91 protein-coding genes, 1 tRNA gene, 1 other RNA gene and 1 riboswitch (2 of these 94 running past the window's edge) are annotated in these 115,343 nt (G+C 50.3%); of the genes, 8 read left to right on the forward strand and 85 right to left on the reverse strand.

The genetic code is table 11. The features are described 5' to 3' along the window. From C7U56_RS02435 to C7U56_RS02530, 21 genes are all read right to left on the reverse strand, one after another. Positions 1–1,700: the 5' portion of an ABC transporter ATP-binding protein gene (locus tag C7U56_RS02435; protein ID WP_267895291.1), read on the reverse strand. 52 nt of this gene lie to the left of the window's left edge; the window shows 1,700 of its 1,752 coding nt (coding positions 1–1,700); its start codon is at positions 1,698–1,700; its stop codon lies beyond the left edge, outside the window. A gap of 36 nt (positions 1,701–1,736) precedes the next feature. Next, a complete protein-coding gene (locus C7U56_RS02440; protein WP_106999993.1) occupies positions 1,737–4,964 on the reverse strand; it encodes an SNF2-related protein in 3,228 nt (1,075 codons plus the stop codon). Positions 4,965–4,986: 22 nt separating this feature from the next. Continuing rightward, a complete protein-coding gene (argS, locus tag C7U56_RS02445; protein ID WP_106999994.1) occupies positions 4,987–6,756 on the reverse strand; it encodes an arginine--tRNA ligase in 1,770 nt (589 codons plus the stop codon). 32 nt (positions 6,757–6,788) lie between these two features. After that, entirely contained in the window at positions 6,789–7,553 is a 765-nt protein-coding gene (locus tag C7U56_RS02450; protein WP_233430155.1) for a peptidoglycan recognition protein family protein, read from the reverse strand. A 305-nt stretch (positions 7,554–7,858) separates the two neighbouring features. Next, complete coding sequence (efp, locus tag C7U56_RS02455) at positions 7,859–8,416, reverse strand: elongation factor P (RefSeq protein ID WP_022358740.1); 558 nt, start codon at positions 8,414–8,416, stop codon at positions 7,859–7,861. Between the two features lie 70 nt (positions 8,417–8,486). Next, positions 8,487–8,654 carry a hypothetical protein gene (locus C7U56_RS15535; protein ID WP_181357147.1) on the reverse strand — a complete coding sequence of 56 codons (168 nt, stop codon included), beginning with the start codon at positions 8,652–8,654 and terminating at the stop codon, positions 8,487–8,489. Further along, positions 8,655–9,170, reverse strand: a complete 516-nt coding sequence (locus C7U56_RS02460; RefSeq protein ID WP_107000417.1) for a YqeG family HAD IIIA-type phosphatase — start codon at positions 9,168–9,170, stop codon at positions 8,655–8,657. It lies immediately after the preceding gene. Further along, a complete protein-coding gene (gene nrdR, locus C7U56_RS02465) occupies positions 9,170–9,667 on the reverse strand; it encodes a transcriptional regulator NrdR (RefSeq protein WP_106999995.1) in 498 nt (165 codons plus the stop codon). Before nrdR ends, C7U56_RS02460 begins: the two co-directional genes overlap by 1 nt. A 122-nt stretch (positions 9,668–9,789) precedes the next feature. Next, a complete protein-coding gene (locus tag C7U56_RS02470) occupies positions 9,790–10,041 on the reverse strand; it encodes a YlmC/YmxH family sporulation protein (RefSeq protein WP_106999996.1) in 252 nt (83 codons plus the stop codon). Between the two features lie 87 nt (positions 10,042–10,128). Further along, entirely contained in the window at positions 10,129–11,052 is a 924-nt protein-coding gene (locus C7U56_RS02475; RefSeq protein WP_107000418.1) for a hypothetical protein, read from the reverse strand. A gap of 5 nt (positions 11,053–11,057) precedes the next feature. Further along, the gene (locus C7U56_RS02480) at positions 11,058–12,287 is read right to left on the reverse strand and encodes a sirohydrochlorin cobaltochelatase (RefSeq protein ID WP_106999997.1); all 1,230 of its coding nucleotides are present in this window, start codon (positions 12,285–12,287) and stop codon (positions 11,058–11,060) included. Positions 12,288–12,329: 42 nt separating this feature from the next. Next, positions 12,330–12,506, reverse strand: a riboswitch (cobalamin riboswitch). Positions 12,507–12,803: 297 nt separating this feature from the next. Continuing rightward, positions 12,804–13,565, reverse strand: coding sequence for a hypothetical protein (locus tag C7U56_RS02485; RefSeq protein WP_146143890.1), 762 nt, complete (start codon positions 13,563–13,565; stop codon positions 12,804–12,806). A gap of 86 nt (positions 13,566–13,651) precedes the next feature. Continuing rightward, complete coding sequence (gene cmk, locus C7U56_RS02490; RefSeq protein WP_106999999.1) at positions 13,652–14,344, reverse strand: (d)CMP kinase; 693 nt, start codon at positions 14,342–14,344, stop codon at positions 13,652–13,654. A 23-nt stretch (positions 14,345–14,367) separates the two neighbouring features. Continuing rightward, a complete protein-coding gene (locus C7U56_RS02495) occupies positions 14,368–15,633 on the reverse strand; it encodes a BaiN/RdsA family NAD(P)/FAD-dependent oxidoreductase (protein ID WP_107000000.1) in 1,266 nt (421 codons plus the stop codon). A gap of 37 nt (positions 15,634–15,670) precedes the next feature. Next, positions 15,671–16,087, reverse strand: coding sequence for a VOC family protein (locus tag C7U56_RS02500; protein ID WP_233430156.1), 417 nt, complete (start codon positions 16,085–16,087; stop codon positions 15,671–15,673). A gap of 178 nt (positions 16,088–16,265) precedes the next feature. Further along, positions 16,266–17,774 (reverse strand): polyphosphate:AMP phosphotransferase, encoded by a 1,509-nt coding sequence (pap, locus tag C7U56_RS02505; RefSeq protein ID WP_107000001.1) that lies wholly within the window; start codon positions 17,772–17,774, stop codon positions 16,266–16,268. Between the two features lie 52 nt (positions 17,775–17,826). Then, positions 17,827–18,327, reverse strand: coding sequence for a DUF3783 domain-containing protein (locus tag C7U56_RS02510; protein WP_107000002.1), 501 nt, complete (start codon positions 18,325–18,327; stop codon positions 17,827–17,829). 293 nt (positions 18,328–18,620) lie between these two features. Next, positions 18,621–19,724: an N-acetylmuramoyl-L-alanine amidase family protein gene (locus tag C7U56_RS02515; protein WP_107000003.1), complete on the reverse strand. Its 1,104-nt coding sequence runs from the start codon at positions 19,722–19,724 to the stop codon at positions 18,621–18,623. Positions 19,725–20,102: 378 nt separating this feature from the next. Continuing rightward, positions 20,103–23,867 carry a phosphoribosylformylglycinamidine synthase gene (locus C7U56_RS02520; RefSeq protein WP_107000004.1) on the reverse strand — a complete coding sequence of 1,255 codons (3,765 nt, stop codon included), beginning with the start codon at positions 23,865–23,867 and terminating at the stop codon, positions 20,103–20,105. 357 nt (positions 23,868–24,224) lie between these two features. Continuing rightward, positions 24,225–24,863, reverse strand: coding sequence for a histidine phosphatase family protein (locus C7U56_RS02525; protein ID WP_107000005.1), 639 nt, complete (start codon positions 24,861–24,863; stop codon positions 24,225–24,227). A gap of 6 nt (positions 24,864–24,869) precedes the next feature. Beyond that, a complete protein-coding gene (locus C7U56_RS02530) occupies positions 24,870–25,424 on the reverse strand; it encodes a sigma-70 domain-containing protein (protein ID WP_107000006.1) in 555 nt (184 codons plus the stop codon). 139 nt (positions 25,425–25,563) lie between these two features. Between C7U56_RS02530 and C7U56_RS02535 the strand changes: the two genes are divergently transcribed. Further along, complete coding sequence (locus C7U56_RS02535; protein ID WP_107000007.1) at positions 25,564–26,487, forward strand: LysR family transcriptional regulator; 924 nt, start codon at positions 25,564–25,566, stop codon at positions 26,485–26,487. Here the strand turns inward: C7U56_RS02535 and C7U56_RS02540 are convergent. Beyond that, a complete protein-coding gene (locus C7U56_RS02540) occupies positions 26,423–28,861 on the reverse strand; it encodes an ATP-dependent DNA helicase (RefSeq protein WP_107000008.1) in 2,439 nt (812 codons plus the stop codon). The genes C7U56_RS02535 and C7U56_RS02540 overlap by 65 nt on opposite strands. A gap of 352 nt (positions 28,862–29,213) precedes the next feature. Beyond that, on the reverse strand, positions 29,214–29,456 hold the full coding sequence (locus C7U56_RS02545; protein WP_107000009.1) for an HPr family phosphocarrier protein: 243 nt from the start codon (positions 29,454–29,456) through the stop codon (positions 29,214–29,216). Positions 29,457–29,951: 495 nt separating this feature from the next. Here C7U56_RS02545 and C7U56_RS02550 point away from each other — a divergent pair. Then, positions 29,952–30,022, forward strand: a tRNA-Trp gene (locus C7U56_RS02550). Between the two features lie 251 nt (positions 30,023–30,273). Here C7U56_RS02550 and radA read toward each other — a convergent pair. The 14 genes from radA to thrS form a co-directional block, all read right to left on the reverse strand. Then, a complete protein-coding gene (radA, locus tag C7U56_RS02555) occupies positions 30,274–31,677 on the reverse strand; it encodes a DNA repair protein RadA (RefSeq protein ID WP_107000420.1) in 1,404 nt (467 codons plus the stop codon). Between the two features lie 161 nt (positions 31,678–31,838). After that, positions 31,839–32,252 carry a hypothetical protein gene (locus C7U56_RS02560; RefSeq protein WP_022359635.1) on the reverse strand — a complete coding sequence of 138 codons (414 nt, stop codon included), beginning with the start codon at positions 32,250–32,252 and terminating at the stop codon, positions 31,839–31,841. Between the two features lie 124 nt (positions 32,253–32,376). After that, positions 32,377–34,824 (reverse strand): ATP-dependent Clp protease ATP-binding subunit, encoded by a 2,448-nt coding sequence (locus tag C7U56_RS02565; RefSeq protein ID WP_107000010.1) that lies wholly within the window; start codon positions 34,822–34,824, stop codon positions 32,377–32,379. Positions 34,825–34,852: 28 nt separating this feature from the next. Continuing rightward, positions 34,853–35,887, reverse strand: coding sequence for an ATP--guanido phosphotransferase (locus C7U56_RS02570; RefSeq protein WP_107000011.1), 1,035 nt, complete (start codon positions 35,885–35,887; stop codon positions 34,853–34,855). Further along, positions 35,871–36,437: a UvrB/UvrC motif-containing protein gene (locus C7U56_RS02575; protein WP_107000012.1), complete on the reverse strand. Its 567-nt coding sequence runs from the start codon at positions 36,435–36,437 to the stop codon at positions 35,871–35,873. Before C7U56_RS02575 ends, C7U56_RS02570 begins: the two co-directional genes overlap by 17 nt. Positions 36,438–36,510: 73 nt before the next feature. Next, positions 36,511–36,885: a GntR family transcriptional regulator gene (locus C7U56_RS02580; RefSeq protein WP_022359631.1), complete on the reverse strand. Its 375-nt coding sequence runs from the start codon at positions 36,883–36,885 to the stop codon at positions 36,511–36,513. Between the two features lie 360 nt (positions 36,886–37,245). Continuing rightward, complete coding sequence (locus C7U56_RS02585) at positions 37,246–39,630, reverse strand: cadherin-like beta sandwich domain-containing protein (protein ID WP_107000013.1); 2,385 nt, start codon at positions 39,628–39,630, stop codon at positions 37,246–37,248. A 124-nt stretch (positions 39,631–39,754) separates the two neighbouring features. Continuing rightward, positions 39,755–42,289 (reverse strand): SH3 domain-containing protein, encoded by a 2,535-nt coding sequence (locus C7U56_RS02590; RefSeq protein WP_107000014.1) that lies wholly within the window; start codon positions 42,287–42,289, stop codon positions 39,755–39,757. A gap of 501 nt (positions 42,290–42,790) precedes the next feature. Continuing rightward, positions 42,791–44,284 (reverse strand): oxaloacetate decarboxylase subunit alpha, encoded by a 1,494-nt coding sequence (locus tag C7U56_RS02600; protein WP_022358437.1) that lies wholly within the window; start codon positions 44,282–44,284, stop codon positions 42,791–42,793. Positions 44,285–44,683: 399 nt separating this feature from the next. Next, complete coding sequence (gene rplT / locus C7U56_RS02605; protein ID WP_022358436.1) at positions 44,684–45,040, reverse strand: 50S ribosomal protein L20; 357 nt, start codon at positions 45,038–45,040, stop codon at positions 44,684–44,686. Positions 45,041–45,071: 31 nt separating this feature from the next. Continuing rightward, positions 45,072–45,269 carry a 50S ribosomal protein L35 gene (gene rpmI, locus C7U56_RS02610; RefSeq protein ID WP_022358435.1) on the reverse strand — a complete coding sequence of 66 codons (198 nt, stop codon included), beginning with the start codon at positions 45,267–45,269 and terminating at the stop codon, positions 45,072–45,074. A gap of 37 nt (positions 45,270–45,306) precedes the next feature. Beyond that, positions 45,307–45,801 carry a translation initiation factor IF-3 gene (gene infC, locus C7U56_RS02615; RefSeq protein WP_107000016.1) on the reverse strand — a complete coding sequence of 165 codons (495 nt, stop codon included), beginning with the start codon at positions 45,799–45,801 and terminating at the stop codon, positions 45,307–45,309. Positions 45,802–46,304: 503 nt separating this feature from the next. Next, on the reverse strand, positions 46,305–46,619 hold the full coding sequence (locus tag C7U56_RS02620; protein WP_107000017.1) for a DUF1540 domain-containing protein: 315 nt from the start codon (positions 46,617–46,619) through the stop codon (positions 46,305–46,307). Positions 46,620–46,974: 355 nt separating this feature from the next. After that, entirely contained in the window at positions 46,975–48,912 is a 1,938-nt protein-coding gene (gene thrS, locus C7U56_RS02625; protein WP_107000018.1) for a threonine--tRNA ligase, read from the reverse strand. Positions 48,913–49,505: 593 nt separating this feature from the next. Between thrS and ssrA the strand changes: the two genes are divergently transcribed. Then, positions 49,506–49,846, forward strand: a transfer-messenger RNA (tmRNA) gene (gene ssrA, locus C7U56_RS02630). Between the two features lie 74 nt (positions 49,847–49,920). Here ssrA and C7U56_RS02635 read toward each other — a convergent pair. Genes C7U56_RS02635 through C7U56_RS02650 form a run of 4 tightly spaced genes read right to left on the reverse strand, consistent with a single transcriptional unit; the run spans position 49,921 to position 56,638 of the window. Further along, positions 49,921–52,551 (reverse strand): hypothetical protein, encoded by a 2,631-nt coding sequence (locus C7U56_RS02635; RefSeq protein ID WP_107000019.1) that lies wholly within the window; start codon positions 52,549–52,551, stop codon positions 49,921–49,923. Continuing rightward, positions 52,535–54,976, reverse strand: a complete 2,442-nt coding sequence (locus C7U56_RS02640; protein WP_107000020.1) for an efflux RND transporter permease subunit — start codon at positions 54,974–54,976, stop codon at positions 52,535–52,537. The genes C7U56_RS02635 and C7U56_RS02640 overlap by 17 nt, the downstream gene beginning before the upstream one ends. A gap of 35 nt (positions 54,977–55,011) precedes the next feature. Beyond that, the gene (locus C7U56_RS02645; RefSeq protein ID WP_233430157.1) at positions 55,012–55,980 is read right to left on the reverse strand and encodes a cell surface protein; all 969 of its coding nucleotides are present in this window, start codon (positions 55,978–55,980) and stop codon (positions 55,012–55,014) included. A gap of 25 nt (positions 55,981–56,005) precedes the next feature. Next, entirely contained in the window at positions 56,006–56,638 is a 633-nt protein-coding gene (locus C7U56_RS02650) for a cytidylate kinase-like family protein (protein WP_107000021.1), read from the reverse strand. Positions 56,639–57,048: 410 nt separating this feature from the next. On the opposite strand from C7U56_RS02650, the gene C7U56_RS02655 reads away from it, so the two are divergent. Beyond that, positions 57,049–57,633 (forward strand): TetR/AcrR family transcriptional regulator, encoded by a 585-nt coding sequence (locus C7U56_RS02655; protein ID WP_107000022.1) that lies wholly within the window; start codon positions 57,049–57,051, stop codon positions 57,631–57,633. A 418-nt stretch (positions 57,634–58,051) separates the two neighbouring features. Then, positions 58,052–59,503: a magnesium transporter gene (gene mgtE / locus C7U56_RS02660; protein WP_233430158.1), complete on the forward strand. Its 1,452-nt coding sequence runs from the start codon at positions 58,052–58,054 to the stop codon at positions 59,501–59,503. 23 nt (positions 59,504–59,526) lie between these two features. Here mgtE and C7U56_RS02665 read toward each other — a convergent pair whose 3' ends face one another. The 11 genes from C7U56_RS02665 to C7U56_RS02715 all read right to left on the reverse strand — a co-directional run bounded on the left by C7U56_RS02665 (position 59,527) and on the right by C7U56_RS02715 (position 74,911). Beyond that, on the reverse strand, positions 59,527–60,204 hold the full coding sequence (locus C7U56_RS02665) for an acyltransferase (protein ID WP_107000423.1): 678 nt from the start codon (positions 60,202–60,204) through the stop codon (positions 59,527–59,529). Positions 60,205–60,252: 48 nt separating this feature from the next. Next, positions 60,253–62,511 (reverse strand): DNA topoisomerase, encoded by a 2,259-nt coding sequence (locus tag C7U56_RS02670; protein WP_107000023.1) that lies wholly within the window; start codon positions 62,509–62,511, stop codon positions 60,253–60,255. Between the two features lie 53 nt (positions 62,512–62,564). Then, on the reverse strand, positions 62,565–63,455 hold the full coding sequence (locus C7U56_RS02675) for a DMT family transporter (protein ID WP_107000024.1): 891 nt from the start codon (positions 63,453–63,455) through the stop codon (positions 62,565–62,567). Between the two features lie 46 nt (positions 63,456–63,501). Beyond that, entirely contained in the window at positions 63,502–64,551 is a 1,050-nt protein-coding gene (locus C7U56_RS02680; protein WP_107000025.1) for an aldose epimerase family protein, read from the reverse strand. Between the two features lie 355 nt (positions 64,552–64,906). Continuing rightward, positions 64,907–65,992 (reverse strand): aspartate-semialdehyde dehydrogenase, encoded by a 1,086-nt coding sequence (gene asd / locus C7U56_RS02685; RefSeq protein WP_107000424.1) that lies wholly within the window; start codon positions 65,990–65,992, stop codon positions 64,907–64,909. Between the two features lie 254 nt (positions 65,993–66,246). After that, a complete protein-coding gene (locus C7U56_RS02690) occupies positions 66,247–67,818 on the reverse strand; it encodes a nitrite/sulfite reductase (RefSeq protein WP_107000026.1) in 1,572 nt (523 codons plus the stop codon). 187 nt (positions 67,819–68,005) lie between these two features. After that, the gene (gene deoD, locus C7U56_RS02695; RefSeq protein ID WP_107000027.1) at positions 68,006–68,728 is read right to left on the reverse strand and encodes a purine-nucleoside phosphorylase; all 723 of its coding nucleotides are present in this window, start codon (positions 68,726–68,728) and stop codon (positions 68,006–68,008) included. 53 nt (positions 68,729–68,781) lie between these two features. Next, positions 68,782–71,025, reverse strand: coding sequence for a DNA gyrase/topoisomerase IV subunit A (locus C7U56_RS02700; protein WP_107000028.1), 2,244 nt, complete (start codon positions 71,023–71,025; stop codon positions 68,782–68,784). Positions 71,026–71,110: 85 nt separating this feature from the next. Next, complete coding sequence (locus tag C7U56_RS02705; protein ID WP_107000029.1) at positions 71,111–73,030, reverse strand: DNA gyrase/topoisomerase IV subunit B; 1,920 nt, start codon at positions 73,028–73,030, stop codon at positions 71,111–71,113. Positions 73,031–73,513: 483 nt separating this feature from the next. After that, the gene (locus C7U56_RS02710; protein WP_107000425.1) at positions 73,514–74,299 is read right to left on the reverse strand and encodes a ZIP family metal transporter; all 786 of its coding nucleotides are present in this window, start codon (positions 74,297–74,299) and stop codon (positions 73,514–73,516) included. Between the two features lie 375 nt (positions 74,300–74,674). Beyond that, on the reverse strand, positions 74,675–74,911 hold the full coding sequence (locus C7U56_RS02715) for a hypothetical protein (RefSeq protein ID WP_107000030.1): 237 nt from the start codon (positions 74,909–74,911) through the stop codon (positions 74,675–74,677). A gap of 237 nt (positions 74,912–75,148) precedes the next feature. Here C7U56_RS02715 and C7U56_RS02720 point away from each other — a divergent pair, with 237 nt between their 5' ends. Beyond that, a complete protein-coding gene (locus tag C7U56_RS02720; protein WP_107000031.1) occupies positions 75,149–76,528 on the forward strand; it encodes an MATE family efflux transporter in 1,380 nt (459 codons plus the stop codon). A 168-nt stretch (positions 76,529–76,696) separates the two neighbouring features. On the opposite strand, the gene C7U56_RS16100 is transcribed toward C7U56_RS02720, so the two are convergent. The 5 genes from C7U56_RS16100 to secG form a co-directional block, all read right to left on the reverse strand. After that, positions 76,697–76,825 carry a hypothetical protein gene (locus tag C7U56_RS16100; RefSeq protein WP_265104141.1) on the reverse strand — a complete coding sequence of 43 codons (129 nt, stop codon included), beginning with the start codon at positions 76,823–76,825 and terminating at the stop codon, positions 76,697–76,699. Beyond that, positions 76,822–78,414, reverse strand: coding sequence for a hydroxylamine reductase (hcp, locus tag C7U56_RS02730; protein ID WP_181357148.1), 1,593 nt, complete (start codon positions 78,412–78,414; stop codon positions 76,822–76,824). Before hcp ends, C7U56_RS16100 begins: the two co-directional genes overlap by 4 nt. 285 nt (positions 78,415–78,699) lie before the next feature. After that, positions 78,700–79,164: an SsrA-binding protein SmpB gene (gene smpB / locus C7U56_RS02735; protein ID WP_107000032.1), complete on the reverse strand. Its 465-nt coding sequence runs from the start codon at positions 79,162–79,164 to the stop codon at positions 78,700–78,702. Between the two features lie 49 nt (positions 79,165–79,213). Continuing rightward, the gene (rnr, locus tag C7U56_RS02740) at positions 79,214–81,319 is read right to left on the reverse strand and encodes a ribonuclease R (protein ID WP_107000427.1); all 2,106 of its coding nucleotides are present in this window, start codon (positions 81,317–81,319) and stop codon (positions 79,214–79,216) included. Between the two features lie 721 nt (positions 81,320–82,040). Further along, positions 82,041–82,277, reverse strand: coding sequence for a preprotein translocase subunit SecG (gene secG, locus C7U56_RS02745; RefSeq protein WP_107000428.1), 237 nt, complete (start codon positions 82,275–82,277; stop codon positions 82,041–82,043). A gap of 250 nt (positions 82,278–82,527) precedes the next feature. On the opposite strand from secG, the gene C7U56_RS02750 reads away from it, so the two are divergent. After that, complete coding sequence (locus C7U56_RS02750; protein ID WP_233430159.1) at positions 82,528–84,243, forward strand: CvpA family protein; 1,716 nt, start codon at positions 82,528–82,530, stop codon at positions 84,241–84,243. 7 nt (positions 84,244–84,250) lie between these two features. Then, positions 84,251–85,261 (forward strand): nucleoid-associated protein, encoded by a 1,011-nt coding sequence (locus tag C7U56_RS02755; RefSeq protein WP_107000034.1) that lies wholly within the window; start codon positions 84,251–84,253, stop codon positions 85,259–85,261. A 71-nt stretch (positions 85,262–85,332) separates the two neighbouring features. On the opposite strand, the gene C7U56_RS02760 is transcribed toward C7U56_RS02755, so the two are convergent. The 28 genes from C7U56_RS02760 to C7U56_RS02905 form a co-directional block, all read right to left on the reverse strand. Next, positions 85,333–86,061 (reverse strand): histidine phosphatase family protein, encoded by a 729-nt coding sequence (locus tag C7U56_RS02760; RefSeq protein WP_107000035.1) that lies wholly within the window; start codon positions 86,059–86,061, stop codon positions 85,333–85,335. 86 nt (positions 86,062–86,147) lie between these two features. Continuing rightward, positions 86,148–86,960 carry a hypothetical protein gene (locus tag C7U56_RS02765; protein WP_107000036.1) on the reverse strand — a complete coding sequence of 271 codons (813 nt, stop codon included), beginning with the start codon at positions 86,958–86,960 and terminating at the stop codon, positions 86,148–86,150. Beyond that, positions 86,957–88,177: a DUF5716 family protein gene (locus C7U56_RS02770; RefSeq protein WP_107000037.1), complete on the reverse strand. Its 1,221-nt coding sequence runs from the start codon at positions 88,175–88,177 to the stop codon at positions 86,957–86,959. The genes C7U56_RS02765 and C7U56_RS02770 overlap by 4 nt, the downstream gene beginning before the upstream one ends. A 27-nt stretch (positions 88,178–88,204) precedes the next feature. Next, complete coding sequence (locus C7U56_RS02775; RefSeq protein WP_107000038.1) at positions 88,205–91,783, reverse strand: DUF5717 family protein; 3,579 nt, start codon at positions 91,781–91,783, stop codon at positions 88,205–88,207. Between the two features lie 586 nt (positions 91,784–92,369). Continuing rightward, positions 92,370–97,247 (reverse strand): type II secretion system protein, encoded by a 4,878-nt coding sequence (locus C7U56_RS02785; protein ID WP_107000040.1) that lies wholly within the window; start codon positions 97,245–97,247, stop codon positions 92,370–92,372. 23 nt (positions 97,248–97,270) lie between these two features. Then, on the reverse strand, positions 97,271–97,942 hold the full coding sequence (locus C7U56_RS02790) for a PulJ/GspJ family protein (protein WP_107000041.1): 672 nt from the start codon (positions 97,940–97,942) through the stop codon (positions 97,271–97,273). An 11-nt stretch (positions 97,943–97,953) separates the two neighbouring features. After that, positions 97,954–98,379: a hypothetical protein gene (locus tag C7U56_RS02795; RefSeq protein WP_146143891.1), complete on the reverse strand. Its 426-nt coding sequence runs from the start codon at positions 98,377–98,379 to the stop codon at positions 97,954–97,956. Beyond that, positions 98,369–99,232, reverse strand: a complete 864-nt coding sequence (locus C7U56_RS02800) for a hypothetical protein (protein WP_107000043.1) — start codon at positions 99,230–99,232, stop codon at positions 98,369–98,371. The genes C7U56_RS02795 and C7U56_RS02800 overlap by 11 nt, the downstream gene beginning before the upstream one ends. A 3-nt stretch (positions 99,233–99,235) precedes the next feature. Then, positions 99,236–99,931: a hypothetical protein gene (locus C7U56_RS02805; RefSeq protein ID WP_107000044.1), complete on the reverse strand. Its 696-nt coding sequence runs from the start codon at positions 99,929–99,931 to the stop codon at positions 99,236–99,238. Continuing rightward, positions 99,928–100,554: a hypothetical protein gene (locus C7U56_RS02810; protein ID WP_107000045.1), complete on the reverse strand. Its 627-nt coding sequence runs from the start codon at positions 100,552–100,554 to the stop codon at positions 99,928–99,930. The genes C7U56_RS02805 and C7U56_RS02810 overlap by 4 nt, the downstream gene beginning before the upstream one ends. 12 nt (positions 100,555–100,566) lie before the next feature. After that, entirely contained in the window at positions 100,567–101,628 is a 1,062-nt protein-coding gene (locus C7U56_RS02815) for a pilus assembly protein PilM (protein ID WP_181357149.1), read from the reverse strand. Between the two features lie 13 nt (positions 101,629–101,641). Continuing rightward, positions 101,642–102,418 carry a prepilin peptidase gene (locus C7U56_RS02820; protein ID WP_107000047.1) on the reverse strand — a complete coding sequence of 259 codons (777 nt, stop codon included), beginning with the start codon at positions 102,416–102,418 and terminating at the stop codon, positions 101,642–101,644. Positions 102,419–102,536: 118 nt separating this feature from the next. Next, complete coding sequence (locus C7U56_RS02825; RefSeq protein ID WP_107000048.1) at positions 102,537–103,070, reverse strand: pilin; 534 nt, start codon at positions 103,068–103,070, stop codon at positions 102,537–102,539. A 407-nt stretch (positions 103,071–103,477) separates the two neighbouring features. Further along, entirely contained in the window at positions 103,478–103,915 is a 438-nt protein-coding gene (locus tag C7U56_RS02830) for a type II secretion system protein (RefSeq protein WP_107000049.1), read from the reverse strand. Positions 103,916–104,019: 104 nt separating this feature from the next. Continuing rightward, on the reverse strand, positions 104,020–105,243 hold the full coding sequence (locus tag C7U56_RS02835) for a type II secretion system F family protein (RefSeq protein WP_107000050.1): 1,224 nt from the start codon (positions 105,241–105,243) through the stop codon (positions 104,020–104,022). Positions 105,244–105,588: 345 nt separating this feature from the next. Beyond that, the gene (sufU, locus tag C7U56_RS02840) at positions 105,589–106,023 is read right to left on the reverse strand and encodes a Fe-S cluster assembly sulfur transfer protein SufU (protein ID WP_107000051.1); all 435 of its coding nucleotides are present in this window, start codon (positions 106,021–106,023) and stop codon (positions 105,589–105,591) included. Beyond that, the gene (locus C7U56_RS02845; RefSeq protein WP_107000052.1) at positions 106,013–107,224 is read right to left on the reverse strand and encodes an aminotransferase class V-fold PLP-dependent enzyme; all 1,212 of its coding nucleotides are present in this window, start codon (positions 107,222–107,224) and stop codon (positions 106,013–106,015) included. Before C7U56_RS02845 ends, sufU begins: the two co-directional genes overlap by 11 nt. A 79-nt stretch (positions 107,225–107,303) precedes the next feature. Further along, a complete protein-coding gene (locus tag C7U56_RS02850; protein ID WP_107000053.1) occupies positions 107,304–108,446 on the reverse strand; it encodes a SufB/SufD family protein in 1,143 nt (380 codons plus the stop codon). A gap of 91 nt (positions 108,447–108,537) precedes the next feature. Beyond that, on the reverse strand, positions 108,538–109,944 hold the full coding sequence (gene sufB / locus C7U56_RS02855; protein WP_107000054.1) for a Fe-S cluster assembly protein SufB: 1,407 nt from the start codon (positions 109,942–109,944) through the stop codon (positions 108,538–108,540). 99 nt (positions 109,945–110,043) lie between these two features. After that, entirely contained in the window at positions 110,044–110,814 is a 771-nt protein-coding gene (gene sufC / locus C7U56_RS02860) for a Fe-S cluster assembly ATPase SufC (RefSeq protein WP_107000429.1), read from the reverse strand. Between the two features lie 259 nt (positions 110,815–111,073). Continuing rightward, entirely contained in the window at positions 111,074–111,523 is a 450-nt protein-coding gene (locus tag C7U56_RS02865; RefSeq protein WP_107000055.1) for a SpoVA/SpoVAEb family sporulation membrane protein, read from the reverse strand. Positions 111,524–111,538: 15 nt separating this feature from the next. Beyond that, positions 111,539–112,102, reverse strand: coding sequence for a stage V sporulation protein AB (locus C7U56_RS15835; protein WP_233430160.1), 564 nt, complete (start codon positions 112,100–112,102; stop codon positions 111,539–111,541). After that, on the reverse strand, positions 112,092–112,727 hold the full coding sequence (locus C7U56_RS02880) for a stage V sporulation protein AA (protein ID WP_107000056.1): 636 nt from the start codon (positions 112,725–112,727) through the stop codon (positions 112,092–112,094). The genes C7U56_RS15835 and C7U56_RS02880 overlap by 11 nt, the downstream gene beginning before the upstream one ends. Further along, a complete protein-coding gene (locus C7U56_RS02885) occupies positions 112,724–112,936 on the reverse strand; it encodes a hypothetical protein (RefSeq protein WP_107000057.1) in 213 nt (70 codons plus the stop codon). The genes C7U56_RS02880 and C7U56_RS02885 overlap by 4 nt, the downstream gene beginning before the upstream one ends. 121 nt (positions 112,937–113,057) lie before the next feature. Then, a complete protein-coding gene (locus tag C7U56_RS02890; RefSeq protein ID WP_107000058.1) occupies positions 113,058–113,780 on the reverse strand; it encodes a SigB/SigF/SigG family RNA polymerase sigma factor in 723 nt (240 codons plus the stop codon). Then, positions 113,773–114,231, reverse strand: a complete 459-nt coding sequence (gene spoIIAB, locus C7U56_RS02895) for an anti-sigma F factor (RefSeq protein WP_233430193.1) — start codon at positions 114,229–114,231, stop codon at positions 113,773–113,775. The genes C7U56_RS02890 and spoIIAB overlap by 8 nt, the downstream gene beginning before the upstream one ends. 142 nt (positions 114,232–114,373) lie before the next feature. Beyond that, the gene (locus tag C7U56_RS02900; protein ID WP_022358681.1) at positions 114,374–114,721 is read right to left on the reverse strand and encodes an anti-sigma factor antagonist; all 348 of its coding nucleotides are present in this window, start codon (positions 114,719–114,721) and stop codon (positions 114,374–114,376) included. A 247-nt stretch (positions 114,722–114,968) separates the two neighbouring features. Further along, positions 114,969–115,343, reverse strand: the end of a protein-coding gene (locus tag C7U56_RS02905) for a tetratricopeptide repeat protein (RefSeq protein ID WP_233430161.1). It continues 1,047 nt past the right edge of the window; 375 of the gene's 1,422 nt are visible here — the last part of the coding sequence; its start codon lies off the right edge, out of view; its stop codon occupies positions 114,969–114,971.

Consider the following 115,343-nt stretch of genomic DNA (forward strand, 5'->3'; position numbering starts at 1 on the left):
TCCCGGTACGCCTCACAGGATGCCAGCAGCTTCTCCTGTGTTCCCTCTCCGATAATCCTGCCGTCCTCAAGGACGAGAATCCGATCCGCGTATTCCAGCGAACTCAGCCGCTGTGCGATAATAAATTTCGTCGTATCTTTCAAATCTTCCCGGAATGCCGTCCGGATCGCCGCCTCCGTTGCCGTATCGACCGCACTGGTGCTGTCGTCGAGAATCAGGATCTTCGGCTTCTTTAAGAGTGCCCTTGCGATGCACAGCCGTTGTTTCTGACCGCCAGATACATTGACGCCGCCCTGTCCCATCTCCGTTTTGTAGCCTTCGGCAAACGAATTCACAAAGGAATCTGCCTGCGCATACACTGCTGCCCGCCGCACTTCTTCCTCCGTCGCCGTCTCATCACCCCAGCGCAGGTTTTCCTCGATCGTGCCGGAAAACAGGACGTTTTTCTGTAAAACCATGCCAACGCCGTCCCGGAGATTTTTCAGGGAATACTCCCGCACATCGATACCATCCACCCGCACACTCCCCTCTGTCACATCATAGAGGCGGGGAATCAGCTGTACCAGCGACGTTTTTCCGCTTCCGGTCGCACCGAGGATGCCGATCGTCTCTCCCGGCTCTGCCGTCAGGCTGATGTGGGATAGAACCGGCTCACCGCCTTCGCGGTATGAAAAGGAAACATCCTTAAATTCCACGCGTCCTTTCTCAACCTTCCGGTCCTTCTGTGATGCATTTTCATCGCTCAGATCAATCGGCTCATCCAGCACCTCATCGATTCGCCGGATGGACGCCATCGCGCGGGAACTCTGCAAAAATACCATTGAGAGCATCATAAGTGACATCAGAATCTGTACAATGTAGGTCGTAAATGCCGTCAGATCCCCGACCGCCATCCGTCCGCCGATAATCAGGTTTCCGCCGAACCAGACAACTGCCAGTGTCGTCACATTCATCGCGAACATCATGACCGGCATCGTCGCAATTACGATCTTCAGCGCCCGCAGCCCTGCCTCCTTGAGCTCCCGGTTCGTGTCGGCAAACCGCTTTTCCTCGTAGTCTTCCCGCACAAAGGATTTCACCACCCGCACGTTCGTCAGCACCTCCTGGATGCCGCTATTGAGCGTATCCAGCGCTTTCTGCATGGCTGTAAACCGCGGGTAGGCAGTCCGTAGGATCCAGACGATCGCCGCCGTCAGAAGCGGAATCACCACCAGGATGACAGCTGCCAGTTCCGCATTCATCCAGAATGCCATCACAAGCGCCCCCAGGAACATGCCCGGCGCGCGCAGCATCATCCGAAGTCCCATCATAATCAGGTTCTGTACCTGCTGGATATCGTTCGTCAGACGGGTTACCAGCGATCCCGTGCTGAACGTATCGATATTTTTAAATGAAAACTGCTGCACTCTGGCAAATAAGTCGCGGCGCAGATCGCTGGTAAAGGAAATCGACGCCTTCGCTGCAAAATATGCCCCCAGAATGCCGCCTGCCGCCATCAAAAAGGAGGTAATCGCCATCACAAGTCCCATTTTGAGAATGTATCCGCCGTCTTTCTGCGCCACGCCATGGTTAATAATCATCGACATAAATTTGGGCAGCAGAATCTCACCCAGCACCTCCGTTACCATCATGAGCGGTCCCAGAATAAAGGCGCTCTTATATGGCAGTATATATGATTTGTATCGTTTCCATTGCTTCACGCTTTTTCCTCCTGCCCGTTATTTCTGCAAATTTTTTTATGGATTCTGTTCAAACAGCTCCATCAGTTCATTCTGGCTCAAATCGCCCAGTGAAACCATTCCCTCTGAAACCACCTGCGCCGCCAGCGCAAGTTTCGCATTCTGCAGCTTCAAAAGATTTTCTTCTATCGTATCCTTTAAGATCAGTTTGTATACCGTGACCGGCTTTTCCTGCCCGATCCGGTACGCGCGGTCGGTCGCCTGGTTCTGCGCTGCCACATTCCACCACGGATCGTAATGAATCACGATATCCGCCGCCGTCAGGTTGAGTCCCGTTCCCCCGGCTTTCAGGGAAATAAGGAACACCGGAACCTCATCCGAGGCAAACGCCTGCACCATCCGGCTGCGTTCTTCCTTCGGGGTCGCGCCGACCAGAAGATGGGACGAAATGCCCTCTTGTAAAAGGCGTTCCCGAATCCGCTCCAGCATCGAGGCAAACTGGGAAAAGAGCAGGATCTTATGTCCCGCCGCAGACGCCGATGCGATCAGCGAAACACAGGTCTCCAGCTTCGCCGATTCCCCCGTATAATCTTCAAAACAGAGTGCCGGATCGCAGCAGATCTGGCGCAGCCGCATGAGCTGGGAAAGCACTTCCAATTTTCCATTACCCGACCACGCGCCGCCAGCCAGCGCCTCTTTCAGTTTCAACGCCGACGCCGTATAAAGCTTCTGCTGCCGCCCCGACGCCGCCGAATAAACGATCCTCTCTTCCTTGGTCGGAAGCTCCCGCAGCACATCCTTTTTCAAGCGGCGCAGGACAAACGGTCCCGTCATCCGCCGCAGTGCCGTCAATGCTTCCGGATCCTGATTTTTCACGATCGGCAGCTCATACCGCTCACGGAACTTCCGGTAACTGTATAAAAATCCCGGCATCAGGAAATCAAAAATGCTCCAAAGCTCGCTGAGCCGGTTTTCCACCGGCGTTCCCGTCAGAGCGAAACGGGCATTCGCCGAAATCTCCTTTACCGCCTTCGCGCCCTGTGTCTTTGCATTTTTAATGACCTGCGCCTCGTCAATAATCTCATATTCAAACGTGCGTCCCAGATACGCCTCCCGATCCCGTTTCAACAGATCATAGGACGTGATGATCACCTGCGCCCCCTCAGACGCCTCCATCCGCATCTGCTCCTCCAGCTGTTCCTGCCGTTCTTTCGCCGTCCCGGCAATCAGAAGCACGCGGATCCCCGGCGAAAACCGGGCAAATTCCTGTCCCCAGTTGTAGACGAGCGACGCCGGGCAGACGATCAAAGACGGAAGAGGTAATTCTGACCCACTGCCTTCATTTCCAGCCGCTTTCTGCTCGGTTTTTTCCTGATAAAATGCTGTCAGAAGCGCAATCACCTGCAGCGTTTTTCCCAGTCCCATATCATCTGCCAGGATCCCGCCGAAATGATACCGCGCCAACGTCCGCATCCACGTATATCCGATCTTCTGATATTCCCGCAGCGTCTTTTCCAGCACCGCCGGAACCGCATAGCTGACACTCTGCGCCGTTTTTAGATCGCGCACCATCATCCCGTAGGCTTCATCCCGCTGAAACAGTTTCATCCTGCCGTCGCCCGAGAGACTGTCCAGATAAAAAGCACGGTAGGCAGGTATCTTCGCCTCCCCCGCCTGAAATTCACTCTTTGTCAGTCCCAGATCCGCAGTCAGGCTGTCAAGCGCCTGCAGACCGCCGCCCGAGAGCTGCAAAAATTCGCCATTTTTCATGCGGTAATATTTCTTTTTTTGGCGGTATTCACTGAGTACCTGCAAAAGCTCCGCCGGGTTGATTCCCGCCGTCTCAATCTTCAGATCCAGCCAGCCGCCTCCAAGAGAAACCCCCATCGACACTTCCGGCGGAGGCAGGACGCGCAGATGGCGGACAGACTCTGACAGCCATACCTCGCCCACCTCCTGAAACTGCGTCATTCCCTCGCTCAGAACCTGGTACAGCGCTTCTTCATCCCCGCGGATCACCAGCTCGCCGCTCTCATCCTCCCAGTAAGAGAAGTACCGCGTGATCAGGCGGCTGATATAAAATTCCGCCGGTACATCCCGGCAGATCTCCCGCGGAACATGCTCGTCCGCCAGCGGCGAAAACGTAAAATCTCCGTAGGAAAGCGTCGGACGCAGACGCAGCTCGTCCGGCGAATCACTGTCAAACTCAAACCGGGCTTTCAACGCCTCTGGGCGGTATTTCTCCCAATCGATCTCCGGGCTCTGCAAGATCCCAAGTGCCTCCATGCCTTCCAGCACACGCGCATAAAAGAGCGGAATATCCCGGCTTCCAACCAGCAGCTCCCGCTTCTCTTTCCGGCTTCCGCACTCTCTTCCGCCCTGTTCCATCTGCTCCAGAAAAACGCCCATCGTTTCTGTATACAGTTCACTGCATCCAAACAGATGCAATCCATCTGCCACATACAGACGCTGTTCTCCCCGGAACGAAGTTAGAGCCGATGGAACCGTAACCGCAATTCCATCGCCCCTTGCTTCCACCTCCACCGGGAAACGCGGATCCTTACGCTCAACCCGGCACACACGTTCAGCACCTTTCTCGTCCTCCGTCTGGACTTCTTTTCCCTCTAAAAGATCAAACAGCCGATCCCTCGCTGCAGATCCCAGCGTTAACGCCCGCATCACCGGAAGCGGCAGCCCCGCATGACCGCGCATCTCCTCATAATGGCGTATGTAGGCGTCCGCCTCCTCCAGCAGAAGATCTAAAAATGGGCGGCTTTCCGGCGCAAAGGCAGACGGGACGTGTTCAAACGCCATGCCTTTTCCGTATTCCACCCGTTTTCCGCTGTGAACCGCCTGTGCAAATTCCAGCAGGTTTTTCACAATATACCGTTTTTCCCGTCCGATCCGTGCCTCCAAAAGCACTTCGCCGCGCCGGATCTGTAAATAGGGATGCAGATAGACCGGTTCCCGCTCTTCCTCGCCCAGAATCCGCGCTACTTCCCGGTTCGTGTACTCCCGGATCATCATCCGGATCTCCGGCGAAGTCGAAACCGGCGGTGTATGCTCGGCTTTCTGCTGGCGGGCAAACGCCTCCTGAAGCGCTTTTGCATGCACGCAGGGACCCCGGAATGAATTTCCCTCCGCACAAGAACAAGAGTAGTCATAGATCTGACTACCCTTGATAAAAATTCTTGTCTGATATACCTTTGTCTCATCCTCAATCTGTCCCTGTACCCGTACTTCGCCCTTCCAGAAGGTATCTACGGACATTTTTATTATTTTCATGAGGATTCCTCCATATTACAGATTACATGTGTTCCGGCGATTCCATTCCGAGCAGATCCATACAGGTATCCAGCACCCGCTTGGTCAGCGTGATCAGGCTGATAAAGGCTGCCTGCTTCGCTGCGTCCTCCTCGGAGAGGATCTTATTTTCCAGATAGAATGCATTAAACGCATCCGCCACTGCCGCCATGTATTGGCAGAGCTTATGCGGCGCCGTCTCGTAGAATGCAGATTCTGTCACCTCGCCGAAACGGCAGAGCGCCATCTGAAGTGCTTTCTCTGTCTCGCTCTCAGCCGGACGGATCGGAACCACTTTAGCATCCGCACCGCGCAGTTCCTTGTATTTCTCCAGAATGGACTTGATGCGGACGATCATATACTGGATATGTGGACCTGTATTTCCCTCGAAGGAAATAAAGCGGTCTACATCGAAAATGTAATCTTTGGTCGCCTGATTCGAAAGATCGGCATATTTAAGTGCCGCCAGACCGACAATCTCCGCCGTGCGTGTCATCTCGTCCGCCGGAACTTTCTGCTTCTCCTGAATCTTCTCATATACCTTCTCATCGATATTCTTGATCAGGTGCTCCAGACGCATAACACCGCCCTCACGTGTCTTGAACGGACCACCGTCCTTGCCGTTCATCGTACCGAAGCCCAAGAAGATCATCGGCGTATCTTCTTTGACGATGCCCGCTTTCTTCGCCACACGGAATACCTGGATAAAATGAAGCTCCTGGCGCTTGTCTACGACGTAAATGTAGCGGTCCGGATGGAAATCCTGCTCACGTTCGATGATCGTCGCCAGATCGGAAGTCGCATACAGCGCCGCACCGTCGGATTTGCGGACGATACAAGGCGGATATTCCTTCGCATCCCCTTCCTGTGCGATATCGACAACCAGCGCGCCATCGCTCTCATAGGCGAGACCTTTTTTCTGTAAATCCTCGATCAGTCCCGGAATATATGGCTGCGCATCGCTCTCGCCCTTCCAGAGGTCGAACGATACATTTAAATTGCCATAGTTCTTTTTCAGATCCTTCAAGGACACGTTCATGATGTGCTTCCAGATCGCATGGAACGGTGCATAGCCACTCTGCAGTTTGAAGGTTGCCTGCTGTGCCCGCTCACGGAATGCCGCATCTACCTTGGATTTCGCGCTCGCTGCCGGATAGATATCCTCCAGCTCGGAAATCGTAAACGGCGGCTCCGACGGATACTCGCCGGTATAATCCGGGTCAAAATATACCAGATCCGGCTGACGGTCATGCAGCTCCTCGATGATCAGTCCCATCTGCAATCCCCAGTCACCCAAATGCACATCGCTGATGACATGGTGTCCCATATAGCGGCTGATGCGCTTGATACTCTCTCCGATGACCGCGGAACGTAAGTGTCCGACATGCAGTGGTTTTGCTACATTGGCTCCGCCGTAATCAATGATGATCGTCTCCGGCTTCTCAGCTGCGTTGAGTCCCAACTTTTCATCCTCTGCCACCTGCTGTACATAGGATGCCAGGTAGCACGGATTCAGGCGGATATTGATAAACCCAGGCATCACGGCGTTGATCTCAGAAAACATCTTGCTTCCGGCTGTCTTTTCCACCACCTCATTGGCAATATCGATCGGTTTCTTTTTATACGCTTTGGCAGCTGCCATCGCGCCGTTACACTGATACTCGCAGAGATCCGGGCGGTTTGATACCGTTACGCGGATGTACTTCTCATCGTACCCGCAGCCGGTAAACGCCGGTTTCAGTTCTTCCACGATCAAATCTAAAATCGTTTTCATACTAGATTCCCTTTCATAATTTATATCGTATATTATATATCTTTCCGCATTGCCTTTTTCACATCCTTGCGGAACTGCTTCCAGGCATCCTCATGATCCACGAAATACTTCGGGCACGCCTTTCCAGTCACATCATAATGACGGATCACGTCTTTCGGACTTAAATCGAGCTGCTTGCACAGCCATGCAGTCAGTTTTACCAGCGAGTCATACGTCTCGTCTGTGAACTTTCCGTCTACCGCCGGATGGCAGCACTCAATCGAAACGGTGTCCGCATTCCTCTCATTGGAGGCATATGCCTTCTCCCCGACCGGAACGCACTCAATGATCTCGCCGTCCAGACCGATCACGAAATTGCTGCTGACGGAAACAGTGTTACTGCCGCTCTGATCTTTCAACCCCTCAAAATAATCATGGTTCTGCTGTGCCGTCGTCCCAGGATTTGCCACATAGTGAATCACGATCCCGTTGATGACCGGGATATTCGTCCCCGGTCTGGAATATCGGTTGACCGTGAGAAGCTGCTCATCAACCCAGTTTGGCATCTCGATCGTGGACGGATCGATCAGCTTGCGGATCATTTTCCCGCGCAGCGTCCAGCCTGTTCCCGCACCCAGGAGGAAAATAAGCAGACACAAAAACAGCCGCATCATCACACGGTGCTTCTTCTGCTGCCTCGTCCGCTCCCGGCGGATTGCCGTCTGCCTGCCGGATGTACGCCTCTTTCTGCCACCAGATCTGCGCCCCGGCTCATCCTCTTCCCCCAGACGCAGACGGTCTTCTCTTCCGTTCTCCATATTTATCACTCCCCATGAGCACCGCTCACTCCGAACCTGCTCTCTGAGATGAACCAACGGACGCGTCATAGACGCCTCCCCGATATGTTAAGCAAAAAAACTGTTGTAAAATCTCGACGTTTCCTCCGGATCTTACAACAGTTTCTCTGCTTGCTACTGTTCATGCGCTGCATAACCAGCAAAGGAAAATGCCTGCCACAAACAGTAATCTCTGTTTCCAGTCAGAAACCTGTCAGTGACACGACTGCCTCCCCACAAGGGTACAAACGGTATCGTGAAGACCTTTCTGACGTATATGTTATAACTTAGACTCTGGACAGATATTCACCAGTACGTGTATCGATCTTGATCTTATCGCCCTGGTTTACGAATAACGGTACATATACAGTAGCGCCAGTCTCTACAACTGCCGGTTTGGTAGCGCCTGTAGCAGTATCGCCCTTGAAGCCCGGCTCTGTATCTGTGATCTCAAGCTCTACGAACAGCGGCGGTTCTACGGAGAATACCTTGCCGTTGTAAGAACAGATCTTGCACATCTCGTTCTCTTTTACGAACTTGAGTGCGTCGCCGATTGTCTCCTGGTTTAAAGCTACCTGCTCATATGTGTTTACATCCATGAAGTTGTATAAGTCGCCATCGGAATACAGATACTGCATATCAACTCTGTCGATTCTGGCAGACGGGAACTTCTCGGTCGGACGGAAGGTTTTCTCTACAACGCCGCCATTCATTACGTTCTTAATTTTAGTACGAACGAACGCAGCTCCCTTTCCCGGTTTTACGTGCTGAAATTCCATGATCTGGTATACGTTGCCATCAATCTCCAGTGTGATGCCGTTTCTAAAATCGCCCGCTGATATCATAAATGATGCTCCTCCTTGAAAATACTCGCTTTATCTTTTTTATTTTATACTATAAAATCCTCTTTTTCAACTACTTTTTTGAAAACGCAGGGCACATCATGTCAATTCCGCCCCTTATTTTTCTAAAATTGCCGATATTTTTTCTGAAAACAACTGATTTTCCACCGTTTCCAGCACTCCTGTCAGCATCCGGTTCTGCCGCCTGGCAAGCTCTTTCAAACCGTTCAAAAACACCCAACTACAAACTTCCGCTATTTTTTTCCTGTCTTCTCACATAGAACCACAGGACAATTTTCTCCAGATACCGCTTTAACACAATCTGGATCTCTTCCTTCGGATTGATCGGCTTTACAAGAATCGAATAGATGCCTGTCCGCCTCGCCCCGTACACATCCGTAAAGAGCTGATCCCCGACAAACATCGTCGAGCGCTCGCCCGTTCCCATCCGACGCATCGCCTGCCTGTATCCGCTGCGCTTCGGTTTTCTGCCCTTGTAAATATAATCCGAACCCACCTGTCCGGCAAACGGGGCGACCCGCGCCTCCTTATTATTCGAGAGCAGACAGGTGTGGAACCCGATCGCCCGCAAACGTTCAAACAGCTGTACTGCCCGCTCGTCCGCCGGGGCACCGTGCGGCACCAGCGTATTGTCAATATCAAATATGATACCCCGCATTCCCTTCTGGTAAAACTGCTCATACGGGATATCATACGCAGAATCCAGCCATTCATCCGGATAAAACGCATTTCCCATCATCTGGTCTCTTCCCCGTTCTTTCCAGGCTCATACGACGGCACATTCCGCTGCTGTATCTTCTGCAGTTCCTCCATAAATGTATCGACGTCTTTAAACTCCCGGTATACCGATGCAAACCGCACATAGGTAACCACATCCAGATCCTTTAACCGCTCCATCACAAGTTCCCCGATCACCGCGGTCGAGATCTCCCGTTCTTCCCGGTTAAATAAATTGTTTTCCACATCGTCGATCAACGCCGAAATCTGTCCCTGAGAGACTGGGCGCTTGTGGCAGGAATGCAGGATTCCTGCCTCTATCTTCGCCCGGTCGTACATCTCCCGGGTATTATCCTTTTTGACAACCATCAGAGGGATCGTCTCAAGTTTTTCATATGTGGTAAAACGCTTTCCACAAGTCTCGCACTGTCTCCGGCGTCTGATAGAACTGTTGTCATCCGCAGGCCGTGAATCGATTACTTTCGTGTCAGCCGCGTTGCAAAATGGACACTTCAATCGCTCTTCCCCTTTTCTGGTTTTATTGATATGCCCCCGCCAGGTTTTCATAACATATCATACTTATTATAATATCGCAGGAAGTGCGCTTCTGCAAGCAGAAGTTTTCCGCTATTCCTTCTTTATTCCTTCTTTTCTCTCTCTTCTTTCAGCCTCACCAGAATAATGTCATCCCCTATCTGGCAGATGTCGCAGAATGGAATTATGTACTCTTTTTCCCGCCCCAGAAAGCCCCAGACACAGCCCGGTCCTGGCACGATGATCGCAAGCATTTTTCCCGTGCTGATGTCAAAATCGACGTCGCCCACAAAACCAAGGCGCTTGCAATCTTTTACATTTATAACTTCCCGCTGTTTGAGTTCACAGATACGCATAGACATAAACCTCCCGGATCCTTCTGTAATCAAAATATGTACAAAAGGACCGGGAGGTTCTTCCTGGACAGGTATTTCTATCTACTTTTATTTTGTAACTTCTGATAACGTCACGCTGTCAAAATGCAGCGTATAATCAATCAGATGCGGCTGGCTCATCGCCACCGTCAAGGCACTGACCGCTACATCCTCATCCAGCGTTACCGGAATCTGGAACTCGGAATTGCCCTCGGTCTGGATCGGATCATACTGCACGTCATCCACCAGCATATACTCATAGTTCGGGCTGCTCCAGACAATATCGGCAGTCACCTTTCCATCCTTGACGATAATGGTCGCCGGGCTGTCCACCGATGCTCTGCCGGAACCTCCCTGCAGGGTTACCTCACAGGTATAAGTGCCGTCTGCCACATCTGCAGTCTGCCCTGCCGTTTTCTGGGCATCTGCCGCATCATCGCTATTCTCCGTCTCGGATGATGCCGCTTCCGCGTCCTCTGCCTCTCCGGAAACCGGATTTTCTACCTTTACTTTGTGGTCGTACCAGGTGCCCTTCTTACCAATCAGAGCCAGGTCAAATTCTTCTCCGAGCGCCGGAACCGGCACATCGAAGCCGTTGACCTCCTCGCTCAGACCGTCGCTGTAAGTAACCGTGTCCACGGTTGGCTGCAGCCAACCGGCTTCATCTTCCTTGGCTTCGTCCGCAGTACCCAGATACAAATTCACGATATTTTTCGAGGTCAGGCTGATATGGAGTGTCGCCTCGCCATCCTTGACCGTCAGGACGCCTTTTCCATTTTTCGATTCATTGACCTTGAACATACTGCTGTCCGTCTTAAAATCGACGGTGTAGACGCCGTCTGCAAGGTCAATGCTGCTCTTTTGATCGGCATTCTCGGTTTCTGCGCTCTCTGTCTGCGCCACGGTGTCAGCTGCGTCCTGTTTCTGTCCTCCGCACGCTCCGAGAAAAGCGGCAGCAAGCAGAAGCGCCGCTAAATTCAATTTCTTTTTCATATACATTATTTCGCAATAGAATCAATGGCTGTCCGTGTATGAGCAACATAGAATGATTCTACCGCTTTAATTCTGCCCAGACCGGAAATCTGAGTATCTACCTTGTCAAATGCACCTGATGCCTCAAACTGGCTCTTCCAGGAATCATCATCATCGCCTGCCATATCGTTGTTTGCGTGATCACCTGCAACTACCATCAGCGGACGAAGAACGACGTTCTTATAACCAGCTGCCTTCACTGCCTCGATAACAGACTCACAGGAAGTCTCTTCCGGCTCGCCCTCTACGGTACCGATAAATACGTTGCTATATCCAAGATTCTGCATCTGGGTCTGCATCTGGCTGTAGGTTACCTTTGCAACGTGTGCGGTACCATGACCCATCAGAACGAATGCGGTTCCCTGATCGGCTGCGTCAGCTGCATCTTTAAAACCAGCTTCCGAAGCTTCTTCTGCTACAACTGCTTTTGCAACTGCCTCTTTATCTGCATTGATAACGGTTGCATCGTCGCCAACCTCACCTAACAGCGGCTCTGCGACAGCTACCTGCTCGAATTTATCCTGATACTTCTCGATCGCCTCAACCATCTCGTCGTACTCAGCACCGTGCATGAGGTGGGTCGGCTGGACAACCAGCTCTTTAACTCCGTTCTCCACGGCTCGCTCCAGTGCCTGATCCATATTGTCGATGCACTCGCCGTCACGAGCCTCAACGTGGTTGATAATGATCTGTGCGGTAAATGCACGGCGGACTGCCCAATCCGGGAATGCCTCCTGGATGGAATCCTCGATACTCTTGATATCTTTCACACGGCTGTCGTTGAAGGAAGTACCAAAGCTGACTACCAGGATCTCCTTGTCGCCAATCTCATCCTGATTGCGCGGATCGTCCAGGCTCGCGTCGCCGGTATCACGACCAAAATAATCTGGATCTGCGTTCTCGCCTTCTACCAGCTCCTTCTGCTCGTCAGTCAGGGCATCCCATGCCTCTTTGGCTGCCTTGCACTGCTCATCCGTGTCATCGGTGCGCTCCTGTACATAGATGTCATCGATCAGCTTTGCCACCTTATCTGCTGCTTCCTGATCGGAATCGGCGCTCTCAGCTGCCTCGGTCTCTGCCTCAGAAGCCGCCTCCGTCGAGGTTGCCTGGCTGGATGTACTGCCGCCGCAGGCTCCAAGCAATACGGACATCGTAACTGCCGCTGCACTTACAACTACTTTTTTGTTTTTTCTCATGTTTTCCTCCTTGTGTGACTCGCACAAAAATAGTTTTAACTGATATGTTCACGACAGCCGGCAGGTTTCCTGGCTTTCGGGTCATCATGCACGCCGCGCCTTCTCACTTTCGCAATGGCATCTGCGGCGCCACTCTCCGGTTCACAGTGACGAGATCGCACAGGTTTTGCACCTGTTTCCCTTTTACCCCCTGTCCATGCCTGCCAATCCGAGCAATCTGACTGATCTGGCACAAACAGCGGCACCCACTGCCCATATCAGCTTGTTTCATTATAGATGGGGTATGTTTAAAAGTCAATTTATCCCGGAAATTATATTGAAAAAGAATGTGCCTTGGCACATTCTCGCGCCGAGCGCGGTCGCTTGCGACATGTTTCTGCTTCGCGCGAGTGCGCATCATTGGCACGTTAGTGCCTTTTTGTGTAATAGGGAGTTCCAAGGAATTTCCTGTTACACAAAAAAGCACCTCTCATCCGGATAAAAGGTGCTCTCCTCCTCTTAATGATTTTATATTTTTTATGGCATAAATTTCCGGTAAATCGAAATAATTTTCTCATTCTTCACCGTCACAGCCGTGTTGTATGGCTTAAACTCCCCGATCAGCCGATCACGGATCGCGAATAATTCTTCCGCGGTATACACCTGCGGCGGTGTATCCGGGTCAGAATCATCTGTCAGGACAAAGTTCTCATCCATCTGCAGCGTAACCTCTCCCAGCTTATGGTAACTTCTCCCGACTGCCATCTCCGAGCCATAAAAGGAATCCTCCTCTACCATTCTCAGCTCTTCTCCCCCCTGTGCCGGACCGCCATTGATCTCGATCCGCCCAGACTCCTGTCGGTCAATCGAAGTAATGAGACATTCTTTCCCATCGATAAGCAGCGTATCTCCCGCCTGCAGTTCATCGATATCTGCCTTATGAAAATGCTCATAGTCATAGACCGTCAATGTGATGATAACATTGCTTTCATCCTGATGGATCTGCTGCGGTTTGAACCCAGCTGCAAAGGTACAGTTGTCAAAATGCGTCATATTGAGGGTTTCCCGGACTGGTTCAACCGTGAGCGGTTCCGTCCGCTCAGTTTCCTGCGTTTTATCCCGTTTGGGCTGCTCCTGCGCCTGATCATTTTCAGCCACAGCCTCACGGATCGCCCCCTGGCTCTCCTCATCGACAGCCCCTTCCTGTGTGGCTGTCTCCGATGCCGCGCCCGCACAGGCGGTCATCCATACACTCATCCCAAGTGCTGCGGCGATCCATGTTTGTTTCAATCGTCTCATGTTTGCTGCCGCCCCTTTTCGGCTTCTCCTTTTTCCTGGCGTTTTCGTAACTGTTCAGTACCTTCACAGTCACGCGCAAAAATCCATCAAAAATTGCCTACGGCAATGGGATTTTTCTTCGCCGCCTCAACCAACTTCTCCATCTCCCGCATTACCTCTTCAAAATTCAACGCAGAAGTATCCAGTAAAATGGCGTCCTCCGCCTGCTTGAGAGGCGACAATTCCCGGTGCATATCGCGGTAATCGCGCTCGATGATATCCTGCTCGATCGCCTCCAGGGAACAGCTTTCCCCGCGTTCGGTCAGCTCTTTATAACGGCGTTCAGCTCTCACATGACTGCTCGCGGTCAGATATACTTTCAGGGTCGCATCCGGCAGAACCGCCGTTCCGATATCCCGGCCATCCATCACGACATCCCGGCGTCCGGCTAATTCACGCTGCAGCTCCACCAGTTTTTTGCGGACCGGCGCATAGACAGAGGTATTCGAAGCCATATTTCCAACCGCCTCCGTCCGAAGCTCGCTGCTGACATTCTCCCCATTTAAATAAACCTGCTGGATCCCATTTTCATATTCCAGTGAAATGGAAACCGTCTCACAGGCGCGTCCGATCGCCGCCTCATCATGGCTGTCGATGCCCTGGCGCAGAAAATACAATGCCATCGCCCGGTACATCGCCCCCGTATCTACATAAATATATCCATAATCTTCTGCCAGCTTCTTTGCCACTGTGCTCTTCCCAGCCCCGGCTGGTCCATCAATCGCTATATTAATCGGCATTTTGTTTCCCCTTTTTCATATCGTTATAATTCATGATTTTCCGCTGCGCTCCGTCCTGCCAGCACACCGGTCGACCACGCAATTTGTAAGTTGTAGCCGCCCGTGACTGCATCGAGATCCAGCACTTCCCCTGCAAAATAAAGCCCTGGAAGCTTCTTCGACTCCATCGTGGATGGATTAACTTCTTTTACCGTCACACCGCCCTGGGTAATGATCGCCTCATTGAAACCTCGCAGCCCGGTCAGCGTCAGGGTAAAATGCTTTGTCACCTCCGCCAGCCGTCTCCGCTCTTCCCTCGTCACGGCGTTGACCTGCTTGTCCGGCTCAATGCCGCTGCGGCGAATTATGACCGGTATCAGTTTTGATGGGTACAGATGGTTCAGCGCATTTTTAAACTGTTTATTCTTCTCCGCCTCAAAATCGCGCAGAATCCGCGCATCGAGCTGTTCCATGGAAAGCGCCGGTTTCAGATCGATCATCAGAGTCAGCGGAGCCTTTTTCAGTTTTTTCGCCGCATAACTGCTGGCACTCAAGAGTACCGGACCCGAAACGCCGTAATGGGTAAACAGCATCTCACCAAATTCACGGTAAACCTCTTTCTTTCCATTTAAAACAGCAGCTTCCACGTTCCGCAGGGAGAGTCCCTGCAGCTCCTTCACATCTTCCTTCGTCTCAAACGGAACAAGCGCCGGCGAAAGTTCCGTCACCTTGTGCCCTGCTGCCTCCGCAAACCGGTAACCATCGCCGGTTGAGCCGGTCGTCGGGTAGGACAAACCGCCCGTCGCCACGATCACTGCATCCGCAGCTATGTAGGAGTCCTTTTTCCCACGCTCATTACCGCCCTGCGCCAGAATCACACCTTTTAATACACCATCCTCCAGCCACAGTTCCCGGACTCCCTGATTCAATTCTACTTTCACGCGCAGCTCCCGCAGCCGTCTTGCAAGCGCCGATGTCACATCCGACGCCCGGTCAGACACCGGAAAGACACGGTTGCCGCGCTCCACCTTAACATGACAGCCGTTCGCCTCCAGAAAATCCTTCATATCCTGATTGGTAAAACCATAAAATGCACTGTACAAAAAGCGGCTGTTTGTCACAACACTGTCAAACAGACCCTCCATATCACAGTCATTCGTCACATTGCAGCGCCCTTTTCCCGTGATATAGATTTTCTTTCCCAGTTTCTCATTCTTTTCATAGATCGTTACCGCGCAGCCATTTTCCGCCGCCGCAATCGCAGCCGCCATACCGGCTGCCCCGCCGCCGATCACGATTATTTTTTTCATATTGCTATCCTTTTCGTTTTTATATTGCCTGGTGCTATCAATCCTGTACCAGGTGAATCGCAAATCCGCCGACTTCTTCTTTAAAACAGGCGAAAATGCAGCGTCCCTGCTCATCAAAGCGCTTCGTCTCTTCCCGAATCATCATACCGCGGTTCACAAAGTATCGGATCGCCGCCTCGCAATCATTTACGCCAAAGCCAATATGGCCGTAGATTCCGTGGCTCTCCACCTTCATATTTTCCGTCAGGTCACCGCTGAACACCGCTTTCTCCGTCTCGCGCGGCATCAGCCCCATCAGGCGCGCCAGTGTCTCAGCAACCTCCCAGGCCTCGTCTTCCGATTTCGTATTGATTCCCACGTGTTTTACGTGCATATGAAATAATTCCATCGGGGTTGGATCCCCCGCATGCTCTGCCATAAATGCTAGTGTGCGCTCTTTTGCTGTCTGCTCCATTTTGTCCGCTTCCTTTCTATCGCTACATTTAACGCAAAGTTTACACAAATGTTTGTATTTTTCAAAATTGCCGTCTTTTTCTTTAAATATTGATTTTACTGTATCTTACGAAGAATTGCAACCGCGCTTCTTCATATTTCCACACATGATTACCAAATCGGCCGTCCGCTTCTTTCTATCACTTACGCAGCTTTTTTACCTCACGGATCTTCTCCTCCATCGCCTCCACAACCGTTTCCAGCACCTTGACGCGCGCGAAATATTTGGAATTTCCTTCTATGATCGTCCACGGGGCATAGGTAGTAGAGGTCCGCACCAGCATCTCATTGACTGCCTGCTCGTATGCGTCCCATTTTTCACGGTTGCGCCAGTCTTCGTCCGTGATTTTCCACTGTTTTGCCGGAGCCTCCATGCGCTCCTTAAAGCGGCGTTCCTGCTCATCTTTATCAATATGAATCCAGAATTTCACGATCACCGCGCCAAAATTCGCCATGTGCTCTTCCATCTCGTTGATTTCCTGATATGCCCGTTTCCAGTCCGCCTCACTGCAGAAGCCCTCGATCCGCTCCACCATCACGCGCCCGTACCAGGTGCGGTCGAAGATCGCAATATGCCCCGCTTTCGGCATCTCCCGCCAGAAACGCCACAGATAATGGTGTACCTTCTCCACATCATTCGGTGCCGCCGTCGGATTGACCTTGTAGCCGCGTGGATCCAGGTGGCTTGTCAGGCGCCGGATCGCACCGCCTTTTCCCGCCGCATCCCAGCCTTCAAAGCCGATCACCACCGGAATCCGCAGCCGGTACAGCTCGCCGTGCAGCACCTCCAGCTTTTTCTGCAGCTTATCCAGACGTTCCTTATATTCCTCGCGTGTCAGCGTTTTCGTCAGATCCACGCCGGAAAGCACGCCATTTTTAAACCGCTCATCTGGAAGTTTGACCGGCGGATGCACCGCCCCTTCCTCGCGTTCCATTCGGCGGCGGTTCAGCTCATACTCCAGCCGGTCTGTGACGGTGGATAAAATCTTGACTGCCGCATAATTTTTATCAGTCGCTTCCACGATCGTCCACGGCGCGTACCCGGTATCCGTCCGCTGCAGCATTTCCTCATTCATCTCCAGAAATGTATCGTAATCCTTGTTGCGCTTCCAGTCCGCCTCCGTCACACGCCACGCAGTCTCTTTGCTTTCTTCCAGCCGTTTAAAGCGCTTTTTCTGCTCGTCCCTGGAAATATACAGAAACAATTTGATCAGAATCATGCCGGAATCTGCCAGCTGCTTTTCAAATGAAAGGATATCCCGGAACGCCCCGTTTAGCTCCTGCCGCTTCGTCTCTTTGTCAAACCGGTCAACGGTAACCTTATCGTACCAACTCTTGTCAAAGATCATCATACGTCCATCTTCCGGTGTCTTCGTCCAATACCGCCAGAGAAATGGACGCATCCGTTCCTCCTCCCCCGTCTCCCGGCTCGCATAAACATCAAAGCCGCGCGGATCCAGCGGCTGAATCAGGCGGTTGATCTGCGTTCCCTTACCGCCTGCCCCGAATCCATCAAATACGATGACAACCGGGATCTTTTCCTCCTTACAGGCGCGCTGCAATTCTCCCAGCTTCACATCCATCTCTTCCCGAAGCTTCTTGTAGTTTTCCTTATCCACTGATTTATTCAAATCAACTTTTTCCAGCATCTTTCCACCTCCACATCAAGCAGTAAAATGACCTTTCACCAATCCCATGGCATCACAATGCTTCGTCTTTACCTTTCCCCGTCATCATCTCATGCTCTTTTTTGATCTCTTCGTATAATTGTACCGAATCCCACTTCATATTATACGGTGTCAGGACTGCTTTATAATCAATCCGTCCGACTCCCTTTTTTCGGAGTGCATAGATAAATGCATCGATCTGGGCGGAAGAAAAGCCTGCCATGATCGCCATCTCATCTGAGAAATCCATTTTCCTGGAAGAATCGTTCTCCGGCACTTCTCGCTGCAGCCTCCCGTCTGCCTGTTTCTGAGCGGACTCTTCTTTTTGCGTTTCCTCCACAGCCTCTATTGCTTGTCCGGCTTCCTTGAGGACATCCTCATTCAGTCCTTTCACACCAGCCAGCACGCCCACCGGCAGCCCGTACTCCTCCTTTGTCACTGCCCTTAAGCGGAATCCCAGCGGCATAAGCGCCTGCTGCACCTTCATTTTTCTTTTGGAATCAGTAAAATTATACAATAATACGGTTGGTTTCATCGTAATTTATCGGTTCTCCTCTCTGTTTCTTATTCCCGCCTCATCAATTCTCCGGCTTCTCAATATGATTCTCTATTATATCCTTTTTCTCCCCTGCTGTGCAAGAAAAACAAAAAATGGCACAACCCTTCCTCGTAAAGCAAAAAGGCAGCGGCATCAGCCACTTGCTTTCGCTCGTCCGCTGTCTGCCGCTGTCTGATTTTTATCTCAGTCGAGAAGGCTCCCACCTCTTCAGGTGGTGATTAATAGCAAATTTGTCTCAGTGGGAGTTGGATCTGCTGCCAGATAGCTCCCTAGTGAAGAACACCATTTGCATCCGCTATCATACCGTTCGGAGCTACCATGTTAGTCCAGAGTGCTCCGCTATTCAGGTCAAACAGATACCATGCGCCATCGATGAACTGATAGCCTGTCTTTCTTGCACCGCGAGTGCCGTCGGATACCGGATTCAGATAATACTTGTACGGTCCAATCTGCTGCCAGCCGGTCAGCATTCTGCCTCTTGTACCATCGGATACCGGGTTTAAGTAGAACCAGTTATTATCAGTATAGATCCAGTCTGTATCCATGAATCCGTTTGCATTCAGATGATACCACTCATTATCAACATATACCCAGTTGTTCTTAACCGGTACACCATTGATGTAGTAAGACCAGCCGTAAATGCTGTTTACCCACTGACCATTCGCATTTGCCGGAGTGGAACCACCAGAAGAATTATCGGTCGGAGGTGTACCTGTATACACATCTGAAGAATTCATATAATATTCATCGGACTCGTCACTCCACTCACCCTTATCGCTTCCGTCAACCGCGCGCACCTTAAAGGTATAATCGCCGGATTTCGTCATGTATGGGTAGAAATTGTAGCTTGTGCCTGTAGTTGTAACAGTCGTTACGGTAGAGCTGTTGCGGTACAGCTTAACTTCATACTTGCCTGCATCCGATACACTGTCCCAGGTTGCGGTACGATTGCTCCAGCTAAGATCCTCGACCGTATCCAAATCGCCGTCAACAGCTGACATCGTAATCTTAACTTTCCACTCGCTCTTATCGCCAGATCGCTTCGTAACTTTGTAAGCCGACTTGGTTGCAGAAAGCTTTGTGCCGGATAACTGATAACCGTCCTTTGCCTCGATCGTCAGGTAGATGACCGGCTTATCACCTCTCTCCCACTCGCTGTCGTCATTGTCAAACTCCTGCTCGGTAATCTCAACATTACCCTTCGTAACTTGTACATCCGGATCCCCGATGCTGTCGCCCGCTTCCGGTTTCGCATTGACACGGAACTTAACTTCCGAGATCTTTTTGTCAGCCGCGTATGCCGGAATACTCATAGCCAGTGCCGCCATGATAGCAAGAGCGGAAACCGCCGCTGCCTTCAGATTATGTCTCATATCCCATCCTCCTTTTTTAATGTACTCTCGCGTACAAAATCTTGTTTTCATTATAACAAACATATCTGCCTGCGTCAAAATAAACTGTCGGTATTTTCAAAATTTTCCCCTTGTTTTTTTGAAGTAGATGTCTGCTTTCTGTTATTGACAGGATAGCACACTTTTATTACCTGAGAATAACTTTTTGTTTAAGGTTTTCTGACATTTTCGTCAATGGTAGAATTTATATCATAATTGATATTTCCTGTGACATAAAAAAGAATGTACCTTTTTGTGTGATGGGGAATTCCAAGGAATTTTCTATCACACAAAAAATAGACCGGGGCAGATTTCTGCGGTCCGGTCTATTTCTACCTTACTTAAAAGCAGGTGTTCATTTTATTTGAAATACTCCACACCTGAAGCAAACAGCTGCATATCCTGATTTCCATAGATATTCATGCCTGTATCGCTCCAGCAGCGCTCGTTGTGACCCATCTTACCAAGAATACGTCCATCCGGGCTTGTGATACCCTCGATGCACTGGTAGGAACCGTTCGGGTTCCACTCCTCGCTGACGGATAAGTTTCCGTTCGGATCGCTGTACTGGATCGCGATCTGACCATTTGCGCGAAGTTTTGCAAGCCACTCCTCGTTGGCTACGAAACGTCCTTCACCATGGGACATCGGGTTGCAGTATACGCCTCCCAGCTCTGCTTTTCTGAGCCACGGGGACAGGTTAGATACAACCTTTAAGTATGCCATGCGGGAAATGTGGCGTCCAATGTTGTTGGTTGTCAGAGTCGGGGAATCTGCTTTCTGAGGCTCAATCTTGCCTCCGGTTAAAAGTCCCAGTTTGATTAATGTCTGGAAGCCATTGCAGATACCCAGTACCAGGCCATCCCGGTCATGAAGCAGTTTGTCGATCTCCTCCATCATCGCCTCGTTGCGGAATACCGTAGCGAAGAATTTAGCCGAACCATCCGGCTCATCACCTGCGGAGAATCCACCCGGGAACATGATGATCTGGGATTTCTTGATATCCTCTTTGTACTGCTCGATGGAAGAACGGATATCGGATGCATTCTGGTTGCGGAATACACGCACAATCGTCTCCGCTCCGGCTGCCTCAAAGGCTTTCGCACTGTCTAACTCGCAGTTGGTACCCGGCATTGCCGGAATAAATACGGTTGGCTTTGCCACCTTATGTTTGCATACATATACCTTATCGGTATTGTAAAGTGTTTCTTCTGCTGCCTTCATCGGCGCGCCGGAAGCAGTCGGGAATACCTTCTCCAGGGTTCTGGTCCATGCTTTCAGAGCCTCTTCCATGGAGATCACGGTACTGCCATACTCGAAGGTTCCCTTGTCGGTTACCTCACCGATCACGGTGTACGGAATGGACAGCTCGCCTACCTTGCCGTCCGGAACCTCGCAGACAATATTGCCCCAGCCAGCGGCGAAGAAGTCTCTCGGATCTACATTGTGCTCAATCTTTACGCCCAGGCGGTTACCAAATGCCATCTTGCTGACAGCCTCTGCTACACCAGCACCCTCAACCGCATATGCGGAAATAATCTTTCCAGACTCCATATCGCGGTAGATTTTCTCGTAACCATCCATGATCTGGCTGTAAACCGGCAGGTCATGTGCATCTTTCTCGATGGTAAAGAGAACAATCTTGCTGCCCGCTTTCTTAAATTCCGGAGATACCACGTGTTTGGTATCGGAAATATCAACTGCAAAGGAAACCAGTGTCGGCGGTACGTCGATTTCGCCGTGCTCTTCATCATAGAAGCTGCCGGACATACTGTCCTTGCCGCCGATGGACGGAAGTCCAAATCCGAGCTGCGCACTGTAAGCACCGAGCAGAGCGGAGAACGGTGTGCCCCATCTCTTCGGATCTTCCGTCATACGTTTGAAGTACTCCTGGAAGGTAAAGCGGATCTTGTGGAAATCACCGCCGTTTGCCACGATCTTAGCAACAGAATCCAGCACTGCGTAAGTAGCGCCGTGGTACGGGCTCCAGCTGGACAGGTACGGATCATAGCCGTAGCTCATCATGGTAACGGTATCGCATTTGCCCTTGCTCATCGGCAGTTTTGCCACCATCGCCTGTGTCTCGGTCATCTGGTGGACACCGCCGTATGGCAGGAATACACTGCTTGCGCCCACGGTGCTGTCGAACATCTCAACCAGACCCTTCTGGGAGCATACATTTAAGGAAGAAAGCATGGACAGCCATTTTTCTTTGACATCCTTTACTTCCTGTTTATCAAATACATTGCCTTCCCTGGTCGGAACCTCAACGGTAACGGTTGTCTCCTGATGAGCACCGTTGGTATCCAGGAATGCACGGCTTAAATCTACGATCGTCTTGCCTCTCCAGTTCAGAACCAGGCGCGGGGACTCAGTAACAACGGCAACCGGAACTGCCTCCAGGTTCTCTTCTGCTGCATAAGCAAGCATCTTATCAACATCTTTCGGGTCTACCACCAGAGCCATACGCTCCTGTGACTCGGAAATCGCAATCTCCGTTCCGTCCAGACCTGCATATTTCTTCGGAACCTTGTCAAGGTCAATCTGAAGTCCGTCAGCTAACTCACCGATCGCTACCGACACGCCGCCGGCGCCAAAGTCGTTACACTTCTTGATCAGACGGCTGACCTCTGGGCGGCGGAACAGTCTCTGTAATTTACGTTCTGTTGGTGCATTTCCCTTCTGAACCTCTGCGCCGCAGACCTCGATGGACTCCTCGGTATGTACCTTGGAAGAACCGGTTGCGCCGCCGATACCGTCACGGCCGGTACGTCCACCCATCAGGATGATTACATCGCCCGGATCGGAAGTCTCACGGATGACATTTTTGCGCGGAGCTGCTGCCATAACAGCACCGATCTCCATACGTTTTGCTACATAATTCGGATGATAAATCTCTTTTACATAGCCAGTAGCAAGACCGATCTGGTTGCCATAGGAGCTGTAGCCATGTGCTGCATCCTTTACGATGCGCTTCTGCGGAAGTTTACCGTGCAGTGTCTCAGACATCGGACGGGTCGGATCAGCCGCACCGGTCACACGCATAGCCTGGTATACATAGGTACGTCCGGAAAGCGGGTCGCGGATAGCACCGCCCAAGCAGGTGGCAGCGCCGCCAAAAGGCTCAATCTCGGTCGGATGGTTGTGGGTTTCATTTTTAAAGTTAACCAGCCACTCTTCTTCCTTGCCGTCGATGGTAACCGGAACTACGATACTGCAGGCATTGATCTCCTCAGACTCCTCCAGATCCTCCAGCTTACCTTCACGGCGAAGCTTCTTCATAGCGAGAACAGCCAGATCCATCAGGCAGACAAACTTGTCGTCACGGTCTTTGTAAATAACCTCACGGTCTGCCAGGTACTGTTTGTAGGAAGCTTCCATCGGCTCATTGTAATCGCCCTTTGTAAAGGTAACGTCCTTTAACTCAGTCTGGAAGGTCGTATGACGGCAGTGATCGGACCAATATGTATCCAGCACGCGGATCTCGGTCACAGACGGATCTCTCTTCTCTTCGTTCTTAAAGTAGTTGTGGATATGCTCGAAATCCTTGAACGTCATCGCAAGGTTCAGGGAATCGTAGAGTTCTTTTAACTCTGCCTCGCCATAACCGCAGAAGCCATCGAAAATCTTGACATCCTCCGGCTGCTCAAATACCGTTACCAGCGTTTCCGGCTTTGCGTTGTTATTCTCACGGGAATCCACCGGGTTAATGCACAGGGACTTGATGCCCTCGATCTGCTCCGCGGTCAGTGTTCCGGAAATAACATAAGTTGTCGCGGAACGGATCACCGGATTTTCCTCTTCATTCAGAAGTTTCACACACTGTTCTGCGGAATCGGCTCTCTGATCGAACTGTCCCGGCAGGAACTCAACGGAAAAGATCGTATCGCCTTCCTTGGACGGGAATGCCTCCTCATAGACAAAATCAACCGGCGGCTCAGAGAAGATCGTAATCAGCGCTTTCTGATATGCATCCTCCGATACATCCTCAATATCATAGCGGATCAGTACGCGGACATCGGTGATCGTGTCGATCCCCAGATAGCTTGCGATCTCCTCTTTCAGATCGTGAGCCAATACGGCAAATTCCGGTTTTTTCTCAACGAAAATACGTCTTACGCTCATGTTTTCCTCCTGTTTTTTCGTATTTTAATGTTTCATGTTCTGTAAAATACATTCATTTTTTAGCATAAAAGGCAAATGCCTTCTTCTAGCATCTGCCTTTATCATACACAATTTTTATAGATTAGTAAAATTAATATATTTAATATTTTTTATTAACATATCTTATTGGTTACTGTTCACGCATACGTGCCCAGTAACGGAATTTGCCGTGGCTTCGCATTTAAATACGGCAAATTCCTGCTACCACCACGTTTTCTTACGGCACTTTCGGTTCCAAAAGTGCCTACCCGTGAACAGTAACTCTTATTGTATCTCTTGCCTTATTTCATTCCTGCTTTTTCATTTTGAAATCATTCTTTAAAACAATTTTTTCTGTTCCAACGTCCCTGTCTCATTCAGTGCAAGCAGCTTTCCCATCCCCGTCGAACGGTCATACGAAACAACCGACAGACTGGCATTCGCCACAATGATCTCCTGCGGCTCCCGATGGAAACGGAGCAGATAATTCATCAAAAAGACGAGGATCCCACCGTGCGCCACGATCACCGCATCCCCGGCTGTCTCCTCCAAAATCTGTCGGATCGCCCGTTCACTCCGCGCCTCGCAGGATTTTCTTGATTCTCCGCCGGACGGGATACCGACCATCGGCTGTTCCCTCCACAGATGAAATTCGTCCGGGTACTCTGCTTCCACCTGCTGCCAGCTTTTGCCTTCCCAGCATCCAAAATCGCGCTCCCGCAGCCCCGTCAGGCGGCGGAGCGGTAATTTTCCTTCCTTTGCCAGGATCTCCGCCGTCTGGAATGCCCGCGCAAGCGGGCTGGTATAAACCGCATCGATCCGCGTTCCCGCCGGATAGCCACTCCTCTCTTTTAGAACAGCGGCTAGCTGCTCCGCCTGCTGCCGTCCTGTCTCATTCAGCGGAATATCCGTCGTTCCCTGTATCTTTCCCGCCCGGTTCCAGTCAGTCTGACCGTGGCGCACCAAATAAAACAGCATTTTCTATTACTCCTGTTCATCTATCTCTTTCTGAGCCATCTCTGCCGCCTGACCGCTGACCTTCATCGCATCCATCGTCAGCTTCATGATGTCACGGATCTCATCCTCGCTCATCTTCATGCGCTCTGCCAATTCCGCAAGGGTCGCCTCGCGTCCCAGCTCCCGCGCCATGCTCGCAGAAATATCCTTGAGGACATTAACGCGCGCCGCCATCTCCTCCTCAATCTTCGTCTCGCGGTTCTGAATCTGCAGCGCATCCTCGATCGCCGCGCGCACCTTTTTCTCCATCTGCGCGTCGAAATCACCGTTTTCGTACTCGCTTGCGAACAGAAACAGCGCCATATTTGCCTCCTGCACCAGATCGCCCGCCGGAAGTCCCCGATCGTGATACTCCTCCGCGATCTGAACCGCCTTCGTCAGTTTTAACTCCGTCAGACGGGAAACCGCTGTCTTGTCCCCCTCCGTCAGTTTTTTCAGAAGCGCCGTTTCCTCCTCCGGCGTGCCCTGCGGGAGATTTTTCAGTTCCTCTAAGTAAATATCATAAAATGTATTAGATTCCATGTGGTATTCCCTCCTAAAAAATACATACTTCTAAGATGATTCCGTCATTTTATCACAAACAAGACACAGATACAATCATTATTGACTCCGCCCTCCAATCATGTTACACTGAATACAGTTCTATAAGGAGGACTAATAAATGGATATCAACTATGAATTATATAAAGTATTTTACCACGTAGCCTCGACGTTAAGTTTCTCCGAGGCATCTAAGCAGCTTTTCATCTCCCAGTCGGCGGTCAGCCAGTCGATCAAGGTACTGGAGAAGAAACTGAACCAGACTCTTTTCATCCGCAGCACAAAAAAAGTACAGCTTACCCCGGAAGGCGAGATCCTGCTCAAGCACGTGGAACCGGCGATGAACCTGATCCGTCAGGGCGAAAACCAGCTGCTCGACTCTAACAGCTTAAACGGCGGTCAGCTCCGCATCGGCGCAAGCGACACGATCTGCCGCTATTATCTGGTGCCATTTTTAAGCGAATTTCACAAGCGCTACCCGAATATCCACATCAAAGTTACCAACCGTACCTCCATCGAATGTGCACGGCTTCTGGACAACGGACAGGTTGATTTTATCCTGACGAATTATCCAAACTCCGGGCTCGGTGGAACGCAGAATATCCATGTGCTGCGCGAATTCAACGATATATTCGTCGCTAATGAAACCTATTTCCCGATGAAAGACCGCCCGGTTACACTGCACGAGCTGCAGGCGCTCCCGATCCTCATGCTGGATCGCAAGAGTACCACCAGCGAATTTCTGCACAACATGTTCCAGAAGCACCAGCTCGACCTCGTACCGGAGATTGAATTAAGCAGCAACGATCTGCTCATCGATCTGGCGCGCATCGGTCTCGGCATCGCATTTGTCCCGGATTTCTGTCTCCCGGCTGGCGAAAAAGAACTTTATGCCCTGACCCTGACCGAAACCCTGCCGCCGCGCCAGCTCGTCGTCGTCCACAATGAAACAATGCCGATCTCGCAGGCATCGCGTGAATTTATTGAACTTCTGGAAAACGGCTCCAAAACGCCTGAAGCTCCTGCTCCAGAGACGAAAGACTGACCCGTTTGACATCGCTCCATTCCCTTGGAAATAATTCCCGGTACTCCCGATGCCAGAACCGGTCATCCAGTAAAAGGATGACACCCTGATCGGACGCGGTCCGGATGACCCGCCCTGCCGCCTGGAGTACCTTATTCATGCCCGGATACTGGTAGGCATATGCAAATCCGTCTTTTCCCGCTTCTTCAAAATATCCCTGCAAAATCTTCTGCTCCGTGCATACCATCGGAAGCCCGGTTCCTACCACGATCACTCCGATCAGGCGGTCGCCCGTCAAATCGATTCCCTCCGAAAACAGACCGCCCATCACACAGAACGCCACCAGAGAAGTATCACGTTCAGCTGTTCGTTCGGGAGAAAATTTCTGTAAAAATGCTTCCCGTTCTTCCTCGGTCATGTGAGAATCCTGGACCAGGATTTCCATACTTTTTCCGTTTTCCCCGGAATGATTTTTCATTTTTTCATTATCATCCAATTCAACCTTCTGATACGCATATTCCCCTTCACACACCTCACGCACCCGGTTCATATACTGATACGATGGAAAAAACACAATATAATTGCCCTTTTTCACACTTGCCATCGTCTGGATGTACCGCAGCACCCGCCGGTATTCCAGCTCATTGCGCCGCGTATAGCGGCTCGTCACATCCGTCGCCGCCAGCAGAAGACGCTGCTCCTGTGGAAACGGGGACGGCACGTAGACTGTATAGTCCTCCTCCTGATCTGACAGAAGCATCCGGTAATACCGGAGCGGCAGAAGTGTTGCCGAGAAAAAAACCGCCGCCTTTCCCTGCGACAGGCACTGTGCCAGATTTTCAATCGGATTGACACAATAAAGCCGGATGACAAATTCGCCGGATGGCAGAAGTTCCGTGTAAATCCGGTAATGCTCATCGACCCGCTCATACATATTTAAAAAATGGCGCACCGAAAAATAAAAATCCAGAATCGTGTCCCGTCCATCTTCCTCGCCCGGCTTTTCCAGATACTTTTCCATTTCCCCAAAAACACTGTTTAACACTGGAACCAGATGTCCGGCATCCGTGATCACCTGGTATCCGCCGCACTCCCGCTTCATCTCCAGAAGCGCCTTATTTAACCTTGTAAGCTGCCGCCCCAGCGCCGGCGCACGATGTCCCAACACTTTTTTCGTCAAAAGCACTTCTTCCTTTATAATAGAAGCACTGTACATTTCCCGCGCGCGCGATACCAGATTGTGGGCTTCATCCATCAGGAAGAAATAGTCTCCCTCGGCCCCATCCGCAAAATAACGTTTCAAGCGCACATCCGGGTCAAAGACATAATTATAATCGCAAATGATCCCATCCACAAACGAAGAAATATCGAGGCAGAACTCAAACGGGCAGACCTGAAACTTTTCCGCATACTCTAAAATTACCGAACGCGTGATTCCAAATTCCTGATGCAAAATTTCATACACCGCATCGTTGACCCGGTCAAAATGTCCTTTCGCACGTGGGCACATTTCCGGATTGCACACCGGTTTTTCCAAAATACACAACTTTTCCTTTGCCGTGATCGTGACCGAACGAAAATACAGCCCGCGTTCCCGCAAAATCGCCAGCGCCTCTTCCGCCACTGTCCGCGTGATCGTCTTCGCTGTCAGGTAAAAGAGTTTCTGTCCATGCCCTTCCCCGATCGCTTTAAGCGCCGGAAATACCGTCGAAAGTGTCTTTCCAATCCCGGTCGGAGCCTGGACAAACAGCCTGCGCCCGCGCTCCAGCGTCCGGTAAACCGCCACCGCCAGTTCCCGCTGCCCCGCCCGGTACGGATAGGGAAATTCAAGCGCCTTGATTGATTCATCACGTCGCAGTCCGTTGTGATAGAGGTAACGCGCCCATTTGACATATTCATGGATCAAACCAGCAAACCATTCGGAAAGTTCATCCATTGTCTGGATCTGCTGAAAGCGGCGGATCTCCTCCGTCTCCAGATTACAGTAGGTGAGCTGCAGCGTCACTTCGTCCAGCGCTTCCTGTAATCCATAGATATAGCCGTAACAGCGCGCCTGCGCCATATGCACGCCGACCGCCTCCTCCAGACAGTTTACATCCTGGTAAACACACTTGATCTCATCGATCGTGACATTTCTTCCATCCCGGATGATTCCATCCGCACGCCCCTCGACCACGATCTGGAATCCATCCTCCTCCACCGAATGGCGCAGCGACACCTCCGCCTGATACCCCGATCCCATCCGCCGCTGTATCTTCCGGTGCATCCGTCCCCCAGCTAACATCGCCTCTTTCTGTGCACCCGCCGTGCGCCGGTTATCAATATCCCCCGAACGCAGAACGAACTCAACCAGATTGCGGACGGAGATCCGTATCTGCCTGCCGGTCAGCTCCATGTGTGGTTCCTCCCTTCCCCGTACATGTACTCTCGGAATCTTTCTGTGCTTAATTTTGTGAAATGATTTTTTGTCAGTTGTGCCCAAATTTCTGAGGCGTACGCGGTGCGTACGTTGATGAAATTCGGGTGCGGCTGGCGGAAAATCAGCCACAAAAGCACGTGCAGAAAGACTCCGAGAGTACATATATATGTCTATCAAAAAGACTGCAGACACCATCTTCTCTCCGGCACCCGCAGTCTTTCTTTATTTTCGTACTATCAACTTTTCTTTCATCATGCCGATTCGGACCATACATATCCTAAAATATCTATGATATCTATGTTCCGCTTGAACCAGCCTTCCAGCCCTTTTATGCCGCTGTCACATTGTCCGCTTCCATCGTGTCAAGGAACGCCTCATACTCTGCATCCTCGCCCGTGTACTCAACGGTCAGAATCTGTGTCAGATCCAAACTCATAACTCCCAGAATCGACTTGGCGTCAATGACAACACGGTTATAAAAAACATCAATATCAAAATCGCATTTCATAGAAGCATTGACAAATTTCTTTGCATCTTCTATCGTTTTCAGCATAATTTTTCTCTGTTTCATAATAAACAACTCCTTTTTACTGAATGTACCAACAGAATTTTTCCCTCCGTTTTTTAGGCACATTTAAAATCATCAAGATTTATTCAGTGTTTATAGCACGATTTTTGTCGAATGTCAATTTGATTTCTTTTATACCACATATTTTCAATATATGATTTTTACCAATAAAGCAGTGTGTTTCTTGGTAAAATATTCTGACATCTGAAACTATGCGTCGTATTCATTTCATGATATATTGTCATTATTTATATAAATCAAAGGGTTTGACGGATTGGTTTTGGGCAGTTAAACCAAATATTCATTGCAAATTTCCCACCCAGCCTGGACACACAAATTCTCTTTTATCAAATTATTCCGACCTCTAGTTTCCATATAAAATGATGAATGAAACTTAATAAATGGAAAAAAATATATTAAATCAAAAAAAATGAAAAATTATAAAAAAATTGTTGACTTTTCGTTATGGCTATGATATCATAACTGAGTCAGCAGCGAAGGGGAATAGTTCAATGGCAGAGCAACGGTCTCCAAAACCGTTAATGGGGGTTCGAATCCCTCTTCCCCTGCTTCTAAAGGCGTCAGTGATTCAGAGATGAGTCATTGGCGTTTTTTGTTTTTTTAAACATTCAAGTCAAACGTCCATGAGACTTGGCGCGTGATTCTGGTCAGAGAAGCTGACATATTCCTATCAGAATCACTGCGCATCCTCGCGGAGCGTTTATCTCAGTCGGAGACCTAACTCCCACTGAGACAAATTTGCTGTTACTCACATTACGCTAATATTATTTTTCTTAAATTTTCCCAAAATCCAAGCAACCTACAGCAGCCCAATCGCCTCCCGCACATTTGCCACCCCTTCCAGCCGGATATCCGACCTTGGTTTCAATTTACTGACATTGACCATCGGAAGAATGCACCTTGTAAATCCCATCTTGACTGCCTCATGGACTCTCTGCTCTGCCATCGAGACGGCGCGCACCTCTCCGGAGAGTCCGACCTCGCCAAATACGATCGTTTTCTCATCCAGCGGACGGTCTTTATAGCTGGAAATCAGCGCCATCACGATCGCAAGGTCAAGCGCCGGCTCGTTCATCTTCATGCCGCCTGCAATGTTGACATAGGCATCGTACCCGGACAGGGCATAACGGCATCGTTTTTCCAACACTGCCATGAGCAGGTTCACACGGTTGTAATCGACGCCCGCTGCCGTCCGCCGCGGCAGTCCGAAATTCGTCTTTGACACCAGCGCCTGCACTTCCAGAAGAATCGGGCGGGTTCCCTCCATCGAGCAGGCAGTCACCGCACCGGATGCCTCCGCCGGGCGCCCTTCCAGCATAAATTCGGATGGATTCGGCACCTCCGCCAGTCCTTCCTCCCGCATCTCAAACACGCCGATCTCATTGGTCGAACCGAAACGGTTCTTCACTCCCCGCAGAATCCGGTAGGACGCATGGCGATCGCCCTCAAAATATAGCACTGTATCGACCATATGTTCCAGCATACGCGGTCCCGCCACAACACCCTCTTTCGTCACATGACCGACGATAAAGACTGTCACACCCAGTCCTTTTGCGAGCTGCATCAGGACGCCGGTGCACTCTCTTACCTGGCTGACACTGCCCGGTGCAGAACCTGCCGCCTCGATAAACATGGTCTGGATCGAGTCGATCACGACCACATCCGGGCGTACCTCCCGGATCACCTCCGCAATCGTATCCAGGTTCGTCTCACTCAAGAACGAAAGTGGTCCGCGCACCGTCCCGATCCGGCTTGCCCGCAGTTTGATCTGTTTTAATGACTCCTCGCCGGAGACGTATAAAACCTTTTGTTCCTGTCCTGCCAGGTTCCGGCAGACCTGCAGAAGCAGGGTTGATTTTCCGATTCCCGGATCTCCGCCGACCAGCACCAGGGAGCCACGCACCACGCCGCTTCCAAGCACCCTGTCAAGTTCTGCAAATCCGGTTCTCGTCCGATCCGTATCGGAAAGCTCAATTTCATCTAAGCTGACTGGCTTTGCCTGCGCGCCAACCCGTTTCCCCGGTGCCGCCGTCAGCGAAGCCGCTGCCGCATACCGCCCTGCTGCCGTACCGGATGATGTCGGTGCGGACGGCGCTTCCACCATCGTATTCCACGCCTTGCACGCCGGGCACTGCCCCATCCATTTGGAAGATTCATAACCGCATTCCCTGCAGAAAAATCCCGTTGATTTTGCCTTTGCCATTCTGATTCCTTTCCAAACACTTCTTCTCATATTTCTTATTACACAAAAAGCTGCTGCATGGCGGAAACCGGCTTCCGGCGCACACGCCCGCCATTCCTGCCATGCAGCAACTTTCATCTCACGCATTGTAACTTGTACGTAACGCTTTGTTTTTCTTTTCCTTATCTGGCTTCAATCCGGATTGCGGTTGCCTTGCCCGGGTTCAGCTCCACGCTCAGTACCAGTTTGCCACTGACGTTGGTCTTCATGCCGCCGACCGATACGCCGTCTACATATACCTCATACTCACGCTCATCCTCTAACTGAATGGTAATCTGAGCATCCTTCTCGCCCTCAACCGAAAACTGTACGGAAGTATCTCCCGCCTGGAAATGATTGACTGCCGTGCCCGGTACCGACTCATATACGAACATTCCGTTGCGCTCCAGCTTGGTAATCTCGCCGAATGTTTTTACCTTATAAAGATCGCCCTGAAATTCAAAATCCTGCAGCTTGGACTTTGCTGCTAACATATAATTGCCAAAACTGATGGTTCCGTCATCCTCGATGCGGATTAACTCGCTAACTACTGGCATAATGCTTTATCCTCCTAGTATCCTTTTAATCAATATCGCAACTGCTCCGCACTTACACAGTTACTCAGTAGTATCATTTTAACACACTTCGACCGGGTTTACCAGTCTTTTCGCTTCCAGCCCTTTAGACCGTCTCAAATTTCAGCTGATCGCCATCTTTTTCAATCCGAACCTCTGTTTTTTTCCGGATCGTGCCTTCCAGGATCTTCTCAGAAAGCTGATCCTCGATCTGCGTCTGGATCGTCCGGCGCAACGGTCTTGCACCATATTTGGAATCATATCCCTTGTCTGCCAGAAAATCGATCGCATCATCTGTGATCGTGAGCGTCATTCCAAGCTGATCCTCCGTCCTTTTCTTGATGCCGCGCAGCAGAATGCCCGCGATCGTCTTGATATTCTCCTTCGTCAGAGGATGGAATACTAAAATCTCATCGATTCGGTTTAAAAACTCTGGCTTAAACATCCGGCGCACTTCCTCCATCACGCGTTCTTTCATAAACGCATAATCCGCTTTCTCACCGCTCTCCGACGAGAATCCAAGCCGCTTCGGGGAAATAATATTTTCAGCGCCCGCATTGGAGGTCATAATCAGAATCGTGTTCTTGAAATCCACCTTCCGTCCCTGTGCGTCCGTAATGTGCCCGTCATCGAGGATCTGCAGCAGAATGTTAAATACATCCGGATGCGCTTTTTCAATCTCATCAAAGAGAATAACCGAATATGGATTGCGACGCACCTTCTCGCTGAGCTGTCCGCCCTCCTCGTAGCCAACATATCCTGGCGGCGAACCGATCATCTTGGAAACGCTGTGTTTCTCCATGTACTCCGACATATCAACGCGGATCATCGCATTTTCCGTGCCAAACATCGCCTCCGAGAGTGCCTTGGAAAGCTCTGTTTTTCCGACACCCGTCGGCCCCAGGAACAGAAACGAACCGATTGGCCGCTTCGGATCCTTGAGTCCCACACGACCACGGCGGATCGCACGCGCCACGGCGGATACAGCTTCCTCCTGTCCGACCACACGCTCATGCAGAATGGACTCCAGTTTCAACAGCCGCTCTGACTCTTCTTCTGCCAGCTTGCGAACCGGGATCTTCGTCCAGTCAGAAACAATGTCCGCAATCTCATTTTCACCGACCACTAACTTGCGTGAATTTTTCTCTTTTTCCCATTTTTCACGAATCTTTTCAATCTTTTCCTGCTTTTTCTGCTGCTTCTTCTTGATCTCACCGGCTTTCTCATAGGCTTCAGCCTTGATCGCCTCTTCCTTCTGGTCTTCGAGTTTTTTAATCTCTGCTTCGAGCTTTTTGATCTCCTCCGGCTCCGTATATACAGTCAGACGCAGCTTCGAAGATGCTTCATCGATCAGATCGATCGCCTTGTCCGGCAGGAAACGGTCATTGATATAGCGGGCAGACAGGCGCACCGCTGCCACCAGTGCCTCATCCTGGATCGTCACCTTGTGATGTTCCTCATAGCGGCTGCGAAGCCCCTTCAAAATCTCGATGGATTCCGCCTCCGTCGGCTCATCCACCATAACCGGCTGAAACCGGCGTTCCAAGGCCGCATCTTTTTCGATGTATTTGCGGTATTCTTCCAGCGTCGTCGCACCAATGAGCTGAATCTCGCCTCTCGCCAGCGACGGTTTCAGGATATTGGAGGCATCGATCGCGCCCTCCGCGCCGCCTGCGCCGATGATCGTGTGAATCTCGTCAATAAACAAGAGCACATTTCCACTCTCCCGCACCTCGGCAAGTACCTTCTTAATCCGCTCTTCGAACTCACCGCGGTACTTGGATCCTGCGACCATGCCGGACAAATCGAGGCTGACAACCCGCTTTTTCGCGATCGTCTCCGGTACATTGCCGGAAACAATGAACTGCGCCAGACCTTCCACAACCGCCGTTTTTCCGACGCCTGGTTCCCCGATCAGGCACGGATTATTCTTCGTCCGGCGGCTTAAAATCTGAATAACACGTTTCATTTCCCGTTCCCTGCCGATGACTGGATCGAGCTTTCCGTCCCGCGCCATCTGAGTCAGATCCCGGCTGAAATTGTCCAGATTCGGTGTATTGCCTTTCTCCGGGCGCACCCGTCCTGCTGCCGCATCTTCCGCCGCCTCGGACGGCGCATCATCGCCCATAGCCCCCATCAGATCCACATATAATTTCTGAATATTAACATTCATTGTATTGAGTAAACGGCACGCAGTTGATTTTCCATCCTTGATGATGGCAATCAGGATGTGCTCCGTTCCAATCAGAGGCGCTTTGAAAAAAACCGCCTCATCATAACTCGCCTGCAGCACGGCGCGCGCCCCCGGCGTATATTCAATCTGTCCCTCTACCTGAGTCGCCACTGCCGGGCTTATCAGACGCTCCATCAGTTCCATGACACGCTCTTCTGTCACATCATGTTCTGCCAAAACCGCTGCCGCCACGCCAGTTTCCTCTTTTATCAGTCCTAAAAGCAGATGCTCCGTCCCCACATAGCCGTGTTCCAGCTCCTGCGCTGTCTCGACTGCCAGACGGATCGCTTCTCTGGCTTTCTGAGTAAAACGATCGATCATTTTACTGTTCCTCCTGTTTCTTTTTACTTTACACCAGCTTCGGCAGTTCCTCACGCAGATACCGCGCCCGCTCTGCCTCCAATTCCTCACGTCCCAGCGGCTTGCTCGAACGTTTCTGTAAGTTTGCCGGCTGGATGCCGATCATCAGGCGGTAAATACTCACAAATTCTGCCGGTTTTAACAGCCCGTCCGCGATGCCCGCCCAGACATGAGATAGAAATGTCATCGCTTCCTTGAGCGTCATCCGGCGCGCATATTTCAGAACGCCGTAGGACTTGTACGCCTCATCCTCCCGCTCCAGGCGGTGCCTCGACAGAGAAACCTCGCGGAACTGATTTTCCTGCGCCGAGAGCTGCCCCGCCACGTTGGCTACCAGCTCCAGAATCTCTTGTTCGGTGATGCCGAGTGTCTTCTGATTGACTACCTCGTACAAATCGCCGTAGTTTTCATTGCCTCTGCCATAAACGCCGCGCACGGTCGTGCCGAAACGTCCCATATCGCCCAGAAGTTCCTGAAATTTCTTATTCATTGTCAGAGACGGCAGATGCACGACCACGGACGCCTTCATTGCTGTTCCGACATTCGTCGGATAGGACGTCAGATATCCATATTTCTCATTAAATGCATACGGAATCTTCTCGTTGATATAATCATCCAGCGCATCCGCTTTTGCATAACATTCTTGCAGATCGAGTCCCGATGCCAGCACCTGTAACCGGATATGATCGTCCGCATTTAATACCATGCTGACCCGCTCATCCTCCGAACAGAGGATCCCGCCCGGCGTCGTCTTCTCCGCCAGCGTGCGGTTTAAAAGCCGCCGTTCCCGCAATGCGGTGCGGTCAAGCTTCTCCATCAATTCCAGATCTTCATATTCATAAAACTGACCGTCCCGGTCACCCAGATCGCGGAAATTCTGTTTTAAACGGGCAATCATCGTCCGCGCCTCATCCGGCTCCAGACGGCTCGGAAATTTATATTCCTCCCAGTTCCGAGACAGACGCACCCGGCTGGAAACGATATTGGACGCATCATTCGCCACTTCCTCAAACCATTTCGTCATGTCTCATCTCTCCTTCCAGACTGTGTATCTTATCCCGGCAGGCAGCAGCCGTCTCATAGTCTTCTTCCTGCAACGCCGCTTCCAGCCTGCGTTTCAGCTGCTTAATCTGCTCCTCCGGGCTGAATTCCAGTTCTCCTTTCTTCGTCACCTCTGCAGCCGCCTGACTGCGCGGCTGGATCTTCGGATGTTTGCCGGTATGGCTCGAATTTTCCTGCAATTTCTTAATTTTCTCTCCAAGCAACGGATCAAACACATGATAACAGTCCGCGCATCCGAAACGGCTGTTCTTGATAAATTCTTCATACGTTGTGCCGCAGGTCGGGCATACCACATCCTCTTTCGGTGCCTGGCTGGCAGACGCATCCGTCAGTCCCAAAAGGCTCGAAAGCAGTTTTCCAAGCGGAAATTCTCCCTCAATCAGTGCCGAGTACGGTCCCAGATCCATCTCTTTCGCGCACTGGGCGCAGAGATTATGCTCTGTCTTGACGCCGTTAAACACTTCTGTATATTTAATATTCGCTTCGCGAATCCCACATTTCTCACACAGCATAATTTATCCTCCCAACATACACATCCCGCAACGGTTCCAATACACAAAAATCATCGCCCGCAGCCGGAACCTGCTATTCCGCTGTAAATGCGTCATAAATGGAATCCACCAGATTGTGAACCTCCTCGCGGCTCACATTTTTACAGACACCTCTTGCCAGAATTACACTGAGATCCCGGCGCATCTCCGAGATCGTCCGCATCTTATCCGTATCAAGTGCAATCACTGCCCCGCGGCGGCGGTCCACACGCAGAAAACCTTCCTGTTTCAGTACAGAATATGCCTTGTTGACCGTGTGCATGTTAATTCCGATGTTATCCGCTAACTGGCGCACGGATGGCAGCGTATCGCCCTCCCGGATCTGGTCGGTCGCAATCCCGATGATGATCTGGTTTATGAGCTGAATATAAAGCGCTTCCTCACTGTTAAAATCAATCTCTACAATCATACTCCACCATCTTTCATTCTGACGGCAGACCCCGTTTCTAAATACAGTCAGCCGCCTGTTTTATCATTTGTTATATAGATTGTATAACAAACAGGTGTTTTCGTCAACTGTAAAACTGTGTTAATTGTGTGAACTTGTTACTGTTCACGGATAGGCACTTTTGGAACTGAAAGTGCCGTAAGAAAACGTGGTGGCAGCAGGAATTTGCCGTATTTAAATGCGAAGCCACGGCAAATTCCGTTACTGGGCACGTATGCGTGAACAGTAACGTGAACTTGTTACAAAAAAAATCGATATAAAAGAAAAGACAGATACCCACCAGAAATCTCCTGGACAGATATCCATCTTTTCCTCTTTTATTTACTGCGGATCGTCGATATACTCAAATCCATCCTCATCGCGCCGATCCCGCTCTAACCGGGCTTTTGCCTCGCGAGCGCGTCTGGATCGCTCTGATTCCGACTCATATCTCGTTGGGCGATCACCGTATTCCTCCCGTTCCAGCGTGTAGTAAAGCTCCGAGCGGGATGCCGGGCGCACATAAATCGCCGGGCGCGCATTCCGGCGTTCTCCCGATGCTGCAGACTCTTTCGCCGCACGATGCGCCGATGCAGGCGTGTAATCGCGCTGCAGGCGGCTTTCTTTTGCTGAAACGGCACGTTCCCGTTCTGTGCGTCGGCTTTCTGCCACTGCCTGGCGTTCCCGCTCTGCGCGGCTTCCGTCTGCCGAAGTTCTGCGCGGACGCTCTGAACGGCTTTCCTCTGCCGCATCTCTGCGGGTGCGCTGCAGACGTTCTTCTTCTGATGCCTCTCTGCGGACACAAGCCGGACTGCTTTCTTCTGGCATTTCTCTACGAACGCGTTCGGAACGATTTTCGCTTCCTGCTTCCCGGCGGCGTCTTTCCTCCGGCATCCGTTTTGCGCGGTCTGCCGATGCTGCTGCCTCCATGCTCCGCTCCCGGCGGACCGGCTGGGACACGTGCTCCTCATCCCTTGTCCGACGGACCGGCTGCATCTCGCGCTCCTCTTCCCGCTCCCGGCGAACCGGTCTTGTCTCCAGCGTCTCTTGGGTTCGGCGCGCACTCCGACGCCCTTCCTCCATCCGCTCTGCGGACGGGCGGCGTCTGTCATCCGCTGCCATGCGCTCCTTCTCACTCCGCGCTGCCGGTCTTGCCGGCGTCATTTCCCCATCTTCTCTCTTGTCGCGCCCAGTGCCTCGTTTCACCCGTGCGTCTGCCGCCGGTCGTGCATTCGGCGATGACGGACGACGCTTGGACCTCTGTCTGCCTCCGGCTGCCTGCGCTTCCTCTCTCCACTCTTTCCGCTTGAGCAGAAGATTGATCACGATAAAGAACAAGATTACACACGCTACGCCCAGAACCGCAAGCATGACAAAGCGAATATTATAATCCCTGCAAAGTGCGTTGTACTTATCTACAATCTCTTCCACTTGTGCATCATCGTATTTAGTTGCCAGAGACGGGTCTTCAAAATACCGTTGGAAGGTCTTTTCTGCAATATCATACCGATACAGTGACTTCTCGCCGCTCTCATTCATACCATATACGACACAATACTTCTGCTGTTCATCGCTCTTCCACACCCAGCCCTGCACTTTATACGTGCCGTTTAACTGAATGGTCGTCTCCATAAATCCATCCGGAATCTGAACCGACTCATCCGGTGGAAGCACCAGAATCGACTTTGCTGTCACATCGATCGTCACATACGGCGATAACACACCGGATTCCGGTATATAAATATAAAACGCACCATTTCCATCGGCACCCTGCAAATACAGAAGCGTCAGGTCATTGCCATTTCCACACTGGACCTCTGAACCGCCATAAGTACAGGTAGACTGCGTATATCCTTCCGGAAGCAGGGAGGCATCAAATTCCGTCGCCACCGTATAGGAAACGCCGTCTATTTCCACATCCAGCCCGTTTGTCACAACCGGCGTTGTCCCAACTGCCTCTGTTTCAGCCCCTGTCTCCGCTTCTGACGGCACATCGACCGTATCTAGCTTATTGACTGTGATCGTGTAGCTCTTAGTTGTCTGTCCATCCTCCGCCGTCACCTTGCAGACAACGGTATTAGCACCTACCTTTAAGCCGGAATCACCGCTGACAAGGACTTTCGCCTTGCTGTCCTTCGCACTCGCGCTGACCGCCAGCTTATCGACGCTGGCTCCTACCTGCGCCGTATAAGAAGTCACATTTGGCGAAAATGCAGGGGAAAGTGTTCCTGGTGAAATCTTCAAGGACGAAAGCGCCGCTTCCGCCGAGGAGGTCGCCGGTGCTTTTACTTTGACGCTCGCCGTCCCCGTTTTAGAAACTGTGACTGCCTGTGCATCTGAGTCATAGACTTCATAACTTCCCACAGAGATCGAAGTATTTCCCGCCTGCACTGCCTTGAATTTCAGCGTATAGGAAAATGCCTTCGTCGAATTGGAATCCATCGTTCCAACCAGGCGGACGGAACCTGCACCGCCGCTTGCGTTATTTCCGCTCACAAACTCAATGACCGACGGATCATAGGAAAGTACCACGTCGGATGCCCCTAGATTTCCATCCTGAGAGGAGATCTTCACATTGACGCTGAACTCCTGCCCCACCGTCGCACTCGGATCGGAAAATGAAATTTTTGCGCTGGATGCATAGGCGCTGATCCCACCAACCGGCGCCGCCACCGTCAGCATACCTGCCGCAAGTATACCTAATATGATATTTTTAAACCTTTTCATTCAACTGCCCTGTCCTATATTCTTTATTGGTAACGGTCCCATATCTGCACCGTTCCCTTTCTTTACAAATTTTCACGTACCCGCTGCCATCTCTCAAGACCAGCCGCAGGTACGTGAAATATCCCTACAGTCCCAGAATCTTCTTCTGCATCAGAAGAACATCCAAAATATCTACTTTTCCATTTCCATTTAGGTCGGCGCGCGCGATTTCTTCCGCTCTTAACTTTCCAAGTCCCAGTATCGACCGCTGTGCCAGCAGGATATCCATGATGTTCAGCTTACCGTCGCCGTTGACATCCCCGCGCACCGACGATGCCGCATGCGTTCCCGATGTGGACTGGGATGGTGCCGCCGCGCTGGTCGGCGACTGGCTCCCCTGCGGACTGCCGGCGCTCCCGACAGACTCCCCATTTGGCGCAATCAGGGTTCCAGAACTGCCGCTCCCAAATCCATTCACATTCGATCCCGGTGCAGACTGCCCGGAAGGAGAGCTTCCTGAACTGCTTCCCGAAGAGGTCGGACCGACAATCTGCACATCCGAACCGCCGGAGGAAGAATTTCCTGAACTGCTTCCTGAAGACATGCCCGGTCCCGTCGCCGGACCGCTAGAGTTGCTTCCAGAGGAAACGCCGCTTCCAATCGAGCTTGAGTAGGTCGGACCGCCTGACTGGCGCACTACGTGAAGGACGTAATTTCGCAGATTTCCATTTGCCGCTTTGACCGTCACGGTGATCTCATTGACACCGCTCTGCAGATCGACCGTTCCCGTTCCGGCAATCGTTGCCTTGGAATCAATCGCGCTCGCTGCTACCGTCACGCTTGCCACCGACGGATCCACGATCAGATCGTAGGACTCTGTATCTCGGTTAAAGGTCGGTGTCAGTGCAAATCCATCGACACCCAGCGCCGACAGCTTGTTGTTCGGGCTGCCGTCCAGCGTCGGTTTGACGCAGGCGCCCGCCGGCATATTTTTATACACCGGAATCGAGAACTCAAGTGTTGTATTTGCCAATGCCGTGATCTTCGAAAGCGTCAGTCCTTCGGCAGCTGCCGCCTGCACGTTCGTCATGTACTGGTGTTTATAAAGGTTGCTGCCCTGCACATTAAATTTCTTTAAGTACAGCGTATCCTGCCCTTTTTTCACATAATTCTCGCCATAATAAACCGAACCGCCGCGGATCGATTTCTCGATGCTGTTCCACGGGCGCAGATAGCTTCCCGACTGGGATGCCCACCAGAGTCCGCGTTCTACCGCACTCATCGAGCCGGACTGATATGCCTCTATATTAAAGAAGTTATAATATCCCTGATAGCCGGACACCGTTCCGGAAATACTGCGTCCGGTTCCCTGGCTGCCCTGTTCCTGCAGAATCATCGACGCCAGAATATATGGATTGACTCCCGATTCGGATGCCGCATTCATGATGATATCTACATAGGAAGTACCGATTGCAGACTGCTGCGCCACTCCCGTGGAAGTTCCCGAACTGCTGTAAGTGCCACTTCCCGGTGCACTTGTTCTTCCGCTGCTGGTTGAACCAGAAGTTGTTCCGGTTGTGCTGCTTCCCGGTGCGCTTGTACTGCCACTGGTGGTTCCAGCCGTGCTGCTGGTTGTCCCCGATGACTTATTCGATGTGCCGCTGCTGACCGGCGCCGTCTCCCCGTCTGCATTGTTGGAAGAAAATCCATCTCCCGCCATGCCCGGTCCATTGGTCGCTGCCACCCGCTCCGTCTTATGATCGCTGATCGAAGCAATCGGAGACGACAGACCGGCGCTGCTTCCGCTCGAACCTGACGAACTTCCCGGTCCCGTCGCTGAACCGGAAGAAGAGCTTCCAGAACTGCTTCCCGTACCGGCCGATACCGACGATCCGCCCGACACCGTGCCGGAAAGGAAGGTTCCGCTCACCATGTTCTGCAGCCCCGTCTTCGTGTGAAGCGAACTGTCATACGACTGTTTCATGAACTGGTAAATATATTTATCATTTAAGAAATTCCGCGGATCCATATAATAGGCGATAATATCCGAAGACGCCTGTACCCAGGAGCTTCCGTCAAAGCCCGGCCAGGTTCCGGTTCCCCAGTCATACGCACCTGTCTCGGTCGATTTCCAGGACGAAATGCTGCTGCTCGCAACCAGGTTCCGCCCGATCACGCTTTCATTTTTCAACGCTGTGTTCCAATCCAGATTCGTCTGGAACGCCGTGAACGTCCAATTCGGATATTGTGCATGCAATTCCCGGAGTCCCTGTTTATAGCTCTCCGGAAATCCCTGCTTTGTCAGATAGCTTTCAAAATCCGAATCCGATTTGATCGCAGTCGGAAACTTTATGTATTTGCTCGAAACATAACCCGTCTGCTCACCGCCGCTTCCGCTATATCGTATCTGATACCATACGACGCCATCCGTTCCCGTCTGCTCACCAAGTACTGTAACTGGTGCGCCCTTGGACAGCTTCGCTAGTGCCTGATACGAAGTGCCCGGACCACTCCGGACATTCAGGTTTGTCGCATTGACCGACGCGGTTCTCTCTTCCGCATAGCTGACGATCCCCAGCAAAGACTCTGCTGCAGTACCTGCCAGCCCTGGGTTGACCGCCATCACAGCGCCCAGCAGAAACGCCGCCGCCCGTTTCCCCAATAACTTCCATTTTTTCATCCGTCTATCTCCTCATTCTGCTGCGTTTTCTGCAATTCATCCCCCGCAACGGAATTCTTATTCTGTCTGCCGCCGCATTTCCAGACAGCCGCTCGACTGTTTTCCATCTTTTTCACGTTTTTACAATCGTATCTATTATAATGAAAAAAGACCATATGTGTCAACCTTACCGAAAAAACTTCGCAAAATTTGGGGTCTTTGCGTGAAATTGTAAGATTTTCTTAATTTTTAGAAGCAGTATAGGTTGGCTTCGAAATGTTTTCCGGATACATGATTTTTGAATGCATGACCGCATGAAAAAGAATGTGCCTTGGCACATTCTCGCGCCGAGCGCGATCGCTTGCGACATGTTTCTGCTTCGCGCGAGTGCGCATCCTCGCGGAGCGTTTTTTTGTTTCATAGGACATAATTTCCTATGAAATAAAAAAGGGAGTGCCAACCCGGTACATTCTACCGATTCTGGCACTCCTTTTGGCTCAAAATCCTTAAATTCTTTTTAGCTTAGATCTGGTAAGACTCGCTTTTTCTTCCAGCCCAGGTATTGATGCCGTTTCCATCCATCTCCTCAGTGGACACCGGTGCTTTCTTTACTTCCGGTGCAGCCGCTTTCAGGATCTCACGTTTCTCAACCGGCGGTTTCTTTGCCGGACGGGACTCGAAGAACTCTTTTGCCACCTGTGGGAACAGTGCATAAGTCAGGACATCCTCATCCTGCTGCTTCCACTGCTTCATCTCCGCCTCAATCTTCTCAAGCTGCGGCTCGATCAGATCTGCCGGACGACAGGTGATCGGTTTTGCATCGCCGATTGCTTTCTTCTGAACTTCTTTGTCGAACGGCTTTACAGTCTGTCCGAACTCGCCCATCAGAAGTTTCTTGGATTCCTTTGTGAACATCTTGTAGCGCTCGCCCATCAGGACATTTAATACAGCCTGCGTACCAACGATCTGGGAAGACGGAGTAACTAACGGCGGCTCACCGAAGTCTTTGCGGACTCTCGGGATCTCTTTCAGAACATCGTAGTATTTATCCTCTGCGCGCGCTTCTTTCAGCTGGGAAACCAGGTTGGAAAGCATACCGCCCGGGACCTGATAACGCAGGGTATTGATGTCAACGCCCAGAACCTTGGTATTCATCAGACCACTCTTTAACGCTTCCTCACGCATCGGGCGGAAGTAATCTGCGATCTCCGCCAGTTTTTCCTGATCCAGTCCGGTATCATACGGAGTACCTTTGAAGGTCTCAACCATAACCTCGGTCGCCGGCTGGCTCGTTCCCATCGAGAACGGAGACATCGCGGTATCGATCATGTCAGCGCCCGCTTCCACTGCCTTTAGGTACGTCATGGATGCAACGCCGGAGGTGTAATGCGTATGGATATCAATCGGAAGATCAACTGCTTCTTTCAGTGCTTTCACAAGGATCTCTGCATTGTACGGGGTCAGAAGACCTGCCATATCCTTGATACACAGAGAATCAGCGCCCATATCCTCGATTCTCTTTGCAATGTCTTTCCAATAATCCAGTGTATATGCATCACCCAGTGTATAGCTCAGCGCTATCTGTGCGTGTGCTTTTTCTTTGTTGGCTGCCTTTACCGCTGTCTCCAGGTTGCGGATATCATTTAAACAGTCAAAAATACGGATAATATCAATACCATTGGCAACTGATTTCTGTACGAAATATTCTACCACATCATCTGCATAGTGGTTATAACCCAGAATATTCTGTCCGCGAAACAGCATCTGAAGTTTTGTCTTCTTAAAACCATCTCTCAGCTTTCTAAGGCGCTCCCACGGATCTTCCTTCAGGAAACGAAGGCTGGCATCGAATGTCGCACCGCCCCAGCATTCTACTGCATGATATCCAACCTCATCCATCTTTCCGATGATCGGAAGCATCTGCTCCGTTGTCATTCTGGTTGCAATCAGAGACTGGTGCGCGTCACGAAGGACAGTTTCCACGATCTTAACCGGCTTTTTCTTTTCATTTGCCATTCTAAAGATACCTCCCAATACACTTTTATTATGAGTCAACTATCTGCGACCTGGCTGATTAAATAATTCACAGCCATATTTTTATCTATTATACCACAAGTTTTCCGATTTCTGGATAGTTTTTTTAATATAATTTCATAAGTAAATTCTATATCGTGGGAATGTGGGTTGTGATTTTTGCTGATGTCAGAGAGCTTTCCTCTGCGCCGCGTGGGGGCGGCTGGAGGAAAAAAGTTTCTTGGTCACCTCTTTCTAGTCCGCAGTGCAGCAGCTCGAAAAAACTTCGTTTTTCCTCGCTGTCGGGCATTCGCCCTATGAAAAAAAGAAGCCGCACACAGCTGCTTTTGTGTAAACACAACGCTTCTGTGTGTGGCTTCTTTTTTTCGCACTGCTCTTTGCTTACGCAAGTTTGGACTTAGCCAGCTCTGCCAGTTTTGCGAAACCTTCTGCATCGTTGATAGCCATGTCAGAAAGGATCTTGCGGTTCATCTCAACACCAGCCTGCTTTAAGCCGTACATGAACTTGCTGTAGGACAGACCATTGATACGTGCTGCTGCGTTGATACGAGCGATCCACAGCTGTCTGAACTGTCTCTTTCTCTCTTTACGACCAGCGTAGGAGCTTGTAAGAGCTCTCATTACGGACTGCTTAGCTACACGGTACTGTTTGGAACGTGCGCCTCTGTAACCCTTTGCCAGCTTTAATACTCTATTGTGTTTCTTTTTAGCGTTTAATCCGCCTTTTACTCTTGCCATCGGTTATTTCCTCCTTCTTAATCCTCGAATCTTATAAGTACGGTAAAATCTTCTTCATTACCTTGCTGTTTGTAGCATCAGTAACGATGTCTTTTCTAAGATTTCTTTTTCTCTTTGTAGATTTCTTAGTTAAGATGTGGGATTTGTAAGCTTTATTTCTTACTAACTTTCCGGTTCCGGTTGTTTTAAAACGTTTAGCAGCTGCTCTGCTTGTTTTCATTTTAGGCATGGTGTAGTCCTCCTTAATAATAGTTATGTCCTTATATCTAGCGTTTCGCAGAAAGGAACAGTACAATACTTCTTCCTTCTACTTTTGCCGGTTTATCAACGGCTGCGATATCGGCAAGCTTCTCTGCAAAATCGTCAAGGATATACTTTGTCTTTGACATATGTGCCATCTCACGACCTCTGAAACGAAGTGTAACCTTTACTTTATTGCCTTTTTCCAGGAATTTTCTCGCATTGTTCATCTTGGTATTCAGGTCATTTTCATCGATATTCGGGGAAAGACGAACTTCCTTGATCTCGATTACCTTCTGTTTCTTCTTAGCTTCTTTTTCTTTTCTTGCAAGCTCGTATCTGTATTTACCGTAATCGATAATCTTGCAGACCGGCGGCTTCGCAGTCGGAGCAATCTTTACTAAATCCAGTTCCGCTTCTTTCGCTAACTTGTAAGCATCCTTTGCGGACATGATTCCAAGCTGCTCTCCATTTTCGCCAATCAAACGAACCTCTCTGTCTCTAATCTGTTCGTTAATCATTAACTCGCTAATAGTCGTGCACCCCCATGATATGTGATGATTTTGGTTGATTCAGTGTCAAAAAAAATAAGTGAACAGTACAGACCATCCACTTACTCATAATAGGAAATCCAATATAGGAAATTTCTCAAATTTATGAACCCACAGTCACTTGCTCGTGCTGAGGTGAGGTAGATAACCTGCTTTCCTGTCTTCGTAAAGTTGTTTCCTCACAACTTTTGTTAGTATACTATGGTTTCTTTGGAATGTCAACCGGTTTTTTCGAGATTTTTGAGAAGATTTTTGAGAAGATTTACAAATGATTTTTAAATATGGTTCACGTGTTGCGCAAATGACGGCAACGTACGCAAATACATTTACGGACATACTAAAAACTACCGCCGGATATCATTACCTCTGCCCGGTTTTGCTTCCTTCCTGACAGAATTTTCCATATCCGGCGGCATTTTTTATTTCGAATATTTATGCAGTCTTTCTTCTATTAAAAAAGAAAACCGCATCAGTCACCGTTTCTGGAAACTCGAACATTCCGTCTGCATAGAAACTGTCGCATTGCCTCCGGTGATTCCGATGTGTTCCGCGCTGCACCGGCGGTCTGTATTATAAACACAGTTTGTTGCCTCGCACTCTACTTCGAGACGGCTCTCCGGTGTTTTAAAAAGGTTGCGGAATGTGCCGCCTTTCTTCTCGTCGAAGCTGCCACAGCAGGTATCGCATTTATCCTGCGCCGTCTTTCCTTCTACCAGAATGGTATTTTTACAGCAGCAGTTTTCCGCATTGTGCATACATCCGGTTACACTACAATCCAGTTTTGTCATGATTTTTCCTCCTGTTTTCTGACATGCATCACCGAAAGTCTCCTCCGGCATCCAGCCGTCAAACTTTTCAGCGATACACTTTTCAATGTGTCATGGTTTTCGTTGCTGTTCACACATGTATGACCAGTAACGGGATTTTACCGATACTTCGCATTCCAAATCGGCAAAATCTGCAACCAGAACTGTATCGTACGGAATTTTCAGTTCAGAAAATTTCTGCCTGTGAACAGTTACTGGTTTTTAGATTCAGGAGTAGTATCTGCTTCTTTTTTGGATTTATTCGTGTAAACTAAAACAAACGCATCCATGATTTTATCTCACAGATGCGTCTGCCTGATTTTTTAATTTTTCAAAATTATTTAGCTTCGTCTGCTTTCACAGTCTCACGCAGGTTTTTCTCTTCGATCTCCTTCTGGATGGACTCGATGAAGCTCTCTACACTGCTTGCACCCTCGTCACCTGCAAAACGGCTGCGAACGGAAACGGTCTTCTCTTCTTCCTCTTTCTGTCCAACAACCAGCATGTACGGGATCTTCTGGGTCTGTGCCTCGCGGATCTTATAGCCGATCTTCTCGGAACGTGTATCCATCTCTGCACGGATGCCAGCCTCGGTCAGCTTGTCCAGAACTTCCTTGCTGTAATCTGCGTATTTGTCAGAAATCGGAAGAATCTTTACCTGTACCGGTGCCAGCCAGGTTGGGAATGCACCTGCGAAGTGCTCGATCAGGATACCGATGAAACGCTCGATGGAGCCAAATACAACACGGTGAATCATGATCGGACGATGTTTCTCGCCGTCTGCTCCGGTGTACTCTAATTCAAATCGCTGTGGAAGCTGGAAGTCAAGCTGGATGGTACCACACTGCCAGGTTCTTCCGATAGAATCTTCCAGATGGAAGTCGATCTTCGGTCCATAGAATGCGCCATCGCCCTCGTTTACCACATACGGCAGTCCCAGCTCTTCCAGAGCGGAACGCAAGCCTTCGGTTGCCATCTCCCAATCTTCATCACTTCCCATGCTGTCTTCCGGACGGGTGGACAGCTCTACGTGATATTTGAACCCAAACAGGGAATATACCTGGTTGATCAGGTGTACAACGCCCTTGATCTCGTCCTTGATCTGCTCCGGTGTCATGAAGATATGTGCATCATCCTGTGTGAAACAGCGTACACGCATCAGACCATGAAGCTGACCAGATTTCTCATGACGATGAACGATACCAAGCTCACCCATACGCAGCGGCAGATCACGGTAGGAACGTGGCTCAGAAGCGTATACCAAAACGCCGCCCGGACAGTTCATTGGTTTAATTGCGTAATCCTCTTCATCGATCACAGTTGTATACATGTTGTTTTTGTAATGATCCCAGTGTCCGGAAGTCTCCCAGAGCTTGCGATTCAGGATGATCGGAGTGGAAATCTCTACATAACCAGCTTTTTTATGGATTTCTCTCCAGTAATCAAGCAGGGTATTTTTCAGTACCATGCCCTTCGGCAGGAAGAACGGGAAACCCGGACCTGCATCGTGCATCATGAACAGGCCAAGTTCTTTGCCCAGTTTACGATGGTCACGTTTCTTTGCCTCTTCCATCATTGTGATGTATGCTTCCAGATCCTCTTTGGTTGCAAATGCGGTCGCATAGATACGGGTCAGCATTTTGTTCTTCTCGCTGCCTCTCCAGTATGCGCCTGCCAGATTCATCAGCTTAAATGCCTTACCAACACCCTTGGTGTTCATCATGTGAGGTCCTGCACATAAGTCAGTAAAATCACCCTGACGGTAGAAGCTGATCTCTGCATCCTCCGGCAGATCCTCGATTAATTCTACCTTGTACGGCTCCTCTTTCTCCTTCATGAACTCGATCGCTTCATTTCTCGGCAGAGTAAAGCGCTCCAGTGGAAGTGCTTCTTTGATGATTTTCTTCATCTCTGCCTCGATCTTTGGCAGATCCTCTGCAGTCAGAGGGGTAGCCGGATCGACATCATAGTAGAAACCGTCTGCGATGGACGGTCCAATCGCAAGTTTTGTCTCCGGGTAAAGGCGTTTTACAGCCTGTGCCATTACATGGCTGGCGGTATGGCGCAGAGCTGCCAGACCTTTCTCATCCTTTGCAGTCAGGATATTTAACTGACAGTCATGGTCGATCACGGTACGGAGATCTTCTTCCTTACCGTCAACCTCACCCAGACATGCCACTCTCGCCAGACCTTCGCTGATGTCTTTTGCAATGTCGATGATGGACATCGGGCTCGCATATTCTTTGACAGAGCCATCTTTTAATGTGATCTTCATCTTTTTTCTCCTTTTCGTTCTGAAATAATAAAAGCTTCCTGACCAGAAGAACCACGAAAGAATGTGTCTTGGCACATTCTCGCGCCGAGCACGATCGCCTGCGACATGTTGCTTCTTCGCGCGAGTGCGCATCCCGCGGAGCGTTTTTTGTTTCATAGGACGCAATTTCCTATGAAACAAAAAGTCCCTTAGCCAGATATTTCTGACTAAGGGACGATAAATCGCGGTTCCACCCTTATTGAATCGATCGTTCGGATCGATTCCACTTCATTCTGATGATAACGGAATCACCGTTCCCGATTAAGGGACATTCAAAGCTGGTATTCAGATTTGTTTTCCTGTCCGGCGCTTCCACCCACAGCCACCTGCCTCTGTTATTTCAGGCTTTTCCTGCGACGCCGTTCTCTGTCCAGTTCCACAATCCTACTGGTCTTCTCAACACTTTCTTTATATAGATAAACCCGTTTCTGGTTCATCATTACAGTCTCGATTATATCAGCTGTTTCTATTTTGTCAAGATATTTTTCTCTTGAGTTTTCACTGCATTGACAGACCGCCTCTTTCATGGTATGATAATAAGGATCTAAATATAAGGGCCAGTACCGGTTTCGACAGGGATCATGAAGCTGGTGAAGCTATCCGCATGCGATGCGTTAAATGGCAAACTTAAAATTAAACGCTAACAACAAATTAGCATACGCTGCCTAATTTGGCAGTTGTCAGCCTTAGAGCACTCACACTTTAAGAATCTGGCATCGAATATGTGAGAAACGATGACAGGCGGGTTCCGGACTGTCAGGCGTATCAGGAACTACTGAAGTTCTGAGGATGTTCGTTTCCGCAGGATAGAGGGAATGTCAAAGAACGGACTATGATAGTAGAAGAACAGGGAATTGGTTTTTGGACACGGGTTCAACTCCCGTCTGGTCCACTAAAAAGAACTGCCGCCCAGCAAATCATTTGCTGATGCGGCAGTTCTTTTTCTTATCTATTTTTATTCTGCATCTTTTACCGATTCTGGAATATCTCAATAATCGCCTTCACGATCGCCACCAGCACATTCCACATCCGTTTTAACGGACCTTCTTCACTGCTGCCGTCTGCCTCCTGATCGGAGATATCGGTTGATTCATCATCATCGCTGATCTCATCGGTCCGCAGGACGATCTGCACGCTGTTCGGGGACGGATTTTTCGAGGAGGTAAAGGAAATCTTCTCCGCCTCCGGATCTATGTTCAGGAAGTTGTTCTCATCCTCAAACTTATCGATCTGCTCATCGAGCGTACTCTTCATGTCTTCCCCCGCTTCCCGAACCGCCGCAAGCTGATCGATCATGGTCAGGTTCTTATCAAGAATCTTCTCCATGCCCTGCAGCGTTGCCTTGGTTCCGGCATCCAGCGAATCACCTGCCGAAATCAGCGTGTCATTCAAAAGACTGAGCATATCATGTGTGGTATAAAGTGCCCTGGTCAGCCGGTTCATCAGTTCTTCAGAATCAGACAGGGAATCCAGCATCGTCGGCACATATTTATCCGTTGTGTCAATCAGGACCCGCATATCATCCAGCAAATTAATCAGTTCATCGGTCGAACTTCTGAGCGCCGATAAAGTCGAACCCGTCTTGCCAGTAATATCTCCCGCCGTCTTGAACGCACCATTCACTTTATTCACAATCGTTTTCGCAGTTTTCTGCGCCTGCTCCACTTTCTGGAAAATGCCCTTCGTCTCTTCCACCAGACTTGCAGCATCCGCAGAATAAGTAGTCGCTGACAGAGACTCCAGCGCCTCCTCTACATCATCTTCTGCATTGCCAATCTCATCTTCCCAGCTCGCATCATTGACACCGCCGCTTCCCGGCTCGCCGGACGGTCCGGCTGTCAGGGCTCCCGCAGAAACCTCGGTTCCAAATGCATTCACCTCTGCATCCTGACCCGAGGAGTTGTCTTCCGAAGCGGAACCCGAATTCTTAGCAGAATCCGTCTCTGCCTTGTCTGCCGTCGAAGCAGGATTCTTCTCTTCCGTCTTTGTCGGTGATTCAGCCGCTTTTTCCGCCTGGTTACCAGCTGCACCAGACGCTATGCCTGCGCCCGCTGCTTCCTGTTCAGCCGAATCTTTACTTTCTGTTCCTGCTGAGCCAGAGGCCGAAGTGCCTGCTGCCATTTCCGCGTCATCCGTGGTATTTGCAGAACCCGTAGTTTTTGCATGATCGGCGGCACCTGCAGAATCCGTGATATCTGCGCTGCCAGCCGCCCCCGCTGTCTGACCATTTCCGTTTCCAGATGCCGCCTCCGACGATACAGATGTCTCTTCCTTCTCCGCACTCTTCATCTTGCGGATCCGTTTCAGCTTCATGCCGTCTAACGTGGCTAAACTCTGATTCAGGCTTCCAATCCCCTGTTCTGTCACCGCCAGGGAGGTATTTCCCTGTCCCAGAAGTTTATCGAGTTCTTCCAAAATTTTCTGGACTTCCGCCGTCTTCTGAGCAAGCTCTTTCTCGATCGCCTCCTGCGACTGCTGGCTGAGCAGTCCCTTGTTCAGCTCATCGGCTGCCGAACGCAGCGATTTACTCAAACCTCCCAGACGATCATACAGGCGATCTAGTTCATCCTGCATATCTTCCATCGTATTGGAAAGCGCCTGTGTGTTGCTGTTAATATCCGTCACCGCATCGCGCGCCGTCTGTAAATACGGAATCATGACCGTCGTCTGATCCGTGACCGCCTGCAGATCGGCAAGCGCCTGTGTCGAGAGCGCCTCGATCTGTTTCCGGTTAGCACTGACGGTTCCACGCGCCTGATCGAGATTTGACAGACCGCCCTTCACGCCGGAAACATCCGACTTCATGGATTCCATCGTCTTTAACAGCGCATTCATGCTGTCATACATCTTGTTTCCATCCTCGCGCCAGGTATCTTTCGCCTCTTTCAGATCCTTGATGCGGTTCAGCTCATCCAGGGTCCCCGGAACCATCATCATAATGACTCCGATATTCTCATACTTATCCGTGCCGACCCGGACTGTAAAATCGCCGTCCTCGCCCGGAAGCGCCGCAAACATTGCCGCCTGATAGCTTCCAACCGACTGCACCTGCGCGCCCGGCGCATCGACACTATAGCATTTCTCCATATCCACCGGCACAAGCACGGTCAACACCATATTATTTTTGTAATACGCCTTCGCCTCCTCATTCGGGGTCGCCTTTACATTGACCTCAACCAGACCAGACGCCCCCGCCAGTTTGGATGCATCCGCTTCCACTCCATTAAGTTTATAGGAAACGTCAAACGTCCAGGGCAGATCGACGCTGTTTTTCGGCATCGTACATTGATAATAAAAACGCGAATTCTTCTCCGGCAGTTTCCATGTGACGGTTCCATCGCCAATTTCCGGCGCCGTGTCGTCCGTCATGTTGACCACCTTGTCATAGGTACCATAATCGGTATATTCGGTCAGTCCATTCGTGGTACAGCCTTTGACCACATTGATCTGCGTTGCCGTTCCATAATAGTCCAGATTGACATACATCGTTTCATCTACCTGAACTCTTGGTGCAGCCGCCCGGACAGGAACTGCCGCACTCGTTACCAGCGTAACCGCTGCCAGCGTCGCCGCCGCTCCTCTTCTAATGATCTTCTTCATGGCTTCCAGCCTCCCTTTTTTCTGTCATCTTCCGTTTCCGGTCTTTTCTTCGTTCTCTCACTTTTCCGAGTAGCCGGAGCTTTCTTCTGTGTTTCTCCCGCGCCTCCGCATCGGAATCTGTTTTCTCTTGAGAACCGCCCATCTCTGTCATTTCTGTATCTTCCAGCGCTTTCGTTTCAGCTTCGAATTGTTTTCTTTTCGACGTAACTGAATCTACCAGCGGCTTTTTCCCTTTCCACACGGCACCAGCCACGCGTCTTGCCGCCCGTTTCATACGGGCATGGCGGCGTTCGCGCCGTTTTTTGAAAAACAGATGAATCCTCTCAAATTCGTTCTGCATCAGGATATGATCAAACAATACCAGAAATGCCGGCATCAGGGAGCAGACAAAAAGCATACTAATCAGAGCCCCCCGTCCAATCAAATGTCCCAGATCGCCGATCGCCGCGACACTCGATACCTTGTATACAATATATCCGGCACAGGTCAGGATCGAACCGGATGTCAGAATCGCCGGAATACCAAGATTCAGCGCCCCGATCGCCGCTTCCTTCTTATCCATCGTCTTGCGGCATTCCAGATAATTGTTCGTCGTCAGAATCGCATAATCGACGGTCGCGCCCAGCTGGATACAGCTTACGATAATGTAACCAATGAAAATCATCGTGTCTCCGACGATGTACGGTACCGCCATATTGACGAAAATCGCGACCTCAATCGGAATCATGATAAGGAGCGGAATAATCAGTGATTTAAAACTCCACATGACAACCACAAATACGCCGATCAGCGACATCACATTGACACGGCTGTAATCCTTCGTGATCGTCGTCTGGATGTCCTGTGTGGACGGTGTTGTGCCGACCAGATACGAATTTTCCGGATAATATTTCTTCATGATCGCCTGGATCTCATCCGAGCACTGGTACGCCAGCTTGCTCTCGCCCTTACTCTTAACGTAAATAAGGATTCTCGCATAATCTTTTTTATGTAACTGGCTTGTGATGCTGTACGGAAGGAAATCTTCCGGTACGCCCTCCGGGAGCTGCCCGGACAAGGACGTTACACTCTTCATGTACGGCAGGTCTTCCAGCTCATCCGTGAACTGTTTTTCCTTGATAAAAGAAGTATCCGGCACGATTGCCATCATCATATTGCTTCGTCCGAATTTCGCTGTGATCAGCTCATCATCCTCATATACCGTCGTTCCCTCGCTGGCGCCGACCGCGTCATTTCCGTAGAGGAAATCGTTCATGCTCTGCGCCGTGTATGCCGGGATCGCCAGCACCGCAATCAGAATCAGCACGATGCGGCGGCTGTTGTAGATACCGTGGCTGAGCTTATCAAACGACGGCAGGAACGAACGATGGGATGTTTTCTCAATCATCGGCGTCATACGCAGAATCATCGCCGGCATAAAAAACACCACTGTCAGAAGACTCAGGACAATACCTTTTGCCAGCACGAGTCCCATATCAAATCCGATATTAAACTTCATAAAACACAGAACGATAAATCCGACGATCGTCGTCAGGCTGCTGGCGAAAATGGAGTTTAATGCCTCATTGATCGCGTTGCTTAACGCGGTCATCTGATCCAGTCCCTTTGCCTTTTCCCTCGCAAACGCGTGGCTTAAGAAAATCGAATAATCCATCGAGCAGGCGAGCTGCAGGACCGCCGACACACTGTTCGTCAAAAAGGATATCCGCCCGATAAACAGGTTCGTTCCTTTGTTCAGGACGATCGCCACGCCCATGACCGTCAGATACAGCACCGGTTCAAACCAGGAGTTCGTCGTCACGGTCAGAATCAGGAAAATAACCACGACCGCCAGCGTCATAATCAGCTTCATCTCGCTCGAAACATTTTCCTGCAGCGATTTGTTCTGAACCGCCATGCCGACGTAATGTCCCTTGTCTCCGAGAATGTCCTTGATCTCATCGATCGTCTGGGACGTCCTCTTATCCGTGTCGCCGTTTACAAAAACAATATCCATAACCGCCGTATTATCCTTGTAATACTCATCAACACTATTAAAGTTGATAAATGCGTCCGCCGCGTATACGCTGGTCGATGTATCGAGCCACATGACCTGATCGACTCCGTCCAACGCCTCTATTTTATCCTTGTAGGCTTTCGCCTCATAAAGCGAAACATCATCAATCATGATGCGCCCCGTGCCGGGGTAGCCGAATTTCTCTTCCATCAGGTCCAGTCCCTGTTTGGACTGGACGGTCGACGGCAGGTATTCCGTCAGATCATAGTTGATCTCGACAAACGGCGCCATGAGCGCTGATATCAGCACCAGAACCAGAAAGACAATCTCGATCGCCCTGCTCCGCTCAATGATGAATTTCGGCAGGGAGAAGGCTTCTTTTTCCGTCTGTTTTTCTTCTTTGCGTTTATGTAAAAATTTCAGTTTCATGCCTGCTTGCTCCTGTCATACAATGATTGCGATCCTTACCGCATCAAAATAATCATATAATAATGCTTATCGCCGACCTGCTGATGTGCAACACCCATTTCCTTATAATAAATCACCCGGTCCACGCGCTTTTTCTCGTCGCTGTCGTGATTACGCAGAAGCTTTTCTTCTGCCTGCGTCACATCATCACAGTTGATGAGGTAAATCTCCGTATGACGTCTCGCAGTGCTTTCCCCGATGGATTTGAGGTAATCATCAAGTGTGCCTTCATCCGGGATCCGGCTGCTTCCATAACCCTTACTGCGTGCCATCGCCAGGCGGTGTTCGGCGATCTGCTGTAATTTTCCATTTAAAATAAAGCTGGCATCTTTATCGTAATCTTTTTTGTCATCGTCATAGTAATCTTCTTCCTCATCCCCGTCAAACGCGTCCGCCTTCAGCTCATTTAAGCTGTCCGCCATCGCCTGGGTATCTGCATCCAGAAATGCCAGCGTGTACGCGCCGCCGCCCGTGTTTTTCTTCTTTTTGGCGTTCGCCAGGCTGCCGTCCGCGTTGATCGTATACTGCGTCTCATCCTTTGTGAAGGTCGTTCCCTCCATCGCGCCGCTGTCTTTCAGGAAATAGTATTTTCCGTCGATATTCTGCCAGCCGGTCGCCATCGCGCCGTCCCCTTGCAGATAATACCAGGTTCCATTTTCCTGCTCCCAGCCCGTTTTCATCAAACCGTCTGCTCCGAGCAGGTACCATTTTCCGCCCATCTGCTGCCAGCCCGTCAGGTAAGAACCGTCCATTCCCACCAGATAATAACCATTCTCCACCGGCTGCCAGACACCCGCATCATCCGCAAGCACTGTCTGGGCGGCAGACGCTGAGAAAAGGAGACTTACTCCTGCGATTCCTGCCAGCCGTACTATCTTATGTCCCAGAACCGCTTTCAGCGCCCTTTTTAACCCCGGCGCCGTCCGCTTTTCTTCCTTCTTCATCCACAACTTTCTGTCCTTCATACGCTGTCCTCACTCTTCTTTATGCTTATTGATCGGATCCATCTGTTTCCAGTTCCACCCCCCGTGCCGTTAAAAGTGCTCGGAGCATCGCCGCCAGCTCCTTTTCCGAGATCCGGCTGCTGTCAATCAACATATCATAACTTGCTTTATCCGCCCATGTCTTTTTTGCATAAAAATTATAATAATTTTTCCGTATTTTATCCGCTTGTTTGATCAGGTATTCAGCTTCTTTTTCATCTGTCTCGTAACGCCGCATAATCTCCTTCACGCGCGCCTCCATCGGGGCATATATAAATAGAGAAATAAGCCCTTCTGTCTCCTCCAGGATCTTGTCAGCGCAACGTCCCACGATGATGCATGGACCTTTCTTCGCATACTCCCGGATCAACTGGGACTGCACGACAAACAAGGTATCATTCATCGGCTTTCCATAACCGGTAAACGGATTGCACTTGGCCGGAACCTTAAAAAGAAAACGGTTCGCCTTCATCTCGTCCGCCTCTTCCAGTTCCTCCATCTTAAATTCGCCGCACACCGCTGCTTCCTCTATCAGATGGCGGTCATAACAGGGAATTCCCTGTTCCTTTGCCAGAGACTGCCCCAGATTATGGCCGCCGCTTCCAAACTCTCTTCCGATTGTAATGACAAAATTTTTCATACCAGATTCCACCTTCGTATCTATTTCCTTTTGCTTTCGCATATGCTGCAGGTTCTCATAGCCGTTCCTTTCCCGATTGTCAGCCACTCCTGCCGTCTGTGAAACGTTCCATACAAAAGACTTCTTCGCAGTGAACAGTTACATCTAAAATAGAGCATATACAACTCATGTCTGTTTAATTGACATTTGTTCATTTTTGAACTATAATGCATTATACTAAGTTGTTCGAATGAATACAATAATCATTTTTACGTCAGTTGTATTTTAATCAACATTTCATCACATTATGTTTGTTTTTTGTATCTGGTGTGCCCATTTTTACTTATTTTTAACACTCCCTTCATCCACAGCCTCCGATACACAGTCATACGGCGTTTCCCTGTCTGGAAACGTTCAGAAAGGAAGTCACTATGAAAGAAGAAATACTCGACCGGCGTGTACGAAAGACGAGACGCCAGTTAAAAGAATGCTTAACCCGCCTCCTCAAAGAAAAAAAAATTCAGGATATCACGGTGCGCGAACTCGCCGAGATGGCTGACATCAACCGCGGCACCTTTTATCTTCATTATAAAGATGTCTTTGACCTGATGGATCAGATCAAAAATGAACTGATCGAGGAGGTTGAGTCTGTCCTGACGCACCATCCCGTTCCCGAACTGGTAGCGCGCCCTTCCCTCGCACTCTCAGAACTATTTCCTCTTGTACAGGAAAATGCAGAGATTGTTTCTATTTTAATAGGAGAAAACGGTGATCTGAATTTTGTCAACCGCCTGAAACGCATTGTCAGCGATAAATGTTTAAAAGGCTGGCTGGATCTCAAATGTTCCAGCGATCCGGATACGCTCGCGGCATTTTCCGCCTTTATCGTTTCCGGCTGTGTCGGTACCGTTCAGTACTGGATCGAAAGCGGCATGAAGGAATCCACAGAACAGATGGCAATCTTGACAGAGGACTTTATCCTAAAAGGCATCCGGGTGCTGGAAAATCCGGCTTGACTTTCACGAAATTCCGTGCTTTAATAAAACTGCAATTTTTAAAAATTCAGAAAGGAGAACCACATGGACAGTTGTGACAGCAACGGGCGAAGTCGTCGCGATGGGCAAAATCAAACTATGAATTCCAACCATGCGTACCAGACTGTTGGTCTGCCGCAGGGTCTTTTTGAGTGTGAATCGGGCTGTCTGACAGCACATTTTTGCCTGCTTTAACAGGCGAGTGCTTCAATGCTGACCGTTTCCCGGTACGATTGGTTTTCATATATATTTGTCCATCGCCCTGGCGCGGGTTTGAAACTGCCATCTGCGGCATTTCATCCTGTTCCCGACTGGCGGTGGATTTTTTTATCCCCGCACTGCTCGCCCTGTACGTCCCAAACGGCATTAAATAGAACGACAGAAAGCGAGGGAACCAAATATGAATCAGACTCCAGAAATGGACGAAAAGAAAACAAGCTCCCCGGAAACGGCTCCGATCGCCGCAACCGCAGAGCATAATGCTAATTTTGAAGAAAATATCCGCTCGATCATCCGCAGCGGAAAACCGGCAAGCGTGATCCGGGATGACCTCGACAATTACCATGCAAACGATATTGCCGAGGTTCTGGAAACACTGGACACTGCGACCCGGAAACGCCTCTACAATATTCTCTCTCTGGAAATGACGGCAGAGATTTTCACCTATCTCGATGAACCGGCGCCTTATCTGCATGAACTGGGGCTTGACCGGGCGGCAGCCGTTCTGGCAGAGATGGATGCCGATGAGGCGGTCGATATCCTCGAAAATTTAGATCCGGAGGAAAAAGAAGCCCTGATCGCGCGCATGGATCAGGAATCCAAGGATGATATCCACCTGATCTTTTCCTACGATGAGGAACAGATCGGTAGCCGGATGACAACCAACTACATCGTCATTCCCAATAACTGTACGATCAAGCAGGCGATGCGCCATCTGATCTCCCAAGCGGAGGACAACGACAACATCGACACCATCTACGTCGAAGACGAAAATGGGCGCTATTTCGGTGCGATCGAGCTGAAAGATTTAATCACTGCCCGTGAGTACATGAAGCTGGAGGACATCATCAGTACCTCCTATCCGTATGTGTACGCGGATGAGAAATCTTCGGACTGTATGGAAGAGCTGATCGATTACAGCGAGGATTCTATCCCGGTACTCGATCGGAACCATAAGATCATCGGCGCCATCACTTACGAGGATATCGCCGAGGCGATCGATGACGAGATGGGTGATGACTACGCAAAGCTGGCAGGCCTTACTTCAGAAGAAGATCTGCACGAACCACTGTTACAGAGTTTGAAAAAGCGCCTCCCGTGGCTGGTGCTGCTGCTCTTCCTCGGCATGGGTGTTTCCTCGGTGGTCGGTATTTTCGAGCCGATCGTTGACCGTATCGCCCTTCTTATCTGCTTCCAGTCGATGATCCTCGACATGGCAGGCAATGTCGGCACCCAGTCGCTGGCTGTCACCATCCGTGTCCTGATGGATGAGGATATCTCCGCGATGCAGAAGCTGGGATTTGTATTCAAGGAAATGCGAATCGGATTTTTAAATGGACTGCTGCTGGGCTCGGCTTCGTTCGTCGTAATCGGCATTTTCATCCATATTATGAAACAGAAGAGTCTTTTCTTCTCGTTTGCACTTTCCGGCTGTGTCGGCATCTCTCTTCTGACCGCAATGGTAATCTCCAGCCTGGTCGGCGTACTGGTGCCGATGCTGTTTCACAAGCTGAAGGTTGACCCGGCAGTTGCGTCTGGTCCGCTTATCACGACGGTGAATGATCTGGTAGCGGTTGTGACTTATTATGGACTGGCAGAGATTTTGCTGGTGGATGTGTTTCATTTAGTATAGAAACCGTTTAATACAGAGATTTGTCAGCGATCTTCTTTTTTAGCGACTTCTCCCTGCTTCTTATAAATAGAGTTTGCATCTACCCCGCCGCGCACGCTGGAAAGCGGATAGATATTGGTGCCGCGTCCGATGATGCTGCCTGGATTTAGGATGGAGCCGCAGCCTACTTCTACGTTATCACCGAGCATGGCGCCGATTTTTTTGCGTCCGGTTTCGACCTTGCCGTCTTCGGCGTGGATTTCTACCAGAAGTTTATCGGATTTTACGTTGGAGGTGATGGAACCGGCGCCCATGTGGGATTTGTAGCCTAAGATGGAGTCTCCGACGTAATTATAATGCGGTACCTGTACTTTATCGAACAGGATGACGTTTTTAAGCTCGGTAGAGTTTCCGACTACTGCACCTTCTCCGATCAGGGCGCTGCCGCGGATGAATGCACAGTGACGCACCTCGGCGTCTTTGCCGACGATGACCGGTCCGTGCAGATAGGCGCTGTCGAATACCTTCGCTGTCTTATGAACCCAGATGTTTTCACCGCGTTTCTCATATTCTGCCGGATCCAGGCTGTTTCCCAGTTCGATGATAAAATCACTAAGACCTGCCAGTGCCTCCCACGGGTATGTAAACTGTTTCAGATAATCCGAAGCCAGCGTATGGGTTAAATCATATAATTCTGTGATTTTCATTTCTTCTTTTTTCATGATCATTGCCTTTCCTAAAATTCAATTGATTCTATTATTATAAATAAGCTATTTGGTTCCAGCTTTTGTCGCTCTTGCAGCTTTCATATTTCCCGCGCTCTTCGCACTTCTCGAACTCTTCTTCTCTTTCTCTGCATTCTGGTAGAACACAGCAACCGCATCAAACGCCGGCCGCAGCCCATACGCATTTCCCATATGAACCGCATTGTAAGTGCGTCCGATAACGAAGCGCTCTAATTTCTGCATATATTCATCCGGTGTGATGCTGCCCTCTGCCACATAGGTCAGACCTTTTTCCCAGCTTGCCGTCAGCTCCGGGTTGAGAAGCTGCTTCATGGATGTGTGTACGACCTCATAAATCAGTTCTCCCAGATAGGTCGGCGTGATGACCTGCGTTTTTTCATTGAGCGCCATATATTTGATGTTGAACAACTTTTTCAGGATCTCCGCGCGGGTTGCACTCGTTCCGATGCCGCTGCCCTTGATCTGGGCGCGCAGCTCTTCGTCTTCGATAAGCTGACCGGCATTTTCCATCGCCAGAATCATCGAACCGGAGGAATAACGCTTCGGCGGAGATGTCTCGCCCTCTTTGATCTGCAAATCATCCAGTGACACTTTCATCCCCTTTTTGAGCTGTTCCAGCATCTGGATAAACTCTGGGTGGGACGCGTCAATTACCTTTGGCTGGCTGCTGTCTGTTCCATCTGCTTCTCTTGCCGGATTTTCCGCATCATTTCCATCTATACCTGGTTCAAGGCGGTTCGTTCTGCCGACACTTTCCCCGGCGGTGTCCTTTTTCTTTTTCGGAATTTCCGCCACCTTGAGATATCCCGCTTCTTTCAATACCTTGAAACCGGCAAAGAAATGTTCACTTTTTACCTCAATCTCAACCGCATATTTCTGGTAAACCGCCGCCGGATAAAAGATGCTTAAGAAACGGCGCACAATCACCTGGTAAATCTTGCGGTTCAACTCCGGGAGACTTCTCAGCGCGCCGAGTCCCTGTCCGGTCGGTATGATTGCGTAGTGATCGGTAATCTGCTTATCATTGACATAACGCGTTTTTGCTATGTTCTTCCACAGCCCTGCCTGCATCGCCTCCGATGCAAATGCCGCCAGCGGCTCATAATGCGTCAGACCGCCGATATTTTTGCTGATCTCCTTCGCCACCGCCGTTGAAAGCACACGCGCGTCCGTTCGCGGATAGGTAACCAGCTTTCGCTCGTACAGCTCCTGCACCACTTTCAGGGTCTGATCCGGGCTGATTTTAAACATTTTAGAACAATCATTCTGGAGCTCCGCCAGGTTATAGAGAAGAGGTGGATTTTTGGTTTCCTTTTTCTTTTCCACTTTTAAAATGGTTCCCTGCGAAGTATTATATACGCCCATTAAACCCGCGTCCGCTTTTTCTGCGTCGCTGATCTCTGACTGCATGACTCCCGAATTTTCGCTTCCATTCTCGCGTTCCCACAGCCATGCAATCAGCGCCTCCGCGTCCTTTCGCTCCTTAAAACCATTTTCCTTATACAGACACGGCGTTCCATAGTAACGGCTTCCTTCCACCGCCCGCCATTCGCCGTCAATCGAGATGCCTGCCGGTCCAAATGTACCGATCACGCGGTAAAATGGCGTTTTGACAAATTCCCGGATCTCCCTCTCCCGGCGGACTACCATACCGAGGACACAGGTCATGACGCGTCCGACTGAGATCACGGTCCGGTCAGAACTTCGCATATAGTTAGAAACAGATGGTCCATATTTCAACGTCAGTGCGCGGGAAAAGTTAATTCCCATCAGATAATCTTCTTTTGCCCGCAGATATGCCGAATCCGCCAGATGATCGTATTCGGACAGATCCTTCGCTTCGCGGATGCCGCGCAGAATCTCTTCCTCCGTCTGTGAATCGATCCAGACGCGCTTCTGTCTCTTGCCCTGCACGCCAGCCATCTGCGCGACGAGGCGGTAGATATATTCTCCCTCCCGTCCCGAGTCGGTACAGACGTAGATTGTATCTACATCCGCCCGGTTTAAGAGACCGCTCACGATTCCAAACTGTTTCTTCACGCTGTCGATAACCTGATATTTCCATTCTTTCGGGAGAAATGGAAGTGTCTCCAGACTCCAGCGCTTATATTTCATATCATATACTTCTGGATAGCTCATCGTGACCAGATGTCCAACACACCAGGTCACAACCGCATTTTCCGACTCAATATAGCCATCCACCGATCGTCCATTTACCTTGAGTGCATTTGCGAACTCACGCGCCACGCTCGGTTTCTCGGCTATAAATAACGATTTTGCCACGTTGTTCTGCTCCTATCTTACTAATTTCGTAACTGTTCAGTACCTAATTTCGTCTAATTCCTTTTCCGCTTCGGCGTCCACTCCGCCAGAATCGCCGCCGCAAACATCAGCCCACAGCCAATTAACATTCGCAACGTCAGCTCCTCATGCAGCAGCCAGACAGAGAACAGGAGCCCAAACACCGATTCAAACGACAGTAGAATCGAGGATGTGCTGGCGCTCAGATATTTCTGCCCCACTGTCTGAAGCAGAAAACAGAGCATACTGGATGCGAGTCCCAGATATAGCATCGAAACTGCTACTCCCGGCAGTGTAAATACTTCCGGATGGAATGCTCCTTCCGTGAGAAGCCCCAGCACCCACGAACACGCCGCCGCTGTTCCCATCTGCATGACCGTCAGGCGGATCGGAGTGCAGTATGCCGTGAAGCGATCCAGAAAAATCATATGAACCGCAAAGCAGATGCCGCACACCAGCGTCAGGAAATCACCAAAATTGACCGACAGCTCGCCTTTCAGCGATAAAAGCGCCAATCCCACAACAGCAAATCCCGCTGCGATCAGGTTATTTGCCTTCGGGCGCACATGATTAACCGCCCATGCCAGAAACGGCACGATCACCACATACAACGTCGTAATAAACGCATTTTTACTCGCGGTCGTGTATTTCAGCCCATACGTCTGAAAATAATAACTGATAAATAGAAACAATCCCGCCAGTGCGCCGCATTTAAACTCCTGCATCGACATTCCCCGGATCTGTTTCCAGAAAAGAGCCGCCATCCCAAGCGCCGCGATCGTAAACCGGTACGCCAAAAGGTATGTAGGTGTAATCGCGTCCATCGAATTTTTCATCACAACGAACGCGCTGCCCCAGATAATTGTTACAAATAAAAGGCTGGCAGATGCCAGCACTTTTACTCCCTTGTTGTTTGTCTCACTCATGTCAATCTCTATCCTATGTCAAAATGATCACAAATCAAATACAAATTTAAACCGTCATAAATTTATAACTGGTCGTTGTATCGTATTTCTCGCCCTTTTTCACGACCGGGGATGCAAATCCCGGCATGTTGACTGCGTTCGGGTAATACTGCGTCTCAAAGCAGTATCCCTGGCGTCTCGCATACTTCACACCGCCCTTACCCGGAACCTGTCCGTCCAGGAAATTGCCCGTGTAGAACTGAACTCCCGGCAGATCGGTGTATACCTCCATCTTGCGCCCGCTCTCCTCGTCGATCGCAGCCGCCGCCAGACTGAATACGCCTGACTCATGGTTGAGAATCCAGTTATGATCGTAGCCGCCGCCCAGTTTTAACTGATCGTAATCCGCTTCAATATCACGTCCGATCGGCTTGAAATCTGAGAAATCCATCGGAGTCCCCATTACCTTGCGGATCTCACCGGTCGGGATCAGCACCTTGTCTACCGCCGTGATCGCATCACTGTCAATGTAAACCATCTGTGAAAGCGCCGGACCACTCTCATGACCTGCCAGATTGAAATACGCGTGGTTTGTCATATTAAAAATAGTATCCTGATCGCAGGTCCCCTCGTAATGAATCTTTACTTCATTTTCATCTGTCAGCGTGTAGGTCACACGGATCGAGGCATTTCCCGGATATCCCTGATCGCCGTCCGGGCTTTCCAGTGTAAAAGAAACCTGATTAATGCCCGTCTCATATTCCGCCGCCCAGATACGGTTCCGGTAGAAATCCATACCGCTGTGCAGGTTGTTCGGACCATCATTCGCCGTCAATTCGTATTTTTTATTATTTAACGTAAACGCCGCGCCGCCAATCCGGTTTGCATTTCGTCCAACAGCCTCGCCCAGATGTCCATCGCTTACCAGGCAGTCTGCTACTGTTTCATGTCCCAGCAGGACATCCGCCATCTCTCCATTCCGATCCGGCACCAGCATCGTGGACCAGATTGCACCCAGATCTAAAAAGGATGCAGAAACGCCATTCTGATTCGTCAATGTATAACGGCTGACCTCTCTGCCATCTTCCATTGTTCCAAAGATTGTCTTCTCAACCATGCCAAATCCCCCTTAATTTTTAGAATCCGAAAAATATTTCTCGCATTTTTTATGCTTACTTTTGTCAGAATAAATCTGTCTAACTTATAAATAGCTGATTTATAATGCGCAGACCTACTGAACAGTTACAAGTATACAATACTTTTCCCCTCATGCACACCCATTTTTCCAAATCTGATTATAAAAATTTCAAGAGTCGTCACTGTTCACACATGTTTCCTATGACACAAATAAAAACTGCCTTCCAGAGCAGAGTCAGCCATCGTTTTTCAAACAGCTTCTCCGCCACTGGGCGGCAGTTCTTACTTTTATCAGTTTTAATTTTCTATTTCACGGATTCTCTGAACAGATTTCTCTATTTCGCCTGAATATATCCCTGTGCGGTCAGAAGCTCTGCACACAGTACCGCACCGCCGGCTGCGCCGCGCAGTGTGTTGTGGGAGAGACCTACAAACTTCCAATCGTAAACTTTGTCTTCTCTCAGACGGCCAACAGATACGCCCATGCCCTTCTCATAGTTGACATCCAGCTGTACCTGCGGACGATTATCCTCTTCCAGATACTGAATGAACTGCTTCGGTGCGCTCGGAAGCTCCAGTTCCTGCGGAAGTCCTTTGAAATTAACCAGCTTCTCGATCAGCTGCTCTTTGGTTGGTTTCTTTCTGAACTTTACAAATACGGCTGCTGTATGTCCGTCCAGAACCGGTACACGGATGCACTGGCAGGTAATCACCGGCTCGAATGCCTTCACGATCTCGCCGTCCTTGATCTCTCCCCAGAGACGAAGCGGCTCCTGCTCGCTCTTCTCCTCCTCACCACCAATGTACGGGATGATGTTACCTTCCATCTCCGGCCAGTCTTTGAACGTCTTGCCAGCTCCGGAGATTGCCTGATACGTCGTAGCTACTACCTCATATGGCTCAAATTCCTTCCATGCAGTCAGAACCGGTGCATAGCTCTGGATGGAGCAGTTCGGTTTTACCGCTACGAAGCCTCTCTTGGTTCCCAGACGTTTTTTCTGGAACTCAATCACCTTAAAGTGCTCCGGATTGATCTCCGGCACTACCATCGGAACATCCGGTGTCCAGCGGTGTGCGCTGTTGTTGGAAACAACCGGTGTTTCTGTCTTTGCATACGCATCTTCAATCGCACGGATCTCTTCTTTTGTCATATCTACGGCGCTGAACACGAAATCAACTTCGGATGCTACCTTCTCGATCTCGTTTACGTTCATAACGGTCATCTTCTTCACACACTCCGGCATCGGGGTCTGCATTTTCCAGCGTCCGCCGACTGCCTCCTCATATGTTTTTCCTGCAGAACGCGGGCTTGCTGCCAGCGCAGTAATCTCATACCACGGATGATTTGCCAGAAGCGTGATGAAACGCTGACCTACCATACCAGTTGCTCCCAGAATGCCTACACGTAATTTCTTTTCCATGTTCATCGTTTTTCTCCTCTTCTGACAGCGGCTTTTTCAGCTTCTCATGGCAGGATGGAGTTTGGATAGGAAGCTCCTGCTCTGCAACACGTTTTCACTCTGCCGCTGTAATTCTTGTCTATCCTATAACAAAACAAACAAAAAATCAACATTTTTCCGCAAGAAAAATACATTTGTACGTCACTCGCGGACATTTGATAAATTTATAACGTCTGTCACGGATTTAACGATGTTTTAACTCAAAATAGGTTCTTCTAAGCTAAGTATTCCGCTGCAGCCTTCTCAATCCCATCCGGGTACTGCGTCCGGTAGCTCTCAAAATCAAGCCCCCTTGCCGCAATCTCTTTTCCAAGTTTGACTAAGAACGACGGAATCTCGCTCTCAAACATCGTGCCAAGCTCACGTCCCATCGTCTCTTTTCCCTGTACCTCATTTCCGCCCAGATAAAATACAAATGCCGGCTGTGCCTTGCCATCTGCCATCCGCACGCCTCCGCGGAATCCCATCGGTCCAGTCTGGTGGGTACCGCAGGAAGACGGACATCCGGAAATATGAATCTGCGGAAGTGCGCCGTCCGGGATCTGTGCCTCCCCGACCGCCTTTACACACGCCTGTAACAGAGCCTGCGAATCGCGTGCACCAACCTGACAGATCGACGCACCGATACAGCTTACCGATGTCTCAAACTTTGTCTGAGCCGTCTCCTTCGTCGCCTCCAGAATCTTCTCTGCTTCTGCTCCGGTCAAATTGATGATATAAGCAGTTTCATCCGGTGCCAAGCGAAGCTCTGTGCCGTCAATCGACTGCATCAGTTCTCCCAGGGATGCCAGCGTCTCCGGGCGCGGCTGTCCGCCAATCGGATGCCAGATAACCGTATAAAGTCCCGGCTGTTTCTGCTCCAGCACACGTTCTCCCGACGCGCTGCTTCCATCGCCTGTTTTGCCCTGCTTTTCTTTCATTCCTGCCGCTGCCATCACTTCCTCACGTGAAAGATCCAGCTGTTCCCCGGATGCCAGTACCTCCTGAAGCTTTTCCTGATACGCCTTCCGGTAATTTTCCGCTCCGCCGAGTGCTTCCTGCATATACCGGGTACGCGCTTTTCCGCGGTTTTCGTAATTGCCATATGCCCGGAATGTCAGCCACATCGCCTTAATGTAATAAAGAATCTTCTCCGGCGCAACGCCCTCGGCAACTTTAACGCCAAACTGCGGATTGTTTCCCAGACCGCCTGCACTGTATACCTCAAACGTTCCGTCCGGGCAAGCCGCAAATCCCAGATCTCGGTAGGTCGCGTGCGTCACATTCGCCGGTGAATTAGAGAAACAAACCTTGAGCTTGCGCGGCATCTTTTCCGCATTGATGAAGGTCATCAGGTATTCGCCCGCCGCCTTCGCCCACGGCATAACGTCGAAATATTCGCCCTCTTCCACACCGGAAAGCGGAGAACACATCACATTTCGCGGGAAATCTCCGCCGCCGCCCATCGTCACTATCCCGGCATCGAGTGCCTGCTCCATCAATTCACAGACTGATTTCTCATCCAGATTGTGAAACTGCACGCTCTCACAAGTCGTAAAATGTACCATATTTACCTGATATGCGCGGATTGCCTTTGCGATAAATGCAAGCTTCTCCTTCGACACACATCCTGCCGTCATACGCAGACGCAGCATGCTCGCCGCGCCGCCTTTCTGTGCATAACTGCCGTAACGTCCTGAAAAGCCCTTATATGAGCCCTTATCCATCTTTCCTGCATAAAAATCCCTCGTTTTTTCACAAAACTCCGGAAGATCTGTTTTCCACTCCTGTGGAGCAATTCCTATCATTTTTCTCTCCTGTTTTCTCTTCAAATTGTAACTGTTCAGCACCTTCACAGTCACGCGCAAAAATCCATTAAAAATTGCCTACGGCAATGGGATTTTTGCCTGCTGGTCCTTGTTTTCGTACGATCAGCGCAGTAAATGCGCAGACCTACTGAACAGTTACTTCAAATTCTACTTTTACCAGCTTATCTTACACCAGATCCAGCGCCACTTCCATCATATTGGTAAACGTCTTCTCGCGTTCTTCTGCCGTCGTCGCCTCTCCGGTCACTGCCGAATCCGATACGGTCAGGATACAGATCGCATTTGCGCCCGCATAGGCAGCGTTGCTGTAAAGTGCCGCCGACTCCATCTCCACCGCCAGCACGCCCATCTGCGCCCAGCTAGTTCCGTCCGGCTCAAGCGGCGGGTTGTAGAACATATCGGAACACAAAATATTACCGACATGATATTTTAAATTTCTCTTTTTCGCGGACTCAACTGCCTTTTCCAGCAGCTCATAGCTGCACACGCAGGAATAATCCCCCGGCAGGCGGAACTGTTTTACATAGTTGGATGTCGTACAGGAGCCCATCGCGAAAATAAGCTCGCGCACCTTTACCTCCGGACGCAGCGCACCGGCAGTTCCGATCCGGATCAGATTCCTGCATCCATAAAAATGAATCAGCTCATAGGAATAAATTCCCATCGACGGACAGCCCATGCCGGTTCCCATGACAGACACGCGTTTGCCCTGATAATAGCCGGTATAACCGTACATATTTCTCGTTGTATTGAACTGTTTTGCATCCGTCAGAAAATGTTCTGCGATATACTTTGCCCGCAGCGGATCGCCCGGAAGCAAAATCGTCTCCGCAATCTCGCCCTGCTTTGCCCCGATATGAGGGGTCGGTGTGTTCTGAAGTTCAGCCATATGAAATACCTCCTTTTTTCGTAAATGTACTCTCGGAATCTTTCTGTTTGATTCTAGCTTCTCGCCCGGCTTCCCTTGCCATCGCGGTGCCCTATTTTCAAACGGCTCAAATGAACCGTTTTTTCTTTATACATAACGATCGGATCATCCTCAGTGCCGTCCAGCAGATGGATTGTCTCCAGCGACTCGGTACGCCCCAGCTTGATGCCGCGCACACCTTTCGCATTCTTCTTCATCTCCGATATCTCCTCGATCGGGAATCGCAGGAAGATACCGCTGGTCGTCTGGATGACCGCCTCTTTCATGCCGTCCGCCGGCTGTACCGAGAGAAGCATATCATTCTCCTGCAGCTTGGTCGCCGCCACTGTTCGGTTATTTGTCTCAAATTCCCCGCCGGGCACGATCTTAATCATCGCATCCTTCGTTGCAAATAATAGCTTCTGTCCCTTTAACTGCGCCGCATTCACCACACAGACCGGACGTTCTTTGGTGGCATCAAATTTACTCAGGTTATCGATCGGCACCCCCTTATCGCGCAGCTTTCCAAAGGGAATCTCAGTCACCTTCACCTGATGGAATGCACCCAGATCTGTAAACAATCCTATCTTATCCGTCGTATGGCACGGCAGTACATACACATTCTCCGTGTCCACTGTCTCCCGGTTCCGCTCGTAGATCGACGGTTCCAGAATCTTGCAATAACCAAACTTGTCCAGCACGAACACGCCCGGTCTGGCGCTCTCCGCCGCCTCGTCATACACTGCCTCGCGTCCATCCTCGATTTTCGTCCGGCGTTCCACTGCAAACTCTTCCTTGATTGACTGCAGATCTTCTTTAATCACCTCGTCCATCGCCTCACGGCTGCCGAGAATCTTCTGGTATTCTTTGATCTTGCGAAGTGTCTCTTTGTACTCCTTCTGCAATGCCAAGATCTCCAGGCCGATCAGTTTATAGAGACGCATTTCCAGAATCGCAGATGCCTGTTTCTCCGTAAAATGAAGCTTCTTGGCATCTTCCTCAAATCCCGGTGTACGGAACTGGATTTTGGAAATATCGCCCTCCATCAGGCAGGCTTTCGCATCTTTCAGATTCTTCGAACCACGCAGGATCGCGATAATCAGATCGATGCAGTCGCAGGCTGTGATCAGACCTTCCTTGATCTCCTTCTTCTCCTGCTCCTTTTCCAGAAGCACCTGATACTTGCGGGTATTATTTTCATACTGGAAATCCAGGTAATTCTTTAAGATTCCCTTTAAATTCAGCGTCTCCGGGCGTCCATTCGCGATCGCCAGCATATTGACACCGAACGTATCCTCCAGTTTTGTCTTTTTATACAAAATATTCTGGATTTTCTCAATATCCGCGTCTTTCTTGAGTTCCAGAACAATCCGGATTCCTTCTTTATTCGATTGGTTGGAAATATCCACCACATCGGCAAGTTTCTTGGACTCAACCAGATCTGCGATATCCGACAGACATTTATTGATGCCAGCGCCGATCATCGTGTACGGAATCTCCGTGATCACCAGCTTGTCCCGGTCAGAACGGCGTTTTCCAAGCTCCACCTCCATCCGGGCACGCAGTTTGATGCGCCCCGTTCCTGTCTCGTAGATCGCCGGAAGTTCACTCTTATTCGCAATGATGCCGCCGGTCGGGAAATCCGGTCCCTTTAAGACGCTCAGAAGCGCTTCCGTCTCCATCTCCGGCTGATCGATATACGCCATCACCGTATCGATGACCTCGCCCAGATTGTGCGGCGGAATGCTGGTGCTCATGCCGACCGCAATTCCCTCGGCACCGTTGAGCAGCAGATTCGGCACGCGGACCGGCAGAACCTCCGGCTCTTTCTCCGTCTCATCGTAGTTCGGCACAAACCGGACGGTCTTGTCCAGATCCTTTAAATACACTTCCTCCGCAAACTTCTGGAGACGCGCCTCCGTGTAACGCATTGCCGCCGCCCCGTCGCCCTCGATGGAACCAAAGTTTCCATGTCCGTCTACCAGCGGCATTCCCTTCTTAAAGCTCTGGGAAAGCACGACCAGCGTCTCATAGATCGAGCTGTCGCCGTGCGGGTGGTATTTACCCATCGTATCACCGACGATACGCGCTGATTTCCGGTGCGGCTTGTCATGCCCCAGATGCAGCTCCCCCATATCGTAAAGAACGCGGCGCTGTACCGGTTTCAAACCATCCCTTGCATCCGGGATGGCGCGGGCCGTGATGACACTCATCGAGTAGTTCATATAGCTGCGCTGCATTTCCTCTGAATATTCTGTCGTAATGATCGTTTCAGCCATTCTATTTTCTATCTCCTAAATTCCTGTCATATACTTTCATAATCGTAACTGTTCAGTGCCTTCACAGTTACTCATAATCTTTCTATTAAGCATCTATCTCCGCCTCATCTGCGTGATCGTAGATAAACTGCCGTCTCGGCGGCACATCGCTTCCCATCAGCATCTCCGTGATCTCCGACGCCATCCGGGCATCCTCGATCTCCACACGCTTGAGCACACGGTTCTCCGGGTTTAACGTCGTCTCCCAGAGCTGTTCCGCATCCATCTCGCCCAGACCTTTGTAGCGCTGCAGGGTAAATTCCCCTGTGTGGGTTCTGCGGTAGCGCTCCAATGCTTTTTCATCGTATAGATACTCTTCTTTTCCCTTTTTCGGAATCACCTTAAATAACGGCGGCATCGCAATATATACGTGCCCGTTCTGAATCAATTCCGGCATAAAGCGGTAAAGAAACGTCAGAAGCAGCGTATCAATATGACTTCCGTCCACATCGGCATCCGTCATCAGGACGATCTTGTGATAACGCAGCTTCGCAATATCGAAATCATTGCCGTATCCTTCCGAAAAACCGCAGCCGAACGCATTGATCATCGTCTTGATCTCGGCATTCGCCAATACCTTGTCCATCGAAGCTTTTTCCACATTTAAAATCTTGCCCCGGATCGGCAGGATCGCCTGATAGCGGCGGTTTCGTCCCATCTTGGCTGAACCGCCCGCGGAATCTCCCTCGACAATGAAAATCTCACACTTCTCCGCCTCGCGGCTCTCACAGTTTGCCAGCTTTCCGTTGCTGTCAAAGGAAAAACGGGATTTCGTCAGCATATTGGTCTTGGCACGTTCCTCCGCCTTCCGGATCTTTGCAGATTTCTCCGCACAGGCGATGATCGCCTTCAACACCTCTAAATTCCGGTCAAAATAAAGCTGCAGCTCCTCCCCTGTCACGCTGAACACCGCTTTTGTCGCATCGGCACTCGCCAGCTTTGTCTTCGTCTGCCCCTCAAAGATCGGATCCGGATGCTTGACCGCCACAACCGCCGTCATGCCATTTCTCGTATCCGGTCCCGTAAATTTTGTATCTTTTTCCTTCAGGATTCCCAGTTCTTTCGCATAGCTGTTGATCATCTGGGTAAAACGTGTCTTAAAGCCCGCCAGATGCGTGCCGCCCTCCTGTGTGAAAATATTGTTGCAGAAGCCGAGTACATTTTCCTCAAATGCATCGACAAACTGGAATGCCACTTCAACCTCGATCTGGTCGCTGACGCCCTTGAAATAAATCGGATCATGAATCGGCGTCTTCGTGCTGTTCAGCTCACGCACATACGCCACGATGCCGTCCGGCTCCGAATAAGTCACCTTTTCAGCCTCGCCCGCCCGCTTATTCTCATAAAGAATCGTCAGCTTTGGGTTCAGATATGCCGTCTCATGCAGGCGGCTCTTGAGCCAGTCCGCCTTGAACCGCGTTTTTTCAAAAATCTCCGGATCCGGCAGAAAATTGATCTCCGTTCCGGTCTCTCTTGTCTTTCCAACCACCGGCAGAAGACCATCGATCAGCTCAACCGTCGGGATGCCGCGCTCATACGCATCGTGATGGATCTGTCCATTCTTATATATATTGACCTCCAGATGCGCTGAGAGGGCGTTGACAACCGACGAACCGACGCCGTGCAGACCACCGCTCGTCTTGTACGCATTGTTGTCAAACTTGCCGCCCGCGTGCAGGGTCGAGAGTACGATTCGCTCCGCCGCCACACCCTTTTTATGCATCTCCACCGGAATACCGCGTCCATTGTCCCGGACGGTGCAGGAGCCGTCCGCCTCCAGTGTCACGCGGATCTGGGAACAGGCACCCGCCAGGTGCTCATCGACCGAGTTGTCCACGATCTCATAGATCAGGTGATTCAGTCCCTTCGTTCCCACACTTCCTATATACATACCAGGACGCTTACGGACAGCCTCCAGTCCCTCCAGGACCGTTATGCTGTCCGCATCATACTGTGTTTTACCCATAGATTCATTCCTCCTGTGCCCGACCTGGGAATCATATTTGCTGCCATTTACACGAGTGATGCAAACGGCAGCTTTTATTTCACAGGTCAAGCTGATTTCTTCTACTTATAATATGTATTTATTTTATGACTTTGAAATCATGCAAATAGAACATTCTAACTCTCTGGCATCACACCCGCCAGCCATTGTTTTATAGACTTTTCATTACCGAAAAAGTAGTAAACCGTTCTCATTTACTATAAAATATTAGTAACTGTTCAGTACCTTCACCGTCACGCGCAAAAATCCATTAAAAATTGCCTGCGGCAATGGGATTTTTGCCTGCTAGCCCATGTTTTCGTACGGTCAGCGCAGTAAATGCGTGGACCTACTGAACAGCTACAAATATTATTACATAAATTCAAAAATTTTGCAACGCATTTTTCAGAACAAATGTTCGCTTTTCAGGCAGCCGGATTCCATGCCAGCACTGCCAGCTTTCTTTTATCCCAGCGCCACATCCAGAATCATCATCAGCACAAATCCAACCGCAAATCCGATCGTTCCCATATCGGAATGACTGCCCTGCGCCGACTCTGGAATCAGTTCCTCCACAACCACGTAAATCATCGCCCCTGCTGCAAGCGCCAGGAGAACCGGCAGAACCGATTCCAGATAGCGGTACGCGGCGATCGTCGCAAGCGCCCCGATCGGCTCGACGATACCAGAGAGTGTTCCCATCGCAAATGCCTTTTTCCGGCTCATCCCCGACTCACTCCGAAGCGGCAGGGAAATGATCGCTCCCTCCGGGAAGTTCTGAATCGCAATTCCAAGTGAAAGTGCCAGCGCCGCTGCAAGCGTGATGCCGCTCTTTTCTGCTAAGAATCCGGCAAATACCACTCCGACTGCCATCCCCTCCGGGATATTGTGAAGTGTGACCGCCAGAACCAGCATCGTTGTCTTCTTGAGCCCGCACATATGTCCCTCCGGCTCATCACTTCCCAGATGCAGATGCGGAATCAGGCGATCCAGCAAAAGCAGCATCAGAATACCCACCATAAACCCAATAGATGCCGGCAGAAATGCCAGACGCCCCATTGCTTCGCACATATTCATCGATGGAATTAAAAGTGACCAGACCGACGCCGCCACCATCACTCCCGATGCGAACCCCAAAAGCGTTTTCTGGATGATCGGCTTTAACTCATTTTTCAAAAAAAAGACGCAAGCTGCTCCCGCCGTCGTACCGACAAACGGAATCAAAACCCCAAGTAGCGTATTATGATCCATATTCATTCCCTTCTCTTTCTTTTTTAACATCTGAGCGGTTCTTTTCCCGGAACCTTGTTTTTTTCCTTCTATTTCTCTTTGAGGTACCGATTTGATCAAAGAAGTCATCTCAAGTTCCTCTGATTGAATATTCCTATTGTAGCATATGCACCTTTCTTTTGCACGGTTCCTTTTTATCATTAAGCCGATTTCATCCGCCAATCCCGGCTCAAATCCGATTCAAACAACCCTCTGTTTATACATCGGCATTCTTTCATATGTTTCTCGTTTGCAAACGTCTTTACGCAAACAAAAAGAGAGAACCAGAAATCAGGATGTCCCTAATTTCCAGTTCTCTTTTCATTCTTTGAATACAATGATTTATCACTTTTTAATTTATTTCTGCTCAGAATTCTGTTTAATAAACTCATGAACATCGTTTACGCTTAAATTGCTCTCTTCGATCGCATCCAGTAATTCGCTTAATTCAGCTTTACGAATCTCAGCCGCTAATTCCTTTTTCTCTGCTTTCAGAGCTTTAACGGTTTCTTCTAATTTAGCCAGCTTCTCTTCTACCGATGCCAGCTTCTCTTTGTTTACTTCTAATGCAGAACGTTTCGGTCCTCTCGGCATAATACATACCCCTTTCGTTTTCTTTGAGAATAGCACAAATCTCTTATTTGTGCAATATCGATTCGTTTAAAAACCAAGTTTTTCATCAATCAGAGTAATCTCCATTTCAATAAAACGCCTTTTTTAATAATATACTTCCTTTTTGAATCTCTTTTGAATAACTTTCTCTCTGGACAAATTTCTTTTTCCTTATTATAATATCAGATTGTATCCAAACGCAAGAAAAAAGGAGTTTGTATGAGTGCTTCCAATACACAGAACGATTTTTCCAAAGGAAGTATCGTTAAAAATATCATGAATCTCGCGATCCCGATGACGTTGGCGCAGCTTATCAATGTCCTGTACAACATCGTTGACCGCATCTACATCGGACGCATACCCGATCATGCCACCCTATCTTTGACCGGCATCGGGCTTTCGCTGCCGATCATCACGCTCGTCATCGCATTTGCCAACCTGTTTGGCATGGGCGGTGCGCCGCTCTGCTCAATTGAGCGCGGACGCGGGGATATCAAAGAAGCCGAGGCAATCATGGGAAATTCCTTCTCCATGATGGTTATTTCCGGTGTGCTTCTGACCGTACTCTGCCTGATATTCCGCAAACCAATGCTGTATCTGTTCGGAGCCAGCGACGCTACTTATCCATATGCAGACGCCTACATTACAATCTATCTGCTCGGCAGCCTGTTCGTGATGGTCGGACTCGGCATGAACTCGTTCATCAATTCACAGGGATTCGGGCGCATCGGCATGATGACCGTCCTTTTGGGCGCTGCCGCCAATATCCTGCTCGACCCGATTTTTATCTTTATGCTTCACATGGGAATCCGCGGCGCGGCGCTCGCCACCATCCTGTCGCAGCTTCTCTCTGCCATCTGGATTCTGCGGTTTTTAACCAGTGACAAAACAATCCTGAAACTGAGACGTTCTTCGATGCACCTTTCCGCACGGAGGATCCGGAAAATCGTCGGACTCGGTCTGTCCGGTTTCACGATGGCGATCACCAACTGCACCGTCCAGATCATGTGCAACGCAACCTTACAGGTATACGGCGGCGATCTCTACGTCGGTGTTATGACCGTTATCAACTCCATCCGTGAAATTGCAACTCTTCCGGTAACCGGCGTTACCCACAGCGCCCAGCCGGTGCTCGGTTTCAATTATGGGGCGAAAGAATACGGCCGCGTTAAAAAGGCAATCGTCTTTACCTCTTTTATTGCAATTTTATATACGACCGGTATCTGGCTGATCGTCGATGGTTTCCCAGCATTCTTTATCCGCATTTTTAATCAGGATGCAGAACTCATTGCAGCAGGTATTCCGGCGATCCGCTTATACTTTTTCGGATTCTTTATGATGTCGCTCCAATTCTCCGGACAGTCGATTTTCGTCGGTCTGGGCGAATCCAAAAAAGCGATCTTTTTCTCTATTTTCCGAAAAGTAATCATCGTCGTTCCGCTGACAATCCTGCTGCCAGGTATGTTCGGAATGGGCACCAACGGCGTATTCGCCGCCGAACCGATTTCCAACTTTGTCGGCGGAATTGCCTGCTTTGGAACGATGCTTTTTACCATCTGGCGGAAATTGACGAAACTGCAGAAACAGGAAGCAGTTTAAAATATATCGCACAAGCCTGTAAATAAAAAGCAGCTGTAAAACAGATATTTCTTTGAATTTCTTTATCTGTTTTATAGCTGCCTTTTTATTTATACTTTTTTGCGGCGGTTCTGCGTCCTTATTATATTATCACGACTTCTTTTTATCTATTTCCTTTTTCATCCTTAATTATTCCGTTGTCTCATACGCATACAGAATCGTCCGAGCATTGTCAAATTCATAGCTGCACGTTACAAAAGAATAGAGACGTACAATTGTCCCCTCGATCGGGGCTTTTGCACTCGCGCCCAATATCATCTGTGCAGATCCTCCTCCGGTGTGCTGATCGGTGCAATGTTATAATTTTCCACCAGATACTGCAGCACATTCGGAGAGATAAATGCCGGAAGGGACGGTCCGAGGAGAATATTTTTGATCCCCAGATGAAGCAGTGTCAGCAGGATACACACTGCTTTCTGCTCATACCAGGAGAGCACCATGGAAAGCGGCAGATCGTTGACACCGCAGTCAAATGCTTCTGCCAGTGCCACCGCAACCTTGATGGCGCTGTAAGCATCGTTGCACTGTCCCATATCCATTATTCTCGGAAGACCGCCAATCGTACCCAGATCCAGATCATTGAACCGGTATTTGCCGCAGGCAAGGGTCAGAACAATGCTGTCTGCCGGTGTCTGCTTTACAAATTCGGTATAATAATTGCGTCCCGGCTTGGCACCGTCACATCCGCCGACCAGAAAGAAATGTTTGATGGCTCCCGATTTAACGGCATCGATGACCGTATCCGCCACTGAAAGAACCGCATGGTGGGAAAATCCAGTCATGACTGTTTTGCCGCCGTTTATGCCTGTAAAATGCATATCCTCAGGATAACCGCCCAGTGAAAGTGCCTTTTCAATAACCGGCGTAAAATCTCTCTCTTTGCCGATGTGTACCATTTCCGGATAGGACACGACTTCCGTCGTAAACACCCGGTCGGCATAGCTCTTTTTCGGAGGCATCAGGCAGTTCGTCGTAAAGAGAACCGGAGCCGGAATATCTGCAAATTCCTTCTGCTGGTTCTGCCATGCCGTGCCGAAATTGCCCTTCAGGTGAGGATACTTTTTCAGTTCCGGATAAGCGTGCGCCGGAAGCATTTCACCGTGAGTGTAGATGTTGATGCCCTTATCTTTCGTCTGCTCAAGGAGCTGTTTTAAATCGTATAAATCATGGCCGCTGATAACGATAAACGGGCCTTTCTCCACGGTCAGAGGCACCTGCGTCGGAACAGGATTTCCATAAGTTTCGGTGTTGGCCCGATCCAGAAGCGCCATGCACTTGAGGTTGATTTCACCCACTTCCAGGACAATCGGAAGCAGCTCGTCCATGCCCCAGTCATCCATGCCAATCGCAAAGAGCGCCTTAAAAAAGAAGCGATTGATCGTGTCATCGGTATATCCCAGAACGGCCGCGTGGTAAGCATACGCCGCAACGCCGCGGATTCCGAACAAAATCAGCGATTTCAGAGAACGGACATCCTCGTCTGCCTCCCAGAGATTATTCATATCATAATTGTTATTTTTGCCGCAGGAGACCGTGCACACGAAACAATCAGGCACCAGGCGTTCTCTCTCTTTTTCAACCCGCCGGATCAATTCAGTGATGGTGTCATTGTTAAAATTCACATTTGTTACCGTGGTAAACAATCCTTCCAATACAAGCCTGCTGGTATCCCCGGTAATCAGGTATTCATTGCCTTCCGTCGCTCTTGCAAGGCCAATCAGCGCACCCGTCAGCTTATCCTGCAGTCTGGCGGTGTCCGCTCTCTTGCCGCACACACCGGCACTGCCGGTACAGGCCGTACAGCCTGCCGTCTGCTCACACTGGTAACAAAACATTTTCCGCTCCATACTTTATAACTCCTTTTCGTTGTTCTGCAATCAACTGCCATTATTTCTAACCTGCGGCACCCTCACGTTCAAGAACACATTCGCGCACTTCCAGGCTTCCGGCTTTTTGTCTTTCTTAGCTTTACAAGCGTATTATAAAAAAATACCGGCAGAAATTCAGTTGTTTTTACAACGAAACAGAAATTTAAGTTCAAAAGAATATTTAGCCGCAAAAATACCGACCTCCAATCGTTAGATTTTTAGGTCTAACATTTGGAAGTCGGTACATAGATGGAATCTTTTCTTTTATTTCTGTCTCGCCTTAAACGCCCGGTCAATCTCCCGCTTCGCGTCCTTTTTCGCCAGATCGTCTCTCTTATCATACAGCTTCTTACCACGTGCCAGACCAATCTCCACTTTTACGAGACTTCCTTTAAAATACACCTGCAGCGGTACCAGCGTGTATCCTTTTTCTTTGATCATCGACATCAGGCGGCGGATCTCCAGTTTGTGAAGAAGGAGTTTCCGCACACGCAGCGGATCTTTATTAAAGATATTTCCCTTCTCATATGGACTGATATGCATGCCGAATACATACACCTGACCGTCGCTCTCGATCTTGATAAATGCTTCCTTGATGCTGCATTTACCCATGCGGATCGATTTAACCTCGGTACCGAACAACTCAATCCCGGCTTCGAATTTATCATCAATAAAATAATCATGGTAGGCTTTCTTATTGTTCGCCACCATCTTGATTCCTGCTCCCATTTTAATCCCTCTTTTCCTCTCTACTTTTTACATCTTATTTTACAATCTCCTACTTCCAGTACACTGCCGGCATAAAATCAATCGTCCTCGCATACCGGTCGCAGGCCGTCACGCGGACGCGGATGGTCTGACCGAGTTTGTACGTCTTTCTCGTCATCTCTCCGACCAGCTCATAGTGTGCTTCGTCAAATACGAAATAGTCGCCGCGCAGTTCATTGACATGAACTAATCCTTCAACCGTGTTCGGCAGCTCGACATAGAAGCCCCAGTTGGTGACACCGGAAATGACTCCCTCGAATTCTTCTCCGATGTAATGTTCCATGTACTGGACTTTCTTCATCTTATCGGTTTCGCGCTCGGCTTCGTCAGCGCGGCGCTCCAGGGCCGAGGTCTGGACTGCCACTTCCGGCAGGATTTTCTCAAAATGGGCGGTTTTTCGCGCATCCATATTGCCGTGGAGGCATTCTTTGATGATCCGGTGGATCTGCAGATCCGGATAACGGCGGATCGGGGAGGTGAAATGGGTATAGTATTTCGCCGCCAATCCAAAATGACCGGAGTTCAAGGTCGAATATTTCGCCTGTTTCATGGAGCGCAGCGTCAGACGGCTGAGCAATGCCTCCTCCGGCGTGCCCTCTATCTTTTCAAGCAGCTTTTGCAGCTCTTTCGGATGGACTTCGCCGCCCGGCATCCGCAATGTATATCCGAAGTTGTTGATGAACGTGCCTAGTTTCGCCATCTTCTCCTCATCCGGTTTCTCATGGATTCGGTAGAGGAACGGAATTTCCTGCCAATAATAGTCCTCGGCTACCGTCTCATTTGCCATCAGCATGAAATCCTCGATAAGCTTCGTCGCCGCGTTGCGCTCATACGGCTTGATCTCGATCGGGCGTCCTTTGGCGTCGAGTAAAATCTTGCTCTCTGGAAAGTCGAAGTCGATCGCACCGCGCTCCTGGCGTCTCTTGCAAAGAAGCTGCGAAAGTTCTTTCATTTGCAGGAATAAATCCACAAATTCCTTATATTTCTCCTTTGTCTCTGCATCATCATCCGTGATGATCGCATTGACCGCCGTATACGTCATCCGGCGATCGACGCGGATCAATGTCTCTGCAATCTCATGTCCGAGCACGACGCCTTTGTCATTGATCTCCATGATACAGCTCAGCGCCAGGCGATCCTCGCCCTGATTCAGGGAACAGATACCGTTTGAGAGTTTATGCGGCAGCATCGGAATGACGCGGTCGGTCAGATACACGCTCGTTCCGCGCTTTAATGCCTCGCGATCAAGCGGGCTGCCCTCGCGGACATAATGGGTCACATCCGCGATGTGTACACCGAGCCGGTAACCCTGCTCCGTCTTCTCCAGCGTGATCGCATCGTCGAGATCTTTCGCTTCCTCACCATCAATCGTGACTGTCGGCAGATCGCGCAGATCCTTGCGTCCCGCCTTGTCCTCCTCGCGGACGGCATCCGGGATCTCTTCAAGCTGCGCCATGACCTCCGGCGGAAATTCTTCCGGCAGACCGTATGCTTTCACGATCGATAAAATATCGACTCCCGGATCGTTCATATGTCCGAGAATACTGGTGATCACGCCCTCCGGCTTCTTATCCGGGCTGTTTCCGTAATCCTTGATCTTCACGATGACCTTATGACCGGTCACTGCGCCCGCGTCACACCCCTGCGGGATGAAAATGTCGCGTGAAATCCGTGGATTGTCCGGGATCACAAAGCCGAAACCGCCGTTTTTCTCATACAGACCAACCAGCTCCTGATTGGCGTGCTCCAGGATCCGCACGATACTTCCCTCAGCTCTGCGTCCGCCGTCGCTCTCCTGCTCAATCACAACCAGCACCTTATCGCCGTGCATCGCGCCCTTTGTTTTTTCACGCGGAACGAACACATCCTGCTCACGTCCCTCGATTGCCACGAAACCGAAGCCTTTCGGGTGTCCCGAATAAATACCTGCCTCTGAAAATGTCTCCGGGCGTCCCAGCTTGCCCTTGCGGGACATGCTGATTTTTCCCTCTTCCAGCAGATGATCGATAACCCGCTGCAGCTCCCGGCGCTGTTCCTTCGGAATATTTAAAAGAAGTGCCAGCTCCTTCAGCTTCATCGGCACGTATGCCGGTTCATTCATGACATCCTGAATCATCTTGCAGCGGCGGGTAAACTCCTCCTCGGAAACGCCAGCATCCTCACGCTCCTTCTTGCCGCGCTTTTCGCGCTTCTTATCCATCTCACGCTCAAGCTTTCGATCACGGTCTTTCTTTCCCGCTTTATCCTTTTTCTGGCGCACCGATTCCTCTTTCGGACCTTTCGCACGCTCCGGTTTTTTCTTCTTTTTTCCGTACCTCTCTTCCCACTCGCCGATCAGCCCATCCCCGTCAATCTGGCGCCGTACGCTGCTCTCCCGGCTTTCTCCGGACATTTTCTCTTCCCGCGCTTCTTCTTTCCGCATCGCAAACCGCTGTTCTGCATTTTTCCGGATCGTCTCCAGCATCTCATCCGAGAGCTTCATCTCCGTCTGCTGACGTTTTTCAAACGCCTCTCTTTCTCTCCTGCGATTTTCCGGCATTTTCTGTCCTTCCTCTTTCTGTGAAGCTGCCGCACTCTGCATCTGCGCCTGGCGCTTCTGCTGTTTTGCGTATTTCTGAGCCTCGCTTCTCTTTATTTTTTCCATGATTTTATCAAATATGTTCAAATCTATCTCACTTCTCTTTCTTAATTCACATTCTCGCGCCATTTCCTATGAAAAAAAGCTGCCACGTCCAGCGCTCTCTGCCTCTCACCCCTGCATCTGCTCGGAAACCACCGGCAAATATCAGATTCAGGAAACAGATCCCGCTGCCACGCGACAGCCTCTTAAAGGTTCCTTACAGGAATTTCAAATTCAAAACTAATGCAAGGATCAGCCACAGAATTGCAGCATATTTGGTCAGCTTCTCCAGCTTTCCTTCCATAGAACGGCTTTTATTTCTGCCCCAGTAGCTGTCAGCCATACCGCCGATGGAACCGGACAGACCTGCCGATTTGCCCTCCTGCAGTAGGATTACCGCCGACAGGAATACACAGATAATAATAAATATGATCGTAAGGATCGTCTTGATCATCTTCGCACCTCCTGAATAAACATAGTAATCATAGCATATTTTCGGCGGAAGGACAACTGTTTTTTTCCCGACTTCAACCCGGGAATTTGCCGTATTTAAATGCGAAGCCACGGCAAATTCCGTTACCGGGCTTGATTTTATCTCCCGTCGTGCGATACAATAGAGTTCTATCACATTTACAATCAGCGAAATCCTTTTTTTCATGGGAACAGCTATTTTTTATCATAAAACGAGTCAGGAGGGTTCTATTTTGAAAAAATTCACTTCGGCGTTTGGGCGTCTGTTTCTCTCTGCCGTCCTTATTTTTCTGGTATTCTACACCATGATGCCAGCCATCAACCTGCACGATCACGATTTCATCGTATTTCTGATTATCTGCATTCTGATTGTACTGGCAGTCAACTTTATGGAAAGCATTCTCATATTCCTGAAAACAATGCAGCAAAACCGCGGCGTCGAGATCGTGCGCGACCCGGTAACCGGGCGGATGGTTCTGCGGCGCAAGTACGCCGACGCCTCCGGCAGTCCGTTTGCCGGTTTTAAGGCGATGGGACGCCCGTGCAAATATGGCATGATCGCGATCGCTGTCCTGATCTTCTTTTCCCTGATCGCCTCCGCGGCGGGCATCCAGCTTTTTAATGCGTCCCGCTACCGCGATCTAATCACCGTTACCGAGGGCGATTTTGCCTCAGATGTCGCAGAGCTTGGCATGTCGCAAATCCCGGTCGTTGATAAGGATACCGCCTCCCGGCTCGGAAGCAAAAAGCTCGGTGAGATGACCGACCTGGTCTCCCAGTTTGAGATTCAGGAAAATTACACACAGATCAACTACAAGGGGACACCGTACCGCGTGACGCCTTTGCGCTATGCCGACCCGATCAAGTGGCTGTACAACCAGAAGAAGGGACTTCCGGCATACATTGCTGTCAATATGGTCGATCAGAATACCGATCTCGTCTGGCTGTCCTCCGGCATGAAGTATTCCACCAGTGAATATTTCTTCCGCAATATCAACCGCTACATCCGTTTCTGCTACCCAACACGGATGTTTGAGACGGTCTCCTTCGAGATCGACGACGATGGAAACCCATACTGGGTGGCGCCGACCATCGCCTACCGGATCGGCTGGTGGAACGGCAAGGACATCGACGGCGCGATCCTCGTCAATGCTGAGACCGGCGAATCTAAGTGGTACGCCAAGGCGGATGTCCCGCAGTGGATCGACCAGCTCTATGATTCGAACCTCATCATGGAACAGCTCGACGACAACGGCAGATTCCAGAATGGTTATTTAAACTCTATCTTCGGTCAGCGCGGCGTGCGTCGGACGACCTACGGCTACAACTATCTCGCCATCGACGACGATGTGTGGCTGTACACCGGCATGAGCTCTGTAACCTCAGATGAGTCGAACATTGGCTTCGTCCTCGTCAACCTGCGGACGAAAGAAACGAAATTTTACACCGTTCCGGGCGCCACCGAGCTCGCCGCAATGGATTCCGCGCGCGGACAGGTGCAGCACTTAAATTACAGTGCGACCTTCCCGCTTCTCTTAAATATTTCCGGACGACCGGCATATTTCATTTCCCTGAAAGATGCTGCAGGGCTTGTGAAAATGTATGCGTTCGTCGATGTCGCGCAGTACCAGATCGTCGGCACCGGACAGACGATCGATGAGGCGAAGCGCAATTACCGTGAGACGCTGGGACAGGAGGAAATCGAAGATCCGACTGCCAAGGAACCGGCGGCAAGCGAAACTGTCTCCGGCACGGTCGAGGCGATCGAGAATGTCGTCGTTTCCGGTAACACCTACTACTATTTCACGCTGACCGATGACCGCACCGACAGCGTCTACACCGCTGCGATCACCGTTTCCGAGCGGCTTCCGTTCGTGCAGGCAGGCGACTCCGTTTCCTTTGAGTGCGTCGAGAATGGTTCTACAAAAGAAGTTATAACCTGGAGGTAAGATAACATTGAAAAGTGAAGATATGATTTTAAAGGCAGCCATCGTACACATCCTCGATTCTTCGGTGGGAATCCCGGTTCTCTCCGACCAGAGCATGGAGGTCGGACCCGATTTCTCCGACTTCCTGAAAGCGCATATCGAGAAAATAACGGAAAGTGACGATGTCAAGCACTGTACATTTGCAGAAGGATCCGAGGTCAAAGAGCTGCTGCAAAACTGCACCCCGGATAATTTCGTCGAGACGAGCAAACAGCTCGCCGAGCGCCTCTACGACATCATGAATGCGAATATTGACATTCCAGCCGCCGATGTGGCGATGACCGTGTTCGGCTGCAAGGGCAAGGATTATCTGGCATTCTTAAAGATGAACTACAAGACCTCCTACACACATCAGACCAGGGAAACGGACGGCGGCAACAGCAACGAGATCATTTTACAGCGCGCACTGCTTCCGGGACAGGGACAGCGCCTCTCCGAGGCGTTTGTCCTCGATCTCTCCGACGGCTCCCTGATTCTGGCTGAGAAAAAATATGAGGTCAACGGCGAAAAATGCTTCTATTTCTCCGAGCTCTTCCTCGAATGCCGCGCCCCGCTCTCCCAGAAATCCAAGCTCGACATCGTCACCCGCGCCGTCGATCAGGTTGCCAAAAAATATTACGGCGACGAGAATGCACAGAAAAAGATGGAAATCAAAGACATTATCTGTAATGAATTAGAGGAACAGGGCGAAATCAAGGTATCCGAACTGCGCGAAAAAGTATTTCCCGGAAGCCCGGAGATGCTCGAGGAGCTGGATGAAAAACTCGACCGCTACAACCTCTCCTACGAGACGGTCGCGCCGAAAAATGAGCAGACGATCAAGAAATTCCAGAAACAGAAGCTGTACACTGACACCGGCATCGAGATCTCGATCCCGATGGAAGAATACAGAAATCCCGACCATGTGGAGTTTATCACCAACATGGACGGGACAATCTCGGTGTTGATTAAAAATATAGGGGTGTTGAGCAGTAAATAGCGTCTCACACAAAATTTATTTGTCCGCTGAGTGAAATGATAGCGATACATAATGTTCAAGTCGAACGTCCATCAGTCATGCCGCTGGTCAAACCGTGTATACACCTCACAGAACCGCGCCGCAAACGACGGCTCGCGTCCACCCGCATACAGATGGGAAACATCCCCAAAACTGCTCATGCGGAAGAATGCGACGCCGGAGCGGCGCTCTTCTGTATAGAGCACCGTCACCGACGACGGCGCCGCACAGGTTCCGTGCCAGAGCTGCATCGGAGAGATATTTAAGAGATGGGAAAGCAGGACGCACTCGACGCCAAAATGACAGAATAACACAATCGTGTCCTCATTCGGTGCCACGGCTCGGTAAAACAATCCATTTCTCACATATCCGTGCCGTCTGAGCAGCCGGTCAAGCTCTCCAGTCACCCAGTCGTACTCTTCCTTTACATGGGCGTTCCGAAAGACTTCTGTTTCATGCCAGTGATCTTTATCAAAATACTTCGGCTCCGCCATCCACGCATCCGGCAGCCAGTCCCAGACACAATGCCCGGAATCCTTTCCCGGATGTACCGCCTGGGGAGCAAATTCACGCAGCCAGCTGCAGGTTTCTGCCGTGCGGCAAGCTTGTTTTAAGGTCAGGGACGCCGTGTCCTTCGCACGCCCCAGCGGCGATACATAATAAGCCGCCACCAGAACCGGTGCCAGACGGTCTGCCAGAAGCTTTGCTTCCTCCCAGCCAGCCGGTGTCAGGGAATCAATCGAGTAATCAGGATCCGCATGGCGGACAATCAGAAGGCGCATAGGAATACTCCTTTCGTAAAGAAATGGTAACTAGGAATGATCTTGATGACCGGGTATACCTGGAAAGGACACTGGCGCGAGCAAAATTAGAGCATCTTCCGATACTCCTGCTTCCACCCATTTAAAAGTTCTCCCGCACTCTCCATCCGCCGGACCGGATTGCGGTCAAACATCGTTTCGACCATGCGGACATTCCCGCACTTCTCTGCGGTCTGGTTCGCCTCGTCGAGTTCCCGTTTCCAGATCTCCTTCTGTTCCGGCGTCATCGCAGCCGCATGGCGCTCCTTAAGCTCCAGCTTCGGGTCAATCAAGGCAAGCTGGTACAGGTGCTTCAGCATCTCCGGGCTCTTGTCGAAATTGTACGCCATTTCATAAGCGGTAAACGCTTTCTCAAACCAGAAAATCCCGGCATACGCTGCCCCGATATTGTTCCAGATCTTCGCGGTAAATTCGTCAGTCAGCGATTTGACCCGCCAGTCCTCCAGAATCCGGTTGTAGTAATAGATCGCCGTCCCAAACTGCCGCAGGCGGAAATAGTAATCCGCCGTCTCCTTCCGGAACTCCGCCGCATTCATTTTTCGAAATGCCGCCAATTTCTGGCGGTACGCTGCAATCTCCTTCGCCGTATAATAACAGCACTCCTGCAGAATCACGATCGGCAGCTCGTCCTGATTCTCGCCGCTGTGCTGCCATGCCTCCAGTTTGCCGGCCAGAAACGAAAGACCCAGCTCCGAACGGATAAACTCAATCAGGCGGTCATCCACAAATCCATCCAGCACCAGAAGCGGATTCTGATAAATGACATAACACAGCTCCTGCGACGATGCGATATGGACGCCCAGCTGTTCTATGTAAAAAGGATGTCGAACCGGCTCCTGCCGGCAAAGTATCAGACTCATAATGAAACCTCTTGTTTAATCATCCGGTTTGTCGCCGGAAACAATTCTCCAAATCCCAAATCACGTATCATGACGATCATCGTGTCTTCCCCGGTAAATCCAAATGCCATCTCGATCCGGGTCGTCCGGTCCGGGCGTTTCGGGAATCCCTCGAGCGGAATCTTCACCGTCTTCTTTTTGCGCGGTTCCAGCGGCTGGAGTGAAAATTCCACCTCCGGCGTGCCCGACACAATAAATTCCGCCGTCATTTTCGTCTCATACCAGCTGTCCCCGGCGGATGCCAGCACCAGCTGTCCCTCTTTCTCACGCTCCTGAATCTTTAAGGAAACCGTTGTTTTCAGCCGCCCCTCACAGATACAGGTAAAATGGTACGCACTCTGCGCTTCACAGAGATCTTCCGAGCGGATCAGCGCCCCTCGGGTAAATACATCCATCTCCGCAAACACCCGGCGCCGTTTGCAGATCTGCTGCATAAAATCTGACGCCCAGTCCGTCTGTGCAAATCCCCTGCCTGTCAGGATGATCGCTGAAAACAGGCGCTTCTGCAGCAGCCGTTCCGCACAGGAGGAAAGAATCCTGTCTGCCATCTGGATGCCCGCGTCGCTGTCCAGCACATTTAAGTGGAACGACTCCTCCAGCTCCTCCTGATCCGCGACCACCTGCATCTGGCGCAGCCCGCGCTGCACTCTCAATTCATAATAATGAAGACCATTCTCCGAAAGCTCAAACATTCCCACCTGATTGCTCCAGACTTCCCGTTTCTGGCTCATCACGTAATATACAAAGCTCTCCGCGTGACTGATCACATGCACCCGGCTCCGGTCGATTTCCAGAAAATCGGCACAATACATCAGGCAGTCCAGCAGCTTTACCTCAAGCTTTGGCACCGTGATCACCAGGTTTTCTATCTCTTCTTTTCCGGACGCCTGTCTGGGAATCGCAAGCACCTGCTTCAGGAACATTTTCAGCAGATATAAGCCCTCGTAGCGGACGCCGTCGATCGTAGCGGTGCCGTCCTTCATCGCCAGGGAAAGCAGCTTATCTTCCACCACCATGCCCTCTAACGCGCCCCCGGCACTCTCCTCCGCCACCCGCCAGACATCCGAATCCGGTTCTTTTCCGATCCGGGTCGGAAAAGACCAGATCGTATCCTGACCCTGACAGGATATATGTGTGCATGAATCGCACAGATCCATGCCAATTATAAGTCCATTCATCTATCGTTTGTCCGTCTGTCCCTTTCCTCAGACGATCGGGAAAAGTGCGCTTACCGCCGCATCTCTCTTCTGGTACTCCCGCATCTTTTCCCGAAGCGCCGTCTCGTTATTTACTTTTAAAGAAAGACTCATCTCATTGAGCGCCGCAAACCGGCTTTCCCGGCTGCGTCCCGGAATCTCCCGGCAGGAAATCTCTCCCTTTTCTTTCGTCTTCCGGACGCCGTCCTCTTCCTCTTCGATCTGATATTCCAGCGTCTCGCCCTCAAAAATCACCTTTTCACGGATGTAAATATCCCGGTAAACAAGACGCATTTCCTCATAGTGGAACTCTTCCTCCTGCGGCAGAATCCGCAGCCGCAGATACGGGCGCACCGCCCGGTTTCCGTGATACTCGATGATTTCTTTATCTAAAATATTGCCCGGGATATGGATAAACCGCGCCAGATCCTTAAAATAGGCAAAAATCATGCCCGCATCTAAAAGCACGTCCACCACCGACTGGCACAGACGCCGCTGTTCCTCCGAAAGCTCCGGCAGCGTCGCATAATACTTTGTCAGCGCCAGCAGATAAATATCCGGGATCCGCTCCCGATCAGAGCTTCCCTGCACAGCACCCTCCAAAAATGCGAACACCTTGTCGTCCGTCGGACGGTTTTCCAGAAAATATTCCACGCTCTTGACCGTAAAATACGCGCGCACGATATTTTCCCCGGTTTTCTTGCGTGACGCATAAAGCTCGAACACCCGGTCTAACTTTGCTGTATTGCCGGTAAAGAGCATCTGCGCCACCAGCCGTTCCTCCAGATCATACGTCTCCACCCGGAGCCGCAGTCCCTGCATCAGGACACGGTACATCTGGTCCACCGTACCGTTGAAATGTTCGCAGAGATAATCGAGAATCACACTGTCCGGCTTCTCGTGTTCAAAGACATACCAGGTCAGATAAAGCAGGTGGTCATCCCGGTCAAAGAGATTTTGAAGCAGCATTCTCCCGCAAAGCCGCAGCAGCAGATTGACCGGCAGACCTTCCAGACCATACCGGCACACCATCTCATAGGCCTCGCTGAAATGCCCGCACCGGATCAGTGTCCCGCAGACGCCGTTTCTCTCATCCCGCGTCAGCTGATCCTTATCAAGGCTCAGAAGGTAAGAAACACTTCCATCCCTTTTCGCATCCTCAGTCCCGTCCGCCATCGTCTTGTAATACCGCACGATCGCTGACAGCACCTTTGCCCTAAACAGCGGATGCAGCTCCATCTTCTGATCCGCGTGCTCCAAAAGGATCGCATCGTCCCCGGTCAGCACCTCCTTGCGGCAGGCTTTTGCACACGCATTCATAAAGAGGAACGGGTGCATCGGATTCATTTCAAAACAGGTCTGTATAAGTTCCTCCATATCCGTAAATACCGGCTGGATGGCGCAATTTACCCGCGCATACCGCGTCTCATTTTCATCCTGGAATAGAACCAGATCGCGCTCCGAAAACAGCGGCACATACGCCGTGCCCTCGTTCAGCACATACGCGTCCTCCGTCATCTGCTCCTCATGGCGCACCACCACGTATTTCATCGCCGGTTCCCGGCATTCTACCCGGCAGGATTTCAAAATCCCCGGCAGGACACGCGCCATCTGCGTATCGATCAGTTCCGGATAGATCAATTTCCGGTACAGGACCGCCAGGGCACCGTCTATCCGTTCCTTGAAAAGCTGATCCACCGCAAACTCTTCCATCGCCCGCTCGTACATCCGGTAAATATCCGAATCCGGCGTTCCATAGGTAAGAAGGTTCGCATAAAGCTTCGCCTGTGACCCCGCATCCAAATTTGCCGAATACGAAAAGTATAAAAACACCTCCCGCGACATCAGGCGGTCATAATTCTCCGGCATCGCATATAAATAATATTCATACAGGCGCGTCAGGCTCAAATCTGCCTCCAGCGCCCGGCTATACCATTCAAAACAGGCTGTCTCCCGGCAGTCTCCCCGGATCAGCATTGCACAGAGCGCCTCCAGAATCTCCGTCTCCGGATACAGCCCGTAAAGTTCCGTCAAAAGACGTCTGTAAAACTCCCGGTACGAACGGGACGCACGCACTACCCGGACCGCCGCCAGTGCCAGCTCGCGGCTGATGATTTTCCGGCGTGCCCCATAGTACAGGGCATGAAGCTCAAAATTGCCCGCATTGTCTAAAAGGATCGGATCACTCTCCAGAAGTTTCAGTCCCGCCGCATAGAGGAATGGGCTGTGACAGCCGTCCTTAAACTCCTGCTCCATGCTGATCAGCACCGTAACCGGATTTTTCTGCAATTCCTCATCCAGACGCAGAAGCATCAGATAATAAAACAGGCTGCTGCCCGTCTCCTCCGACGCATACTGCTGCAGCAGGCGGATCAAAGTGTCCTTCTGCTCGGCATTGCCGGTCAGCGTCACGTACAGATAGCGGTACAGGCAGTTAAGCTTCCGGTCGCCCGATATTTTAAGCGCCGCTGAATCCTGCAGCTCCTTTAAAATCGTCTGCGCTTTCTCGCGCCGATCAGTCAAAAGGTATAATTCCGCCTGCAAAAGCCGCAGTCCCGCGTCATAGTGCGTCATTTTCATCAGATCCAGCTCCCGCTGCATCTGGTGAACCGCCTCCGTGCCGCCGATCCCATTTTCATACGCCAGACGGGCAGTCAGATAATTTCCAAGCTCTTTCTGGAATGACATATGTGCCCGGTCGCATCCGCCCGCATCGGCAGCCGATGCCTCGATCGGGATCCGCACGGTTTCTCTGGCAGTGTGAATCAGGACGGCACCGAAATTCTTTCCGGCATGCAGCCGTTCCGCCAGAATCCGTACCGGAAGACGGAGCAGACCATCTTCAAAATCCGCCTGCGTCGCACTCTTCTTTGGCAAATGGAGGAACTCGCCGTCTGCCGTCACCTCCAGGTACACACTGCCCCAGTTATCCATCCGGATCTCGATGGTGTCCTCAACGCTTTCAGCCAGATCGGTATATATGCGCGCCTTGCCCGGGATCGTCAGACTGACCGGCTTTTTCACGCCCAGTCCAACCAGAAATTCTTCCATAAAATTTGCCCGGCTGCCGTGCCCCTTCAGGCCGTCATAGAGTGCGCGCACATGCAGATCCTGCATAAACGGCACTTCCACAAAATCCGGGTACTCCAAAAGCCGGAGCGCCGTCTCCATATCATTTTCCGCGACGTGCAGAAAATCTTCCGCCGTTTTCAGATCACCTAAAGTCTTCCCGGCGTCTGCCACCTCGACGTGAAACTCATACGGAATCTCCTCTTCCCCGCAGTTTGTCACCAGATAAAAAGAACCCGTGATCGTGTCGCCTGCCGTCAGGAACGAAGTGTCCACTTCATATACGATCCGGCACCGAAGTCCGCCAAACGAATTGTTATCCCCTGGAATCCGCACCCGCAGGTTCGAGGAATACACAAATCCCTTCACACTTAATCCATTTTCGCTCCCGATCCATAAATTTCTCTGCACCAGGGTATTCATCCGCAGCGTCTCGTCTATCTTTTCAGGCGACCAGGTCATCTTCGGCTGTTCCGAATCGATGATTCCCTTCGCCAGCCGGTTAATTCTCTCTTTCATTCCTATCACCTGCCGTTTCATTATCCTGTCCCGGTAACTGCTTCGTCTTCCCACAGTTCCGTCGGTTCGAAATCTCGTACCTTATATCATACCATATTTTGTCTGCATTTACATCAGGGAATTGGAGAATTTCGCTGATTGCCCATCCGGCATTTTTTTCAAGTCGAACGTCCGTGAGACTTGGCGCGTGATTCTGGTCAGCGAAGCTGACATATTCGTTGCTGTTCACTTATACTGTTCTCAGCAACGGGATTTTGCCGATGCTTCGCATTCCAAATCGGCAAAATCTGCTGCCAGAGCTGTATCGTACGGAATTTTCAGTTCAGAAAATTCCTATATGCAAGTAAAACACTTATTCTGTGCAGAATCACTGCGCATCCTCGCGGAGCGTTTATCTCAGTCGGAGACCCAACTCCCACTGAGACAAATTTGCTATTACTCACCACCTGAAGAGGTGGGAGTCTTCTCGACTGAGATAAAAACAAGCGCTATCCTGCCTGCCGGGCAAAAATTTGATGGTTCCGCCCGGTATGTAAAATAGCGCCTGTTTCCAGTTTTCAATCGTTTTCTAATTTTTCTTAATTTCCTAATCCCAGTCGCCCACATACAGGCGTGTGCCAGTCTGCCAAACTGTTGGTTCATAGATCGTCCAAATTGGATATGGATATGCTTTTCCTTGCAGAGAATAATCTATTACAATCGTCTGATCAACGCCATTTGTGCCTGTTTTGGAGGACAGGTCAGCGGCACTCGTCCTAGTAATACTGGAATAGCTGCCCTTTACAGAGCTGCCGTCCACATAAGGTACACCGATGATTGCGTCGCTTAGCTTTGGCAGATACCAGCATTCTTCCGGGACCGAAAGAATGTGGGCGTCCGGCCACCACCACCAGATATCGTTCAACAGGCCAATATAGTGTCCAAGGAACATTGAGGTTCCAGCCGCTTTCACACTTCCTGTTGTATAGCAGTTTGAAAGAACCAGTTTTGCAGAATCATATTTTCCAAATAAACCACCTGCGATGGCATTATATGTTTTTCCACACACATCCGCTGCACTGAAACTCCGTATTACCGAAATCGGACCATACATCCTTCCCACCAGACCTCCGGCACACCGGCCGCCTGACACATTCTTTCTATCTGACAGCACTTCCGCACCACTTTCCGTATAACCGTAAGGGCGGTTCCGTCCGCCGACATAACTGTTTTCAATGCTGAATTCTTTCCCGGCAGTTCCGCCATTCTGGTTGTTTTTCAGATATCCATACAAACCTCCAGCGGTTTCAGTTGTATCCACATATCCAGAGAAGAAACTGTTTTCCAGCTTCATCTGACCAGAGCTCTCGGCAAAGCCGACCAGACCTCCGCTATCATCAGTTCCCTGTATCCGTGCATTTTTTCCTGAAACATATACGTGATTCATCACTAAATCACTTACTTTTGCCTCCCCGATCAAGCCTCCGGTTTTTCCTCCGCTTATTTGCAGCGTCGGTGCATCTACAACTACATGTTCGAGTGTCAGACTGCCATTATTCGCGCTCCCAACCACCGCGCCTGTTGCCATAGTTCCAGAAATCCGGGACTTTTCTCCATATATATGGATATTTTTAATCGTTAGATAGCTGTCCGCCGAAGTACCTGCCTGTGCCACTAGCCCTGCTGTATTCTGCTCCTGACAGGAAATGTCCGGATCCTTCAGATTCAAGTTTGATATCGTCAGATGATCCGTCTTCTGAAACAAAGCTGCACCATCCCGGGCAACAGGAGTTATCTTTAACCCTGCAATCGTATAGCATTCACCCAGTTTTGCTTTTTCTTTCTCATCCACTTCCGCATTATAAGAGATAATATCCGGGTTGTTAATCGGCCAGAAACTTCCACCTACATAATTGGAATTTCCCGGACTGTAGATCGTCATATTTCCGTACGCAGCTTCCACCTCTTTGCAATACGCTTCCGTCTGTGAGATAATCGAATCATCCTCCTGCCAGAGAATATTATCAGTCTGGATAACCCGTGTAATCTTTAATCCCCCATAGTCTTTTCCGCAGAAATTCAGATTCTGCAGATGACGCCCATTGGCAACCTTAACCGTATAGGTATCCGTTCCATCATCATTGGGTTCAATTACATCGGCAAAACAACTGTTGAACTTATATGAGAGCCTTGTATTTTCTGTCGGTGGATAGCCATCCTCGCTCAATTTTACGGTAACATTTTCTCCATTTATGTAACCGCCCGGCTGATAACCTTCCCCGGTACCCAGACTACAGAAATTTCCACCCTCGCGTGATAAATCATCCAGATAGAAACGCAATTTCAACTTTTTCTCTTCCGTTATGCCTATTTCAAAACGATTTACCCTGTTTTTGTCGGCAAATCTCGTCCAACTGCCATTTGCCTCATTTTTTACACAGCTGGCAGCTTTCTCTTCCGTATCTACAAAGCAAAATTTTGATCCCATTCTCAGAGTATTTTCCTGCAAATCACCCGTATTGACTTGGAGAACATACCACATCGTTTTACCGCTCAATTCGCCGGTAATCGAAAATATCAGATGTATTCTCTGATTTTCTTCAAGCGGAGACGGAGAGACATAATCGATATACAGCCTGTTTCCAGTATGCAGCGCCTCTTCGTTCTCTTCCTTGTCCCAGTCCCCGACATGGTTATTCAGAAACCAGGAAAATCCCTTTGAAGCGTTCTGCGCAGCAAGTTTTTCCGCTACTTTCTGGATCGTCGGCATCGGATAAATCGATATTTCTGCTTTCTTTAATTCTGGATCATACGGATATGTATTCTCGCTGTCTGCACCCGTTCCCTCAGCACCAAACAGTTCTGAAAGCTCTTCTGCGTATGCGAGCACATACTTCTCATTCACCTTACTGCACACATAACAGCCCGGATAAACTGATTTTTTGTTTGTTCCCGTACCGCTCCTCTCCGACGGCAGCCTTCCATCCGTTCTATTTGCATAATCATAGAACGCAACAAACGCAGGTGCTTTCAGCGCCGGATTCTCTGTTTCATCCGCTGCCGTTCCGCTTCCATTTTCCGTTTCATCCGATTTTTTCTCAGCCGTCGGCGAATACACCGACGCCGACACATATGTATTCGCTATCTGACTGTCTGCCGGAAGCTGTGCGGCGAGACCCCCTGCAAATCCGCCGGTATATGCCGCTACGTTATAACGTCCGGTAAGATTCTCAAAGGCTGTATTGGCGTTTGCCCCATTCCCTGGTTTTTGGGAGGTATCAAACTTCTTGTTTGCTGTATGACCGCCGACATAACAGCTCTGAATCTGCACCGTGGAACCGCTTGCGGCGGCTGCAGCTGCTGCTTTCTCAGCAGTTCCGACCAGACCGCCGGCATACATACCTTCCACATAGAGTGCCGCTGCGCTGTCGGTCAGGGAAATTTTTCCCTTTGCCGTGCCGATCAGGCCGCCCGCCGTTCCCTTTAAAGCGCGGATCCGGTATTTGCTTTCTTCCTCCTGCTTCAGATCTGCCGCTTTTTCTGTGCTGCTTCCCAGCTTATCACGGAAATGATTCTCCGCCAGCGCATCCTGGACGGTCAGGCTGCCGCCCTCAAATGTGCCGATCAACGCACCGGCAGAAGCGCCGGTCTGCTCTGCCTGCACCTGCGGATATTCAATCTGCACATTTTTAATTTTCACCGTTGCCCGATTCGTAGTTCCCCGGGAATCCGTTCCCGGCGTCACCGCACCGATCAGAGCACCTGCACTCGCCTTCGTCCGGACCACCGGCTGGCAGATCAGCAGATTTTTAACACTCATATCCTGCGTTACCGTTCCAAACAGTCCGCCCGTCCCATCTACTGCTGTGATTGAACTTGCCGTCGTTTTTCCCACCTGCAGACCATCAATCCGGTATGTATTTCCCTGATAATCCAGTGGATACGGCAGACTAAGCGGAAGATAGCTTCCCGCCTCCGTGGTATATGCCTGTGCCGTCGGGTTCGTCCGATCTGCATTCGTTTGATCCGTCACCCGGTAGGCAATCGAGATGGTTTCCGCATTCTGATTCAAAAAATTCGAGCCAAATGCCGTATGCAGCTTCGCCACATGTCCGCAGTAACCGCTCTCGTCCGCAATGTTTTCTCCCGCTTTCCAGGTCAGATCACTATTCTGCATCGCCGTAACCGTTTTGGATGTAGTCACCGCCCCAGTGTACAGCTGATCCGGATCCCAGCCTGAAACCCGCTCATCCAGATTTTCCAGATGGCGGAAGCTGCCAATCTCCGCGCTTCGGTCCGTACTGATCGATGCAAAGAGGCTGCTGCCGGATTCTATATTGCTCGTCTTAACCTGCGAAAGCGCTTCATTGTTGAAAACCTGCGCGTACACAAAGATATTTTCGCCCGGAATAAAGGAGGCAAAACCCCTTTCATCCTGCTGAAATGTCATATCCGTCTGTGTCGGCTGGTTGAAATCTATAAATTTGAATCCTGTACTTGTGCCCGTGCCGGCTGGCGCCGCTATGTCATCCAGAATGACCTGATACGTTCCATCCGAATTGCCCGAAGCTCCGGACACCTTCGCCACACGCGCCGAACGGCCGGTTCCCGGGGGATTGATCTCGATGTATCCGGTTGTACCGCTCTTTTCTCCCTTTACAAACAGGCTCAGCGAATGTTCATTTTTATTCGGATCCCCGATTTCCGCATATAAAATATCATCATTCACCAATTTCACTGTCGGTGCCTCGAATTTCTCCACCGGCAGTTCCGGAACTTCCAGATTTCCTGATGCGTAATATCCGATCGGCAGCTTCTGATCCTTATAATTGGAGTTAGCACCCGTAAACCGCTCCCGTTTTCCGGCATCAGACGCCGCCGCCAGAAGTGCCTCGCTTCCGATATCTGTCTGCACAAACTGATAATGATCCGAATACCACACCTCGCGGACCAGTCCTGCCTCCGGATCATAGAAAATAAGATAGCTCCCGTCTCCACGGACAGTCTCATCAATCGATCCAAATGGAAGAAGACGCTGCCGGATCTCCTCGTTCACATTCGCAGACACCAGCGCTGCCTCACCGCCAGACTCTTCTTGTTCCGATTCAGGCTGCCCTGCCTGTTTTTCCGGCACATAGAGAACCGCGTAGATATTTCCCTCTTTCTCCTCTGCCATCACTGTATTTTCTACCGAAATTCCCAGCTTTGCCTGCTTTTGATCGTCCGAAAATTCCCCCTGTGCCTCCATATGGAGCAGACGCGGAATCGTCCCATTGGAGACTTCCAGTGTCAGATGATTCTGCGCCGCCAGAAAGATCTCCTTCGCCGTCTGATCCATCTCCAGACGGCGGAGCTTTCTTTGGTAATGAATCACCGCAACAAAAGAAAGACTGGCAAGAATACCGACAATCGCAATCACCGTCAAAAATTCCGCCAGCGTAAACGCCGCCCTTCTCTTCTGTTTGTTCTGTCTCTTCTGCTCCATCTGTCCTCGTTCCTCTTTTAATTTTATTTCTGATCCAGGTTGACCGCACGCACGATCAGGTTAATCGGCTTTACCACCGCTTTCCGGGAAGTTCCCATCGTATCTTTTTTCCGGTAGATCGCCAGATTTTGAACCGTAAAGCATGCTGTCTCCTCCGAATAGGTATAGCCGTCAAATGCCGTATAGTATTCATCCGAAATCGCCGCCTGCGTCAGCAAGGATATCTTATTATACGCATCATCGTAAGTATAATCCCCATACCATTTTTCAATGCCCGTGCCAGACCAGTCTGTCGCACTGAAGTGCAGCCACAGGTGGCCGTTTCCACTCCGCAAAAGAGGTGTTACCAATTCTCCTGTTGCGGAAGTCCCGGCAGAATTTTTCACTTCCAGCGCATTCGCAAATTCATCGGTCATCAGCTGCGCCGTGAGCGACAGCGCCTGCTCTGCATCTGCCTGTTCCTGCGTCCTCTGGTAAACATTTTTTACCATCATCACGCCGCCTCCAAGCACCGTGCCGATCATACCGAGAATCACAATCGCCGCCAGAAGCTCCGTCAGCGTCATACCGTTCTGTGACCGGAGTTTTTTCTGACATACTGAAAAGAGCTTCCGGTGACCCTTGGATGCCGTCTGTTTCTGCTGCCTGCAATGCCTATTTCTGCATCTGCGGCATTCACATCTCTCCTGTCCCATCTCTGTCTCCTCTATCGGTATCTGTAAAGCAGCTCTTGTAAGTTTACCTCTTCCTCTTCTGCATCCGAATCAGCCTGGCTCACATACAGCACGATGGGATACTGTCCCGTCCGGTAATTCGTCTGTGTGCCTGTCTGGTAGGCATTTGACGCCAGGCTTTTCTTCATGCCGCCGGTTCCAGATGCCTCCAGCTCCAGAACATATCTGCCCGACGCCTGTTTCGCTGTCCGGTTGTTCTCCAGCTGATTGCGGCTGTCATAATAGCTCGCCATCTGCTCTTCGCCCTGCCGCAGCATCCTGCCGGACGCCAGAAATGCACTCAGAAACATCGTCATTCCCAGTGCAATCACAAGAACCGATATCAGTACCTCTGTCAGTGTCTCACCCGTACTGGCACGCAGCTTTCTTCCAGCTGCCCATTTCATTCTACTTATCATTCTGCAGCAGCTCCTTCTCTATTGTTCCGTTCTGCCAGCGGATCGTCGTAATGATGGTCGTCGTCGTGATCGTGTAGGAATCGTCGTCGTCCGATTCGTCGTCATCGCCCGGTACTGTGACCGTCTTACGCTCGAAGCTATGTGCTGCTTCCAGCTCCAGCCGTTTCTCGCACCGCTCTTCCTTCCTGTCATCCGCCGTTACTGTATCTGAGATAACCGCCTTGATTTTATAATCATCCGTCATCCACAGACGTACACTGGTCTTTAACGGATCAATCGTGTTCCCGCTCATTCCGTCTTTCTTCACTGACAGGGTAAAATCTTTGTACGCCATTTCTTCCTCCGACGCATCGTCCCTGTCTGCCAGCTTCCGATACTCATTATTTCTATAAATATCCACGATCAGTGAATCGAGAATCGCGCTATTCCCACTCTCTGGGCTTGACAAACCCGAATCCGTTCCATAGAACTTCTGCCACGACGCCTCATTATCCGTGTTTTTCCGGCTGCCGACGTAGTAGCAGTAGAAATCATCCTCATCGTTTTCCTCGTCTTCCCGGCTGTCATGCACGATCACTTCCTTGATCTTGACTATATTTTCCGTCTTCTGCAGTTCATCCCGCAGAAATACCGCCGCCGAGTCCACCGCATACCGCTTCTGATCTTCTCCCGGAAGATTCCGGATCTTACCAGCCGATGCAGAGGCGGACGCCAGAATGATCGACGCGCCTACCCCGCAAAACACAAAAAACAGGAGCGCCGCCATCAAGCTGGCGCCATCCTGATTTTTCATACAGCTGAAAACCCGCTTCCAGATTTCCGGGTGTTTTTCACTGTTCTCTGCTTTTTTCATGCTTTATTCTCCCAGCGCCGCCTCTGCCGCTGTCTCAAGGTCCGAACGCTGCAGGTTCGACACATCCGCATTTGCCAGTCCCGACGGTGCCTGCGTCTCCTCCGGTTCCAGCTCCAGACCTTCCTCCGATTCCGCATCGTAGCGGGTCTCAAAATAGGTCAGCTGGAACGCCACCGCCACTGAGTGGATGCGGATATCCTCTAACTCTTCATTTTCCAGATCTTTATCATCCTGAATGCTCAGATCCTCGATCAGACAGCGGTACGGTCCTTCGACCACCTCATGAAGCATCGAAACAGCGTGATCAAACGAATCCGCCGTAAAAGAAATATTCATCGCGCGGCGGATCTCCATTCCGTCCACCTGCGGCTCTGAATACTGGAAAGTAAAATCATACGCATTCGCAAAAATACGGTTCAGCTCCTCCGTCTCCGTCTTGAAATGATTGTAGGCCGGAACCATCGGCGCATTCGATGTCTTGTTTTCCTCGATCTCTTCCTCCATCTGCCGGATCTGCATCGCTTTCATCTGCTCCAGCTGAATCTGGGCATCCAGCTCCGCCGTGTCCGCCGCCTCAATCCGCCTCTGCACCGGCAGGTAAAATCCGGCATAGTAGCCGCCCGCGATCAGGGCAAAGACTACAACCAGCAGCACTATTTTCTGTGTTTTTGTTAATACATATTTCCCTAACGAATTCATTTTTCTTTGCCCTCTTCTGGTTCGTTAAAAAATACAGCCATTGACACTCCCACCTGCTTCAAGGATGCCAGAGCTCTCTCTTCGCCATCTTTCTTCACTGTTTCCTCCAGCGAAGCGGTCACATAGCGCGCATTCGGATCCGCCTGTGCATCACGGACCAGCTGCGAAAAGAGTGTACCATTGGGAATGGTTCCTTCCAATGACATCTGATCCGAGGTGATCGAAACACTCGAAACTGCCGTCAGCGGGAAAATCTGTGATTTCAGGGAATCCAGCATCATCCGGCGGTCCGGAAGCTTACTCTCTTCCTCATTCAGATACCCATTTCCATAATGCGCGTACTCTGCCAGGACCTCACCGTACACCTCGTTGGATTTCTCCAATGTACGAAGCTCCTTCTCTGTCGCCGCATAAACCGCCTCTGCCCGGTCTGCCTCCTGCAGGGGAAGCATTACGCCAAATCTCGAAAATCCGTAGACAAAAACCATAAAAACGGCAAACGCGCCCAGCTCCGCCGCTATTTTCCCTTTTTTAGTCTGCTTCTGATACAGATTGATGCGCCGTTTTTTCGGATACTTCGGACCGCCAATCTGCATATTCGCGATTGATTTTAAATCAGCCACCGCTCTTCCTCCTTATGCAAGTAATACACCGTATGCCTGTGGGCTGTCGATCCACTCGTCTTCCTCATCCAAAGAGACCTCCGGCAGAAGCTCCGCCACACTCCGCACCGGCAGATCCAGCGTTTCTTTCAGCGCATCAATCAATTCCCCGTATCGTGCGCCTCCGCCGCAATAATAGAGGCTGTCGATCGTATTATTCACATTGTTGAAGCTATAAAAGTTCAAAACTCGCATGACCTGGACGGCGCGGGTCCGGTACTGCTCCTCCAGCACAGCCGCCATCTTTTCTTTGTCGGTCTCCTCGCGGTTTTCTTCCTCCACCTCAATTCCCAGTTCCTGCATCTTGTTCTTATCTCCCAAACGGATCTGCTCGATCTCCTCACAGCCCGGCTCCATGGTACGGGTAATATCATAGATCCCCTGGCGAAAGAAATGGATCCGCAATGCTTGGGTTCCCAGATCGAGAATCGCATAGTCTTTCACAGTTTCCGATTTTTCTGCCCCCTTTGCGTTCTCTTTTTCTTCCTTTTTATGAGGTTCTGCATTCAGCTTTGTCTCCAAAGCCTTCTTCTCATCCGCCATTCTCTCTTCTGCATATTCCAGAATCCATTCCAGTCCCAGCACGGCCGGAACCAGACCGACCAATTTCAAGTGTGCCATCTTGGCCAGTTTTTCAAATTGCTGCGACAGCTCTTTCGTACACGCCGCACCAATCAAATCCATTTTTTCCTGATCCGCATAGATCATCGCATAATCAAAGACGTACTTATCCATCTCGTTTCCGATATAATCATGGAACTCATATGGAAGATTCAGCCGGAGCTGTTCCTCCGTCATCAGCGGCAGCTCAAAGCGCCGCACATACGCATCCTCCTGCCGGATGACAAACACGACGTTCCGGCAGCGGATCGCATACTCCTTCAACAAATCCTTTATTAAATCCGCATATTGACGCATATCGTTCCGGTCGATCCCCTCGACCCGCTCGCTGATAAATTCGCGAAGCTCGCCATTTTCCGCATATGCAATCTTGATACGGTAATGTCCAATCTCAATTCCTAAACAATTCTTCATCTCTGCACTCCCTTTAAAAGAGCCCTGTATACCATTGTGTCCATATATCTCCATACAGCAGCATACAAAAACATGCCGCCGCAATCGCCGGTCCAAACGGAATTTTCTCCCTCCGACCGATGACAGAACCTGCAATTCCCAGCACACAGCTGAGAATCAGGAAAAATAATACCTCCCAGGCGGAACGCATATACAGTCCCGTCACAAAAAAAAGTTTTACATCGCCGCCCCCCAAGCTTTCTTTTCCGGTCAGGCGGTCAAACAGCAGGGAAAGTGCCAGCATACTGACAGCCAGTCCGGCACCGGTCAGAACTCCCCGCAGCATCTGTCTTCCCGGTTCCGGTAAGCCCAGCGCCGTGCCGAAAAAGATCAGGATTCCGGCTATCTGAAGCCGGTCCGGTATGATCCACGCATGCAGATCTGTGAGTGTCAGACATAAAAGCACCATCCAGAGCAGAATTCCCCGCAGTGCCAGCACCGAGACATCGTACCGGTACATAATCAGGCAGCATGCAATTCCTGAAACAAGTTCCGTCCAGAATGCCTCCGCCGGGATCTTCGCTCCGCAATAACGGCACCTGCCCCGCAGGCACAGCCGTGAAAAAAGCGGTACCAAATCCAGTACTCCCAGCACATGACCGCAGGCATCACAGTGGGATCTCCCTTTCAAAACGGACGTTCCGTTTAACATCCGCCCTGCCAGACAGTCTGTAAAACTTCCGAGCGCACAGCCCAGAATAAAAGTAATCATCAAAATGTAAATTGTTAAAAATGTGGTTTGATGCAGCATCAATGGAATATCTCCTGTCCGTACCCATGTTCTGTCTGTTTGTAAATCCCCAATATTTTATATCTTCCAAGATATGTAAAACGCTATCTTTATCTTAAAACGCCCAATTTCATTTCTTTTATTTGGCGCCAAATCCCGGCTTTGGACCAAATGGATTCTGGCTGGTTCCCCCAACTTCATTTCCCTCATAGAAAGGAGCGGTCTGAAGCGGAGACGTATTCGCATATGGATTAGCCGCCGGATTTCCGATGTAAACCAGAATATCTGTACACGGTGTCTTGGCTTCCATCGCCGTCTTCCGGTATTCCTGCCCCAGGTCATTTACCTTCTTTGTTCCACTTCCCTGTGCGTACTCAATGTGCGCGTTCTCTCCCTCTGCCTGACAGACAATCTTTCCCTCTTTTACATTGTATCGGTAATAGCGGTATTGCTTCTGCGGCTGGTTCTCGTAGCGTTCCAGGCTTTCCTTGCTTCCATACAGCATTGCCACGGCCGCCGCCTTCGCCGCACGGACATTCGCCTGATTGGCTGCGATGACCGCTTTTTTCCGCTGTGCCGTAAAAATCGGAATACTGATCGCCGCCAGGATCCCTACGATCGCTATCACCACCAGCAGCTCTGCCAGTGTAAAACCGTGTTGGTTCTTTTTCATTTGCTCACCCACTTTTTATCAAAATGACCTGCTGACTTTGTTTTGATTCGTGCGTTGCAGGTCACGCTTATGTATCTGACAATGAATGGATTTTTAAATCCTGAAAAATTTCTGATGTGAACATCACTTCCATTCTAAACGTTACTGTTCACACACGTGTGCCCAGCAACGGGATTTTGCCGATGCTGCGCATTCCAAATCGGCAAAATCTGCTGCCAGAACTGTATCGTACGGAATTTTCAGTTCAGAAAATTCCTACCTGTGAACAGTTACTTCTAAACCTTCATGCGCCTGGCAGTCAGGTGTACCACCACAAATGAAAGCTCTGGCAGGCGCATTTAGCAAAAATGGATGGGAAAAACCCCATCCATTTTCTCCACGTATGTGGTTATTTATGAACACTAATTTTATTGTTTTCCAACATACAGTTTAATAATCGCACCATTGATTGCATCTTTATCAGTAGATGCTGTTCCATTTTTACTCGGCTCAATTGATACACTAAACAAATCGTACTTTTCTTTTCCATCAACATCATCAAGAGTTTTTTCTGTAGTAGCTTTTTTGTTTCCCGTTACTACAGTAGCCTGTCCTGTACTAATGTCATAATCATATTCAATTTTTGAAGCTGAATCTGCACTGTCTGTCAGATACTGAGCAACCGCTGCCGCCTTTGCTGCTCTCATATTCGCCTGATTCGTAGCCTTTCTAGCCTTGCTCAGCTGTGCCGTAAATACCGGAATCGAGATTGCAACCAGGATGCCCACAATTGCAACAACCACCAACAGCTCAGCCAGTGTGAAACCTTTTTTGTTCCCACGAACTTTCTTGATTAAACCTTTCATAAAATCAATATCCTTGTATAGTATTATATTAATGAACAGAGAATTATCTCTGCGCCATCCAGCCTATGCTGTATCACATTTCACATGTGTGCAGTCAATTACGCTTACATCAGATCGTACATCGTAAAGATAGGCAGATAAATCGACACTACAATGATACCCGCAAAAATCGCAAGCACCACCAGCATCGTCGGTTCCAGCAGTGCCAGAAGCCGCTGAATTCGATAATCCGCCTCGTTGGCGTAATAATCGGCAACATTGTCCAGTGTCTCCTCGAGCTCACCGGTTTCTTCTCCGACGGAACACATATCGACCATCGTCGGCGGGAAATAGTTCTTTCCCTGCAGACATTCCACCAGACTGCGTCCCCGCTCGATTCCTTCGCGCATGGAGCGAACATCCTCGCTCAGAAGTGCATTGTCCATGACCTTCGCCGTCGTGTCAACCGCCTGATTGATCGTGATACCCGCTGCCAGAAGCACCGACATTGTATTGGCAAACTGCGCTGCGCCGTTCATCTGGTTGATCGCGCCCACAAGTGGAAGGGATAACATGATCTTTGCTTTCTCAATCCGTTCCTGCGGCGTATTGCCGTAGACCTGCGAACCAATCTTCAAAAACGCCAGCACCGCCAGCATCAGCAGCCACCACTTCGCGAAGAAATGAGAAGTCGCGATCAGCATCCGCGTCATCAGCGGCAGCGTACCGCCCAGATCGGCAAATACATCTGCCAGTGTCGGGATAACCTTCGCCATGACGATAATCAGGACAACCACCGCAACCGCAACGACAAACAAAGGATAGGTCATCGCTCCCTTGATCTTCTCCGTCGTCTTGTAGGACTTTTCGTAAAACTTCTGAAGCCTGTCAAAGGATCGTTCCAGCGTACCAGACTGCTCGCCTGCCCGGATCGTCTCGATAAATGTGAGCGGAAAACGGTCGCTATACTTTTCCAGCGCCGACGCAACGGTACTTCCTGCAGCTACTTCCTCTGCCGCAGCCCCCAGGATCTTCCGGATCCGCTTGTCCTCATTCTGATCTGCCAGCATACGCATCGCGTGTGCCACTGTCATGCCCGAATGAAGGGTGAGCGCAAACTGTGAACACAGGATCGCCAGCTTCTTCGTCTTGATCCGCCTGCTTCCGATCTCCATTTCCAGGAGACTGCCCTCATCAGGTCTTTTCTTCTCTTTCTTTTGGCTGATGCTCAAAAGAATCGGATAGTTTTCCCGGATTCTGGAAGCGGCTGCCGCTTCACTCTCAGCCTGGAGCACTCCCCGGACTTCTTTTCCATCCCGTCCCAGCGCTTTATATGAAAAATTTGGCATCTCTCATACCTCCAGCCACAGGATTCAGCTGTACGCCATCCGTATGTACATCGCCATCTGCATCCTTTTTATCATTATTTTAACATCTTTGTTTGTTTTTGTAAATATGCCGTCAATCTTTTGGATATTTTATACGAAACACGCATCTAGATCGGCTTTTTTTTGCTATTTTCTCTATACGTGTTTTGTTTTTGCCAATCTATTTTTGTATATATTTTCACCAACACATCTGACTTTTCTTTCTTTTCCAGACTATTTCAGGTATATAGATCATCAGAGCGGAAATGGTACGTCCCGCCCTGACACTCCCAAAAGAATAGCTCCCGTTTCTTTTTATCTTCTCTCTTATTTCTCGTTTTCCTTATCCAGCATCTCTTCCATCGTATGCCATCCCAGCACCGCGCATTTGACACGCGCCGGCATATGGGAAACATCGACCAGGGCACCGGCTTCCTCGAGTTCTTCGATCTCGTTCTCGCCTGCCTCGCCCTTGATCATCCGCAGGAACAGATCCGCCAGATGGCGTGCTTCCTCTTCGGATTTTCCGATGATCAGATCCAGCATGATATCAGCGGATGCCTGGGAGATTGCGCAGCCGCTTCCCTCAAAAGCACCGTCTACCACCTGTCCATCTTCGACCTTCAGCTGAAGAATGATGTCATCTCCACAGCTCGGATTGACGCCCTCTAATACCAGATTGGCATCCGGCAGCTTTTCTTTATGTAACGGATGCAGATTGTGATCCGTCAGTATTTCATTGTAAAAGGTTCTATTCTCCATATCCCATTTTCCTCCGGATTTCTTTCAGGTTCTGGACAAAACGGTCGATGTCCTCCTCCGTATTGTAGAACGCAAAGCTGGCACGCGCTGTTGCAAATACACCCAGATGTTTTAAAAGCGGCTGGGCGCAATGGTGGCCTGCGCGCACATTGACATTTGCGGCATCCAGAATCGACGCGATATCGTGCGGATGTACGCCGTCCACGGTAAAGCTGATAATTCCGTTGTGCTCTTCCGGCTTATCACTTCCCTGGATATGAACGCCCGGAATCTGCTGCATCGCCGTCATTGCCCGTGTTGTCAGCAGCTCCTCACGCTTCCGCACCTCGTCAAATCCGACGTTCATCAGATAATCGATCGCCGCCTGTAAGCCGACCGCACCGCCGCCATTGACGGTACCGGCTTCGAATTTGTGCGGCAGTTCGGCAAAGACTGCGGATTCCCGGCTGACCGAATCGATCATCTCGCCGCCCGTCAGGAACGGCGGCATCGCATCCAGAAGGGTCTCTTTTCCGTACAGGACGCCGATTCCCATCGGTGCCATCAGCTTGTGACCGGAAAATACAAGGAAATCTGCATCCAGTGCCTGCACATCCACCGGAATATGCGGGGCGCTCTGTGCCGCATCGATGACGATGACACCGCCTTTTTCATGCACCAGTTTCGTCAGCTTCTCTACCGGATTTCTGCGGCCAAGGACATTGGAAATCTGCGGCATGGCTGCGATCTTTGTCTTTTCTGTCACCAGGGCTTCCATATCCTCATCCCGGTAGGAACCATCCGGCTGACATTCCAGATAAACGAGCTTCGCGCCTGTCTGTCTGGATACCATCTGCCACGGCAGGATATTGCTGTGGTGGTTATCAATGCTGATTAAGATCTCATCGCCTGCTTTCAGACTGGTTAAACCATAGCTGTACGCGATCAAATTCAGGCTCTCGGTGCTGTTGCGTGTAAACACGACCTCGCTCGTCTTTCCAGCATTGATAAATTCCCGCACGCGCTCTCTTGCCGCTTCATATGCCTCCGTCGCCTCGATTCCCAGCTCATAGAGCCCGCGGAGCGGATTGGCATTTTTCTTTGTATAGAAATCTTCCACTGCCTTTAATACCGCCTCCGGGCGCTGTGCCGTTGCCGCATTGTCCAGATATGCGATATCCGAACCCGCAAGCAGGGGAAAATCTTTCTTGTAATCTGTCATGTTCTGTTCCTTCTTATATATTTGTTTGTATACTTGCTGCAAAAACAAACCGCAGCCAACTTACAGTTTTTTCATTTTATTATCGCTTCTGGTTCATGAACTCCTGAACCTGCTTCTGTACTGCCTCGTCAGCTACCAGCTCATTCAGCGCGTCGATTCTCGCCCGCGCTACCATGCGCTCAGCTTCCTCTCTCGACAGTCCGCGGGAGCACAGATAAAACAGCGTTGCATCGTCCAGATCGCCCATCGAAGCGCCGTGATTTCCTTCGACATCTTCTTCCGCACACAGAATCAGCGGAATCGTCTGGTTTACGATCTCATCGCCGAGCAGCAGCACATCCTCGCGCTCAGTTCCCTTTGCCCCGGCGCATCCCGGCACGAAATCGATCGTTCCGCGGAACAGCTTGGAGGAACCGTCCTGCAAAACGCCAGAGACTTCCATCATACTCTCTGTCTTTTTGCCGCGATGGCGTACTGTATAGTTCATATCCAGCTTCTGGTTTACACTGGTGTAATAGCCGATCTTCGCGTCAAATGCGCTCTTTTTTCCTTCCAGCTCGGTCAGGCAGCCCGCGTAGACCTTGCCTGCGCCCAGCTCCAGTTTCAAAAGCTCAAATGTGGCATTTTCCCCGCAGGACGCACCGATATCACTCAGGCAGGTATATCTGGCACCGAGAAGCTGCACTTCCTGAAGCTGTACCTTTGCATTCTTTTCCGCATGAACCTTTACCTGGAACGAGGATGTTCCCTGTGTGTCCTCCCCGGAGCGGAATACGATCAGCACGTTTAAGCGGCTGTTTTCCTTTGCATCCAGGCAGAGGCGGTTCTGGTAACTGCCGTTTTTGTAATCGACGCAGAGAACCGTCCATTCTGTATTTTCATTCTGAAGCACAGCTGCCGCTTCCGCTGTCAGCCGGTAGATACTTCCCGCACCGGCATTTTCTTCTGCAACAGCCGTTCCATTTACAGTGTCCGTTCTATTTGCGCCAGCCGTTCCGCATTCCGCCGCCATCGCATCGTACTCGCGTCCCATGCCGGTCTGGATTTCATTCCACTCTTTTCCGGAGATTTCTTTTTCCCAGGTCACACCTGCTGCCAGGCGCTCCGGTTTTATCAAAACACTTTCCTCCGGCCACTCAATCTGTATCTGGCTTTCGTTCATTCCCAGCCGGTTCCAGGTTCGGGTCGGAAGAATGTTTACTGTCATTTCTTTCTGTCCCATTGTTTCCTCCTGTCGTTACCATTCATGCACTTGCATGCCCCGCAGCGGAATCTGTTATTTCAAAATTCCCGCTGCAAACAGTAACCATCTATTATCCGATACTGCCTTTCATCTCAAGCTGAATCAGGTTGTTCATCTCAACCGCGTACTCAAGCGGCAGCTCCTTCGATACATCATCCGCAAATCCGCTGACGATCATTGCGCGCGCGTCCTCCTCGCTGATGCCGCGTGACATCAGATAGAAAACAGCCTCGTCGCTGATCCGTCCAATCTTTGCCTCATGGCCGACGTTCGCGTCGCGGGTCCGGATATCCATCGCCGGGACCGTATCGGAACGTGAAATATCATCCAGCATCAGGGACTGGCAGGAAACCGATGCCTTAGAACCGGATGCCTGTTTTCCAATCTGCACACTGCTTCGGAACGTACTGATACCGCCGTCCTTGGAAATAGATTTCGTATTAATATAGGAAGAAGTCCGTTTTCCCGTGTGGACTACCTTCGCACCGGTATCGAGGTTCTGACCTTCTCCGGCAAAAGTAATGCCGGTAAATTCCATCTTTGAATCGTCACCCTTTAAAATACTCATCGGGTACAGATACGATACATGGGAACCAAAGGAACCCGATACCCACTCGATCGTGCCACCCTCTTCCACAATCGCGCGCTTGGTGTTCAAATTGTACATATTTTTCGACCAGTTCTCGATCGTCGAATAGCGGAGTTTCGCATTTTTGCCGACGTACAGCTCAACACAGCCCGCATGCAGGTTTGCTACGTTATATTTCGGCGCAGAACAGCCCTCGATGAAATGCAGATATGCCCCCTCATCAACGATGATCAGAGTATGTTCAAACTGTCCGGCTCCCGGTGCATTGAGTCGAAAATAGGACTGAAGCGGGATCGTAACCGACACGCCCTTTGGCACGTACACAAAAGATCCGCCGGACCAGACCGCCCCGTGCAGCGCTGCAAACTTATGTTCCTGCGGTTTGACCAGATGCATAAAATGCTTCCGGATCATTTCCGCATATTCGCCGTGCATTGCGCTCTCCAGATCGGTGTAGACAACGCCCTGCGCCGCTACCTCCGCGCGCACGTTATGATATACTAACTCCGAGTCATACTGGGCGCCCACGCCTGCCAGTGATTTCTGCTCCGCCTGCGGGATTCCCAGACGCTCAAAGGTATCTTTGATGTCCTTCGGAACCTCCGACCATTTAGCGCTCATCTTGGATTTCGGACGGACATAGGTTACGATGTTATCCATGTCCAGATCCTCGATATCCGGTCCCCAGTTCGGAACCTGCAGGGAATTGTAAATCTGTAAGGACTGCAGACGGAACTGCTGCATCCATGCCGGGTCATTTTTCTCCTTAGAAATCTTCTCAACGATCTCCGGGGTCAGACCCGCTTTTACTTTATATGCGTCATTTTCTTTGTCTTTTATATCGTAGACGCTGCGATCAATGTCATCTACATACGTTTTTTCTTTCATGTTTGATGCCTCCATATTACCCGTGCTGTTTCGTTATTACTGTCGCGTTATCCTGCAGCACCTTCGATTCCAAAAATGCCTGCCTGCGAACAGTAACGATTAGTTCCGGGCGTCTGCCACACCCGCCTCACGGATAAAGGATTCGTAGCCTTCCTGGTTGATCTTATCAACTAGGGAGCCGTCACCGGTTGCCACGATCTTTCCATCTACCATGATGTGCGTATAGTCAACATGCAGTGCATCGAGAATCCGGGTGCTGTGCGTGATAATAAGAAGCGCGCCGTTCTGGTTCTTCTGGTACTCTTCCACACCCTTAGAAACCAGACGGACTGCATCAACATCCAGACCAGAGTCTGTCTCATCGAGGATTGCCAGGCTCGGATTTAAGAGCATCAGCTGTAAAATCTCAGATTTTTTCTTCTCACCGCCAGAAAAGCCCACGTTTAAGCTTCTCTGTGCATACGATTCATCCATCTGGAGAATGTCCATCGCCTTTTTGAGCTGTTTATGAAATTCCCAGATCTTTAAGTTCTTGCCAGTCTGCTGGCGCATCGCGCTCCGCAGGAAACTTTCCAGCGAAAGTCCCGGTACCTCCAGCGGCTCCTGGAAGGACAGGAACATACCGGCTTTGGAACGCTTGTCCGTGGACTCATGTGTGATATCCTCACCCTTAAATAAGATCTGACCGCCCGTGATCTGATATCGCGGGTTTCCCATCAGGACGTTTCCGAGCGTCGATTTGCCCGCGCCGTTCGGTCCCATCAGGACATGTACCTCTCCTGCGCCGACGCTCAAATCAACGCCGTGCAGGATCTCTTTTTCTTCTATATTTGCTTTTATCTGATTTACTTCTAACACTTTTTCTGCCATAAAGCACTCCATTTCCGGGACCGGCTGAGACATTCATGCTCGGTCTGTCTGATCTGTGACAGCCGCCTCGTCACGAAAGCGGTTATCCTTCTTAGCAAACGTCCATCTCTCTGGTTCCTTTTTTCTATAATGAATCTGGCTGTTCAGACGGTCAGATTACCCTATGGCTATTATAGGTATTTATTTCCGGATTGTAAACCCTCATTTTTCACAAAACAAGAAAGATTCTTATTATATTATTGAGACTTTTTCTCGTTTATTATTGAGTCAGCATCATCCACCCCCAATACACAACCCCTAATCCCCACGAACTCAGAATCCCATACAGGATCACCGGACCCGCGATTGTAAATATTTTGCATCCGACACCAAACACCTGTCCTTCCGCCTTGTATTCCAGCGCCGGGGATGCAACTGAATTGGCGAATCCGGTGATCGGAACCAGCACACCAGCCCCAAAAACACGCGCCAGCCTCTGGAATACATTTGCCCCTGTCAGGATAACGCTGAGCAGAATCAGTCCCAGCATCGTCCAGAGCGCCGCCGTTTTCTCCTCCATGCCTGTCTGAACCAGACAATTTGTGCTGATCTGCGCCGCCAGGCAGATCAGCCCGCCTGAAATGCCCGCCATCAACACATTTTTCCATGTACTGTGGACGGGCGTAACCGATTTGACATATGCTTCATATTGATCTTTTCTGGCTTCCATGGTTTCTCCTCTCTTCTACTGTCTTCCAATTCCATGTAAGAAATAATACAGCGAACCCGCACATTTCCCCGCCGCAATCGCGAGAAGGAGATATGGCAGCCCCACTGCCAGACGCAGGCGGCGGCTCAGCACCGGCAGGGCTTTCAATGTCTCTGCCAGCGACATGACGAGGCAGCCTACAAAAATACCACAGGAAAGTCCCGCAGCCGCTAGAAGCAGCTGTCCGGAGACATTTCCAAGCATCACCAGAAATCCAGCACCAGCTCCCGTTCTGCCACCGCCTTCTGCTGCCTTCTGCCACAACTCTGCCTCCGGCATTGCCGCTGGCCACGCTATTCTCAGAAAACTCCCGGTCAGCTGTTTCACTTTCTCTGTAAATAAATCCACCACATTTCCAAACAATCCCCCCAGCGCGATAATCGTCTCATACAAGAAGATTTTCCCCTTCGACGCCGTCGCCGTCTTTCCAATCAGGCGCGGATAAACGCCGATGACCACCAGAAAGGCGTAGACTCCCGCTGCCACCGTGCTTCCCGCCGCCAGCCCCGCCAGCAAAAGCAGCGCTTCTTTAAGAAACATCGATGTCATCCTCCTTCCGCTCCTCGTTCTGAATCAGCGTTTTATTGACATTTTCCTCATACAGGCGCATTTCTACCTCCAGCGGCGTCGGATCGAGACTGAATTTCCACGAAGTAAAATGGTTAAAAAACAGCAAAATCCCCACCGGAAGCCCGATCGAATAACCGACCTCCAACGCCGTTATTCCGTCCGACGCCTGCCCCGTCGTGATCTCATATATTTTCCTGAATACATCCAGCACGTTTGCATCGTTGTTGAATGTCATGATCGCAAATGCCGCCCCGAAAAAGCAAATCAGGCAGACGAACAGCGTCTTGCACCACTGCCAGACAAGCGCCTGACGGCGCGGCGGCTGATAATGAATGACATAGTCCGTCTCCCCCAGATTCTGCACCGATGTCCCCGGAATTTCCCGTTCAATCTGCTGGATAATCTCCATGACGTTTCCAACCAGACGGCTTTCGCGCTGTTTCCCGCCGCCGCGGATCCTCTTCACGATCATCGCACGGCAGCGGCTTTCCACGCTTTTTTCACTGCAATAAACCTCTCCCAGGCTTGCAAGCGGTACATTTTTCTCATGTACCTGCGTGATCTGGCTGAGTTTCAGATAGACCGTCTGTGTCATAATGCTGCCTTCTCCGTCTGTGCCTCCGGTCTCAAAAATGCCTCCGCGCTGTCCCCGGAATGCTGTACGAAGGTTCCGTCAATGTAGACGCTGTCCCGCCCCACTGCCATCAGACAGAGACAGAGCGCTGCTACAATCAGAATCATGCATCCGACCCAGACACAGATTCCCATCTTTTTTTTCATTGTCACTTTCACATTTCCCGTCATTTTTTTCCATCCTTCCTGTGTATTCTGGAAACTCTAAAAGTTCCTGCATCCAGTAGTATGGCTGTCTTTCAATGGAGTATGCACATTCATATATTCTGAATTATGAGCCTGCCTTTTTTTCTCATGTTTCTTCCAGCTTTGCGCGCATCTGCCCTAATATTTTCCGCTCGATCCGCGACACCTGTACTTGTGAAATGCCGAGCTGCGCCGCGATCTGAGTCTGTGTCTGATCATAAAAATAGTGCCGCACAATGATCTCCCGCTGCCGTCCATTGAGCATTTTCAGCAAATCTCCCAAAAGCATCCGGTCAAGCAGAACCTCATTCTCCGCTGTCTCCCCAGCAATCCGGTCCTGAAGCAGAAGGCCAGTTTCTTCCCCGGCGCTGGCTGGTGCAGAGAGCGATTCAACCGGACTGTCCGCCGCCATCGATGCGGCTGCTTCCTCACAGCTCACTCCAATCTGCGCCGCCAGCTCTTCCAGCGTCGGCTCCCGCCCAAGCGCCGTGCAGAGCGCATCCCGTGCTGCCCGGAGCCGCTGGTTTTGCTCTTTGATGGAACGGCTGACCTTGATGATCCCGTCATCCCGGAGAAAACGTTTGATCTCCCCCGCAATCATCGGCACCGCATACGTCGAAAAACGCACCTCATATGATAGGTCAAACTTATCAATCGCCTTCAATAGCCCGATACTTCCGATCTGAAATAAGTCCTCCGTCTCACACCCCCGCCCCGCAAAGCGGCGGACGATGCTCCATACAAGTCCCAGATTGTCCTTTACCAGCGCCTCCCGCGCCGTCTTATCGCCCTGGTGTGCCCGTTTGATCTGCTCGATGGTTTTATCCATAGGACTCTGCCGTTTCTTTTTCTTCCTGCTCTTTATTCATATATCCCCTTCCAATTTGCTTTTTCATCGTCACACACGTTCCGCAGCCCACCTTGGACTCCACCTCGACCTCATCCATAAACGCTTCCATAAACGAAAAGCCCATCCCTGAGCGCTCGCCGGTCGTGTCTGTCGTATACATCGGCTCCATCGCCTTTTCCACATTCAGGATTCCTTTTCCCTCATCCCGGACCGAAATTATCAGTTCTTCTCCCTCAATCCGCGCTTCTATGTAAATAATTCCGATTTCATCGCTATACCCATGAATCACCGCATTTGTCACCGCCTCCGAGACCGCCGTTTTCACATCCTCCAGCTCCTCCATCGTCGGATTCATCCGACTCATGAAGACTGCCGCTGTGACACGGGCAAACTCCTCGTTCGATGAATGGCTGTCTATCTCCAGGTGCATCCACGTGCCATTCTTCTCTGCTTGTCTCTGTTCATTCTGTTCAAATTTTCTGTATTCTTCTGAATTTTTTATTTTTTTAAGTTTTCCTTTCACTTCCGTTTCTGATACAGATATATCATCCGCATACATATTCATCTCTCCTTTAATGTCTCCCATCCAGTGCCTCCTCTCTCGTCCGGTACGACTGCACCAAACGATACACGCCGCCGATCCGCAAAATCCGGCGCATCCGCTCGCCTGCCCCGTACACCGCCACCGTGCCGCTGCTACCCTCCATCTGCTTATACCGGTTGAGAATTACACCGATCCCGGAACTATCCATAAATTCCGTCCCTGAAAAATCAAAAATAATCCGGTTAATATAATTTTCCGCCAGAAGCAGGTCTGTTTCATATTTGAGTGTCAGGCAGTTATGATGATCTACCTCCTTCGGCAGATGAATCACCAGCGCCGAATCGATCGCTTCGTATGTAAACATATTTCGTTCCATATCAGGATTCCCCCTTTTTCGATTTTTTATGCAGCCTTTTCCTATATACCTAAAAAGAATGTGCTTTGGCACATTCGGGCGTCTCGCGCGGTCGCTTGCGACATGTTTCTGCTTCGCGCAAGTGCGCATCCTCGCGGAGCGTTTTTTGTTTCATAGGACGTAATTTCCTATGAAACAAAAAAGCACCGTAAAGTTTTTATCTTTACAGTGCTTTTCTTCTTAATTATCTGCCGTATTATATTTGTACTTACTGCGCCGCTTGCGTCTCCGCTCCGCTGCCTGCTGCCGTTTCATCCGCCGCAGTCTCTCCCTGACTGATGATGGACTGACCTGGAACTGCAGCCTGCTGGTTATCCGGCGCAAGCTCGGCGAGCTGCTGTCTTGCCTTGTCCGCCTGCTCGGAATCCGCATACTGGGTCACAATCTGCGTAAACATTTCGACCGCCTTGTCTGTCTCGCCCTGTGCCCGGTAAATCATACCCATGCTGAAGATAACCTTCGGGTTTGCCGGACGGATCGCCAGACAGGTCTGGTAATCTGCCAGTGCTTCCGCCATACGGCCTGCCGACCACATCGTGTATGCCAGATCCTCCAGCGTCTGGTAGCCATTTGTCTCGATGTC

Source organism: Clostridium fessum, from assembly GCF_003024715.1.
GTDB lineage: Bacteria > Bacillota > Clostridia > Lachnospirales > Lachnospiraceae > Otoolea > Otoolea fessa.

Excerpts from the sequence above, each read along its gene's own strand:
- C7U56_RS02440 (WP_106999993.1), bottom strand. The coding sequence starts at position 4,964 with ATGAAAATAATAAAAATGTCCGTAGATACCTTCTGGAAGGGCGAAGTA.
- argS (WP_106999994.1), bottom strand. The coding sequence starts at position 6,756 with ATGAAAACGATTTTAGATTTGATCGTGGAAGAACTGAAACCGGCGTTT.
- C7U56_RS02450 (WP_233430155.1), bottom strand. The coding sequence starts at position 7,553 with ATGGAGAACGGAAGAGAAGACCGTCTGCGTCTGGGGGAAGAGGATGAG.
- efp (WP_022358740.1), bottom strand. The coding sequence starts at position 8,416 with ATGATATCAGCGGGCGATTTTAGAAACGGCATCACACTGGAGATTGAT.
- C7U56_RS02460 (WP_107000417.1), bottom strand. The coding sequence starts at position 9,170 with ATGGGAAATGCGTTTTATCCGGATGAATGGCTGGATTCTGCGTATGAT.
- C7U56_RS02470 (WP_106999996.1), bottom strand. The coding sequence starts at position 10,041 with ATGCGTATCTGTGAACTCAAACAGCGGGAAGTTATAAATGTAAAAGAT.
- C7U56_RS02475 (WP_107000418.1), bottom strand. The coding sequence starts at position 11,052 with ATGAAAAAGAAATTGAATTTAGCGGCGCTTCTGCTTGCTGCCGCTTTT.
- C7U56_RS02480 (WP_106999997.1), bottom strand. The coding sequence starts at position 12,287 with ATGAGAAAAAACAAAAAAGTAGTTGTAAGTGCAGCGGCAGTTACGATG.
- C7U56_RS02485 (WP_146143890.1), bottom strand. The coding sequence starts at position 13,565 with ATGAGACGATTGAAACAAACATGGATCGCCGCAGCACTTGGGATGAGT.
- cmk (WP_106999999.1), bottom strand. The coding sequence starts at position 14,344 with ATGCCGATTAATATAGCGATTGATGGACCAGCCGGGGCTGGGAAGAGC.
- C7U56_RS02495 (WP_107000000.1), bottom strand. The coding sequence starts at position 15,633 with ATGAAAAAAATAATCGTGATCGGCGGCGGGGCAGCCGGTATGGCGGCT.
- C7U56_RS02500 (WP_233430156.1), bottom strand. The coding sequence starts at position 16,087 with ATGGAGCAGACAGCAAAAGAGCGCACACTAGCATTTATGGCAGAGCAT.
- pap (WP_107000001.1), bottom strand. The coding sequence starts at position 17,774 with ATGCTGGAAAAAGTTGATTTGAATAAATCAGTGGATAAGGAAAACTAC.
- C7U56_RS02510 (WP_107000002.1), bottom strand. The coding sequence starts at position 18,327 with ATGAAACCAACCGTATTATTGTATAATTTTACTGATTCCAAAAGAAAA.
- C7U56_RS02515 (WP_107000003.1), bottom strand. The coding sequence starts at position 19,724 with ATGAGACATAATCTGAAGGCAGCGGCGGTTTCCGCTCTTGCTATCATG.
- C7U56_RS02520 (WP_107000004.1), bottom strand. The coding sequence starts at position 23,867 with ATGAGCGTAAGACGTATTTTCGTTGAGAAAAAACCGGAATTTGCCGTA.
- C7U56_RS02525 (WP_107000005.1), bottom strand. The coding sequence starts at position 24,863 with ATGCTGTTTTATTTGGTGCGCCACGGTCAGACTGACTGGAACCGGGCG.
- C7U56_RS02530 (WP_107000006.1), bottom strand. The coding sequence starts at position 25,424 with ATGGAATCTAATACATTTTATGATATTTACTTAGAGGAACTGAAAAAT.
- C7U56_RS02535 (WP_107000007.1), top strand. The coding sequence starts at position 25,564 with ATGGATATCAACTATGAATTATATAAAGTATTTTACCACGTAGCCTCG.
- C7U56_RS02540 (WP_107000008.1), bottom strand. The coding sequence starts at position 28,861 with ATGGAGCTGACCGGCAGGCAGATACGGATCTCCGTCCGCAATCTGGTT.
- C7U56_RS02545 (WP_107000009.1), bottom strand. The coding sequence starts at position 29,456 with ATGAAACAGAGAAAAATTATGCTGAAAACGATAGAAGATGCAAAGAAA.
- radA (WP_107000420.1), bottom strand. The coding sequence starts at position 31,677 with ATGGCAAAGGCAAAATCAACGGGATTTTTCTGCAGGGAATGCGGTTAT.
- C7U56_RS02560 (WP_022359635.1), bottom strand. The coding sequence starts at position 32,252 with ATGCCAGTAGTTAGCGAGTTAATCCGCATCGAGGATGACGGAACCATC.
- C7U56_RS02565 (WP_107000010.1), bottom strand. The coding sequence starts at position 34,824 with ATGATCGATCGTTTTACTCAGAAAGCCAGAGAAGCGATCCGTCTGGCA.
- C7U56_RS02570 (WP_107000011.1), bottom strand. The coding sequence starts at position 35,887 with ATGACGAAATGGTTTGAGGAAGTGGCGAATGATGCGTCCAATATCGTT.
- C7U56_RS02575 (WP_107000012.1), bottom strand. The coding sequence starts at position 36,437 with ATGCTGTGTGAGAAATGTGGGATTCGCGAAGCGAATATTAAATATACA.
- C7U56_RS02580 (WP_022359631.1), bottom strand. The coding sequence starts at position 36,885 with ATGATTGTAGAGATTGATTTTAACAGTGAGGAAGCGCTTTATATTCAG.
- C7U56_RS02585 (WP_107000013.1), bottom strand. The coding sequence starts at position 39,630 with ATGAAAAGGTTTAAAAATATCATATTAGGTATACTTGCGGCAGGTATG.
- C7U56_RS02590 (WP_107000014.1), bottom strand. The coding sequence starts at position 42,289 with ATGAAAAAATGGAAGTTATTGGGGAAACGGGCGGCGGCGTTTCTGCTG.
- C7U56_RS02600 (WP_022358437.1), bottom strand. The coding sequence starts at position 44,284 with ATGGCAAATGAAAAGAAAAAGCCGGTTAAGATCGTGGAAACTGTCCTT.
- rplT (WP_022358436.1), bottom strand. The coding sequence starts at position 45,040 with ATGGCAAGAGTAAAAGGCGGATTAAACGCTAAAAAGAAACACAATAGA.
- rpmI (WP_022358435.1), bottom strand. The coding sequence starts at position 45,269 with ATGCCTAAAATGAAAACAAGCAGAGCAGCTGCTAAACGTTTTAAAACA.
- infC (WP_107000016.1), bottom strand. The coding sequence starts at position 45,801 with ATGATTAACGAACAGATTAGAGACAGAGAGGTTCGTTTGATTGGCGAA.
- C7U56_RS02620 (WP_107000017.1), bottom strand. The coding sequence starts at position 46,619 with ATGACAAAACTGGATTGTAGTGTAACCGGATGTATGCACAATGCGGAA.
- thrS (WP_107000018.1), bottom strand. The coding sequence starts at position 48,912 with ATGAAGATCACATTAAAAGATGGCTCTGTCAAAGAATATGCGAGCCCG.
- C7U56_RS02635 (WP_107000019.1), bottom strand. The coding sequence starts at position 52,551 with ATGAAGAAGATCATTAGAAGAGGAGCGGCGGCGACGCTGGCAGCGGTT.
- C7U56_RS02640 (WP_107000020.1), bottom strand. The coding sequence starts at position 54,976 with ATGAAACTGAAATTTTTACATAAACGCAAAGAAGAAAAACAGACGGAA.
- C7U56_RS02645 (WP_233430157.1), bottom strand. The coding sequence starts at position 55,980 with ATGAAGGACAGAAAGTTGTGGATGAAGAAGGAAGAAAAGCGGACGGCG.
- C7U56_RS02650 (WP_107000021.1), bottom strand. The coding sequence starts at position 56,638 with ATGAAAAATTTTGTCATTACAATCGGAAGAGAGTTTGGAAGCGGCGGC.
- C7U56_RS02655 (WP_107000022.1), top strand. The coding sequence starts at position 57,049 with ATGAAAGAAGAAATACTCGACCGGCGTGTACGAAAGACGAGACGCCAG.
- mgtE (WP_233430158.1), top strand. The coding sequence starts at position 58,052 with ATGAATCAGACTCCAGAAATGGACGAAAAGAAAACAAGCTCCCCGGAA.
- C7U56_RS02665 (WP_107000423.1), bottom strand. The coding sequence starts at position 60,204 with ATGAAAAAAGAAGAAATGAAAATCACAGAATTATATGATTTAACCCAT.
- C7U56_RS02675 (WP_107000024.1), bottom strand. The coding sequence starts at position 63,455 with ATGAGTGAGACAAACAACAAGGGAGTAAAAGTGCTGGCATCTGCCAGC.
- C7U56_RS02680 (WP_107000025.1), bottom strand. The coding sequence starts at position 64,551 with ATGGTTGAGAAGACAATCTTTGGAACAATGGAAGATGGCAGAGAGGTC.
- asd (WP_107000424.1), bottom strand. The coding sequence starts at position 65,992 with ATGGAAAAGAAATTACGTGTAGGCATTCTGGGAGCAACTGGTATGGTA.
- C7U56_RS02690 (WP_107000026.1), bottom strand. The coding sequence starts at position 67,818 with ATGATAGGAATTGCTCCACAGGAGTGGAAAACAGATCTTCCGGAGTTT.
- deoD (WP_107000027.1), bottom strand. The coding sequence starts at position 68,728 with ATGGCTGAACTTCAGAACACACCGACCCCTCATATCGGGGCAAAGCAG.
- C7U56_RS02700 (WP_107000028.1), bottom strand. The coding sequence starts at position 71,025 with ATGGCTGAAACGATCATTACGACAGAATATTCAGAGGAAATGCAGCGC.
- C7U56_RS02705 (WP_107000029.1), bottom strand. The coding sequence starts at position 73,030 with ATGGGTAAAACACAGTATGATGCGGACAGCATAACGGTCCTGGAGGGA.
- C7U56_RS02710 (WP_107000425.1), bottom strand. The coding sequence starts at position 74,299 with ATGGATCATAATACGCTACTTGGGGTTTTGATTCCGTTTGTCGGTACG.
- C7U56_RS02715 (WP_107000030.1), bottom strand. The coding sequence starts at position 74,911 with ATGCCGAGAGGACCGAAACGTTCTGCATTAGAAGTAAACAAAGAGAAG.
- C7U56_RS02720 (WP_107000031.1), top strand. The coding sequence starts at position 75,149 with ATGAGTGCTTCCAATACACAGAACGATTTTTCCAAAGGAAGTATCGTT.
- C7U56_RS16100 (WP_265104141.1), bottom strand. The coding sequence starts at position 76,825 with ATGATATTGGGCGCGAGTGCAAAAGCCCCGATCGAGGGGACAATTGTA.
- hcp (WP_181357148.1), bottom strand. The coding sequence starts at position 78,414 with ATGGAGCGGAAAATGTTTTGTTACCAGTGTGAGCAGACGGCAGGCTGT.
- smpB (WP_107000032.1), bottom strand. The coding sequence starts at position 79,164 with ATGGGAGCAGGAATCAAGATGGTGGCGAACAATAAGAAAGCCTACCAT.
- rnr (WP_107000427.1), bottom strand. The coding sequence starts at position 81,319 with ATGATTCAGGATGTCATGAATGAACCGGCATACGTGCCGATGAAGCTG.
- secG (WP_107000428.1), bottom strand. The coding sequence starts at position 82,277 with ATGATCAAGACGATCCTTACGATCATATTTATTATTATCTGTGTATTC.
- C7U56_RS02760 (WP_107000035.1), bottom strand. The coding sequence starts at position 86,061 with ATGCGCCTTCTGATTGTCCGCCATGCGGATCCTGATTACTCGATTGAT.
- C7U56_RS02765 (WP_107000036.1), bottom strand. The coding sequence starts at position 86,960 with ATGAGTCTGATACTTTGCCGGCAGGAGCCGGTTCGACATCCTTTTTAC.
- C7U56_RS02770 (WP_107000037.1), bottom strand. The coding sequence starts at position 88,177 with ATGAATGGACTTATAATTGGCATGGATCTGTGCGATTCATGCACACAT.
- C7U56_RS02775 (WP_107000038.1), bottom strand. The coding sequence starts at position 91,783 with ATGAAAGAGAGAATTAACCGGCTGGCGAAGGGAATCATCGATTCGGAA.
- C7U56_RS02785 (WP_107000040.1), bottom strand. The coding sequence starts at position 97,247 with ATGGAGCAGAAGAGACAGAACAAACAGAAGAGAAGGGCGGCGTTTACG.
- C7U56_RS02790 (WP_107000041.1), bottom strand. The coding sequence starts at position 97,942 with ATGGGACAGGAGAGATGTGAATGCCGCAGATGCAGAAATAGGCATTGC.
- C7U56_RS02795 (WP_146143891.1), bottom strand. The coding sequence starts at position 98,379 with ATGATAAGTAGAATGAAATGGGCAGCTGGAAGAAAGCTGCGTGCCAGT.
- C7U56_RS02800 (WP_107000043.1), bottom strand. The coding sequence starts at position 99,232 with ATGAAAAAAGCAGAGAACAGTGAAAAACACCCGGAAATCTGGAAGCGG.
- C7U56_RS02805 (WP_107000044.1), bottom strand. The coding sequence starts at position 99,931 with ATGAATTCGTTAGGGAAATATGTATTAACAAAAACACAGAAAATAGTG.
- C7U56_RS02815 (WP_181357149.1), bottom strand. The coding sequence starts at position 101,628 with ATGAAGAATTGTTTAGGAATTGAGATTGGACATTACCGTATCAAGATT.
- C7U56_RS02820 (WP_107000047.1), bottom strand. The coding sequence starts at position 102,418 with ATGCTGCATCAAACCACATTTTTAACAATTTACATTTTGATGATTACT.
- C7U56_RS02825 (WP_107000048.1), bottom strand. The coding sequence starts at position 103,070 with ATGAAAAAGAACCAACACGGTTTTACACTGGCAGAGCTGCTGGTGGTG.
- C7U56_RS02830 (WP_107000049.1), bottom strand. The coding sequence starts at position 103,915 with ATGAAAGGTTTAATCAAGAAAGTTCGTGGGAACAAAAAAGGTTTCACA.
- C7U56_RS02835 (WP_107000050.1), bottom strand. The coding sequence starts at position 105,243 with ATGCCAAATTTTTCATATAAAGCGCTGGGACGGGATGGAAAAGAAGTC.
- sufU (WP_107000051.1), bottom strand. The coding sequence starts at position 106,023 with ATGGAGAATAGAACCTTTTACAATGAAATACTGACGGATCACAATCTG.
- C7U56_RS02845 (WP_107000052.1), bottom strand. The coding sequence starts at position 107,224 with ATGACAGATTACAAGAAAGATTTTCCCCTGCTTGCGGGTTCGGATATC.
- C7U56_RS02850 (WP_107000053.1), bottom strand. The coding sequence starts at position 108,446 with ATGGGACAGAAAGAAATGACAGTAAACATTCTTCCGACCCGAACCTGG.
- sufB (WP_107000054.1), bottom strand. The coding sequence starts at position 109,944 with ATGAAAGAAAAAACGTATGTAGATGACATTGATCGCAGCGTCTACGAT.
- sufC (WP_107000429.1), bottom strand. The coding sequence starts at position 110,814 with ATGGCAGAAAAAGTGTTAGAAGTAAATCAGATAAAAGCAAATATAGAA.
- C7U56_RS02865 (WP_107000055.1), bottom strand. The coding sequence starts at position 111,523 with ATGGAAGCCAGAAAAGATCAATATGAAGCATATGTCAAATCGGTTACG.
- C7U56_RS15835 (WP_233430160.1), bottom strand. The coding sequence starts at position 112,102 with ATGTTTCTTAAAGAAGCGCTGCTTTTGCTGGCGGGGCTGGCGGCGGGA.
- C7U56_RS02880 (WP_107000056.1), bottom strand. The coding sequence starts at position 112,727 with ATGACACAGACGGTCTATCTGAAACTCAGCCAGATCACGCAGGTACAT.
- C7U56_RS02885 (WP_107000057.1), bottom strand. The coding sequence starts at position 112,936 with ATGACGGGAAATGTGAAAGTGACAATGAAAAAAAAGATGGGAATCTGT.
- C7U56_RS02890 (WP_107000058.1), bottom strand. The coding sequence starts at position 113,780 with ATGGATAAAACCATCGAGCAGATCAAACGGGCACACCAGGGCGATAAG.
- spoIIAB (WP_233430193.1), bottom strand. The coding sequence starts at position 114,231 with ATGCACCTGGAGATAGACAGCCATTCATCGAACGAGGAGTTTGCCCGT.
- C7U56_RS02900 (WP_022358681.1), bottom strand. The coding sequence starts at position 114,721 with ATGGAACGAAATATGTTTACATACGAAGCGATCGATTCGGCGCTGGTG.